Annotated in this window: 115 protein-coding genes, 5 tRNA genes, 1 pseudogene and 1 riboswitch (1 of these 122 only partly in view); of the genes and pseudogenes, 105 read left to right on the plus strand and 16 right to left on the minus strand. The window is 63.9% G+C overall.

Features of this window, described 5'->3' with window-relative positions; genetic code table 11:
- The first annotated feature begins 166 nt into the window (after window positions 1-166).
- The 50 genes from U5768_RS27530 to dsbD all read left to right on the plus strand — a co-directional run bounded on the left by U5768_RS27530 (window position 167) and on the right by dsbD (window position 38981).
- Window positions 167-252: transfer RNA gene (locus U5768_RS27530), tRNA-Tyr, on the plus strand.
- Between the two features lie 65 nt (window positions 253-317).
- A tRNA-Gly gene (locus U5768_RS27535) sits at window positions 318-391 on the plus strand.
- Window positions 392-423: 32 nt separating this feature from the next.
- A tRNA-Thr gene (locus U5768_RS27540) sits at window positions 424-498 on the plus strand.
- Window positions 499-607: 109 nt separating this feature from the next.
- Window positions 608-1798 carry an elongation factor Tu gene (gene tuf, locus U5768_RS27545; RefSeq protein WP_322033527.1) on the plus strand — a complete coding sequence of 397 codons (1191 nt, stop codon included), beginning with the start codon at window positions 608-610 and terminating at the stop codon, window positions 1796-1798.
- 70 nt (window positions 1799-1868) lie between these two features.
- A tRNA-Trp gene (locus U5768_RS27550) sits at window positions 1869-1944 on the plus strand.
- 37 nt (window positions 1945-1981) lie between these two features.
- Window positions 1982-2362: a preprotein translocase subunit SecE gene (secE, locus tag U5768_RS27555; protein WP_028208940.1), complete on the plus strand. Its 381-nt coding sequence runs from the start codon at window positions 1982-1984 to the stop codon at window positions 2360-2362.
- A gap of 1 nt (window position 2363) precedes the next feature.
- Complete coding sequence (gene nusG, locus U5768_RS27560) at window positions 2364-2921, plus strand: transcription termination/antitermination protein NusG (RefSeq protein WP_028208939.1); 558 nt, start codon at window positions 2364-2366, stop codon at window positions 2919-2921.
- Window positions 2922-3112: 191 nt separating this feature from the next.
- Window positions 3113-3544, plus strand: coding sequence for a 50S ribosomal protein L11 (rplK, locus tag U5768_RS27565; RefSeq protein ID WP_158951585.1), 432 nt, complete (start codon window positions 3113-3115; stop codon window positions 3542-3544).
- Window positions 3545-4240, plus strand: coding sequence for a 50S ribosomal protein L1 (gene rplA, locus U5768_RS27570; RefSeq protein ID WP_322033528.1), 696 nt, complete (start codon window positions 3545-3547; stop codon window positions 4238-4240).
- Between the two features lie 322 nt (window positions 4241-4562).
- Window positions 4563-5060, plus strand: a complete 498-nt coding sequence (rplJ, locus tag U5768_RS27575; protein ID WP_028222172.1) for a 50S ribosomal protein L10 — start codon at window positions 4563-4565, stop codon at window positions 5058-5060.
- 63 nt (window positions 5061-5123) lie between these two features.
- Complete coding sequence (rplL, locus tag U5768_RS27580; protein WP_027821097.1) at window positions 5124-5498, plus strand: 50S ribosomal protein L7/L12; 375 nt, start codon at window positions 5124-5126, stop codon at window positions 5496-5498.
- Window positions 5499-5862: 364 nt separating this feature from the next.
- Entirely contained in the window at window positions 5863-9969 is a 4107-nt protein-coding gene (rpoB, locus tag U5768_RS27585) for a DNA-directed RNA polymerase subunit beta (protein WP_322033529.1), read from the plus strand.
- A 21-nt stretch (window positions 9970-9990) separates the two neighbouring features.
- Window positions 9991-14241 carry a DNA-directed RNA polymerase subunit beta' gene (gene rpoC / locus U5768_RS27590; RefSeq protein ID WP_322033530.1) on the plus strand — a complete coding sequence of 1417 codons (4251 nt, stop codon included), beginning with the start codon at window positions 9991-9993 and terminating at the stop codon, window positions 14239-14241.
- 181 nt (window positions 14242-14422) lie between these two features.
- Window positions 14423-14809 (plus strand): hypothetical protein, encoded by a 387-nt coding sequence (locus tag U5768_RS27595; protein ID WP_322033531.1) that lies wholly within the window; start codon window positions 14423-14425, stop codon window positions 14807-14809.
- Window positions 14810-14939: 130 nt separating this feature from the next.
- Complete coding sequence (recQ, locus tag U5768_RS27600; RefSeq protein ID WP_322033532.1) at window positions 14940-16787, plus strand: DNA helicase RecQ; 1848 nt, start codon at window positions 14940-14942, stop codon at window positions 16785-16787.
- A gap of 266 nt (window positions 16788-17053) precedes the next feature.
- Window positions 17054-17434, plus strand: a complete 381-nt coding sequence (gene rpsL, locus U5768_RS27605; RefSeq protein ID WP_322033533.1) for a 30S ribosomal protein S12 — start codon at window positions 17054-17056, stop codon at window positions 17432-17434.
- A gap of 185 nt (window positions 17435-17619) precedes the next feature.
- On the plus strand, window positions 17620-18090 hold the full coding sequence (rpsG, locus tag U5768_RS27610) for a 30S ribosomal protein S7 (RefSeq protein WP_006053291.1): 471 nt from the start codon (window positions 17620-17622) through the stop codon (window positions 18088-18090).
- 147 nt (window positions 18091-18237) lie between these two features.
- The gene (gene fusA / locus U5768_RS27615) at window positions 18238-20340 is read left to right on the plus strand and encodes an elongation factor G (RefSeq protein WP_322033534.1); all 2103 of its coding nucleotides are present in this window, start codon (window positions 18238-18240) and stop codon (window positions 20338-20340) included.
- A 95-nt stretch (window positions 20341-20435) separates the two neighbouring features.
- Window positions 20436-21626, plus strand: coding sequence for an elongation factor Tu (tuf, locus tag U5768_RS27620; RefSeq protein WP_322033527.1), 1191 nt, complete (start codon window positions 20436-20438; stop codon window positions 21624-21626).
- A gap of 137 nt (window positions 21627-21763) precedes the next feature.
- Window positions 21764-22075 (plus strand): 30S ribosomal protein S10, encoded by a 312-nt coding sequence (gene rpsJ, locus U5768_RS27625; protein ID WP_017777154.1) that lies wholly within the window; start codon window positions 21764-21766, stop codon window positions 22073-22075.
- Window positions 22076-22275: 200 nt separating this feature from the next.
- On the plus strand, window positions 22276-22935 hold the full coding sequence (gene rplC, locus U5768_RS27630) for a 50S ribosomal protein L3 (RefSeq protein ID WP_028222628.1): 660 nt from the start codon (window positions 22276-22278) through the stop codon (window positions 22933-22935).
- Window positions 22935-23555 (plus strand): 50S ribosomal protein L4, encoded by a 621-nt coding sequence (rplD, locus tag U5768_RS27635; RefSeq protein ID WP_028213350.1) that lies wholly within the window; start codon window positions 22935-22937, stop codon window positions 23553-23555. The genes rplC and rplD overlap by 1 nt, the downstream gene beginning before the upstream one ends.
- Window positions 23552-23866: a 50S ribosomal protein L23 gene (gene rplW, locus U5768_RS27640; protein WP_028206513.1), complete on the plus strand. Its 315-nt coding sequence runs from the start codon at window positions 23552-23554 to the stop codon at window positions 23864-23866. The genes rplD and rplW overlap by 4 nt, the downstream gene beginning before the upstream one ends.
- Before the next feature lie 2 nt (window positions 23867-23868).
- On the plus strand, window positions 23869-24696 hold the full coding sequence (gene rplB, locus U5768_RS27645; protein ID WP_322033535.1) for a 50S ribosomal protein L2: 828 nt from the start codon (window positions 23869-23871) through the stop codon (window positions 24694-24696).
- Between the two features lie 10 nt (window positions 24697-24706).
- Window positions 24707-24982 (plus strand): 30S ribosomal protein S19, encoded by a 276-nt coding sequence (rpsS, locus tag U5768_RS27650; RefSeq protein ID WP_027797286.1) that lies wholly within the window; start codon window positions 24707-24709, stop codon window positions 24980-24982.
- 12 nt (window positions 24983-24994) lie between these two features.
- Window positions 24995-25324: a 50S ribosomal protein L22 gene (rplV, locus tag U5768_RS27655; RefSeq protein WP_004199272.1), complete on the plus strand. Its 330-nt coding sequence runs from the start codon at window positions 24995-24997 to the stop codon at window positions 25322-25324.
- An 11-nt stretch (window positions 25325-25335) separates the two neighbouring features.
- Entirely contained in the window at window positions 25336-26130 is a 795-nt protein-coding gene (gene rpsC / locus U5768_RS27660; RefSeq protein WP_028213348.1) for a 30S ribosomal protein S3, read from the plus strand.
- Window positions 26131-26132: 2 nt separating this feature from the next.
- The gene (gene rplP / locus U5768_RS27665) at window positions 26133-26549 is read left to right on the plus strand and encodes a 50S ribosomal protein L16 (protein WP_042269753.1); all 417 of its coding nucleotides are present in this window, start codon (window positions 26133-26135) and stop codon (window positions 26547-26549) included.
- A 10-nt stretch (window positions 26550-26559) separates the two neighbouring features.
- Complete coding sequence (gene rpmC, locus U5768_RS27670) at window positions 26560-26754, plus strand: 50S ribosomal protein L29 (RefSeq protein WP_028206515.1); 195 nt, start codon at window positions 26560-26562, stop codon at window positions 26752-26754.
- The gene (rpsQ, locus tag U5768_RS27675; RefSeq protein ID WP_028206516.1) at window positions 26751-27023 is read left to right on the plus strand and encodes a 30S ribosomal protein S17; all 273 of its coding nucleotides are present in this window, start codon (window positions 26751-26753) and stop codon (window positions 27021-27023) included. The genes rpmC and rpsQ overlap by 4 nt, the downstream gene beginning before the upstream one ends.
- Before the next feature lie 346 nt (window positions 27024-27369).
- Window positions 27370-27738 carry a 50S ribosomal protein L14 gene (rplN, locus tag U5768_RS27680; protein ID WP_028206517.1) on the plus strand — a complete coding sequence of 123 codons (369 nt, stop codon included), beginning with the start codon at window positions 27370-27372 and terminating at the stop codon, window positions 27736-27738.
- Window positions 27739-27747: 9 nt separating this feature from the next.
- Complete coding sequence (gene rplX / locus U5768_RS27685; RefSeq protein ID WP_069268212.1) at window positions 27748-28056, plus strand: 50S ribosomal protein L24; 309 nt, start codon at window positions 27748-27750, stop codon at window positions 28054-28056.
- A gap of 16 nt (window positions 28057-28072) precedes the next feature.
- Window positions 28073-28612, plus strand: a complete 540-nt coding sequence (gene rplE, locus U5768_RS27690; protein WP_069268213.1) for a 50S ribosomal protein L5 — start codon at window positions 28073-28075, stop codon at window positions 28610-28612.
- Window positions 28613-28619: 7 nt separating this feature from the next.
- Window positions 28620-28925: a 30S ribosomal protein S14 gene (rpsN, locus tag U5768_RS27695; protein WP_069268214.1), complete on the plus strand. Its 306-nt coding sequence runs from the start codon at window positions 28620-28622 to the stop codon at window positions 28923-28925.
- 14 nt (window positions 28926-28939) lie between these two features.
- A complete protein-coding gene (gene rpsH / locus U5768_RS27700) occupies window positions 28940-29335 on the plus strand; it encodes a 30S ribosomal protein S8 (RefSeq protein ID WP_027819345.1) in 396 nt (131 codons plus the stop codon).
- 18 nt (window positions 29336-29353) lie between these two features.
- The gene (gene rplF, locus U5768_RS27705; RefSeq protein ID WP_322033536.1) at window positions 29354-29884 is read left to right on the plus strand and encodes a 50S ribosomal protein L6; all 531 of its coding nucleotides are present in this window, start codon (window positions 29354-29356) and stop codon (window positions 29882-29884) included.
- 12 nt (window positions 29885-29896) lie between these two features.
- The gene (gene rplR, locus U5768_RS27710; protein WP_027819343.1) at window positions 29897-30262 is read left to right on the plus strand and encodes a 50S ribosomal protein L18; all 366 of its coding nucleotides are present in this window, start codon (window positions 29897-29899) and stop codon (window positions 30260-30262) included.
- A gap of 14 nt (window positions 30263-30276) precedes the next feature.
- Window positions 30277-30795 (plus strand): 30S ribosomal protein S5, encoded by a 519-nt coding sequence (gene rpsE / locus U5768_RS27715; protein WP_028206522.1) that lies wholly within the window; start codon window positions 30277-30279, stop codon window positions 30793-30795.
- A gap of 11 nt (window positions 30796-30806) precedes the next feature.
- Window positions 30807-30989 (plus strand): 50S ribosomal protein L30, encoded by a 183-nt coding sequence (rpmD, locus tag U5768_RS27720; RefSeq protein WP_010106952.1) that lies wholly within the window; start codon window positions 30807-30809, stop codon window positions 30987-30989.
- A gap of 30 nt (window positions 30990-31019) precedes the next feature.
- Window positions 31020-31454 carry a 50S ribosomal protein L15 gene (gene rplO, locus U5768_RS27725; protein ID WP_158951565.1) on the plus strand — a complete coding sequence of 145 codons (435 nt, stop codon included), beginning with the start codon at window positions 31020-31022 and terminating at the stop codon, window positions 31452-31454.
- A gap of 59 nt (window positions 31455-31513) precedes the next feature.
- A complete protein-coding gene (secY, locus tag U5768_RS27730) occupies window positions 31514-32860 on the plus strand; it encodes a preprotein translocase subunit SecY (RefSeq protein WP_028206524.1) in 1347 nt (448 codons plus the stop codon).
- 8 nt (window positions 32861-32868) lie between these two features.
- Window positions 32869-33087, plus strand: coding sequence for a translation initiation factor IF-1 (gene infA / locus U5768_RS27735; RefSeq protein ID WP_004521905.1), 219 nt, complete (start codon window positions 32869-32871; stop codon window positions 33085-33087).
- 21 nt (window positions 33088-33108) lie between these two features.
- Entirely contained in the window at window positions 33109-33225 is a 117-nt protein-coding gene (gene rpmJ / locus U5768_RS27740) for a 50S ribosomal protein L36 (protein WP_027819338.1), read from the plus strand.
- 35 nt (window positions 33226-33260) lie between these two features.
- Complete coding sequence (rpsM, locus tag U5768_RS27745) at window positions 33261-33626, plus strand: 30S ribosomal protein S13 (protein ID WP_028213337.1); 366 nt, start codon at window positions 33261-33263, stop codon at window positions 33624-33626.
- 28 nt (window positions 33627-33654) lie between these two features.
- Window positions 33655-34059: a 30S ribosomal protein S11 gene (gene rpsK / locus U5768_RS27750; RefSeq protein ID WP_006052224.1), complete on the plus strand. Its 405-nt coding sequence runs from the start codon at window positions 33655-33657 to the stop codon at window positions 34057-34059.
- A gap of 163 nt (window positions 34060-34222) precedes the next feature.
- Entirely contained in the window at window positions 34223-34846 is a 624-nt protein-coding gene (gene rpsD / locus U5768_RS27755) for a 30S ribosomal protein S4 (RefSeq protein ID WP_133186302.1), read from the plus strand.
- Window positions 34847-34970: 124 nt separating this feature from the next.
- The gene (locus U5768_RS27760) at window positions 34971-35948 is read left to right on the plus strand and encodes a DNA-directed RNA polymerase subunit alpha (RefSeq protein WP_027819335.1); all 978 of its coding nucleotides are present in this window, start codon (window positions 34971-34973) and stop codon (window positions 35946-35948) included.
- 124 nt (window positions 35949-36072) lie between these two features.
- Window positions 36073-36465 (plus strand): 50S ribosomal protein L17, encoded by a 393-nt coding sequence (gene rplQ / locus U5768_RS27765; RefSeq protein ID WP_027797304.1) that lies wholly within the window; start codon window positions 36073-36075, stop codon window positions 36463-36465.
- Between the two features lie 229 nt (window positions 36466-36694).
- Complete coding sequence (gene cutA, locus U5768_RS27770; RefSeq protein WP_322033537.1) at window positions 36695-37027, plus strand: divalent-cation tolerance protein CutA; 333 nt, start codon at window positions 36695-36697, stop codon at window positions 37025-37027.
- Window positions 37020-38981: a protein-disulfide reductase DsbD gene (gene dsbD / locus U5768_RS27775; RefSeq protein WP_322033538.1), complete on the plus strand. Its 1962-nt coding sequence runs from the start codon at window positions 37020-37022 to the stop codon at window positions 38979-38981. Before cutA ends, dsbD begins: the two co-directional genes overlap by 8 nt.
- Window positions 38982-39033: 52 nt before the next feature.
- Here the strand turns inward: dsbD and hemB are convergent, their stop codons facing one another.
- Both hemB and yihA read right to left on the minus strand, forming a co-directional pair.
- The gene (gene hemB, locus U5768_RS27780; RefSeq protein WP_322033539.1) at window positions 39034-40032 is read right to left on the minus strand and encodes a porphobilinogen synthase; all 999 of its coding nucleotides are present in this window, start codon (window positions 40030-40032) and stop codon (window positions 39034-39036) included.
- Between the two features lie 284 nt (window positions 40033-40316).
- Window positions 40317-40976: a ribosome biogenesis GTP-binding protein YihA/YsxC gene (yihA, locus tag U5768_RS27785; RefSeq protein ID WP_322033540.1), complete on the minus strand. Its 660-nt coding sequence runs from the start codon at window positions 40974-40976 to the stop codon at window positions 40317-40319.
- 238 nt (window positions 40977-41214) lie between these two features.
- Between yihA and U5768_RS27790 the strand changes: the two genes are divergently transcribed.
- The 5 genes from U5768_RS27790 to msrQ all read left to right on the plus strand — a co-directional run bounded on the left by U5768_RS27790 (window position 41215) and on the right by msrQ (window position 47502).
- A complete protein-coding gene (locus tag U5768_RS27790; RefSeq protein WP_322033541.1) occupies window positions 41215-41889 on the plus strand; it encodes a c-type cytochrome in 675 nt (224 codons plus the stop codon).
- A 161-nt stretch (window positions 41890-42050) separates the two neighbouring features.
- Window positions 42051-44294 carry a cytochrome c biogenesis protein ResB gene (locus U5768_RS27795; RefSeq protein WP_322033542.1) on the plus strand — a complete coding sequence of 748 codons (2244 nt, stop codon included), beginning with the start codon at window positions 42051-42053 and terminating at the stop codon, window positions 44292-44294.
- 46 nt (window positions 44295-44340) lie between these two features.
- Window positions 44341-45570, plus strand: coding sequence for a c-type cytochrome biogenesis protein CcsB (gene ccsB, locus U5768_RS27800; RefSeq protein WP_322033543.1), 1230 nt, complete (start codon window positions 44341-44343; stop codon window positions 45568-45570).
- A gap of 204 nt (window positions 45571-45774) precedes the next feature.
- Complete coding sequence (gene msrP / locus U5768_RS27805) at window positions 45775-46776, plus strand: protein-methionine-sulfoxide reductase catalytic subunit MsrP (RefSeq protein WP_322033544.1); 1002 nt, start codon at window positions 45775-45777, stop codon at window positions 46774-46776.
- A gap of 12 nt (window positions 46777-46788) precedes the next feature.
- Window positions 46789-47502, plus strand: a complete 714-nt coding sequence (gene msrQ, locus U5768_RS27810) for a protein-methionine-sulfoxide reductase heme-binding subunit MsrQ (RefSeq protein WP_415913983.1) — start codon at window positions 46789-46791, stop codon at window positions 47500-47502.
- Window positions 47503-47578: 76 nt separating this feature from the next.
- On the opposite strand, the gene lysA is transcribed toward msrQ, so the two are convergent.
- Window positions 47579-48850, minus strand: coding sequence for a diaminopimelate decarboxylase (gene lysA / locus U5768_RS27815; RefSeq protein WP_322033546.1), 1272 nt, complete (start codon window positions 48848-48850; stop codon window positions 47579-47581).
- A 9-nt stretch (window positions 48851-48859) separates the two neighbouring features.
- Window positions 48860-49204, minus strand: coding sequence for an LPS translocon maturation chaperone LptM (gene lptM, locus U5768_RS27820; protein ID WP_322033547.1), 345 nt, complete (start codon window positions 49202-49204; stop codon window positions 48860-48862).
- Window positions 49205-49239: 35 nt separating this feature from the next.
- Between lptM and cyaY the strand changes: the two genes are divergently transcribed.
- Window positions 49240-49557, plus strand: coding sequence for an iron donor protein CyaY (gene cyaY / locus U5768_RS27825; protein WP_322033548.1), 318 nt, complete (start codon window positions 49240-49242; stop codon window positions 49555-49557).
- Window positions 49558-49643: 86 nt separating this feature from the next.
- Here the strand turns inward: cyaY and U5768_RS27830 are convergent, their stop codons facing one another.
- Window positions 49644-52088, minus strand: coding sequence for a penicillin-binding protein 1A (locus U5768_RS27830; protein WP_322033549.1), 2445 nt, complete (start codon window positions 52086-52088; stop codon window positions 49644-49646).
- A gap of 287 nt (window positions 52089-52375) precedes the next feature.
- Here U5768_RS27830 and pilM point away from each other — a divergent pair, with 287 nt between their 5' ends.
- From pilM to ugpQ, 8 genes are all read left to right on the plus strand, one after another.
- Window positions 52376-53356, plus strand: a complete 981-nt coding sequence (gene pilM / locus U5768_RS27835) for a type IV pilus biogenesis protein PilM (protein WP_322033550.1) — start codon at window positions 52376-52378, stop codon at window positions 53354-53356.
- A 101-nt stretch (window positions 53357-53457) separates the two neighbouring features.
- Window positions 53458-54024 carry a PilN domain-containing protein gene (locus tag U5768_RS27840; RefSeq protein ID WP_322033551.1) on the plus strand — a complete coding sequence of 189 codons (567 nt, stop codon included), beginning with the start codon at window positions 53458-53460 and terminating at the stop codon, window positions 54022-54024.
- On the plus strand, window positions 54021-54893 hold the full coding sequence (locus U5768_RS27845; protein WP_322033552.1) for a hypothetical protein: 873 nt from the start codon (window positions 54021-54023) through the stop codon (window positions 54891-54893). The genes U5768_RS27840 and U5768_RS27845 overlap by 4 nt, the downstream gene beginning before the upstream one ends.
- Window positions 54890-56509: a type IV pilus secretin PilQ gene (gene pilQ / locus U5768_RS27850; protein ID WP_322033553.1), complete on the plus strand. Its 1620-nt coding sequence runs from the start codon at window positions 54890-54892 to the stop codon at window positions 56507-56509. The genes U5768_RS27845 and pilQ overlap by 4 nt, the downstream gene beginning before the upstream one ends.
- Window positions 56510-56640: 131 nt before the next feature.
- Entirely contained in the window at window positions 56641-57195 is a 555-nt protein-coding gene (gene aroK, locus U5768_RS27855) for a shikimate kinase AroK (protein ID WP_322033635.1), read from the plus strand.
- Window positions 57196-57245: 50 nt separating this feature from the next.
- Window positions 57246-58328 (plus strand): 3-dehydroquinate synthase, encoded by a 1083-nt coding sequence (gene aroB / locus U5768_RS27860; RefSeq protein WP_322033554.1) that lies wholly within the window; start codon window positions 57246-57248, stop codon window positions 58326-58328.
- A gap of 127 nt (window positions 58329-58455) precedes the next feature.
- Complete coding sequence (locus tag U5768_RS27865; protein WP_322033636.1) at window positions 58456-59595, plus strand: deoxyguanosinetriphosphate triphosphohydrolase; 1140 nt, start codon at window positions 58456-58458, stop codon at window positions 59593-59595.
- Window positions 59596-59646: 51 nt separating this feature from the next.
- Window positions 59647-60408 carry a glycerophosphodiester phosphodiesterase gene (ugpQ, locus tag U5768_RS27870; RefSeq protein WP_322033637.1) on the plus strand — a complete coding sequence of 254 codons (762 nt, stop codon included), beginning with the start codon at window positions 59647-59649 and terminating at the stop codon, window positions 60406-60408.
- 34 nt (window positions 60409-60442) lie between these two features.
- Here ugpQ and U5768_RS27875 read toward each other — a convergent pair whose 3' ends face one another.
- Both U5768_RS27875 and U5768_RS27880 read right to left on the minus strand, forming a co-directional pair.
- Window positions 60443-60817: a glycine zipper domain-containing protein gene (locus tag U5768_RS27875; RefSeq protein WP_322033555.1), complete on the minus strand. Its 375-nt coding sequence runs from the start codon at window positions 60815-60817 to the stop codon at window positions 60443-60445.
- 378 nt (window positions 60818-61195) lie between these two features.
- Entirely contained in the window at window positions 61196-61915 is a 720-nt protein-coding gene (locus U5768_RS27880; RefSeq protein WP_322033556.1) for an OmpW/AlkL family protein, read from the minus strand.
- Between the two features lie 188 nt (window positions 61916-62103).
- Here U5768_RS27880 and U5768_RS27885 point away from each other — a divergent pair.
- The 4 genes and pseudogenes from U5768_RS27885 to thpR form a co-directional block, all read left to right on the plus strand.
- Window positions 62104-62793: pseudogene (locus U5768_RS27885) on the plus strand (transposase); the annotation flags it as partial.
- Window positions 62794-63439: 646 nt separating this feature from the next.
- Window positions 63440-68140 carry a glutamate synthase-related protein gene (locus U5768_RS27890; RefSeq protein ID WP_322033557.1) on the plus strand — a complete coding sequence of 1567 codons (4701 nt, stop codon included), beginning with the start codon at window positions 63440-63442 and terminating at the stop codon, window positions 68138-68140.
- A gap of 99 nt (window positions 68141-68239) precedes the next feature.
- Complete coding sequence (locus U5768_RS27895; RefSeq protein ID WP_322033558.1) at window positions 68240-69706, plus strand: glutamate synthase subunit beta; 1467 nt, start codon at window positions 68240-68242, stop codon at window positions 69704-69706.
- Between the two features lie 156 nt (window positions 69707-69862).
- Window positions 69863-70441, plus strand: coding sequence for an RNA 2',3'-cyclic phosphodiesterase (gene thpR, locus U5768_RS27900; protein WP_322033559.1), 579 nt, complete (start codon window positions 69863-69865; stop codon window positions 70439-70441).
- Window positions 70442-70465: 24 nt separating this feature from the next.
- On the opposite strand, the gene U5768_RS27905 is transcribed toward thpR, so the two are convergent.
- The 4 genes from U5768_RS27905 to U5768_RS27920 all read right to left on the minus strand — a co-directional run bounded on the left by U5768_RS27905 (window position 70466) and on the right by U5768_RS27920 (window position 75980).
- On the minus strand, window positions 70466-71830 hold the full coding sequence (locus tag U5768_RS27905) for a D-amino acid dehydrogenase (RefSeq protein ID WP_322033560.1): 1365 nt from the start codon (window positions 71828-71830) through the stop codon (window positions 70466-70468).
- Between the two features lie 49 nt (window positions 71831-71879).
- Window positions 71880-73175, minus strand: a complete 1296-nt coding sequence (locus tag U5768_RS27910) for an MFS transporter (protein ID WP_322033561.1) — start codon at window positions 73173-73175, stop codon at window positions 71880-71882.
- 265 nt (window positions 73176-73440) lie between these two features.
- Window positions 73441-74223 carry an SDR family NAD(P)-dependent oxidoreductase gene (locus U5768_RS27915; protein WP_322033562.1) on the minus strand — a complete coding sequence of 261 codons (783 nt, stop codon included), beginning with the start codon at window positions 74221-74223 and terminating at the stop codon, window positions 73441-73443.
- Window positions 74220-75980: an ABC transporter ATP-binding protein/permease gene (locus tag U5768_RS27920; RefSeq protein ID WP_322033563.1), complete on the minus strand. Its 1761-nt coding sequence runs from the start codon at window positions 75978-75980 to the stop codon at window positions 74220-74222. The genes U5768_RS27915 and U5768_RS27920 overlap by 4 nt, the downstream gene beginning before the upstream one ends.
- Window positions 75981-76277: 297 nt before the next feature.
- Window positions 76278-76391: riboswitch (TPP riboswitch) on the plus strand.
- Window positions 76392-76666: 275 nt separating this feature from the next.
- Here U5768_RS27920 and U5768_RS27925 point away from each other — a divergent pair.
- The 28 genes from U5768_RS27925 to tatC all read left to right on the plus strand — a co-directional run bounded on the left by U5768_RS27925 (window position 76667) and on the right by tatC (window position 98442).
- A complete protein-coding gene (locus U5768_RS27925; protein WP_322033564.1) occupies window positions 76667-77815 on the plus strand; it encodes an FAD-dependent oxidoreductase in 1149 nt (382 codons plus the stop codon).
- A gap of 42 nt (window positions 77816-77857) precedes the next feature.
- Window positions 77858-78055 (plus strand): sulfur carrier protein ThiS, encoded by a 198-nt coding sequence (gene thiS / locus U5768_RS27930; protein WP_322033565.1) that lies wholly within the window; start codon window positions 77858-77860, stop codon window positions 78053-78055.
- 91 nt (window positions 78056-78146) lie between these two features.
- Entirely contained in the window at window positions 78147-78962 is an 816-nt protein-coding gene (locus tag U5768_RS27935; protein ID WP_322033566.1) for a thiazole synthase, read from the plus strand.
- A complete protein-coding gene (gene thiE / locus U5768_RS27940; RefSeq protein ID WP_322033567.1) occupies window positions 78959-80071 on the plus strand; it encodes a thiamine phosphate synthase in 1113 nt (370 codons plus the stop codon). The genes U5768_RS27935 and thiE overlap by 4 nt, the downstream gene beginning before the upstream one ends.
- Window positions 80072-80242: 171 nt before the next feature.
- Window positions 80243-81064 carry an ABC transporter ATP-binding protein gene (locus tag U5768_RS27945; RefSeq protein WP_322033568.1) on the plus strand — a complete coding sequence of 274 codons (822 nt, stop codon included), beginning with the start codon at window positions 80243-80245 and terminating at the stop codon, window positions 81062-81064.
- Window positions 81061-81837 carry a lipid asymmetry maintenance ABC transporter permease subunit MlaE gene (mlaE, locus tag U5768_RS27950; protein ID WP_322033569.1) on the plus strand — a complete coding sequence of 259 codons (777 nt, stop codon included), beginning with the start codon at window positions 81061-81063 and terminating at the stop codon, window positions 81835-81837. The genes U5768_RS27945 and mlaE overlap by 4 nt, the downstream gene beginning before the upstream one ends.
- Window positions 81838-81917: 80 nt before the next feature.
- Window positions 81918-82475: an outer membrane lipid asymmetry maintenance protein MlaD gene (mlaD, locus tag U5768_RS27955; protein ID WP_322033570.1), complete on the plus strand. Its 558-nt coding sequence runs from the start codon at window positions 81918-81920 to the stop codon at window positions 82473-82475.
- Between the two features lie 14 nt (window positions 82476-82489).
- The gene (locus U5768_RS27960; protein WP_322033571.1) at window positions 82490-83494 is read left to right on the plus strand and encodes a VacJ family lipoprotein; all 1005 of its coding nucleotides are present in this window, start codon (window positions 82490-82492) and stop codon (window positions 83492-83494) included.
- Between the two features lie 144 nt (window positions 83495-83638).
- Window positions 83639-84271 carry an ABC transporter substrate-binding protein gene (locus U5768_RS27965; RefSeq protein ID WP_322033572.1) on the plus strand — a complete coding sequence of 211 codons (633 nt, stop codon included), beginning with the start codon at window positions 83639-83641 and terminating at the stop codon, window positions 84269-84271.
- Window positions 84268-84540, plus strand: a complete 273-nt coding sequence (locus U5768_RS27970; RefSeq protein WP_322033573.1) for a lipid asymmetry maintenance protein MlaB — start codon at window positions 84268-84270, stop codon at window positions 84538-84540. Before U5768_RS27965 ends, U5768_RS27970 begins: the two co-directional genes overlap by 4 nt.
- A gap of 287 nt (window positions 84541-84827) precedes the next feature.
- Window positions 84828-85754 carry an ABC transporter ATP-binding protein gene (locus U5768_RS27975; RefSeq protein WP_322033574.1) on the plus strand — a complete coding sequence of 309 codons (927 nt, stop codon included), beginning with the start codon at window positions 84828-84830 and terminating at the stop codon, window positions 85752-85754.
- Window positions 85751-86506, plus strand: coding sequence for an ABC transporter permease (locus tag U5768_RS27980; RefSeq protein WP_322033575.1), 756 nt, complete (start codon window positions 85751-85753; stop codon window positions 86504-86506). The genes U5768_RS27975 and U5768_RS27980 overlap by 4 nt, the downstream gene beginning before the upstream one ends.
- Before the next feature lie 27 nt (window positions 86507-86533).
- Window positions 86534-86773 (plus strand): BolA family protein, encoded by a 240-nt coding sequence (locus tag U5768_RS27985; RefSeq protein WP_028206568.1) that lies wholly within the window; start codon window positions 86534-86536, stop codon window positions 86771-86773.
- Between the two features lie 108 nt (window positions 86774-86881).
- Window positions 86882-88144, plus strand: coding sequence for a UDP-N-acetylglucosamine 1-carboxyvinyltransferase (gene murA, locus U5768_RS27990; RefSeq protein ID WP_322033576.1), 1263 nt, complete (start codon window positions 86882-86884; stop codon window positions 88142-88144).
- Window positions 88141-88839 (plus strand): ATP phosphoribosyltransferase, encoded by a 699-nt coding sequence (gene hisG / locus U5768_RS27995; RefSeq protein ID WP_322033577.1) that lies wholly within the window; start codon window positions 88141-88143, stop codon window positions 88837-88839. Before murA ends, hisG begins: the two co-directional genes overlap by 4 nt.
- Before the next feature lie 108 nt (window positions 88840-88947).
- On the plus strand, window positions 88948-90267 hold the full coding sequence (gene hisD, locus U5768_RS28000; RefSeq protein WP_322033578.1) for a histidinol dehydrogenase: 1320 nt from the start codon (window positions 88948-88950) through the stop codon (window positions 90265-90267).
- A 211-nt stretch (window positions 90268-90478) separates the two neighbouring features.
- A complete protein-coding gene (hisC, locus tag U5768_RS28005; RefSeq protein ID WP_322033579.1) occupies window positions 90479-91555 on the plus strand; it encodes a histidinol-phosphate transaminase in 1077 nt (358 codons plus the stop codon).
- 58 nt (window positions 91556-91613) lie between these two features.
- Window positions 91614-92201, plus strand: a complete 588-nt coding sequence (gene hisB, locus U5768_RS28010) for an imidazoleglycerol-phosphate dehydratase HisB (RefSeq protein ID WP_028218451.1) — start codon at window positions 91614-91616, stop codon at window positions 92199-92201.
- A gap of 118 nt (window positions 92202-92319) precedes the next feature.
- The gene (gene hisH / locus U5768_RS28015) at window positions 92320-92961 is read left to right on the plus strand and encodes an imidazole glycerol phosphate synthase subunit HisH (RefSeq protein ID WP_322033580.1); all 642 of its coding nucleotides are present in this window, start codon (window positions 92320-92322) and stop codon (window positions 92959-92961) included.
- A 174-nt stretch (window positions 92962-93135) separates the two neighbouring features.
- A complete protein-coding gene (gene hisA, locus U5768_RS28020; RefSeq protein ID WP_322033581.1) occupies window positions 93136-93888 on the plus strand; it encodes a 1-(5-phosphoribosyl)-5-[(5-phosphoribosylamino)methylideneamino]imidazole-4-carboxamide isomerase in 753 nt (250 codons plus the stop codon).
- A 223-nt stretch (window positions 93889-94111) separates the two neighbouring features.
- Window positions 94112-94885, plus strand: coding sequence for an imidazole glycerol phosphate synthase subunit HisF (gene hisF / locus U5768_RS28025; protein WP_322033582.1), 774 nt, complete (start codon window positions 94112-94114; stop codon window positions 94883-94885).
- A gap of 4 nt (window positions 94886-94889) precedes the next feature.
- Window positions 94890-95315: a phosphoribosyl-AMP cyclohydrolase gene (gene hisI, locus U5768_RS28030; RefSeq protein ID WP_322033583.1), complete on the plus strand. Its 426-nt coding sequence runs from the start codon at window positions 94890-94892 to the stop codon at window positions 95313-95315.
- Window positions 95312-95680 carry a phosphoribosyl-ATP diphosphatase gene (locus U5768_RS28035; protein WP_322033584.1) on the plus strand — a complete coding sequence of 123 codons (369 nt, stop codon included), beginning with the start codon at window positions 95312-95314 and terminating at the stop codon, window positions 95678-95680. The genes hisI and U5768_RS28035 overlap by 4 nt, the downstream gene beginning before the upstream one ends.
- Window positions 95681-95723: 43 nt before the next feature.
- The gene (locus U5768_RS28040) at window positions 95724-96116 is read left to right on the plus strand and encodes a hypothetical protein (protein WP_322033585.1); all 393 of its coding nucleotides are present in this window, start codon (window positions 95724-95726) and stop codon (window positions 96114-96116) included.
- 42 nt (window positions 96117-96158) lie between these two features.
- On the plus strand, window positions 96159-96527 hold the full coding sequence (locus tag U5768_RS28045) for a histidine triad nucleotide-binding protein (protein ID WP_028206580.1): 369 nt from the start codon (window positions 96159-96161) through the stop codon (window positions 96525-96527).
- A 189-nt stretch (window positions 96528-96716) separates the two neighbouring features.
- Window positions 96717-96959, plus strand: coding sequence for a Sec-independent protein translocase subunit TatA (tatA, locus tag U5768_RS28050; protein WP_322033586.1), 243 nt, complete (start codon window positions 96717-96719; stop codon window positions 96957-96959).
- A 94-nt stretch (window positions 96960-97053) separates the two neighbouring features.
- The gene (gene tatB / locus U5768_RS28055; protein WP_322033587.1) at window positions 97054-97614 is read left to right on the plus strand and encodes a Sec-independent protein translocase protein TatB; all 561 of its coding nucleotides are present in this window, start codon (window positions 97054-97056) and stop codon (window positions 97612-97614) included.
- A 45-nt stretch (window positions 97615-97659) separates the two neighbouring features.
- Window positions 97660-98442 carry a twin-arginine translocase subunit TatC gene (gene tatC, locus U5768_RS28060; protein WP_322033588.1) on the plus strand — a complete coding sequence of 261 codons (783 nt, stop codon included), beginning with the start codon at window positions 97660-97662 and terminating at the stop codon, window positions 98440-98442.
- A gap of 93 nt (window positions 98443-98535) precedes the next feature.
- On the opposite strand, the gene U5768_RS28065 is transcribed toward tatC, so the two are convergent.
- Window positions 98536-99753, minus strand: a complete 1218-nt coding sequence (locus U5768_RS28065) for a Do family serine endopeptidase (RefSeq protein WP_322033589.1) — start codon at window positions 99751-99753, stop codon at window positions 98536-98538.
- Window positions 99754-99772: 19 nt separating this feature from the next.
- Between U5768_RS28065 and U5768_RS28070 the strand changes: the two genes are divergently transcribed.
- From U5768_RS28070 to U5768_RS28100, 7 genes are all read left to right on the plus strand, one after another.
- Window positions 99773-100519, plus strand: coding sequence for a Nif3-like dinuclear metal center hexameric protein (locus U5768_RS28070; protein ID WP_322033590.1), 747 nt, complete (start codon window positions 99773-99775; stop codon window positions 100517-100519).
- 239 nt (window positions 100520-100758) lie between these two features.
- Complete coding sequence (gene petA, locus U5768_RS28075) at window positions 100759-101379, plus strand: ubiquinol-cytochrome c reductase iron-sulfur subunit (RefSeq protein WP_322033591.1); 621 nt, start codon at window positions 100759-100761, stop codon at window positions 101377-101379.
- A complete protein-coding gene (locus tag U5768_RS28080) occupies window positions 101379-102767 on the plus strand; it encodes a cytochrome bc complex cytochrome b subunit (protein WP_322033592.1) in 1389 nt (462 codons plus the stop codon). The genes petA and U5768_RS28080 overlap by 1 nt, the downstream gene beginning before the upstream one ends.
- A gap of 18 nt (window positions 102768-102785) precedes the next feature.
- The gene (locus U5768_RS28085) at window positions 102786-103571 is read left to right on the plus strand and encodes a cytochrome c1 (RefSeq protein WP_415913984.1); all 786 of its coding nucleotides are present in this window, start codon (window positions 102786-102788) and stop codon (window positions 103569-103571) included.
- A gap of 114 nt (window positions 103572-103685) precedes the next feature.
- On the plus strand, window positions 103686-104297 hold the full coding sequence (locus U5768_RS28090; RefSeq protein WP_027797364.1) for a glutathione S-transferase N-terminal domain-containing protein: 612 nt from the start codon (window positions 103686-103688) through the stop codon (window positions 104295-104297).
- Between the two features lie 91 nt (window positions 104298-104388).
- A complete protein-coding gene (locus tag U5768_RS28095) occupies window positions 104389-104889 on the plus strand; it encodes a ClpXP protease specificity-enhancing factor (RefSeq protein ID WP_322033593.1) in 501 nt (166 codons plus the stop codon).
- Between the two features lie 18 nt (window positions 104890-104907).
- Window positions 104908-104983, plus strand: a tRNA-Thr gene (locus U5768_RS28100).
- A 73-nt stretch (window positions 104984-105056) separates the two neighbouring features.
- Here the strand turns inward: U5768_RS28100 and U5768_RS28105 are convergent.
- Entirely contained in the window at window positions 105057-106007 is a 951-nt protein-coding gene (locus U5768_RS28105) for a cation diffusion facilitator family transporter (RefSeq protein WP_322033594.1), read from the minus strand.
- A gap of 70 nt (window positions 106008-106077) precedes the next feature.
- Window positions 106078-108846 carry an Eco57I restriction-modification methylase domain-containing protein gene (locus tag U5768_RS28110; protein ID WP_322033595.1) on the minus strand — a complete coding sequence of 923 codons (2769 nt, stop codon included), beginning with the start codon at window positions 108844-108846 and terminating at the stop codon, window positions 106078-106080.
- 258 nt (window positions 108847-109104) lie between these two features.
- On the opposite strand from U5768_RS28110, the gene U5768_RS28115 reads away from it, so the two are divergent.
- Complete coding sequence (locus U5768_RS28115) at window positions 109105-110253, plus strand: class I SAM-dependent methyltransferase (protein WP_322033596.1); 1149 nt, start codon at window positions 109105-109107, stop codon at window positions 110251-110253.
- A 145-nt stretch (window positions 110254-110398) separates the two neighbouring features.
- On the opposite strand, the gene U5768_RS28120 is transcribed toward U5768_RS28115, so the two are convergent.
- Window positions 110399-110719, minus strand: coding sequence for a hypothetical protein (locus U5768_RS28120; protein ID WP_028206633.1), 321 nt, complete (start codon window positions 110717-110719; stop codon window positions 110399-110401).
- 375 nt (window positions 110720-111094) lie between these two features.
- Here U5768_RS28120 and U5768_RS28125 point away from each other — a divergent pair, with 375 nt between their 5' ends.
- Window positions 111095-111961, plus strand: coding sequence for an SAM-dependent methyltransferase (locus U5768_RS28125; RefSeq protein WP_322033597.1), 867 nt, complete (start codon window positions 111095-111097; stop codon window positions 111959-111961).
- A 19-nt stretch (window positions 111962-111980) separates the two neighbouring features.
- On the opposite strand, the gene U5768_RS28130 is transcribed toward U5768_RS28125, so the two are convergent.
- Window positions 111981-112314, minus strand: the 3' portion of a protein-coding gene (locus tag U5768_RS28130; RefSeq protein ID WP_322033598.1) for a DUF1415 domain-containing protein. It continues 236 nt past the right edge of the window; only the last 334 of its 570 coding nucleotides appear in the window; its start codon lies off the right edge, out of view; it ends in the stop codon at window positions 111981-111983.

The raw sequence follows: 112314 nt of genomic DNA on the forward strand, positions 1-112314 counted from the left end.
GTGAAAGTAGGTAATCGTCAGGCTCCTCTACAAGCGAGACCCCGGCCCTAAAAAGCCGGGGTTTTTGCTTTTCCGCTCTCCCTATAAGTGAGAGCGTTGTGGGTTCTGCTCCGAACAAAGTGCTTGACACGATTCGGATGTTCCCCCATAATCATCAGTTCTCTGCGGAGGGGTGCCCGAGTGGCTAAAGGGGGCAGACTGTAAATCTGTTGGCTTACGCCTACGTTGGTTCGAATCCAACCTCCTCCACCAGAATTCAGCTGTAGTAAGTGTCGGGCCGGCAGCGGTTGCAACAGCAGCAATAGCCGGCGAACCTCGCGGGTGTAGCTCAATGGTAGAGCAGAAGCCTTCCAAGCTTACGACGAGGGTTCGATTCCCTTCACCCGCTCCAGCGAAGCGATAGCGCGGTTCAGAGCAGTTTTCGCCCATGTGGCTCAGTGGTAGAGCACTCCCTTGGTAAGGGAGAGGTCGGCAGTTCGATCCTGCCCATGGGCACCAGCCGGTATCTAGCGGGCCTCGAAGGCCTCGCATCGAGCAGGCAGCAGCAAGCCAGTGATTGTTTGCGCGCCCCGCGCAACGTACGGAAAAATCCTCTTAGGAGTCGAAAATGGCCAAGGGTAAGTTTGAGCGGACCAAGCCGCACGTGAACGTGGGCACGATCGGTCACGTTGACCACGGCAAGACCACGCTGACGGCAGCGATCACGACGGTTCTGACCGCGAAGTTCGGCGGCGAAGCGAAGGCGTACGACCAGATCGACGCAGCGCCGGAAGAAAAGGCACGTGGTATTACCATCAACACCGCGCACGTCGAGTACGAAACGGCTAACCGCCACTACGCACACGTCGACTGCCCGGGCCACGCTGACTATGTGAAGAACATGATCACGGGCGCCGCGCAGATGGACGGCGCGATCCTGGTGTGCTCGGCCGCTGACGGCCCGATGCCGCAAACGCGTGAGCACATCCTGCTGGCCCGTCAGGTTGGCGTGCCTTACATCATCGTGTTCCTGAACAAGTGCGACATGGTGGACGACGCCGAGCTGCTCGAACTCGTCGAAATGGAAGTGCGCGAACTCCTGTCGAAGTACGACTTCCCGGGCGACGACACGCCGATCATCAAGGGTTCGGCCAAGCTGGCGCTGGAAGGCGACAAGGGCGAGCTGGGCGAAGTGGCGATCATGAACCTGGCCGATGCGCTGGATTCGTACATCCCGACGCCCGAGCGTGCCGTTGACGGCGCGTTCCTGATGCCGGTGGAAGACGTGTTCTCGATCTCGGGTCGCGGCACGGTGGTGACGGGTCGCGTGGAGCGCGGCATCGTCAAGGTCGGCGAGGAAATCGAGATCGTCGGTATCAAGCCGACGGTGAAGACGACCTGCACGGGCGTGGAAATGTTCCGCAAGCTGCTCGACCAGGGTCAGGCAGGCGACAACGTCGGTATCCTGCTGCGCGGCACGAAGCGTGAAGACGTGGAGCGCGGCCAGGTGCTGGCCAAGCCGGGTTCGATCACGCCGCACACGCACTTCACGGCTGAAGTGTACGTGCTGAGCAAGGATGAAGGCGGCCGTCACACGCCGTTCTTCAACAACTACCGTCCGCAGTTCTACTTCCGTACGACGGACGTGACGGGCTCGATCGAGCTGCCGAAGGACAAGGAAATGGTGATGCCGGGCGACAACGTGTCGATCACGGTGAAGCTGATCGCTCCGATCGCCATGGAAGAAGGTCTGCGCTTCGCTATCCGCGAAGGTGGCCGTACCGTCGGCGCCGGCGTCGTTGCGAAGATCATCGAGTAAGTTTTTGCCAGTCTCGTTGATCGACTAAGTGGTTTCGGGGTTGGCGATGCCGCCAACCCCAAAATGGTTTAGGGGTATAGCTCAACTGGCAGAGCGTCGGTCTCCAAAACCGAAGGTTGGGGGTTCGATTCCCTCTGCCCCTGCCAACTTCTCGCGCTCAGGCGCGTTGTTCTTTAAGGTGTTATGGCGAATCCTTCCGTCGAAACTGTTAATACTTCCAGTGACAAGCTAATGCTTGCGGCGGGCGTATTGTTGGTTGTGGCCGGGTTCGTAGGGTTCTACTGGCTCGGTAGCCAGGAGTGGTATGTCCGCGGTGCGGCGCTCGCAGTGGGCGTGATCGCGGGGGTGGTAGTCGGTCTTCTCTCGGCGCCCGGCAAGAGCTTCATCGCGTTTGCCAAAGACTCGTACAAGGAAGTTCGCAAGGTCGTCTGGCCGACTCGTAAAGAGGCCACGCAAACGACGCTGGTGGTCTTCGGTTTTGTGCTGGCAATGGCCATCATTCTGTGGGTTTGCGACAAATCCATCGAGTGGGTGATTTTCTCGGCGATTCTGGGTTGGAAATGATATGAGCGATACACCGGCATCCCCGAGCGGAAAACGTTGGTATGTGGTGCACGCCTACTCCGGCATGGAGAAGAGCGTGCAACGTGCGCTTCAGGAGCGCATCGAACGTGCTGGCATGCAGGACAAATTTGGCCAGATCCTCGTCCCGACAGAAGAAGTGGTCGAGGTTAAGGGCGGTCATAAATCAGTGACCGAACGTCGTTTCTTCCCGGGCTACGTCCTGGTTGAAATGGAAATGACGGACGAAACGTGGCACCTCGTGAAGAACACGGCGAAGGTGACGGGTTTCGTCGGCGGGGCGCGTAATCGCCCGAGCCCGATTTCGCCGCGCGAAGTCGAAAAGATCATGTCGCAGATGCAGGAGGGCGTTGAGAAGCCGCGCCCCAAGACCCTGTTCGAAGTCGGCGAGATGGTCCGCGTGAAGGAAGGTCCGTTCACGGACTTCAACGGCAGCGTCGAAGAAGTCAACTACGAAAAGTCGCGCGTCCGGGTCTCCGTCACCATTTTCGGTCGCGCCACACCGGTCGAACTCGAATTTGGCCAGGTCGAAAAGCTGTAAATCGAATACTACGGATCGTGCCTCTGGTGCGGTCCGTTTTTCCGCGCTTACGGTCCGCGTAATGGCCGTAGAGGAGCGCAAGTAACTGGATCGGCTGTCGGTGCCACCAAAAAGGTTGGCACAGCGAAGATTGAGGCGAAAGCGCGCTACCACTCACCCGAACGCTCACGCGTTCCAAAGAGGTTTTCAACATGGCAAAGAAAATCATCGGCTTTATCAAGCTGCAGATTCCTGCAGGTAAAGCCAATCCGTCGCCGCCGGTCGGTCCGGCACTGGGCCAGCGCGGCCTGAACATCATGGAGTTCTGCAAGGCGTTCAACGCGCAGACTCAAGGCATGGAACCGGGTCTGCCGACGCCGGTCGTGATCACGGCGTTCGCGGACAAGAGCTTCACGTTCATCCTGAAGACGCCGCCGGCCACGATTCTGATCAAGAAGGCAGCGAAGGTCGACAAGGGTTCGGCCAAGCCGCACACCGACAAGGTCGCTACGATCACCCGCGCGCAAGCCGAGGAAATCGCCAAGACCAAGATGCCGGACCTCACGGCAGCCGATATGGACGCAGCGGTCCGCACGATCGCTGGTAGCGCCCGCTCGATGGGCATCATCGTGGAGGGTGTGTAAATGGCTAAGGTTTCGAAGCGTCAAAAGGCACTCGCTGCCAAGATCGACCGCCAGAAGCAGTACCCGATCGGCGACGCGCTGTCGCTCGTGAAGGAATGCGCCACGGCAAAGTTCGACGAGTCGGTCGACGTTGCAGTGCAGCTCGGTATCGATGCGAAGAAGTCGGACCAGGTCGTTCGCGGTTCGGTCGTTCTGCCCGCTGGTACCGGCAAGTCGGTTCGCGTCGCAGTGTTCGCGCAAGGTGAAAAGGCTGAACAAGCCAAGGCAGCAGGCGCTGAGATCGTCGGTATGGAAGACCTCGCCGAGCAGATCAAGGGCGGCAACCTGAACTTCGACATCGTGATCGCTTCGCCGGACACGATGCGCGTTGTCGGTACGCTCGGTCAGATCCTCGGCCCGCGCGGCCTCATGCCGAACCCGAAGGTCGGCACCGTGACGCCGGACGTGGCGACTGCGGTCAAGAACGCGAAGGCTGGTCAGGTGCAATTCCGTGTCGACAAGGCCGGTATCATCCACGCGACCATCGGCCGTGCATCGTTCGAGCCGACCGCGCTGCGCAGCAACCTGGACGCGCTTCTCGATGCGCTGACCAAGGCCAAGCCGGCGACGAGCAAGGGCGTGTACCTGCGCAAGATCGCTGTGTCGAGCACGATGGGCGTTGGCGTTCGCGTCGACCAGTCGTCGCTTGCAGCGTAATAGTTTTGTCGCGTTGAGGTCCGAAGCGCAGTTCGCCCGGATCGCAACGCGAATTTAAAGGGCTTTGGGCGGTTGTGCAGCGGCAGCAAGCGCGGTGCAACCGGTTGTCAAAGACCGTTGGCGGAAGTGCAGCAGTTGGGCGCCTCCTTAATGCAAAGCCAACGCAGATGGCGAACCCGAAAAGGTTTTGAAGTGCTGATGTGAGCGGATGCGGGCGGTAACGCCCGACAATGCAAGCTGATTTACTCCGGACTGGTCGGTCGCCGTTGTTGAACGCGGCACATGTAGCGAAAGCAAAGTGTGTCGAATCTGGAGGTTAACCGTGCCACTGAACAAAGAAGGTAAGCAGGCCGTCGTGGCTGAAGTCTCCGCGCAAGTCGCGAAGGCTCAGACCGTCGTGTTGGCCGAGTATCGTGGAATCGCGGTTGGCGATCTGACCAAGCTGCGCGCGAAAGCGCGTGAGCAGCAGGTGTACCTCCGCGTGTTGAAGAACACGCTGGCGCGTCGCGCCGTCGAAGGTACCCCGTTTGCTCCGCTGGCAGAGCAGATGACTGGCCCCCTGATCTACGGCATCTCGGAAGATGCAATTGCTGCCGCGAAGGTCGTCAATGACTTCGCGAAGGGCAATGACAAGTTGGTCATCAAGGCCGGTTCCTACGAAGGCAAGGTGATGGACAAGGCAGGCGTGCAAGCGCTGGCCAGCATCCCGAGCCGCGAAGAACTGCTCTCGAAGCTGCTGTTCGTTATGCAGGCTCCGGTTTCCGGTATGGCGCGCGCTCTGGCCGCGCTGGCGGAAAAGAAGCAAGCCGAAGCTGCGTAATAACGACTGGCAAGCGAGAAAGATCGCTAGCTGTTTCCGAATTCAAATCTGGAGTAATTTCAAATGGCAATCGCAAAAGAAGACATCCTCGAAGCCGTTGGCTCGATGTCGGTTCTCGAACTGAACGAACTGGTCAAGGCATTCGAAGAGAAGTTTGGCGTGTCGGCAGCTGCTGTGGCAGTCGCTGGCCCGGCAGGCGGCGGCGCTGCTGCTGCTGCTGAAGAGCAAACCGAGTTCACGGTCAACCTGCTCGAAGCAGGCGCGAACAAGGTGTCGGTCATTAAGGCCGTTCGTGAACTGACGGGTCTCGGCCTGAAGGAAGCGAAGGACCTGGTCGACGGCGCACCGAAGCCCGTGAAGGAAGCGGTGCCCAAGGCTGCTGCTGAAGAAGCGAAGAAGAAGCTGGAAGAAGCCGGCGCGAAGGCTGAAATCAAGTAAGTTTCAGCGCGCTGTGCGAAGGCTGGCGGTTTTTACACCGCCGGCCTTTTTGTGCTTTGTGGATTCTGCGTTTTTGTGCTCGATTTTCAGGAGTCGGAAGCAGGGATGTGGAACCCAGATGCCAAAGAAAATCGTCTTTTGCCGCGTGAACTCACCGTGGTGGACGGCGTTTCTCTTTGTCTTCTGAAGCGACTGCAGAAGGCAAGTTTGGTCGGGCAGCGGGCAAGTTATGACAAGCCGAAATCCGTTGCCGTCAGCCAGCGGTTGGTAGAGGCCAACCACCAAGCTTCCAGGGCTCGCGAAGCCATCGGGTCTCAGTCGGTGAACACTCGGGTCGTCCTACCCGCCGTGATTCGGAGATCGTATGCACTATTCCTTCACCGAGAAGAAGCGTATTCGCAAGAGTTTCGCGAAACGCCCCATCGTTCACCAGGTTCCTTTCCTGCTGGCCACCCAGCTTGAATCATTCAGCACTTTCCTGCAAGCAGAAACGGCGACCGCACAACGCAAACCGGAAGGTTTGCAGGCAGCGTTTTCGTCTGTTTTTCCTATTGTTTCCCATAACGGCTTTGCTCGTCTAGAGTTCGTCAGCTACATGCTGTCGTCGCCGGCATTCAACATCAAGGAATGCCAGCAACGCGGTTTGACGTACTGCTCGGCGCTGCGCGCCAAGGTCCGTCTCGTCCTGCTCGACAAGGAATCGCCGAGCAAGCCGGTCGTGAAGGAAGTGAAAGAGCAGGAAGTGTACATGGGCGAAATTCCGCTCATGACGCCGACCGGTTCGTTCGTTATCAACGGCACCGAGCGTGTCATCGTCTCGCAGCTGCATCGCTCGCCTGGCGTGTTCTTCGAACACGACAAGGGCAAGACGCACAGCTCGGGCAAGCTGCTGTTCTCGGCACGTATCATTCCTTACCGCGGTTCGTGGCTCGACTTCGAGTTCGACCCGAAGGACGTGCTGTACTTCCGTGTGGACCGTCGCCGCAAGATGCCGGTCACGATCCTGCTGAAGGCCATCGGCCTCACGCCGGAACAGATCCTCGCGAACTTCTTCGTGTTCGACAACTTCACGCTGATGCCGGAAGGCGCGCAGATGGAGTTCGTGCCGGAGCGTCTGCGTGGTGAAGTCGCGCGCTTCGACATCAGCGATCGCGAAGGCAAGGTCATCGTCCAGAAGGACAAGCGGATCAACGCGAAGCACATTCGCGACCTCGAAACCGCGAAGACGACGTACATTTCCGTCCCCGAAGATTATCTGCTCGGCCGCGTTCTCGCGAAGAACGTCGTCGACGGCGACACGGGCGAAGTGATCGCGAACGCGAACGACGAGATCACGGAAACCGTGCTCGAGAAGCTGCGCGAAGCGAAGATCAAGGACATCCAGACGCTCTACACGAACGATCTGGACCAGGGTCCGTACATCTCGTCGACGCTGCGTATCGACGAGACCGCCGACAAGATGGCCGCGCGCATCGCGATCTACCGCATGATGCGTCCGGGCGAGCCGCCGACCGAAGAAGCGGTCGAGGCGCTGTTCAATCGCCTGTTCTACAGCGAAGAAGCGTACGACCTCTCGAAGGTGGGTCGTATGAAGTTCAACCGCCGCGTGGGCCGTGACGAAATCGTCGGCCCGATGACGCTGCAGGACGACGACATCCTCGCGACCATCAAGATCCTGGTCGAGCTGCGCAACGGCAAGGGCGAAGTGGACGACATCGACCACTTGGGCAATCGTCGCGTGCGCTGCGTGGGCGAACTCGCGGAAAATCAATTCCGCGCCGGTCTCGTTCGCGTCGAACGTGCCGTGAAGGAACGCCTCGGCCAGGCCGAAAGCGAAAACCTGATGCCGCACGACCTGATCAACTCGAAGCCGATTTCGTCGGCGATTCGCGAGTTCTTCGGTTCGTCGCAGTTGTCGCAGTTCATGGACCAGACCAACCCGCTGTCGGAAATCACCCACAAGCGCCGCGTGTCGGCACTTGGCCCGGGCGGTCTGACGCGCGAGCGCGCTGGCTTTGAAGTTCGCGACGTGCACCCGACGCACTATGGCCGCGTGTGCCCGATCGAAACGCCGGAAGGTCCGAACATCGGCCTGATCAACTCGCTCGCGCTGTACGCGCACCTGAACGAATACGGCTTCCTCGAAACGCCGTATCGCAAGGTCGTGGACAGCAAGGTGACCGATCAGATCGATTACCTCTCGGCGATCGAAGAAGGCCGTTACGTGATCGCTCAGGCGAACGCGGCCGTGGCCGAAGACGGCACGCTGACCGACGAACTCGTGTCGTCGCGTGAAGCGGGCGAAACGCTGATGGTCACGCCGGACCGCATCCAGTACATGGACGTGGCGCCGTCGCAGATCGTCTCGGTTGCAGCCTCGCTGATTCCGTTCCTCGAGCACGACGACGCGAACCGCGCGTTGATGGGTTCGAACATGCAGCGTCAGGCCGTGCCTTGCCTGCGTCCGGAAAAGCCGGTCGTCGGTACGGGTATCGAGCGCACGGTTGCGGTCGACTCGGGTACGACGGTTCAGGCGCTGCGCGGCGGCGTGGTCGACTATGTCGACGCGGGCCGTATCGTGATTCGCGTGAACGACGATGAAGCTGTCGCCGGTGAAGTCGGCGTGGACATCTACAACCTCATCAAGTACACGCGTTCGAACCAGAACACGAACATCAACCAGCGTCCGATCGTGAAGATGGGCGACAAGGTTGCGCGCGGCGACGTGCTGGCTGACGGCGCATCGACCGATCTGGGCGAGCTCGCGCTCGGCCAGAACATGCTGATCGCGTTCATGCCGTGGAACGGCTACAACTTCGAAGACTCGATCCTGATCTCGGAGAAGGTGGTTGCCGACGACCGTTACACGTCGATCCACATCGAAGAACTGAATGTCGTTGCACGCGACACGAAGCTCGGACCGGAAGAAATCACGCGCGACATTTCGAACCTCGCGGAAGTGCAGCTTGGCCGTCTCGACGAGTCGGGCATCGTGTACATCGGCGCGGAAGTCGAAGCGGGCGACGTGCTCGTGGGCAAGGTCACGCCGAAGGGCGAAACCCAGCTCACGCCGGAAGAAAAGCTGCTGCGCGCGATCTTCGGCGAGAAGGCTTCGGACGTGAAGGACACGTCGCTGCGCGTGCCCTCGGGCATGAGCGGCACGGTCATCGACGTGCAGGTGTTCACGCGCGAAGGCATCCAGCGCGACAAGCGCGCACAACAGATCATCGACGATGAACTGAAGCGCTATCGCCTCGACCTGAACGACCAGCTTCGTATCGTGGAAGGCGACGCGTTCCAGCGTCTCGCACGCATGCTCGAAGGCAAGGTCGCGAACGGCGGTCCGAAGAAGCTCGCGAAGGGCACGAAGATCGAGCGCGCGTACCTCGAAGATCTGGATCACTACCACTGGTTCGACATCCGCCTCGCGGACGAGGAAGCAGCGGCGCAGCTCGAAGCGATCAAGAACTCGATCGAAGAGAAGCGTCACCAGTTCGATCTGGCCTTCGAAGAAAAGCGCAAGAAGCTCACGCAAGGCGACGAACTGCCGCCGGGCGTCCTGAAGATGGTCAAGGTGTACCTCGCGGTGAAGCGCCGTCTGCAGCCTGGCGACAAGATGGCAGGCCGTCACGGTAACAAGGGTGTGGTGTCGAAGATCGTTCCGATCGAAGACATGCCGTACATGGCCGACGGCCGTCCGGCAGACGTCGTGCTGAACCCGCTCGGCGTGCCGTCACGGATGAACGTGGGTCAGGTTCTCGAAGTGCACCTCGGCTGGGCCGCGAAGGGTCTGGGCTGGCGCATCGGCGAAATGCTGCAGCGTCAGACGAAGGTTGCGGAGATGCGTGAGTTCCTCACGAAGATCTACAACGAATCGGGCCACAAGGAAGACCTCGACAGCTTCAGCGATGACGAGATCCTCGAACTGGCGAAGAACCTGCGCGAAGGCGTGCCGTTCGCAACGCCGGTGTTCGACGGTGCGACCGAAGAGGAAATGTCGAAGATGCTCGACCTGGCGTTCCCGGACGAGATCGCGACGAACCTCGGCATGACGCCGTCGAAGAACCAGGTGCGTCTGTACGACGGCCGCACGGGCGAGATGTTCGAGCGTACGGTCACCGTGGGCTACATGCACTACCTGAAGCTGCACCACCTTGTCGACGACAAGATGCACGCGCGTTCGACGGGTCCGTACTCGCTCGTCACGCAGCAGCCGCTGGGTGGTAAGGCGCAATTCGGTGGTCAGCGCTTCGGTGAAATGGAAGTGTGGGCGCTCGAAGCGTATGGCGCTTCGTATGTGCTGCAGGAAATGTTGACGGTGAAGTCCGATGACGTGACGGGCCGGACGAAGGTGTACGAGAACCTCGTCAAGGGCGACCACGTGATCGACGCGGGCATGCCGGAATCCTTCAATGTGCTGGTGAAGGAAATCCGCTCGCTCGGCATCGACATCGACCTCGACCGCAACTAATCGGACTACGGAGAGAAGGCAATGAAAGCTCTGCTCGATCTATTCAAGCAAGTCCAACAAGAAGAAGTTTTCGACGCGATCAAGATCGGTCTGGCCTCGCCGGACAAGATCCGTTCGTGGTCGTTCGGCGAAGTGAAGAAGCCGGAGACCATCAACTACCGCACGTTCAAGCCGGAGCGGGATGGTCTGTTCTGCGCGAAGATTTTTGGTCCGATCAAGGACTACGAATGCCTTTGCGGCAAGTACAAGCGCCTGAAGCACCGTGGCGTGATCTGCGAGAAGTGCGGCGTGGAAGTCACGCTCGCCAAGGTGCGTCGCGAACGCATGGGCCACATCGAGCTGGCCTCGCCGGTCGCGCACATCTGGTTCCTGAAGTCGCTGCCGTCGCGTCTGGGCATGGTGCTCGACATGACGCTGCGCGACATCGAGCGCGTGCTGTACTTCGAAGCGTACGTGGTGATCGAACCGGGCATGACGCCGCTGAAGGCGCGGCAGATCATGACCGAAGAGGATTACTACAACAAGGTCGAAGAGTACGGTGACGAATTCCGCGCCGAGATGGGCGCGGAAGGCGTGCGCGAGTTGCTGCGTGCGATCAACATCGACGAACAGGTCGAAACGCTGCGCACCGAACTCAAGAACACGGGCTCGGAAGCGAAGATCAAGAAGTACGCGAAGCGCCTGAAGGTGCTCGAGGCCTTCCAGCGTTCGGGCATCAAGCCCGAATGGATGGTGCTCGAAGTGCTGCCGGTGCTGCCGCCGGAACTGCGTCCGCTCGTGCCGCTGGACGGCGGCCGTTTCGCGACTTCGGACCTGAACGACCTGTATCGCCGCGTCATCAACCGTAACAACCGTCTGAAGCGACTGCTCGAGCTGAAGGCGCCGGAGATCATCGTCCGCAACGAAAAGCGGATGCTCCAGGAAGCGGTTGACTCGCTGCTCGACAACGGCCGTCGCGGCAAGGCGATGACGGGCGCGAACAAGCGTCCGCTGAAGTCGCTCGCCGACATGATCAAGGGTAAGGGCGGCCGCTTCCGTCAGAACCTGCTGGGCAAGCGCGTGGACTACTCGGGCCGTTCGGTCATCGTGGTGGGTCCGACGCTCAAGCTGCACCAGTGCGGTCTGCCGAAGCTGATGGCGCTCGAACTCTTCAAGCCGTTCATCTTCAACAAGCTGGAAACGATGGGCGTTGCCACGACCATCAAGGCCGCGAAGAAGGAAGTCGAGAACCAGACGCCGGTGGTGTGGGACATTCTCGAAGAAGTCATTCGCGAACATCCGGTCATGCTGAACCGCGCGCCTACTCTTCACCGCCTCGGCATTCAGGCTTTCGAGCCGGTGCTGATCGAAGGTAAGGCGATCCAGTTGCACCCGCTCGTTTGCGCGGCGTTCAACGCCGACTTCGACGGCGACCAGATGGCCGTTCACGTTCCGCTGTCGCTCGAAGCGCAGATGGAAGCGCGCACGCTCATGCTCGCGTCGAACAACGTCCTGTTCCCGGCCAACGGCGATCCGTCGATCGTGCCGTCGCAGGATATCGTGCTGGGCCTGTACTACGCCACGCGTGAAGCGATCAACGGCAAGGGCGAAGGCATGACGTTCACGGGCGTGTCGGAAGCGATCCGCGCGTACGAGAACAAGGAAGTCGAGCTGGCCTCGCGTGTCAATGTGCGTATTACCGAAATGGTCCATAACGAGGACCAGTCGGAAGGCGCACCGGCATTCGTGCCGAAGGTCTCGCTGTACGCGACCACGGTCGGCCGCGCGATCCTGTCGGAAATTCTGCCGCCGGGTCTGCCGTTCTCGGTGCTGAACAAGCCGCTGAAGAAGAAGGAAATCTCGCGTCTGATCAACACCGCGTTCCGCAAGTGCGGTCTGCGCGAAACGGTGATCTTCGCCGACCAGTTGATGCAGTCGGGCTTCCGCCTCGCCACGCGCGCCGGTATTTCGATCTGCGTGGACGACATGCTCGTGCCGCCGCAGAAGGAAACCATCGTCGGCGACGCCGCGAAGAAGGTGAAGGAGTACGACCGTCAGTACATGTCGGGTCTCGTCACCGCGCAAGAGCGCTACAACAACGTGGTCGACATCTGGTCGGCAACGTCGGAAGCGGTCGGCAAGGCGATGATGGAGCAGCTCGCGACGGAACCGGTCGTCGACCGCGACGGCAAGGAAACGCGTCAGGAATCGTTCAACTCGATCTACATGATGGCCGACTCGGGCGCGCGGGGTTCCGCGGTCCAGATCCGTCAGTTGGCGGGTATGCGCGGCCTGATGGCGAAGCCGGACGGCTCGATTATCGAAACGCCGATTACCGCGAACTTCCGCGAAGGTCTGAACGTGTTGCAGTACTTCATCTCGACCCACGGTGCACGTAAGGGTCTGGCTGATACGGCACTGAAGACCGCGAACTCGGGTTACCTGACGCGTCGTCTCGTCGACGTCACGCAGGATCTCGTGGTCGTCGAGGACGATTGCGGCACGTCGAACGGCGTGGCGATGAAGGCCCTCGTGGAAGGCGGTGAAGTCGTCGAAGCACTGCGCGACCGTATTCTCGGCCGCGTTGCGGTGGCGGACGTCGTCAATCCGGAAACGCAGGAAACGATCTACGCTTCGGGCGACCTGCTCGACGAAGACGCGGTCGAAACGATCGAAAGCCTCGGCATCGACGAAGTGCGCGTGCGCACGCCGCTCACCTGCGAAACGCGTTACGGCCTGTGCGCCTCGTGCTACGGCCGCGACCTGGGTCGTGGCTCGCGCGTGAACGTCGGCGAAGCGGTCGGCGTGATCGCGGCACAGTCGATCGGCGAACCGGGCACGCAGCTCACGATGCGTACGTTCCACATCGGTGGTGCGGCATCGCGTGCGGCAGTGGCCTCGTCGGTGGAAGCCAAGTCGAACGGTACGGTCCGCTTCACGGCGACGATGCGTTACGTCACGAACGCGAAGGGCGAGCAGGTCGTCATCTCGCGATCGGGCGAAGCCATCATTGCCGACGATCACGGCCGCGAGCGCGAGCGTCACAAGGTGCCCTACGGCGCGACGCTGCTGCAGCTCGACGGCGCAGCGATCAAGGCCGGCACGCAGCTCGCAACGTGGGATCCGCTCACGCGCCCGATCATCACCGAGTACGGCGGTACGGTGAAGTTCGAGAACGTCGAGGAAGGCGTGACCGTGGCCAAGCAGATCGACGACGTCACGGGTCTGTCGACCCTCGTCGTGATCGACGTGAAGCGCCGCGGTTCGCAGGCTGCGAAGAGCGTGCGTCCGCAGGTCAAGCTGCTCGACGCGAACGGCGACGAAGTGAAGATCCCGGGCACGGAGCACTCGGTGCAGATCGGCTTCCAGGTCGGCGCACTGATCACCGTGAAGGACGGTCAGCAAGTGCAGGTGGGTGAAGTGCTCGCACGTATCCCGACCGAAGCGCAGAAGACGCGTGACATTACCGGTGGTCTGCCGCGTGTGGCGGAACTGTTCGAAGCGCGTTCGCCGAAGGATGCAGGTATCCTGGCGGAAGTCACGGGTACGACGTCGTTCGGTAAGGACACGAAGGGCAAGCAGCGTCTCGTTATCACGGACCTCGAAGGCAATCAGCACGAGTTCCTGATCGCGAAGGAAAAGCAGGTGCTGGTCCACGACGGTCAGGTCGTCAACAAGGGCGAAATGATCGTGGACGGCCCGGCCGATCCGCACGACATCCTGCGTCTGCAGGGTATCGAAGCGCTGTCGCGCTACATCGTCGACGAAGTGCAGGACGTGTACCGTCTGCAGGGCGTGAAGATCAACGACAAGCACATCGAAGTGATCGTGCGTCAGATGCTGCGTCGTGTGCAGATCACCGACAACGGCGATACGCGCTTCATTCCGGGCGAGCAGGTCGAGCGTTCGGACATGCTGGACGAGAACGACAAGATGAACGCCGAGGACAAGCGCCCGGCAACGTACGAGAACGTGCTGCTCGGTATCACGAAGGCATCGCTCTCGACCGATTCGTTCATCTCGGCGGCATCGTTCCAGGAAACGACGCGCGTGCTGACCGAAGCGGCGATCATGGGCAAGCGCGACGATCTGCGTGGCCTGAAGGAAAACGTCATCGTCGGCCGTCTGATTCCGGCTGGTACGGGTCTCGCCTTCCACAAGGCGCGCCGTGCGAAGGAATCGTCGGATCGCGAGCGTTTCGACCAGATCGCAGCGGAAGAAGCGTTCGAGTTCGGTACGCCGGAAACTCCGGCCGTCGAGCAGCCGCAACAGCCGCATACGACGGACGAATAAGCGTGGGGCGGCGCAAGCCGCCTTATGCTCTCGCTCTCGCAAAAGCCGCCTGGTTTCGACCAGGCGGCTTTTTTATTTGTGCTGGCGCTTTTCGCTCGTGCCTGCGGCCTCGTGCCGCAGTGCCGGCCCGCTCGCTGCGCACATCGATGAGGCGTGCTAACGTAGCGCGCCAAGCCCCCCGGTGTGGGTCTTTTCGTACGCCACTGGCGGCATTTATCTGAATCTGGAGGCGGTAATCATGTGGGTGGTCGGGGTCGGTCTCATCCTGAACCTGGTGGCGTGCGTCGCCAGTTTTTCTCAGCTACTGCATCACGTCAGCAATCAGTCCGCGGCGAACTTCTTCGCGACCTTCCTCGTGATGTGGGCGTTCCTGATCATCGGTTTCATCATGCTGCTGGCGGGGCGGCTCAAGGGCGGCGCCGCGCTGCTGACGCTCGGCTCGCTGATGTTCGCCGGCGCCAACGTCGTGCTCTTCGGGGCCAGCGTATTCACGATCGCAGCCGCCGTTGTGGCCGTGGTGACGATCGTCGGTGCGGTTCGCATCGCGCGCCGGCGCGCGGTTGTCTGACGAAGCCGCTGAACCCGCTTTCCCGTTTTCCCCTGGCCGAACGGCCAATCTTCACGGTTGCGGCGGTCGAGGCTCGCCTGGGTTGGTAAAATCCTGCCCACCGCCTTTGCTCCGCACGCACACCGTCTTCATGTCCCGCTCCCTCGAAATCCTCAACGAAGTCTTCGGCTATCCCGCATTTCGAGGGCAGCAAGCCGAAATCGTCGAGCACGTCGCGGCGGGCGGCGATTCGCTGGTGCTCATGCCCACCGGCGGCGGCAAATCGCTTTGCTACCAGATTCCCGCGCTGGTGCGGCACGAAGCCGGGCTAGGCGCCGGCATCGTCGTGTCGCCGCTCATCGCGCTCATGCAGGACCAGGTGGCCGCGCTGACCGAAGTGGGCGTGCGCGCCGCTTATCTCAATTCGACGTTGAGCGGCGCCGAAGCGGCGGCGACCGAGCGGGCGCTGCGCGAGGGCAATCTCGATCTGCTTTACGTCGCGCCTGAACGCCTGATGACGCCGCGCTTTCTCGATCTGCTCGAGCGCACGCGCATCGGCCTCTTTGCGATCGACGAAGCACATTGCGTCTCGCAATGGGGCCACGACTTCCGGCCGGAATACATTCAGCTCTCGGTGCTGCACGAGCGCTTTCCGAACGTGCCGCGCATCGCGCTCACGGCGACGGCCGACGCCATCACGCGCGACGAAATTGCGCACCGGCTGGCGCTCGACGACGCACGCGTGTTCGTCTCAAGCTTCGACCGGCCGAACATACGCTACCGCATCGTCGAGAAGGACAACGCGCGCTCGCAACTGCTCGACTTCATTCGTGCGGAGCACACGCGTACCGACGGCACGACGGATGCCGGCGTCGTGTACTGCCTCTCGCGCCGCAAGGTCGAGGAAACCGCGGAGTGGCTCAAAGGGCAGGGGCTGCATGCGTTGCCGTATCACGCCGGCATGGAATTCGAGGTGCGCCAGAAGCACCAGGAGCAGTTCCAGCGCGAGGAGGGCGTGGTGATGTGCGCCACCATCGCATTCGGCATGGGCATCGACAAGCCGGATGTGCGTTTCGTCGCGCATCTGGACTTGCCCAAGAGCGTGGAAGGGTACTACCAGGAAACCGGCCGCGCGGGGCGCGACGGGCTGGCGGCCAATGCGTGGATGGCCTACGGTCTCGGCGACGTGGTGCAGCAGCGCAAGATGATCGACGAGTCCGAAGCCGATGACCAGCACAAGCGTGTGCAGACGGGCAAGCTCGACGCGCTGCTCGGCCTGTGCGAAGCGGCCACGTGCCGGCGCGTGCGTCTGCTCGCGTACTTCGGCGAAGAAAGCAAGCCGTGCGGCAACTGCGATACGTGCCTCGAGCCGCCCGCCACGTGGGACGCGACGCGCGAGGCGCAAATGGCGCTCTCGTGCGTGTTCCGCGCGCAGCGTGCGAGCGGCTTCAATTTCGGCGCCGGCCACCTGATCGATATCCTGCGCGGCAACCGCAACGATAAGATCCTGCAGCGCGGGCACGAGAAAATCTCCACCTTCGGCATCGGATCCGCGCTTTCGGAACCGGAATGGCGCGCAATCTTCCGGCAACTCGTGGCGTTCGGTTATCTCACCGTCGACCACGACGGTTACGGTTCGCTCGTGCTCACCGAGGCGAGCAAGCCTGTCCTCAAGGGCGAGCAGCATGTCACGATGCGCCGCTACGTGAAGCCCACGCGTACGCGCACGTCGTCCAGCCGTACGAGCGAGCGCGCCGACCCGACCCTTGGCATGAGTCCGCGTCAGCGCTCGCGCTGGGAGCGCCTGCGCCTGTGGCGCACCGAAACCGCGAAGAGCGAGGGCGTGCCGGCCTATGTCATTTTCCATGACGCCACGCTGGCGGAAATCGCGCGCAACGGTCCCGAGTCGGTGGACGAGTTGCGCGATATTCCGGGCATTGGCGCGCGCAAGCTCGAGCGTTTCGGCGAAGAGCTTGTCGAGGTTGTCGGCGACGAATAATGGGCGGCGCTTCCCGCCGGGTGTTTCCGGCGGGCCCGGTTGTCACGGCGCTGTCACTTCCTTTGTCGTCCGAAATGTCGCAAGCCATTGACTTGCTTGGTATTTTCGGAATATCATGCTGGGTTCCGGTTCGTGGGATGTGCGCGCTCGTCAATTGGTTTGACGAAAACTAACGTCAAATAGCCCGTTCCGGGGTTCGATACGTATGCATTTCCGCTTTGCCCGGAAATAAATGCGTCGATTTTGTTCAATTTCAGGAATAAACAATGCCAACCATCAATCAACTGGTTCGCAAAGGCCGCACTTCGGAAGCTACGAAGAGCAAGTCGCCGGCCCTGCAGGACTGCCCGCAGCGTCGCGGCGTGTGCACGCGTGTGTACACGACGACGCCGAAGAAGCCGAACTCGGCACTCCGTAAGGTCGCCAAGGTGCGCCTGACGAACGGCTTCGAAGTCATTTCGTACATCGGTGGTGAAGGCCACAACCTGCAGGAACACTCGGTCGTGCTGATTCGCGGCGGCCGTGTGAAGGACTTGCCGGGTGTGCGTTACCACATGGTTCGCGGCTCGCTGGATACCCAGGGCGTCAAGGATCGTAAGCAGGCTCGTTCGAAGTACGGTGCCAAGCGCGCCAAGGCTGCGAAGTAAGTGCCAGGCGTCGTCTGCGCTCTTGAGCGCCGGCGATAAAAGCGACAGGTGCCGGATTGGCCGGTGCTGTCGAGTAAGTGGTCACCCGACCAGGCTGGTAAGTCGTGAGATGAATCGGGTTAGTTGGTGGCCGCGGAGCGTGATGTCCAATCCACGCTTCAACTGAAAAAGTTAAAGGAAGAAACATGCCGCGTCGTCGCGAAGTCCCCAAGCGGGAAGTGTTGCCGGATCCGAAGTTCGGCAACGTTGATGTAGCCAAGTTCATGAACGTGCTGATGCTCTCCGGGAAGAAGTCTGTTGCCGAGCGTATCGTGTACGGCGCTTTCGAACAGATCCAGACCAAGGGTGGCAAGGACCCGCTGGAAGTGTTCACTGTCGCGCTCAACAACGTGAAGCCGGTGGTGGAAGTGAAGAGCCGCCGCGTTGGTGGTGCGAACTATCAGGTTCCGGTCGAAGTGCGCCCCTCGCGTCGTATGGCATTGGCGATGCGTTGGCTGCGTGAAGCCGCGAAGAAGCGCAGCGAGAAGTCGATGGCTCTGCGTCTGGCAGGTGAACTCTCCGAAGCGGCCGAAGGCCGTGGCGGCGCGATGAAGAAGCGCGACGAAGTTCACCGCATGGCAGAAGCGAACAAGGCGTTCTCGCACTTCCGCTTCTAAGAGAAAACCCCTACCGGGGTTCGCTCAAAAAACGGAAAAATTTCCGGGCGGGTGCGCTTATCGAGCGCCTCGCCCGTTTGTGTTCAGGCGCGTTGGGTCAACCCGGTCGGGGTCGATCCGGCGCGCACCTCCCGATAGAGGATCAAAGTGGCACGCAAGACTCCTATCGAGCGCTACCGCAACATCGGTATTAGCGCTCACATCGACGCCGGCAAGACGACGACGACCGAGCGCATTCTGTTTTACACCGGCGTGAACCACAAGATTGGTGAAGTTCACGACGGCGCCGCGACCATGGACTGGATGGAGCAGGAACAGGAGCGTGGCATCACGATCACGTCCGCTGCTACGACCGCGTTCTGGAAGGGCATGGGCGGCAACTACCCCGAGCACCGCATCAACATCATCGACACCCCGGGCCACGTCGACTTCACGATTGAAGTCGAGCGCTCGATGCGCGTGCTCGACGGCGCGTGCATGGTCTACTGCGCCGTGGGCGGCGTGCAGCCGCAGTCGGAAACGGTGTGGCGTCAGGCGAACAAGTACAAGGTTCCCCGTCTCGCGTTCGTCAACAAGATGGACCGTACCGGCGCGAACTTCTTCAAGGTCTACGACCAGTTGAAGAACCGCCTGAAGGCAAACCCGGTTCCGGTCGTGGTGCCTATCGGCGCCGAAGAAAACTTCAAGGGCGTCGTCGACCTCCTGAAGATGAAGGCGATCATTTGGGACGAGGCCTCGCAAGGCACGAAGTTCGACTACGTCGACATCCCGGCTGAACTCGTTGACACGTGCAACGAGTGGCGCGAAAAGATGATCGAGTCGGCTGCCGAAGCCAGTGAAGAGCTGATGGAAAAGTACCTCGGCGGCGAAGAGCTGTCCGAAGCGGAAATCGTCAAGGCGATCCGCGACCGTACCATCGCTTGCGAAATCCAGCCGATGCTGTGCGGCACCGCGTTCAAGAACAAGGGCGTGCAGCGTATGCTCGACGCCGTGATCGACTTCCTGCCGTCGCCGGTGGACATCCCCCCGGTCACGGGCGAACTGGAAAACGGCGAGAAGGCAGAGCGCCGCGCATCCGACGACGAGAAGTTCTCGGCACTCGCGTTCAAGATCATGACCGACCCGTTCGTCGGCCAGCTGATCTTCTTCCGCGCGTACTCGGGCATCGTCAACTCGGGCGACACGGTGCTGAACTCGACCAAGGGCAAGAAGGAACGCCTCGGCCGTATTCTGCAGATGCACGCGAACAACCGCGAAGAAATCAAGGAAGTTCGTGCAGGCGACATCGCCGCAGCCGTTGGCCTGAAGGAAGCAACCACGGGCGACACGCTGTGCGACCCGGCGAACCCGATCATCCTGGAACGCATGATTTTCCCGGAGCCGGTGATCTCGCAGGCCGTCGAGCCGAAGACCAAGGCTGACCAGGAAAAGATGGGCCTCGCCCTGAACCGCCTGGCGCAGGAAGACCCGTCGTTCCGCGTCCAGACGGACGAGGAATCGGGCCAGACCATCATTTCGGGTATGGGCGAGCTGCACCTCGAAATTCTGGTCGACCGCATGAAGCGCGAATTCAACGTGGAAGCGACCGTCGGCAAGCCGCAGGTTGCGTACCGCGAAACGATCCGCGCCACGGCGAAGGACGTTGAAGGCAAGTTCGTCAAGCAGTCGGGCGGTCGCGGCCAGTTCGGTCACGCTGTCATCACGCTTGAGCCGAACGAGCAGGGCAAGGGCTACGAGTTCCTGGACGAGATCAAGGGCGGTGTGATTCCGCGCGAATTCATCCCGGCGGTGAACAAGGGTATCGAGGAAACGCTGAAGGCTGGCGTGCTGGCGGGCTTCCCGGTCGTCGACGTGAAGGTTCACCTGACGTTCGGTTCGTACCACGACGTCGACTCGAACGAAAATGCGTTCCGCATGGCCGGTTCGATGGCGTTCAAGGAAGCCATGCGCAAGGCGCAGCCGGTCATCCTCGAACCGATGATGGCCGTCGAAGTCGAAACGCCGGAAGACTACATGGGCAACGTGATGGGCGACCTGTCGAGCCGTCGCGGTATTGTCCAGGGCATGGAAGACATGGTTGGCGGCGGCAAGATCGTTCGCGCCGAAGTGCCGCTGTCGGAAATGTTCGGCTATTCGACGTCGCTGCGCTCGCTGTCGCAAGGCCGCGCAACGTACACGATGGAATTCAAGCACTACGCAGAAGCACCGCGTAACGTGGCCGACGCGATCATCAGCGCGAAGGCGAAGTAAGCATCGGCATTCAGTTGACCATGCGGCGAACCGGGCATGCGCCTGGTTCGCATCGCCCAGTCACCGATTCACCACTTTTTTGAAAGAAGAGAAACATGGCAAAAGGTAAATTCGAACGGACCAAGCCGCACGTGAACGTGGGCACGATCGGTCACGTTGACCACGGCAAGACCACGCTGACGGCAGCGATCACGACGGTTCTGACCGCGAAGTTCGGCGGCGAAGCGAAGGCGTACGACCAGATCGACGCAGCGCCGGAAGAAAAGGCACGTGGTATTACCATCAACACCGCGCACGTCGAGTACGAAACGGCTAACCGCCACTACGCACACGTCGACTGCCCGGGCCACGCTGACTATGTGAAGAACATGATCACGGGCGCCGCGCAGATGGACGGCGCGATCCTGGTGTGCTCGGCCGCTGACGGCCCGATGCCGCAAACGCGTGAGCACATCCTGCTGGCCCGTCAGGTTGGCGTGCCTTACATCATCGTGTTCCTGAACAAGTGCGACATGGTGGACGACGCCGAGCTGCTCGAACTCGTCGAAATGGAAGTGCGCGAACTCCTGTCGAAGTACGACTTCCCGGGCGACGACACGCCGATCATCAAGGGTTCGGCCAAGCTGGCGCTGGAAGGCGACAAGGGCGAGCTGGGCGAAGTGGCGATCATGAACCTGGCCGATGCGCTGGATTCGTACATCCCGACGCCCGAGCGTGCCGTTGACGGCGCGTTCCTGATGCCGGTGGAAGACGTGTTCTCGATCTCGGGTCGCGGCACGGTGGTGACGGGTCGCGTGGAGCGCGGCATCGTCAAGGTCGGCGAGGAAATCGAGATCGTCGGTATCAAGCCGACGGTGAAGACGACCTGCACGGGCGTGGAAATGTTCCGCAAGCTGCTCGACCAGGGTCAGGCAGGCGACAACGTCGGTATCCTGCTGCGCGGCACGAAGCGTGAAGACGTGGAGCGCGGCCAGGTGCTGGCCAAGCCGGGTTCGATCACGCCGCACACGCACTTCACGGCTGAAGTGTACGTGCTGAGCAAGGATGAAGGCGGCCGTCACACGCCGTTCTTCAACAACTACCGTCCGCAGTTCTACTTCCGTACGACGGACGTGACGGGCTCGATCGAGCTGCCGAAGGACAAGGAAATGGTGATGCCGGGCGACAACGTGTCGATCACGGTGAAGCTGATCGCTCCGATCGCCATGGAAGAGGGTCTGCGCTTCGCTATCCGCGAAGGTGGCCGTACGGTCGGCGCCGGCGTGGTCGCGAAGATCATCGAGTAATTCGAGTACAATACTCGGCTTGCTTTAGAAGTTGATGTACCCTGGGTCCGTCCCGCGACGCCTTGTCGCGGGACGGACCTGCGCTCTTTATATCGTCTGGCGGCGCAAGTCCGCCTCGCTCTTTTCAAGGAATCGTCATGCAGAACCAGAAAATCCGTATCCGTCTGAAAGCGTTCGACTATCGCCTGATCGACCAGTCGGCTGCTGAAATCGTCGATACGGCGAAGCGCACGGGCGCAATCGTCCGCGGTCCGGTGCCGCTGCCGACGCGTATCCAGCGTTTCGACATCCTGCGTTCGCCGCACGTCAACAAGACGTCGCGCGACCAGCTCGAAATCCGCACCCATCTGCGCCTGATGGACATCGTCGACCCGACGGACAAGACCGTCGACGCGCTGATGAAGCTGGACCTCCCGGCCGGCGTGGACGTCGAAATCAAGCTGCAGTAAGAGCCTCCAGCGCCGCCAGAATCTTCCGGTGGCGCTAAGTCTTTGATTGCTTGCGGAAAACGTGGGAGGACGTTATACTTGACGTCTTTTCGCGCGTTTGCGCAAAAAATCGGTGTGTCCCTTTCGAGCCTTTACCTCGAAAACATGCCGGTACTTTGTAAATTAGCCCCGACCAATCGCAGTCGGGAATGGAGAAAACGATGAGCCTTGGACTCGTAGGTCGCAAGGTTGGCATGACGCGTATCTTCACGGCTGACGGGGATTCGATTCCCGTGACCGTGCTGGACGTGTCCGACAACCGCGTGACGCAGATCAAGACTGTTGAAACCGACGGCTACACGGCCGTGCAGGTTGCTTTCGGCACTCGCCGCGCATCGCGCGTGACGAAGCCGCTCGCAGGTCATCTCGCCAAAGCTGGCGTTCAAGCCGGTGAAATCCTCAAGGAATTCCAGATCGACGCCGCTAAGGCCGCCGAACTGTCCGCTGGCGCTGTGATCGGTGTGGAACTCTTCGAAGAAGGCCAGAAGATCGACGTGCAAGGCACCTCGATCGGTAAGGGCTACGCCGGTACCATCAAGCGTTACAACTTCGCTTCGGGTCGTGCTTCGCACGGTAACTCGCGCTCGCACAATGTGCCGGGCTCGATCGGTATGGCGCAGGATCCGGGTCGTGTTTTCCCGGGTAAGCGCATGACCGGTCACATGGGTGACGAAACCGTGACGGTGCAAAACCTCGAAATCGCCCGTATCGACGCAGAGCGCAAGCTGCTGCTGGTCAAGGGTGCTGTCCCCGGTGCAAAGGGCGGCAAGGTTTTCGTGACGCCCGCCGTCAAGGCGCGCGCCAAGAAAGGAGCGCAATAATGGAACTGAAGCTCCTGAACGCTAATGGTCAGGAAGGCGCAGCAGTCAACGCGTCGGACGTCGTGTTCGGCCGTGACTACAACGAAGCGCTGATCCATCAGATCGTTGTCGCCTACCAGGCGAACGCGCGCAGCGGTAACCGCGCGCAGAAGGACCGCGAACAGGTCAAGCACACCACCAAGAAGCCGTGGCGTCAGAAGGGTACGGGCCGCGCTCGTGCCGGTATGTCGTCGAGCCCGTTGTGGCGTGGCGGTGGTCGCATCTTCCCGAATTCGCCGGAAGAAAACTTCTCGCACAAGGTCAACAAGAAGATGCATCGCGCAGGCCTCTGCTCAATCTTCTCGCAGCTGGCCCGCGAAGGCCGTATCTCGGTCGTGGAAGAGCTTTCGCTCGAAGCGCCCAAGACGAAGCTGCTGGCCGAAAAGTTCAAGGCCATGGGTCTCGAATCCGTGCTGGTCATTACCGACACGGTCGACGAGAACCTGTATCTCGCGTCGCGCAACCTGCCCCACGTGGCAGTCGTTGAGCCGCGTTTTGCCGACCCGCTCTCGCTGATCTACTTCAAGAAGATCCTGATCACGAAGGCAGCGGTCGCCCAGATCGAGGAGTTGCTGTCATGAGCGAGATTCGCAAGAACGATCATCGTTTGATGCAGGTCCTGCTCGCACCGGTGATCTCCGAAAAGGCGACGCTGGTTGCGGAGAAGAACGAGCAAGTCGTCTTCGAAGTCGCGCCGGACGCGAACAAGCAGGAAGTGAAGGCTGCTGTCGAGCTGCTGTTCAAGGTGGAAGTCGAGTCCGTCAACGTGCTGGTCCAGAAGGGCAAAGCCAAGCGCTTTGGCCGCTTCAACGGCAAGCGCAAGGACGTGAAGAAGGCGTATGTCTGCCTGAAGCCCGGCCAGGAAATCAACTTTGAAGCGGAGGCCAAGTAATCATGGCAATCGTGAAAGTTAAGCCGACCTCGCCGGGTCGCCGCGCGATGGTCAAGATCGTCAACAAGGACCTCCATAAGGGTGCGCCGTTCGCAGCGCTGCTCGAAAAGAAGTCCTCGAAGGCCGGTCGTAACAACAACGGTCGTATCACGACGCGTCACCAGGGTGGTGGTCACAAGCAGCACTACCGCGTGATCGATTTCCGTCGCAACAAGGACGGCATCGCAGCGAAGGTCGAGCGTCTCGAGTATGACCCGAACCGTAGCGCGAACATTGCGCTGGTTCTTTACGCAGACGGCGAGCGCCGCTACATCATCGCGCCGAAGGGCGTGACGGTTGGCACGCAGCTCATGTCGGGTTCGGAAGCGCCGATCCGTGCAGGCAACACGCTGCCGATCCGCAACATTCCGGTCGGTACGACGATCCACTGCATCGAAATGCTGCCGGGCAAGGGCGCGCAAATGGCGCGTTCGGCTGGCACGTCGGCCATGCTGCTGGCACGTGAAGGCGTCTACGCGCAGGTTCGTCTGCGTTCGGGCGAAATCCGCCGCGTGCACGTCGAATGCCGCGCAACGATCGGTGAAGTCGGCAACGAAGAGCACAGCCTCCGTCAAATCGGTAAGGCTGGCGCGAACCGCTGGCGCGGTATCCGCCCGACGGTCCGTGGCGTTGCAATGAACCCGGTCGACCACCCGCACGGTGGTGGCGAAGGCAAGACTGCGGCTGGTCGCGACCCGGTGAGCCCGTGGGGCACGCCGACGAAGGGCTATCGCACCCGCAGCAACAAGCGCACGACGAGCATGATCGTCCAGCGCCGTCACAAGCGTTAAGGAGTAGGCAATGGCACGTTCTATTAAGAAAGGTCCGTTCTGCGACGCCCATTTGCTGAAGAAGGTTGAGGCGGCTGCAGCAACGCGCGACAAGAAACCGATCAAGACCTGGTCGCGTCGTTCGACGATCCTGCCGGACTTCATCGGTCTGACGATCGCCGTGCACAACGGCCGTCAACACGTTCCGGTGTATGTCACGGAAAACATGGTCGGCCACAAGCTTGGCGAGTTCGCACTGACCCGTACGTTCAAGGGTCACGCGGCCGACAAGAAGGCCAAGAAATAAGGGGCAATCAAGATGGAAGTGAAGGCAATTCATCGCGGTGCCCGCATCTCGGCGCAGAAAACGCGCCTTGTGGCTGACCAGATCCGCGGTCTGCCGGTCGACAAGGCACTGAACGTTCTGACGTTCTCGCCGAAGAAAGCGGCTGGCATCGTGAAAAAGGTTGTGCTCTCGGCGATCGCAAACGCGGAACACAACGAAGGTGCTGATATCGACGAGCTCAAGATCAAGAGCATCTACGTCGACAAGGCAGCTTCGCTGAAGCGTTTCACCGCGCGCGCCAAGGGCCGCGGCAACCGCATCGAGAAGCAATCCTGTCACATCACTGTGACGGTCGGGAATTAAGGAGCCATACGATGGGACAGAAAATTCATCCGACTGGCTTCCGTTTGGCCGTCAGCCGCAATTGGGCTTCGCGTTGGTACGCGAACAACAACAATTTCGCGGCGATGTTGAAGGAAGACATCGGTGTTCGTGAATACCTGAAGAAGAAGCTGAAGAACGCTTCGGTGGGCCGTGTTGTGATCGAGCGTCCGGCAAAGAACGCTCGCATCACGATTTACAGCTCGCGCCCGGGTGTGGTGATCGGCAAGAAGGGCGAGGACATCGAACTCCTCAAGGCCGAACTCCAGAAGCGCATGGGCGTTCCGGTTCACGTGAACATCGAGGAAATCCGCAAGCCGGAAACCGATGCTCAACTGATCGCCGATTCGATCACGCAGCAGCTCGAGCGCCGCATCATGTTCCGTCGCGCAATGAAGCGCGCGATGCAGAACGCGATGCGTCTGGGTGCCCAGGGCATCAAGATCATGAGCGCCGGCCGTCTGAACGGTATCGAAATCGCACGTACCGAGTGGTACCGCGAAGGTCGAGTGCCGCTTCACACGCTGCGTGCTGACATCGACTACGCAACCTCGGAAGCGAAGACGACGTACGGCATCATCGGCGTGAAGGTTTGGGTCTACAAGGGCGACACGCTCGGCCGCAACGACGCACCGGTGGTGGAAGAAGTCGCCGAAGAAAAGCGTCCGCGCCGCAATGCGCGTCCGGGCGATCGTCGTCCGCGCCGTGATGGCGAAGGCGCACCGGGTGCACGTCGTGGCGCCCCGCGCCGTGGCGCCGCCGGCGGTGACGGCAAGAGTGGAGAATAACGATGCTGCAACCGAAACGCAGGAAGTATCGCAAAGAGCAGAAGGGTCGTAACACCGGTATCGCAACGCGCGGCAACGCCGTTTCGTTTGGTGAATACGGTCTGAAGGCTATCGGTCGTGGTCGCCTGACCGCGCGTCAGATTGAAGCAGCGCGTCGTGCAATGACGCGTCACATCAAGCGTGGCGGCCGCATCTGGATCCGTATCTTCCCGGACAAGCCGATCTCGCAAAAGCCGGCGGAAGTGCGTATGGGTAACGGTAAGGGTAACCCTGAGTACTACGTCGCCGAGATTCAGCCGGGCAAGATGCTGTATGAAATGGATGGTGTGTCCGAAGAACTGGCCCGTGAAGCCTTCCGTCTGGCTGCAGCCAAGCTGCCGCTGAAGACGGTCTTCATGGTTCGCCAGCTCGGCGCCTAAGGAGTGATTGATGAAGGCATCTGAACTTCTTCAGAAAGACAAGGCCGCGCTCGACAAAGAGCTGTCGGACCTCTTGAAGGCGCAATTCGGCCTGCGCATGCAACTCGCGACCCAGCAGCTCACGAACACGAGCCAGTTGAAGAAGGTTCGTCGCGACATCGCACGTGTGCGGACCGTCCTGACTCAGAAGGCGAACCAGAAATGAACGAAAGCGTGAAAACCTCGCTTAAGCGGACGCTGGTCGGCAAGGTCGTCAGCAACAAGATGGACAAGACGGTCACCGTCCTGGTCGAGCGCCGCGTCAAGCACCCGATCTACGGCAAGTACGTCGTGCAGTCGAAGAAGTACCACGCTCACGACGAAGCGAACACGTACAACGAGGGTGACCTCGTTGAAATCCAGGAAACGCGTCCTCTCTCGAAGACGAAGGCCTGGACCGTGTCGAAGCTGATCGAAGCAGCACGCGTCATCTAAAAGTGGCGCAACACCCCGGGGAGCAATTCTCCGGGGTGTAGAAGTAATTGAAATCGCTGAAGATTTCGCTTGCTAGACCAAGATTATCGAGTTATAGTCTTGGTCTTCCCTCTTTATGGGTTTGCTGTTGGCAACGCAGCAGGCGAAAATAGGTGGGGAAGCAGATCCGGGCGCCAGTCCGGGTTAGCAAGATTTACCGGAATGCGATGGCCGGTTTCGTTTGCCGTCGCTGCTGTTCTTACCCAAGCAGCTGAGCGGTCGTTCTAGTGGCGGCGCGGCTGACGGGACCAAGACTGACCGGATGTGCCATGGTGGCGCGACCGGATTAAGTTGGGAAAGATAAACCATGATCCAGACCGAAACTCGGCTTGAAGTAGCCGACAACACGGGTGCACGTGAAGTCCTGTGCATCAAGGTGCTCGGCGGCTCGAAGCGTCGTTATGCCAGCATTGGCGACATCATCAAGGTGAGCGTCAAGGAAGCAACGCCGCGCGGGCGCGTGAAGAAGGGCGAAATCTACAACGCTGTTGTGGTTCGCACTGCGAAGGGCGTGCGCCGTCAAGACGGCTCGCTGATCAAGTTCGATGGCAATGCCGCCGTGCTTTTGAATACCAAGCTTGAGCCGATCGGCACCCGTATTTTCGGGCCGGTCACGCGTGAGCTGCGTAGCGAACGATTCATGAAGATCGTTTCGCTGGCGCCGGAAGTGCTGTAAGGAGCCGCGATGAACAAGATTCGCAAGGGTGACGAAGTTATCGTCGTTACCGGCAAAGATAAGGGCAAGCGCGGCGTCGTGCTGGCCATCGGCGAAGAGCGCGTCACTGTCGAAGGCATCAACATCGCGAAGAAGCATGTGAAGCCGAACCCCATGAAGGGTACGACGGGTGGTGTGGAAGCCAAGGCAATGCCGCTGGCTATCTCGAACGTCGCACTGGTCGACGCGAACGGTAAGCCGTCGCGCGTGGGCATCAAGGTCGAAGGGGACAAGAAGGTCCGTTTCCTTAAGACGACCGGTGCTGTTCTGAGCGCCTGACGCTGCGGAGTAAAAAATGGCACGTTTGCAAGAATTTTATAAAGAGAAGGTCGTTCCTGGCCTGATCGAGAAGTTCGGTTACAAGTCGGTCATGGAAGTGCCGCGCCTCACCAAGATCACCCTGAACATGGGTGTCGGTGAAGCCGTCGCTGACAAGAAGGTCCTTGAGCACGCCGTTGGCGACCTCACGAAGATCGCCGGCCAGAAGCCCGTCATCACGAAGTCGCGCAAGGCAATCGCCGGCTTCAAGATTCGCGAAGGCTACCCGATCGGCACGATGGTTACGCTGCGTGGCAATGCCATGTACGAATTCCTGGACCGTTTCGTGACGGTTGCGCTGCCCCGCGTGCGCGACTTCCGTGGCGTGTCGGGCAAGGCGTTCGACGGCCGTGGTAACTACAACATCGGTGTGAAAGAGCAGATCATTTTCCCCGAAATCGACTACGACAAGATCGACGCGCTGCGTGGGCTGAACATCAGCATCACGACGACCGCGAAGACCGACGAAGAAGCAAAGGCACTGCTCGCCGGCTTCAAGTTCCCGTTCAGAAACTGAGGTTACCGTGGCTAAACTGGCACTGATCGAACGTGAAAAGAAGCGCGCTCGTCTGGCAGCGAAATTTGCGCCGAAGCGCGCAGCGCTGAAGGCGATCATCGACGACCAAAGCAAGTCGGAAGAAGAGCGCTATTCGGCTCGCCTGGAACTGCAACAACTGCCCCGCAACTCGAACCCGACTCGCAAGCGTAACCGCTGCGCACTCACGGGTCGTCCGCGTGGCACGTTCCGCAAATTCGGTCTCGCACGTAACAAGATTCGTGAAATCGCGTTCCGTGGTGAGATCCCTGGCATCACCAAGGCGAGCTGGTAATAGGAGAAACATAAATGAGCATGAGTGATCCTATCGCCGATATGCTGACTCGCATCCGCAATGCGCAGATGGTCGAGAAGGTTTCGGTTGCTATGCCCTCGTCGAAAGTGAAGATTGCGATTGCGCAGGTTCTGAAGGACGAAGGCTATATCGACGATTTCGCGGTGAAAACCGAAGGTGCGAAGTCGGAATTGAACATCGCGTTGAAGTACTACGCTGGCCGTCCCGTTATCGAGCGCATCGAACGCGTCTCGAAGCCGGGTCTGCGCGTGTACCGCGGCCGCAACGATATCCCGCAGGTCATGAATGGCCTGGGCGTGGCGATCGTTTCGACGCCGAAGGGCGTGATGACGGACCGCAAGGCGCGCGCTACCGGCGTCGGCGGCGAAGTTATCTGCTACGTCGCTTAAGGCCTAAGGAGAAGAAACATGTCTCGAGTAGGTAAGAGCCCGATCGCGCTTCAAGGCGCAGAAGCGACGCTCAGCGACGAGAAGATTACCGTCAAGGGCCCGCTGGGTACGATTTCGCAAGCTGCGAACCGCCTCGTGAAGGTGGTGAACGACAACGGTACGCTCAAGTTCGAGCCGACCGATGAAAGCCGCGAAGCCAATGCGATGTCGGGCACGATGCGCGCGATTGTCGCGAACATGGTGCAAGGCGTGACGAAGGGTTTCGAGCGCAAGCTGACGCTGGTTGGCGTTGGTTATCGTGCTCAAGCGCAAGGCGACAAGCTGAACCTGTCGCTGGGTTTCTCGCACCCCGTGGTGCACCAGATGCCGGAAGGCGTGAAGGCCGAGACCCCGTCGCAAACGGAAATCGTGATCAAGGGGATCAACAAGCAACAAGTTGGCCAGGTCGCTGCGGAAGTCCGCGGCTACCGCCCGCCTGAGCCCTATAAGGGCAAGGGTGTGCGCTACGCCAACGAGGTTGTGATCCTCAAAGAAACGAAGAAGAAGTAAGGGTGCGCAATCATGGATAAGACTCAATCTCGCCTGCGCCGCGCTCGTCAGACGCGTCTCAAGATCGCTGAGCTGCAGGTCGCGCGTCTGGCCGTGCATCGCACGAACACGCACATCTATGCGCAAGTGTTCTCGCCCTGCGGCACCAAGGTGCTGGCCAGCGCGTCGACGCTTGAAGCTGAAGTGCGTGCGCAACTGGCTGACCAGTCGGGCAAGGGCGGCAACGTCGCCGCTGCCTCGCTGATCGGCAAGCGTATTGCAGAAAAGGCTAAGGCCGCCGGCATCGAATCCGTCGCCTTTGACCGCTCGGGTTTCCGCTATCACGGCCGCGTCAAGGCGCTGGCTGATGCTGCGCGCGAAGCCGGGCTCAAGTTCTAAGGAAGGAATTCGTCATGGCAAAGATGCAAGCGAAAGTTCAGGCTGACGAACGCGACGACGGCCTCCGCGAAAAAATGATTTCGGTCAATCGCGTGACCAAGGTCGTGAAGGGTGGCCGTATTCTCGGCTTCGCCGCACTGACCGTGGTTGGCGACGGTGATGGCCGCGTCGGTATGGGCAAGGGCAAGTCGAAAGAAGTGCCGGTTGCTGTCCAGAAGGCGATGGAACAAGCTCGCCGCAACATGTTCAAGGTGCCCCTGAAGAACGGCACCCTGCAACACGAAGTGCACGGCAAGCATGGCGCATCGGTCGTCCTCCTCGCTCCGGCGAAGGCAGGTACGGGCGTGATCGCCGGCGGCCCGATGCGCGCAGTGTTCGACGTGATGGGCGTGCAGAACGTCGTGGCGAAGAGCCACGGTTCGACGAACCCGTACAACCTCGTTCGCGCCACGCTGGACGGTCTGCGCAAGCAGTCGACCCCGGCTGACATCGCGGCGAAGCGCGGCAAGTCCGTCGAAGACATTCTGGGCTAAGGGTGGGAACCATGTCTGAAAAAACTGTCAAGGTTCAGCTCGTCAAGAGCCTGATTGGGACCCGCGAAACGCACCGCGCCACGGTGCGCGGTCTCGGCCTGCGTCGCCTGAACTCGGTTTCCGAGCTGCAGGACACGCCGGCTGTGCGCGGCATGATCAACAAGGTCTCGTACCTCGTTAAGGTCATCGGCTAAGCGGTCGACCAAAGACTCCAGGAGTTGAAAATGGAATTGAATAACCTGAAGCCGGCAGAAGGCGCGAAGCACGCAAAGCGTCGCGTCGGCCGCGGCATCGGCTCCGGCCTCGGCAAGACCGCTGGCCGTGGTCACAAGGGTCAGAAATCGCGTTCGGGCGGCTTCCACAAGGTCGGCTTCGAAGGCGGTCAAATGCCGCTGCAACGTCGTCTGCCGAAGCGCGGCTTCACGTCGCTCACGAAGGAATTCGTGGGTGAAGTGCGCCTCGCCGACATCGAGAAGCTGCCGGTCGACGAAGTCGATCTGCTGGCTCTCAAGCAGGCAGGCCTCGTTGGCGAACTGACCCGCAGCGCGAAGATCATCGCTACCGGCGAGATCAAGCGTAAGGTCGTCGTCAAGGGTCTGGGTGCGACGAAGAATGCGCGTGCTGCGATTGAGGCAGCAGGCGGTTCTTTTGCCGAGTGATTGTGAGTGGTGCGTGCGGGCTTGCCCGCCGTCACTAGCATCTGCATCGGAGAAGCTACTTGGCTAACAGCCCGAGTCTCGCAAAAACCGGTCGCAGCGCACCGAAGTTCGGCGACCTGCGTCGGCGTGCAGTGTTCCTGCTGCTGGCGTTGGTCGTTTATCGTATCGGCGCGCACATTCCGGTTCCGGGTATCGATCCGGACCAACTGGCGAAGCTCTTCCAGAGCCAGTCGGGCGGCATCCTTGGCATGTTCAACATGTTCTCGGGTGGCGCGCTGTCGCGGTTCACGATCTTCGCGCTGGGTGTGATGCCGTATATTTCGGCGTCGATCATCCTGCAGTTGATGGCGATTGTTTCGCCGCAACTGGAAGCGCTGAAGAAGGAAGGGCAGGCTGGACAACGCAAGATCACGCAGTACACGCGGATCTTCACGGTGGTGCTGGCGACGTTTCAGGCGTTCGGCATCGCGGTCGCGCTGGAAAACCAGCCTGGCCTCGTGATCGATCCGGGCATGGTGTTCCGCTTGACGACGGTCGTGACGCTCGTAACGGGCACGATGTTCCTGATGTGGCTTGGTGAGCAGATCACGGAACGCGGGCTTGGCAACGGTATCTCGATCATCATCTTCGGCGGGATCGCGGCAGGCTTCCCGAATGCGCTCGGTGGGCTTTTCGAACTGGTTCGCACCGGCTCGATGAGCATCATCTCGGCGATCATCGTGGTCGTTCTGATCGCAGCCGTGACTTACCTGGTGGTGTTCATCGAACGCGGCCAGCGCAAGATCCTCGTGAACTATGCGAAGCGCCAGGTCGGTAACAAGATTTACGGCGGGCAGTCGTCCCACCTGCCGCTCAAGCTGAACATGTCGGGTGTGATTCCGCCGATCTTCGCGTCGTCGATCATCCTGTTCCCGGCAACCATCCTGAACTGGTTCAGTTCGGGTTCGCGAACCGGCTGGTTTGCGGACACGCTGCACAATGTGGCCGAAGCCCTCAAGCCTGGCCAGCCCGTGTACGTGTTGTTGTACGCGTTGGCGATCGTATTCTTCTGCTTCTTCTACACCGCACTGGTGTTTAACAGCAGGGAAACGGCCGACAACCTGAAAAAGAGTGGCGCGTTCGTACCTGGCATCCGCCCGGGCGATCAGACGGCACGCTATATCGACCGCATCCTCACGCGTCTGACGCTGGCCGGTGCGATCTATATCGTGTTCGTTTGCCTGCTGCCGGAGTTTCTGGTGCTGCGCTGGAATGTGCCGTTTTATTTTGGTGGAACGTCGCTGCTGATCATTGTCGTCGTCACAATGGACTTCATGGCGCAGGTGCAGTCGTACGTGATGTCGCAACAATATGAATCGCTGCTCAAGAAGGCCAACTTCAAGGGCGGCGGCGTCCCGATGCGTTAAAAGGACCTATGGCCAAAGACGATGTAATCCAGATGCAAGGCGAGGTGATCGAAAACCTCCCCAACGCGACCTTCCGGGTGAAGCTGGAAAACGGCCATGTCGTTCTGGGACATATTTCCGGAAAAATGCGGATGCACTACATCCGCATTCTCCCGGGCGACAAGGTGACGGTTGAGTTGACGCCTTACGATCTGTCGCGTGCGCGGATCGTGTTCCGGGCGAAGTGATTTAGGAAAAAGGGTAATATCATGAAAGTGATGGCATCGGTAAAGCGCATTTGCCGCAACTGCAAAATCATCAAGCGCAACGGCGTCGTTCGCGTGATCTGCAGCTCGGACCCGCGCCACAAGCAGCGCCAAGGCTGATTAGCGCGCTTGCGCTTTTTGTTTGAGGAAAAACAATGGCTCGTATTGCAGGGGTTAACATCCCGAACCACCAGCACACTGAAATCGGCTTGACGGCAATTTTCGGTGTTGGCCGCACGCGTTCGCGCAACATCTGCGTGGCCGCCGGTGTGCCGTTCAACAAGAAGGTCAAGGACCTGAACGACGCGGATCTGGAAAAGCTGCGTGAGGAAGTGGGCAAGTTTGTCGTCGAAGGCGATCTCCGCCGTGAAGTGACGATGAACATCAAGCGCCTGATGGACCTCGGCTGCTACCGCGGCGTGCGCCATCGCAAGGGCCTGCCCCTGCGTGGCCAGCGTACGCGTACCAACGCACGTACGCGTAAGGGTCCGCGCCGCGCAGCACAGTCGCTGAAGAAGTAAGCGGAACTGAAAGTTACAGGAAAACGTAATGGCTAAGGCTTCGAACAACTCCGCGGCGCAACGCGTTCGCAAGAAGGTTAAGAAGAACGTCGCCGAGGGCGTGGTTCACGTTCACGCGTCGTTCAACAACACCATCATCACGATCACCGACCGTCAAGGCAACGCGCTTGCCTGGGCAACGTCGGGCGGTCAGGGCTTCAAGGGTTCGCGTAAGTCGACGCCCTTCGCAGCTCAGGTCGCAGCCGAATCGGCTGGCCGCGTCGCGATGGAATACGGCGTGAAGAACCTCGAAGTGCGGATCAAGGGCCCCGGTCCTGGCCGCGAATCGGCGGTGCGCGCGCTGCATGGTCTTGGCATCAAGATCACCGCGATCTCCGACGTGACGCCGGTCCCGCACAACGGCTGCCGTCCGCCGAAGCGCCGTCGCATCTAAGGCGTCGCTTTTGCCGAACGCCTGAGCCGCCGGTAACGGCGACCCAGGCTCTCGGCGTTATTGAATTGACTAAGCCCACCGTTCGGTCCAAAGGGCCGGACTAGCGCGAAACCGACGGGTCTTCCCATCAAGTTCGCGTGACCAATTATCAAAGGAAAGCAACGTGGCACGTTATATCGGCCCGAAGGCCAAGCTGTCCCGCCGTGAAGGCACCGACCTCTTCCTGAAGAGCGCACGCCGCTCGCTCGCCGACAAGTGCAAGCTCGACAGCAAGCCCGGTCAGCACGGCCGCACTTCGGGCGCACGTACGTCCGACTACGGCACGCAGCTTCGCGAAAAGCAGAAAGTGAAGCGTATCTACGGCGTGCTCGAGCGCCAGTTCCGCCGCTACTTCGCTGAAGCTGACCGTATCAAGGGCAACACCGGCGAAAACCTGCTGCAACTGCTCGAATCGCGTCTCGACAATGTCGTGTACCGCATGGGCTTCGCATCGACCCGCGCAGAAGCGCGCCAGCTCGTGAGCCACAAGGCTCTCACGGTGAACGGCGTCGTTTCGAACATCCCGTCGATGCAAGTGAAGGCCGGCGACGTCGTCGCGATTCGCGAAAAGGCGAAGAAGCAGGCGCGTATCGTCGAAGCCCTCTCGCTCGCAGAGCAAGGCGGCATGGCAGGTTGGGTGTCGGTCGACGCGAAGAAGTTCGAAGGCACGTTCAAGGGCATGCCTGAGCGCAGCGACATCGCTGGCGACATCAACGAAAGCCTGATCGTCGAATTGTATTCGCGCTAATCGGATTGACGGCCGGGGTAGCCTCTGTGCTTCGCGCAGGAGGTCGCCTCGGCTGTTTTTTTCAGGTTGTGGCCATCTCAGCCTTATCGGTGTAACGAGCCGAGGGTATTGAAAAGGAAAACCTATGCAAACCAGTTTGTTGAAACCCAAGATCATCGCTGTGGAATCGCTCGGCGACAACCACGCGAAAGTGGTCATGGAGCCGTTCGAACGCGGTTATGGCCATACCTTGGGTAACGCGCTCCGGCGCGTGCTGCTGTCGTCGATGGTGGGCTACGCGCCGACCGAAGTGACGATCGCAGGCGTCGTGCACGAGTACTCGACGCTCGACGGTGTGCAAGAGGATGTGGTCAACCTGCTGCTGAACCTCAAGGGCGTGGTCTTCAAGCTGCATAACCGTGACGAAGTGACGGTTACGCTGCGCAAGGAAGGCGAAGGCGTTGTCACCGCTGGCGACATCGAACTCTCGCACGACTGCGAAGTCATCAACCCGGAACACGTGGTTGCGCATCTGACGAAGGGCGGCAAGCTCGACGTGCAGATCAAGATCGAAAAGGGCCGCGGCTACGTGCCGGGCAACGTGCGCCGTTACGGCGACGAGTCGGCCAAGATCATCGGCCGCATCGTGCTGGACGCGTCGTTCTCGCCGGTTCGCCGCGTGAGCTACGCCGTGGAAAGCGCGCGTGTCGAACAGCGTACCGACCTCGACAAGCTCGTGATGAACATCGAAACCAACGGCGTGATCTCGCCTGAGGAAGCGATCCGCCAGTCGGCGCGCATCCTCGTGGATCAGTTGTCGGTGTTCGCTGCACTGGAAGGCACGGAAACGGCGGCGGAAGCCCCGTCGCGCGCACCGCAGATCGATCCGATCCTGCTGCGTCCGGTGGACGATCTCGAACTCACGGTTCGCTCGGCGAACTGCCTGAAGGCCGAGAACATCTACTACATCGGCGATCTGATCCAGCGCACCGAGAACGAGCTGCTCAAGACCCCGAACCTGGGTCGCAAGTCGCTCAACGAGATCAAGGAAGTGCTCGCTTCGCGCGGTCTCACGCTCGGCATGAAGCTCGAAAACTGGCCGCCGGCTGGTCTCGACAAGTAAGTAATGTGGCACGGACGCGGATTTTCCTTTAAAATCCGCGTCTTGCCTTTTTCATGTACCGGCCCGTGCTTCCGTGTGAAGCGATAGAAGAGCTGGACCAAAACTTTGTTTCAAGGAAATTGAAATGCGTCACCGTCATGGTCTGCGGAAACTGAACCGCACGAGCAGCCACCGTCTGGCAATGCTCCGTAACATGTCCAACTCGCTCATCGAGCACGAAGTCATCAAGACGACGCTGCCGAAGGCGAAGGAACTCCGTAAGGTTGTCGAGCCCCTCATCACGCTCGGCAAGAAGCCGTCGCTCGCAAACCGTCGTCTGGCGTTTAACCGCCTGCGCGATCGTGACTCGGTCACGAAGCTGTTCGACGTGCTCGGTCCGCGTTTCGCGAACCGTCCGGGCGGCTACCTGCGTATCCTGAAGTTCGGTTTCCGTGTTGGCGACAACGCGCCGATGGCACTGGTCGAACTGCTCGACCGTCCGGAAGTCGCGGAAGAGAACGTCCAGGAAGCGGAATAAGCTTTCAGTCGCTTCGGTCCCGGATCGAGCGGCACGCAAAAGAGCCAGGCCTAGCCTGGCTTTTTTGTTTTGCGGCCCGGATTAAAGTCAGCCTGACGGTGTTTGCCGGTCGCAGCCCCTTTTCGCGACACGGCACCCGAGAGAAGGCAATCGGCGCCGATGGTACGATAACGTTCTGCCTCAAAGCCCGCTCGTGCCGCCGCGCGCGGGCGTTACGCCGGAGTTCGTCGTGACCCTCAATGTGACCTTGATACTGACAACGGTGCCCGACGAGGCCACCGCCGAAAAGCTCGCCTCCGGGGCGCTCGCACAGCGTGTCGCCGCGTGCGTGACGCGCCTGGGAGTTGTGCAATCGCAGTATCACTGGCAGGGCAACATCGAGTCGGGCGACGAGATTCAGTTGCTCTTCAAGACGAGTCTCGCCCGCGCGGCCGAACTCGAACAGTTCATCCAGACCCACCATCCCTATGAGACGCCCGAGATTCTCTCGTGGCAAGCGACGGCGTCGAATGCCTACGGGCAATGGGTCAATGCCGAAACTCAGCGCACCCTTCATGTCTAACCGCTTCGATCGGCGCTCCCGCGTCACGCCGTACGCGTCGCTTTCCGGCTTTTTTCTGCTCGTCTGCTGCCTGCTGCCGCTGCTGTTCGGCGCTTCGCTCGCACGAGCCGACGACGACTTCCTGCCGCCCGACCAGGCCTTCACCTTCAGCGCGAGCGAAGTGCCGGGCATGGTCGACGTGCATTTCAAGATCGCGGACGGCTACTACATGTACCGCGAGCGCTTCGCTTTCGCCACGCGCAATGGCACGGCGCAACTGGGCGCGGCGCAAATCCCGCCCGGCCATGTGAAGTTCGATCCGACCTTCCAGAAGAACGTCGAAACCTATCGCGGCGAGCTGACGATCCGCGTGCCGGTCCAGAAGGCGAGCGGTCCGTTCGATCTCGCGGTGACGTCGCAGGGCTGCGCCGACGCCGGCATCTGCTATCCGCCTGCCGAGCACGTGTATCACGTGAGCGGCGCGGCTTTGCAGGCCGCTGCGGCCGGGCAGAGCGCCGTGCCGGGCGCGGCAGGCGCGACGCCCGTGCCGCTGCCGCAAAGCCACGCGGCGCCCGCTGTAAGCGACGCCGACGAACCCTGGTACGAGCGCGCCACAAGCGCCGACTACGCGCAATCGCTGCTCCAGGGCGGCGGCTTTTTCGCTGTGGTCGGCCTGTACTTCCTGGCCGGCATGGTGCTGAGCCTCTTGCCTTGCTCGTATCCGATGATCCCGATCCTTTCCGCGATCATCGTCGGCGAGGGCGCGCGCGTGACGCGCTCGCGCGGCTTCGCGCTCTCGTTCGTCTACGTGCTCGGCATGGCGCTCGTCTACACGGTGCTGGGCATTGCCGCCGCACTGGTCGGTCAGAGCCTTGGCGCGTGGCTGCAGAACCCGTGGGTGCTCGGCGTGTTCGCGGTGCTCCTCACCGCGTTCGCGGTCATGCTGATCGCGGGCTATGACATCGCGCTCCCGCAGCGCTGGCAGGACGGCGCCTCGCGTGCCACGCAGGGCCGCTCCGGCGGCAAATTCGCGGCGGTCGCCGTGATGGGCGCGCTTTCCGCGCTGGTGGTGGGCGCCTGCATGACCGCGCCGCTCTTCGCGGTGCTCGCCTTCATCGCGCACACGGGCAACGCCGTGCTCGGCGGCGCGGCGCTCTTTGCGATGGGTCTGGGTCTGGGCGTCCCGCTGATGATCCTCGGCCTCGGCGCGGGCTCGCTGCTGCCTCGCGCGGGCGCATGGATGGATGGCGTGAAGGTGTTCTTCGGCGTCGTGCTGCTGGCGGCCGCGCTGTGGATCGTCTGGCCGGTACTCGGCGCGACCGCCCAAATGCTGCTCGCCGCCCTCTGGCTGCTGCTCGCGGCCGCGGCGCTCGGGCTTTTTACGCCGAACGCGGGTGTGGCCAACATCTGGCGGCGCCTCGGACGTGGTCTCGGCGCGGCGTTCGCGATCTGGGCGGCGACGCTGATCGTCGGTCTGGCGGCCGGTTCGACCGATCCGCTGCGTCCGCTCGCGGTGCTCGCCGCGCGCGTGGGCGGTGCGAGCGATGCCCCCGCAGGCGTGGAGCAGTCCGCGGGCGCCAGCGATGCTAACGCGCTGGTCTTCGCGCCCGTACGCTCGCCGGCGCAGCTCGATGCGGCGCTCAAGACGGCAGGCAAGCCGTCGATGCTCGACTTCTACGCGGACTGGTGCGTGAGCTGCAAGGAGATGGAGAAGTTCACGTTCAGCGACCCGCGCGTGCAGAAGCGCCTGGGCGAACTGGGCCTGCTGCGTGCCGACGTGACCGCCAATAATTCGGACGACCAGGCGTTGCTCAAGCGCTTCGGACTCTTCGGGCCGCCTGGCATCATCTTCTTCGACACGCAAGGTCACGAAGTGCTGCGCGTGGTCGGCTACGAAAACGCCGACCGCTTCCTTGCGCGCCTCGACCGCGTGACGGCGCGCGCGCCGCAAGCGCCGGCAGCGCCATCGGCGTAAAAACAAAAGGCACGTCCGCGGACGTGCCTTTTTCATGCGACATGCGCTTCGATTACTTCTGTGCGCGCAGCAGACGCGCGGCGTCGAGCGCGAAATACGTGAGGATGCCGTCGGCGCCCGCGCGCTTGAACGCGAGCAGCGATTCCATCATCACCTTGTCGTGATCGAGCCAGCCGTTCTGCGCGGCGGCCTTCAGCATGGCGTACTCGCCGCTCACCTGGTACACGTAGGTCGGGAAGCGGAATTCGTCCTTCACGCGGCGCACGATGTCGAGGTAGGGCATGCCGGGCTTCACCATCACCATGTCGGCGCCTTCCTCGATGTCGAGGCGCACTTCGCGTAGCGCTTCGTCGGAGTTGGACGGGTCCATCTGGTAGGTCATCTTGTTGCTCTTGCCCAGATTCGAAGCCGAGCCCACGGCATCGCGGAACGGACCATAGAACGCCGAAGCGTATTTGGCCGAGTACGCCATGATGCGCGCGTGAATGTGGTTCTCGCTTTCGAGCATCTCGCGGATCGCGCCGATACGGCCGTCCATCATGTCCGAAGGCGCGACGATATCAACGCCTGCTTCGGCCTGCGCGCGCGCCTGCGCGACAAGGATCTCGATGGTTTCGTCGTTGATCACATAGCCGTTTTCGTCGAGCACGCCGTCCTGGCCATGGCTCGTGTACGGGTCGAGCGCGACGTCGCACAGCACGCCGAGGTCGGGGAAGCGCTTCTTCAACTCGCGCACGGCGCGCGGAATCACGCCGTCGGGGTTCGTGGCTTCGATGCCGTCGGGCGTCTTGAGCGACGGATCGACGGCGGGGAAAAGCGAGAGCACCGGAATGCCGAGTTCGACGCACTGCTCGGCGACGCCCATCAGCAGATCGATCGACACGCGTTCGACGCCGGGCATCGACGGCACGGCTTCGCGCACGTTGTTGCCCGCGACGACGAATACGGGGTAGATCAGGTCGTTCGTGGTGAGGAGGTTTTCGCGCATCAGACGGCGCGAGAAATCGTCACGTCGCATGCGGCGCGGACGATGATGCGGATAGAAGCTCATGTCGGCGGATATCTTGAAACGGGATGGGTCCCGGAGCGCAGGAAACTTTTCGGGACAATGGTATATCATACCGATCGAGCGAGGCGCCTGGCGCCAAGCTCCCCGCTTCTCCTCCCTGAGCGGGTGCCTGTCGTTTTTCGATAAGGCTGTTTAACCCGCCGGAAATTACGGCGGGTTTTTTTATGTGCGCCGCGCATTGCCTTCGAAAAAGTCTGATGAAAGCGTGTGGACAGCCCGCGACCAGGGGCTCTTAGTCGGCTGACGACCCGTGTGCAGCAGCGGGGTTATTCCGCCTCGACGCCGCCCTCGCCAATGGATTCCTGCGGAACCATCCAGCTCTCGATCACGGCTTGCGCCTCGTCGAGCCCGACGCGCTTGAGCGCCGAAAAAAGCTGGGCGCTCAGCTTTCCCTCGTAGCCTTGCTTGTTGTACTCGTCGAAGGCCTTCTTCGCCGTGCGCAGCGCGAGCACGCTCTCTTGACGCGTCAATTTGTCACACTTCGTAAGGAGTGCGTGGATCGGTTTGCCCGTGGGCGCAAACCACTCGACCATGCGGCGGTCGAGGTCCGTGAGCGGACGGCGCGCGTCCATCATCAGGACGAGGCCGGAAAGCTGCGCGCGGGTTTGCAGATAGAGCGAAAGCAACTGCTCCCAATGCGCCTTCGCGGCTGCCGGCACTTCGGCATAGCCGTAGCCGGGCAGGTCGACGAGATAGCCCACGGATTCGTCGGCGGGGCCTACCGCGAAGTAATTGATATGCTGGGTGCGGCCCGGCGTCTTCGAGGCGAAGGCGAGCCGCTTCTGGTTGCACAGCAGATTGATGGCGGTGGACTTGCCGGCGTTCGAACGGCCGGCGAACGCGACTTCGGGCCGCGCCGTGGCGGGCAGATCGCGCAGATGGTTCACCGTCGTGAAGAAGCGGGCTTGGTGCAGCAGGAAGGCCATCGGAAAAGAACCACAATATGAAACAACGCGGCGGCTGGCCCGCCGGGCCCGGAACCGCCCGGGATGGAATCTGGGATATCGGGGGCAGGCCCGACTGGCGCCGTGCTGCCTTGCGCGCTATTGTACAATGCGATGGTTTACTGAATACCAGTGAGGCCAGCGCGGGCCTTTCGAGGTAGATCGGTCGCTGTCGTCCATTGCAGAACCTGATTCCCACAAGACGAAACAAGGTGCGCGAATGAATCGACTGGGCAAGTGCTTGAAGGTGTTCGAGAGTGCGATAGCGGCAGGTCTTACAGCAGGTCTATTCATGGTGGCGGGGCAGGCAAGCGCGGCGGATCAGGGAACGCCGGCCAAGCCCGACGTCGCCCGGGGGCAAGCCATTGCCGCGCAGGTGTGCGCGGCCTGCCACGCGGCGGACGGCAACAGCACCGGCGGCGCCTATCCCAAGCTCGCGGGCCAGCACGCCGAGTATCTCGTCAAGCAACTCAAGGACTTCAAACCGCAGCCCGGCGGCAAGCCGGCGGCGCGCGCGAACCCCATCATGGCTGGCTTCGCTGCCGCGCTGTCAGACCAGGATATGATCAACGTCGCAGCCTGGTTCGCCTCCCAGACACCCAAGCCCGGCTACGCGCACGACGCAAAGACCGTATCGTTCGGCCGGTCGATCTGGCGCGGCGGTATCGCCGACAAGGGCGTGCCGGCCTGCGCGGCGTGCCACGGACCTACGGGCCAGGGCATTCCGATCCAGTATCCGCGCCTCTCGGGCCAGTGGTCGGAATATATCGTTGCGCAGCTCAACGCGTTCCAGCAGGGCACGCGCAACAATAACGATCCAATGCGAACCATCGCGCACCGGCTTTCGGACGACGAGATCAAGGCCGTCGCCGATTACGCAGCGGGACTGCATTGAGCGTAGCCGGCTTGCGGGTGTTCGATCGCGCGGCCGGCTGGAGAACAAGAAAAGGGTGAGGGCGTCGTCATGCTGACGGCGCGCCTGCACCCTTTTTTGCTGTCGCGCCGGATCGAATGGAAGCGGGCAGGCAGCCAGCAAGAGCGAAAAGCGGAGTTTGAATGAGCGTCACCACGCAGGGTTTGCAGTTGAATGTTCGCCAGAAGGCAGTGAAGAGCGCCGTCGAACTGATCAGTTCGATGCGCTTCGCGATTGCGCTGCTCGTCGTGCTCGCCATTGCGAGCATCATCGGCACGGTGCTCACGCAGGACGATCCCTACCCGAACTACGTCAACCAGTTCGGCCCCTTCTGGGCCGACATCTTCCGCTCGCTGAGCCTCTACACGGTCTACAGCGCGTGGTGGTTCATGACGATCCTCGGCTTTCTCGTCGTGTCGGTCTCGCTGTGCGTGATCCGCAACGCGCCGAAGATGCTCGCGGACATGAAGAGCTGGAAGGACAAGGTCCGCGAAGGCAGCCTGCGCGCGTTCCATCACAAGGGCGAGTTTGCGGTGGAGGGCGGCACGCGCGAGCAAACCGCCGCCACGCTCGGCAAGCTGGCGGGGCGCATGGGCTACCGGTTCGTCACGCGCGAAAGCGAGGGCGCCACGCTCATCGCCGCCAAGCGCGGCGCGCTCACGAAGATCGGCTACATCTTTGCGCACCTCGCGATCGTGATCATCTGCCTCGGCGGCCTGCTGGACAGCAATCTGCCGATCAAATTCCAGATGTGGCTCTTCGACAAGACGCCCATCCGCAGCAACGCCGTCATCAACGACATCGCGCCCGAGCACCGGCTCTCGCAGTCGAATCCGACCTTCCGCGGCTACGCCTGGGTGCCCGAGGGCCAGTTCGTTTCCACGGCTATCCTGAACCAGCCCGACGGCTCGCTGATTCAGGACCTGCCGTTCTCGATCCAGCTCAACAAGTTCATCGTCGATTACTATTCGACCGGCATGCCGAAGCTCTTCGCGAGCGACATCGTCGTGATCGACCACAAGACGGGCCAGCGCATTCCGGCGCGTATCGAGGTGAACGAGCCGTTCGAGTACGACGGCGTGTCGATCTATCAGTCGAGCTTCCAGGACGGCGGCTCGCAGATGTCGATGACGGCGTGGCCCATGTCGGGCGCCGGCGCGAAGAGCTTCCCGTTCGGCGGCACGATCGGCAATTCGGCGCCGCTCGCGGTGCCCGCGGGACAGACGGTGCCGGGCGTGGATGGGCAAACCATCGAGTTCGCGGACTTCCGCGCGATCAACGTCGAGAACATCTCGAACGGCAGCGGCGCGAACGACGCGCGGGGCGTGGCGCACCAGTCGCTCAAGGAAGCGTTCGACGAGCGTCTCGGCTCCGGCGCGAAGAGTTCGAAGCCGCTCGACCTGCATAACGTGGGGCCGTCGGTGCAGTACAAGGTGCGCGACAAGGACGGTCAGGCGCGCGAGTACAACAACTACATGCTGCCCGTGGACGTGGGCGGCGGCGACCGCATGTTCCTCGCGGGCATGCGCGAGAATCCCGACGATCCGTTCCGCTACCTGCGCATTCCCGCGGACAGCGGCGGCACGCCGAAAGAGTGGATGATGCTGCGCGCGGCCTTCGAAGATCCCGCGCTGCGCTCGCAGGCTGCAAAGCGCTTCGCAGCGCGCTCGGTCCCCGATTCGAACCGCGACCTGCAACAGCATCTCGAAGATAGCGCCGAGCGCGTCTTGACCCTTTTCGCGGGCTCGGAGGCGCCGCACGGCGCGAATGGCGCAACTGGCGCGAACGGCGCGGCTGCCGGCTTCCAGGCCGTGGCCGCATTCATCGACAAGTCGGTGCCCAAGGATCAGCAGGAAAAGGCTGCGAGCCTCCTGCTGCGCATGCTCGAAGGCGCGACGTGGGACCTCTGGCAGCTCGCGCGCGAGCAGGCCGGCGAGCCCGACCTGAAGCCCGATGCCGACGCCGCGCGCTTCGTGCAAGACTCCATCAACGCGATATCCGACAGCTTCCTGTATGGATCTCCCGTCTATCTACAGCTCGATTCATTCAAGCAGGTGCAAGCTTCGGTATTTCAGTTGACGCGCGCGCCGGGCAAGAAAGTCGTGTATCTTGGCAGCCTGTTGCTCGTGCTCGGCATCTTCTCGATGTTCTACGTGCGTGAGCGGCGTCTGTGGTTCTGGCTGAAGGACCGCACGGGTCAGGACGGTCAGGATCACGGCGTCGACGTCATCATGGCGATGTCCACCGCGCGCCGTACCCTCGACTTCGAGAAGGAGTTCGCCCGTACCCGCGATGCGGTCGGCCGTGCGCTAGGCGCGCCGCCGCAAACGGGCGCCACGAACGATGCGGGCGACACGAACGGCAGCGGCACGGACCGTGCGCCCTGATTCACGCACGCGATTGCAGCCACTCACGATCAACACCGGTAAGCCCATGGACTTGTCTCAGGTTTCCTCCTCTGCGAAGGCCCGCCGCGCCGAACGTGCGCGGGTGGCCAATGCCGCCGCGCACGCCCACGATCCCCTGGCCGACGTCCTGTTCGACGAACGCCCCTTCCTGCGCCGCCTGACGGTGGTCGACTGGCTGTTCGCGCTGGCGCTCGTGGCGGGCGCGGGCTTCGCGCTGTCGCGCTACCACGCGCACATGAACTACTACGACAAGCTGGTGCTCTGCGGCACGACGCCGGCGCTCGTCGTGCTCGGCTGGCGCTGGAAGCCGGCGCGGCTGCTCATGGCCGGTATCGCGGTGCTCGCGGTTTTCGCGATCCAGATCTACCAGGGCGACCTCGCGCGCGCCGACCAGGCCTTCTTCCTCAAATATTTCCTCTCCAGCCAGTCGGCCATTCTGTGGATGAGCGCGCTGTTCGTGCTCGGCACGCTGTTCTACTGGATAGGCCTGCTCTCGCGCTCGCCCTCGGGCGGCTCGATCGGCTCAAAGCTCACGTGGGCGGCGGTGCTCATGGGCTTCGTCGGCCTGATGGTGCGCTGGTACGAGTCCTACCTGATCGGCGCGGACGTCGGCCACATTCCCATCTCGAACCTTTACGAAGTGTTCGTGCTGTTCAGCCTCATCACCGCGCTCTTCTATCTGTATTACGAGAAGCACTACAACACGCGCGCGCTCGGCGCCTTCGTGCTGCTCGTGATCAGCGCGGCCGTGGGCTTCCTCATGTGGTATTCGATCTCGCGCGACGCGCAGCAGATCCAGCCGCTCGTGCCCGCGCTGCAAAGCTGGTGGATGAAGATCCACGTGCCGGCCAACTTCATCGGCTACGGCAGCTTCGCGCTCTCGGCCATGGTGGGCGTGGCGTACATCATGAAGGAGCGAGGCGTGCTGGCGGACCGCCTGCCCGCGCTCGAAGTGCTCGACGACGTCATGTACAAGTCGATCGCCGTGGGTTTCGCGTTCTTCACCATCGCGACCATTCTCGGCGCGCTATGGGCCGCGCAGGCCTGGGGCGGCTACTGGAGCTGGGACCCGAAGGAAACCTGGGCGCTGATCGTGTGGCTCAACTACGCGGCGTGGCTGCATATGCGCCTCATGAAGGGCCTGCGCGGCGGCGTGGCGGCCTGGTGGGCGCTCACGGGTCTGCTCGTCACGACCTTCGCGTTCCTCGGCGTGAACATGTTCCTTTCGGGCCTGCACAGCTACGGCAAGCTGTAACCGAACCCGCCCGCAAGACGAACTAACCGTCGGATGCCTCGCGCTCCGGCGGTTTTTTTTCGTCCGCCGGGAAGTTTTCCGCGTATTGCGCGTTTGCCCGCTTGAGGTTATCCATTCGGCCATCCAGTCGATCCCGGGCAGAACGGGTCGAGATACGATCAATGTGCTGGCGGCGCACGCCACGCGAGAAGCAGGAGCAGCGATATGTGGATCAAGCGGAGCAGCAGGATCTTGCTCAACGGCGACGACATCCCCGCGAGCGAGATCACGCCGCAAAAGGTGTACGAACAGCGTCGGCGCATTCTGAAGGCGGCGGGCGCTCTCGCGCTCGGCGGCATCGCGGGGCCGTTCGGCGCGATAGAGGCGCTCGCGGAATACGCACCCGGCGACCCGAAGGCGCAGAAGCTCGCCGCGCAAACGAACTCCAGGTTCGTCGCGCTCGACAAGGTCACGCCCTACAAGGACATCACGACCTATAACAACTTCTACGAGTTCGGCACCGACAAGGGCGATCCGGCGCAGAACGCGCACACGCTGCGGCCGCGTCCGTGGAAGCTCAGCGTCGAGGGCGAGGTGAAGAACCCGAAGGTCTACGACATCGACGAGATCCTCAAGCTCGCGCCGCTCGAAGAGCGCGTGTACCGTCACCGCTGCGTGGAGGGCTGGTCGATCGTCGTGCCGTGGATCGGCGTTTCGCTCTCCGAACTGATTCGCCGCGCGCAACCCACGGGCAACGCGCGCTACGTGCAGTTCATCACGCTCGCCGATCCCTCGCAGATGCCGGGTCTCGCCGAGCCGATCCTCGACTGGCCGTATTCCGAGGGCCTGCGCATGGACGAAGCGATGAATCCGCTCACGCTGCTCACGGTGGGTCTGTACGGCCAGGTGCTGCCGAACCAGAACGGTGCGCCCGTGCGCGTGATCGTGCCGTGGAAGTACGGCTTCAAGAGCGCGAAGTCGCTCGTGAAGATCCGCTTCGTGGCGAACCAGCCGCCCACGAGCTGGAACAAGTACGCCCCGAACGAGTACGGTTTTTATTCGAACGTGAATCCGAACGTCGATCACCCGCGCTGGAGCCAGGCGACCGAGCGGCGCATCGGCGAGGACGGCTTCTTTCAGCCCAAGCGCAAGACGCTCATGTACAACGGCTACGGCGACCTCGTGGCGTCGATGTATCAGGGCATGGATCTGCGCAAGAACTTTTAGGCTACGAGCTTGATGGAGCGAGAAATGGAATCGACGACACCGCAGGCCGCCGCGCGCATGGGGGCGGCTCAGGCGCGTCCTGCGCGCAAGGCGGGCGTGAGCGGCCCGCGCTGGCTGCCGTGGGCGAAGGCGGTGGTGTTCGTCGCGGCATGGTATCCGCTCGCGCGCCTCGTGCTGTTCGGCTTCACGGGTGGGCTCGGCGCGAATCCGATCGAGTTCATCACGCGTTCCACGGGGCTCTGGACGCTGGTGTTCCTCTGCATCACGCTTGCCGTCACGCCGCTGCGCCGCCTCACCGGCTGGAACACGCTGCTCCGCTTTCGGCGCATGCTGGGCCTCTTCGCGTTTTTCTACGCGGCGCTGCACTTCACGACCTACATCTGGTTCGACAAGTGGTTCGACGTCGCCGCGATGTTCAAGGACGTGGGCAAGCGGCCGTTCATCACCGTGGGCTTCGCGGCGTTCGTGCTGCTGATTCCGCTCGCCGTCACGTCAACGCGCGCGATAGCGCGCCGGCTAGGGCGCCGCTGGCAGACGCTGCATCGGCTCATCTACGCGATCGGCGTGCTGGCGATCCTGCACTTCTGGTGGATGAAAGCGGGCAAGCACGACCTCGTGCTGCCCAAGCTGTACGGCGCGATCATGGTCGTGCTGCTGGGCTGGCGCCTCGCCGTGTGGCTGCTTGCGCGATGGCGCGCCTCGCGCCTCGGTTCCGGCGCTGCCTGAGCGCAGCGCGCGGGCGGACAACAAAAAGCGACGCCGCGGCGTCGCTTTTTACATGGATGAGCGCCGCGCGAAAGACTCAGTCCGGCAGCACGCGCTCGCTCGCGAACAACTGCGCCACGTTTTCGCGCTCGCGCGCGAGATGCACGCGCGTGCCGTCGACCATCACTTCAGCCGCGCGCGCACGCGTGTTGTAGTTCGAACTCATCACGAAGCCGTATGCGCCTGCCGAACGAATCGCGAGCACGTCGCCCGGTTCGATCGCGAGCGAGCGAGCGCGGCCCAGCCAGTCGCCGCTTTCGCACACCGGGCCGACGACGTCGTAGGTTTGCGGCGCCGAATGGCGCTCGACGACCGGCTCCATCGCGTGATACGCGTCGTACATGGCGGGGCGCGCGAGGTCGTTCATCGCGGCGTCGACGATCGCGAAGTTCTTTTCCGAGCCCGGCTTCAGGAACTCGACCGTGGTGAGCAGGATGCCCGCGTTGCCCACGAGCGAGCGGCCCGGCTCGAAGTACACCTCGCGGGACTTGCCCGTTTTCTCGCCATACGCTTCGATGCGGTCGAGCACCGTGCGCACGAATTCGCCGATGTCGGGCGGCGTTTCGTCGTCGTAGGTGATGCCGAGGCCGCCGCCCACGTCGATGTGGCGGATGCTCACGCCGTCGGCTTCGATCTGGTCGACGAGTTCGAGCAGTTTGTCGATGGCGTCGAGATACGGCGCGATTTCGGTGATCTGCGAGCCGATGTGGCAGTCGATGCCGACCACTTCGAGATGCGGCATCGCCGCCGCCGCGCGGTACGTCGCGCGTGCTTCGTCGAACGCCACGCCGAACTTGTTCGCCTTCAGGCCGGTGGAAATGTACGGATGCGTTTTCGGATCCACGTCCGGGTTCACGCGCAGCGAAACCGGCGCCGTCTTGCCGAGTTTGCCGGCCACGTCGTTCAGGCGATCGAGTTCGGGAATCGATTCGACGTTGAAGCACTTCACGCCCGCTTCGAGCGCTTCGCGCATTTCGCCGGCGGTCTTGCCGACGCCCGAGAACACCACGTCCTGCGCTTTCCCGCCTGCCGCGAGCACGCGGGCGAGTTCTCCCGCCGAAACGATGTCGAAGCCCGCGCCTTCGCGCGCGAACACGTTGAGCACCGCGAGATTGCTGTTGGCTTTGACCGCGACGTGCACCTTGGCGCGGCGGCCGGCGCAGGCGTCGGCGTAGGCGTGCCAGGCGGCGGTGAGCGCCGCGCGCGAGTACACGTAGAGCGGCGTGCCGTACTGTGCGGCGAGTTCGGCGGCCGGGACGCCTTCTACGAAGAGCGTGCCGTTGTCACGGTGAAAAGCGGACTGGGTCATGCGAGCGTTTTACTGGGTTGGCGTGGCATCGGAAGCCGGTTGCGGGCCTTCGGTGGTCGCGGGGGCGGTGCTGAGTTCAGGGTCCGGGGACAACGAGAGCGGCGTGCCGGATGTGTCGGGAATCGTGCCGACGGGTTCCGAGACAGACTCGGGCGCGCTGGCGGGCGCGGCGGTTTCCGGCTGCGCGGTTTCGAAATTGGGCTTGGGCGGAAGCGGCGGCACGGTGGGCATGTAGAGCGCGCCGCGCTGGCCGCAGCCCGCGAGCGCGACAGCGCTGATCGCAAAAGCCGCTAGAATCGCGCGGGACGTCCGCGCGCTGGGGGCCGCTGCGCGCGTCCAGGAAATGACACGCATAATTGTCCCTGAATGAATAACCGGTGGAGTTTAGCATGCCAGACAATGACTACCTGAGCCGCGCGGAGGCCGTGCTGGCGGCCGTGGAGCGGGCCGTGGACGAGTCCGCAGCGGACATCGAACTGGAGCGCAGCGGCAACGTTCTGACGCTCGAATTCGAAAATCGAACGAAGATCATCGTGAATCTTCAGCCGCCGATGCGCGAAATCTGGATCGCGGCGAAGGCTGGCGGTTTCCACTATCGCTTCATCGACGGCGAATGGCGCGACACGCGCACGGGCACCGAATTTTTCTCGGCGCTCACGGCCTACGCGACGGAACAGGCAGGCGAGCCGGTGCGGTTCGAGCCATAAACGCACCAAACGCGAGTACGTAAAAAACGACGGGCGCCAGTTGAAAAGCTGGCGCCCGTTTTTCGTGGCTTCGGTTCCGGCGAGCTTCAGTGCCCGCGGAACAGATTCATGATGTCTTCCTTCTCTTTCGCGTTCACGTGCTCGGGCGCGGGCGCGGCGCCCGCGGAGTCGGCGCTGTCCGCGCCCGATGCCCCGCTCGCCGACGCTTCGAGCGCCGCCTGGCTGATGCCCACCGTCGAGACGAAGCCGTGCCCCGGCGTGGCGTCGGCGTAGTACAACTCGTCGCCGAGCGTGACGATGCCGTCCGGCATTGCCATCTTGTACTCGGGCACGCCGTTCAGCGCCTTCTGCATGTAATCGATCCACACAGGCAGCGCGAGACCGCCGCCCGTTTCCTTGTCGCCGAGGCTGCGCGGGTTGTCGTAGCCGATCCACGCGATGGCGGCCAGCGTGTGCTGAAAGCCCGCGAACCACGCGTCGCGCGAGTCGTTGGTCGTGCCTGTCTTGCCGCCCAGGTCGGTGCGCTTGAGGACGTTCGACTTCGCGCCCGTGCCGCGCTGCGCCACGCTCTGCAAGAGGCTGTTCATGATGTACGCGTTGCGTGGGTCGATCGCGCGCGGAGCGTTCTGCCCGGCCACGAGCGGCTGCGCCTGGGCCACCACCATGCCGCGCTGGTCGGTGACCTCGGCGATCAGATACGGATTCACGCGATAGCCGCCGTTGGCGAACACCGAGTAGCCGGCGGCCATCTGCAAGGGCGTGACGAGACCCGCGCCGAGCGCCATCGGCAGGTAGGCGGGATGCCTCTCGGCGTCGAAGCCGAAGTGGGTGATGTACTGCTGCGCGTACTTCGTGCCGATGTGGTTGAGGATGCGGATCGACACGAGGTTCTTCGATTTCATGAGCGCCGTGCGCATGCTCATGGGGCCGTCGAAGCCGCCGCCGTAGTTCTTCGGCTCCCACGCCTGGCCGCCCGTTTCGGCGGCGCTGAAGAAGAGCGGCGCGTCGTTGATGATGGTTGCCGGTCCGAGCCCCTTGTCGAGCGACGCCGAATAGATGAACGGCTTGAAGCTCGAACCCGGCTGGCGCCACGCCTGGGTGACGTGGTTGAACTTGTTCTTGTTGAAGTCGAAGCCGCCCACGAGCGCGCGGATCGAGCCGTCCTGCGGCACGATCGAGATGAACGCGCCTTCGATCTGCGGCAACTGCGTGATCGACCATTCGCCCGCGTTGTTGCGCGCCACGCGGATAATCGCGCCCGGCCGGATTTTCTGCGACGGCTGCGCGCGCGCGCTCAGCGCGAACTGGGCGAAGCGCAGGCCGTCGCCGGTGATGCTCGTGGTGTTGCCGTCCATGAACGTGGCGCGCACTTCCCTCGGGCTCGCCGCCGTCACCACGGCAGCCACGAGTTCGCCGTTGTCGGGGTGCTCGACGAGTGCGTCGTCGATGGCCTGCTCGCGCTCGTCGTTGTCCGTGGGCAAGTCGATGAATGCCTCGGGCCCGCGATAGCCGTGACGCCGCTCGTAATCCATCAGCCCGCGGCGCAATGCGCGATAGGCGACGTCCTGATCGGCGGAATCGATGGTCGTGACGACGTTCAGCCCGCGCGTGTACGCCTCCTCGTGGTACTGCGCGTACATCATCTGGCGCACCATTTCCGCGACGTATTCGGCGTGGACGCTGTATTCCTTGCCCGCACCCTTGACGACGAGCGGTTGCGCCGCCGCTTCGTCGTACTGCTGCTGGGTGATGTAGTGCAGTTCGAGCATGCGCTCGAGGATGTACTCCTGGCGCACCTTCGCCCGCTTCGGATTGACGACGGGGTTATAGGCCGACGGCGCCTTGGGCAGGCCTGCCAGCATCGCGCATTCCGCGAGCGTGAGATCTTTCAGATCCTTTCCGAAGTACACGCGCGCCGCGCTCGCGAAGCCGTACGCGCGCTGCCCCAGATAGATCTGATTCATGTAGACCTCGAGAATCTGATCCTTCGAGAGCTTCGACTCGATCTTGTAGGCGAGCAGCATCTCGTAAATCTTGCGCGTATAGGTCTTTTCGCTCGAAAGGAAGAAGTTGCGCGCCACCTGCATGGTGATCGTGCTGGCGCCTTGAGTGGCATGGCCATTGGTGAGCGCGACGAAGCCCGCACGCGCGATGCCGGCGAGATCGACGCCGCCGTGGTCGTAGAAGCGCGCGTCTTCGATGGCCAGAATGGCCTTCTTGAGGTTCTCGGGCACGTCCTGGAAGTGGACGACGTCGCGCCGTTCCTCGCCAAATTCGCCGATCAGCACATGGTCGCGCGTGTAGATGCGCAGCGGCACCTTCGGACGATAGTCGGTGAGCGCCTCGAGCGATGGCAGGTTCGGCGTCGCCACCACGAGCGCGTAGCCGAGCACGAGCGCCACGCACACCGCGCCGGCGAAGATGAGGCCGAAAAAGGCGATCAGCAGCGTGGCCCACCACGGGCGCTTGCGCCGCCGCGGCGGCTCGGGCGGCGTGGAAGGCGGTACGGACGAAGGAAGCTGATCTTGCATACGAACACCAGAAAAACGGTCCCGCGATTATAGCCGCCGCTCGCCCGCGGGCTTTCGAGATGCTTACATGAGCGGTGCGAGCGAGCCTGCAACCCGCGGTTTGCGCCCGCGCTTGTGCGCAGCTTCCGCGGATATAGGCACTGTAATCGCGCCCCTCGCGCGTGGGTAGCGCCTGGGCCGATCGTTAGCCGTTCGGCCGAGTATTCGTGAGTCGTCCCGATTCGCACAATTTCCCCATCGACGCGTCGCGAACGGTTTGCGGCGCACGGACGTACGGGAGGAATGCGATGGGTTTCGGGAATCCGGTGTTGTTGGGCGCGCGCCGCTTTGCTGCGGGCGTGGATCTGGGCGCGCGAGGCGTCACGCTCGTGGTGTTGAGCCAGCGCATTGTCGGGGCGGGGCCGGTTCGCCTCGAATGGCTGGCGAGCGCGCCGCTCGCGCGCGAGGCGCTTGCGGGCGCGGAGATCGTCGACCGGGCGGCCATCGTCGCGGCGCTTCGCGGCGCGTTTAGCGAATTGCCGCGAGCCAGCGCCGCAGCGTCGCTGCGTTGCGCCATGGCGATGCCCCCGAGCGCGACGTTCGTCGCGACCGTGCCGCTCGCGCGTCTTGCGCCAGCGGGCGCGATGGACGAATCAGGCATTCACGCCGCCCTCGAGCCGCTCGTGCTGGCCGAGGCGGAACGCGTGGCGGGCATGGAGCGCGGCGAGCTGGCGGTCGACTGGAGCGTGCTGCCGGCCACGCCGCGCAGCCACGAAGCGCAGGTGATGATCGCGGCGACGGCGCGACAGCATCTCGAAGCCCGCATCGAGTGCGCGGCCATGGCGGGCATCACCCTGTGCGCCATGGACGACGAGGCGCACGCCGCGTTGCGCGCCATGCGGCACGCAGCCATGTACGAGTTGCCGCCGCACGAGCCTTGGGTGGCGATCTGGGTTGGCCCGGAAGGCGTGCACGGCTGGTTGCTCGTCGACGACTCGGTCGTGCGGCACATGCGCTTTCCCGCGCTCGAACATGCGGATCTCGTGGAAGCGCTGCGCGACCTCGTCGACGGCGAGCAGGCCGGCTGCGTGCAGGTCTCCGGCGAGCTTGCCATGCTGCGCGGCGTGAACTTCACGCTGGCCGACATCGGCGACGCGCTGGGCGCGCCGGTGCTGCCCTTCGAATGCGGACCGCTGGCCGATATCGAGTGGCCGCTCGCTGCGACGCTCTTGCACGATCCGGCGTGCGCGGTTGCATTCGGGCTCGCGTTGCGCGGGGTGGCGGAATGACGCCCGCGCGTGGCGGGCGCGTACTTCCGCGGCGGGCCATCGGCGGATTCAATTTGCTGCCGTGGCGGCAGCGAGCCATCCGCAGGCTGGGTCGGCTGCGTTTGATCGAATGGGGCGCCGCGGCGCTTGGCGGTTGCGTGTGCGCACTGGGCGTCGTGCTTTGGCAGCGTGTGGAATGCAGCGCGCTCGAGGCTCGACGCGAGGCGCTCGAACGGCCGCTCGCGCAGTGGCGTGCACCGCTCGCGGAAGCCGGGCGTCTTGCGCGAGAGGGTGAAGCGCGTCGCGTCGGCGAACAACTCGCCCGGCGGTACGCGCGGGCTACGTCGCGCTTTTTCGCCCTCGCAGATGCGCTGGCGAGCGACGTGCCGCCTGGCGTCGGCTTGCAGCAGCTCGCGCAGTCCGCCGACGAGACCGATCTGCAGGCAAGCGCGGCCGACGAATCGGCGGCTGCAGCGTGGCTGGGCCGGCTGCGCGCGCTGCCCGATGTCGAAGCCGTGAGCGTGCGCGAACTCAAGCGCGGCGTGCCGCCCGGCGCTGCGCGCGAGCGTGCGTCCGACGGGCAGCCGATTCGCGTGGCCGCGCATCTCGTCTGGCAAGGCGCGAGCGCCGCGCCGGGTGCGGGCGCACCGCGAGCGTCGAGCGGCGCTGCGGCGAAGGAGGCGACATGAGCACGATGTCCGCGCATTCGGGAAAGGAGCATGGACGCGTTCTGGCCGGGGCACGCGCGGGCAATGCGTTGCGCGGATGGCCGCCGCTTCATGCGTGGCGCGCCCGACGCCGGCTGGCGGTCGCCCTGACGATTGCTGTGCTGGCTCTCGTTGCGGCGAGCGTCGCCTGTGTCGTCGCGGATCCACTTGGCGTACATGCCGCGCGCGCAGCGCTGGAGGAGGCACGAAAGCGCTACGGCGACGGCCGCCAGGTCCTGGCCCGCCTGCCCGCGCTGCGCGAAGCCGCAGCGCGAACGACTTCCCACGCGCCGCATGCCGGCAATTCCGCCGACGACATTCGCCGCGTTTCGCAACTCGCCGCGCAATCGGGCCTCGTGCTGCATGTGCTGGAACCGGGTCCTGCGGGCGGCGCGCATGCCGAGGCGTTCCGGTCGCTCAAGCTGATCGCGCAAGGCAGCTTCGCGCAACTGCGCGGCCTGCTCGAAGGGTTGGCGCGCGAGCCCGCGCTCATGGCGCCATCCGAACTGACGATCCGGCGCGGCGGAGCGGGGCTGTCGATCTCGGCGACCTTGCGTGTGTACGATGCGCTGCCCGCTGTGGCGCTGGCGGCGTCTGCCGGAGAGACGGCGCGCGACCCGATCGCTCACGCGACGGCGGCCGGGAGCGCGGAAGATGGATGGCGCCTGACCGGCATCCTCCAGGATCGGCAGCGGATTGTTGCGCTCGTGGAAACGCCCGAGGGTGTCGTAACCGTGCGGGCGGGCGAGGCGATCGGCGACGCCCGCGTGCTGGAAATCGGGCCTGCGCGAGTCGTCGTCGAGGCGGGCGGGACGACGCGCACGCTCGGCTGGGCGGAGGCGGTGAAATGAGCGCCCTCAAGTGGAAGGTTCGTCTCCTGGGCGCGTTGATTGGCGTCGCCGGGTGCGCTGCTTCGGCCGCGGTGCCGTTACCGCAGCCCGGATTGGGTCGCCTGCCGGTCGCGCTCGCGCGCTACGAAGCGCCGCCGTTACCCGACGGCGCGGACGAGCCAGCAGCATCGCAGTGGATCGCCAATCCGTTCACGGCAGGCCGCGATGCGCCTGCGCCCGACGCCACGCCTGAAGACGGCTCGCCCACCAGCGCGGACCGCGCCCAGGCCGTGACGCCGGCCGGCCTGCCGTCGCATCAACCCGGCAGCGACGCCCCGGCGCCGCCGCTCGAAGGGCCGCCGGTGCCCATGCGCGAGCCGCTGCGCCTTGGCGATCCCGCGGCAGCCAACGACGGCCTGCCGCCCGACCGGCCGATCACGCTCAATTTCCAGCGCGCTGAACTCACGGCCGTTCTGCACGCGTTCGCCCAGTTCACCAGGCTCAATATCGTCGCAAGCGAGCGTGCGCACGCTCAGGTGACGCTGCGCCTCGACCGTGTGCCGTGGCGTACCGCGTTTGATCTGCTGCTGGAAGCAAACGGCCTTGCGATGTCGCGCATCGGCGACGTGATCTGGGTCGCCCCCGCTGCCGAAGTGGCGGCGCGCGAGCGCCAGCGTTACGAGGCGCACGCCCGGGCCGCGGAACTGGAACCGCTTGCAAGCCGCTCGTTCGAATTGCATTACGCACGCGCCGAGGACTTGCGCCGGTTCCTGACGGGCTCGGGCGCACAGCGCGCATTGTCGAAGCGCGGAACGGCGGTAGCGGACGCGCGCACGAACCTCCTGTTCGTCACCGATTTGCCGGCGCGACTCGACCAGATCGGTGAACTGGTGCGGCGGCTCGATGCGCCGGCGCGCCAGGTGCTGATTGAGGCGCGCATCGTCGAGGGAGACGAGGGACTTTCGCGCGAGCTGGGCGTGCGTCTTGGCGTGACCCCGGTCAACGCGGACGGCACGCCCGCCCGCGGCCTCAGCGCAGGCGGTGCGAACGGCACGGTCTACGATCTTGCGGCAGGCCCGATTTCCGGCTTCGAGGCGGCAGGCCTCGGGCTCACGCTGCTGGCCGCGCGCGCCACGCGCCTGCTCGACATTCAGTTGAGCGCGCTCGAAGCCGAAGGGCGTGGGCGTGTGGTGTCGAGTCCGCGTGTCGTAACCGCGGACCGCACGAAGGCTGTTGTCGAGCAGGGCACGGAGCTGCCTTATCAGGCCAAGGTCGGGCAGGGCGTTTCTGGCGTGCAGTTCCGGCGCGCAAGCCTGAAACTCGAAGTCGAGCCGCAGATCACACCCGATGGCCGCGTGATTCTCGATCTCGACGTGGCGAAGGACAGCGTCGGCGAGCAAACGGCCGCCGGGCCGGCGATCAACACCAAACACGTGCAGACGCGCGTGGAAATCGAGGACGGCGGAACGGTCTCGATCGGCGGCATCGACGCGACCGATGACCGCGAAGATGTGACGCGTGTGCCACTCCTGGGCAAAATACCGGTTCTGGGCGCGCTTTTTTCGCATCGCGCGCACCGGGATCAACGTAGCGAACTGGTCGTTTTCATCACGCCGCGTGTCGTGGAGGCGAATTGACCCTCGTTCAGCCTGCGAGTCTGGCGTAACCCTCTGGGCGCGCCTTTACGGGGCCGGAACCCGGGCGCCGCAGGCTCGACAACGCCGCCGCTTTGCCAGTAAGCTGCGGCACCAACCTTTCGTAGGAAACGCTGCAAGTGCGGGACGCAAACGCCAATGTATTTTTCGTAGGGCTCATGGGCGCCGGCAAGACGACCGTGGGCCGGGCGGTCGCGCGGCGGCTGGAGCGTCCGTTCTTCGACTCCGATCACGAGATCGAGGCGCGCACCGGCGCGCGCATCCCCGTGATCTTCGAACTCGAAGGCGAAGCGGGCTTTCGCGACCGCGAGGCCCAGATGATCGAGGAGTTGACGGGCCGCGAAAACATCGTCCTCGCCACGGGCGGGGGCGCGGTGCTGCGGCCCGAGAATCGCGCGGCGCTCAAGGCGCGCGGCTTTGTCGTGTATCTGCGCGCGCATCCGCACGACCTTTGGCTGCGCACGCGGCGCGACAAGAACCGCCCGCTCCTGCAAACCGAAGACCCCAAGGCGCGGCTCGAAGCGCTTTACGAAGTGCGCGACCCGCTATATCGCGAAATCGCGGATTTCGTGATCGAAACGGGCCGCCCTTCTGTCAACGGACTCGTCAACATGGTGCTGATGCAGCTCGATATGGCCGGCGTCGCGCGAGCCACGGCGCGCGAGTAGGGCGCAAGTCATATCAGGCAGCGCACCAGGAACCCCACACGATTCAGAGCATGATTACCGTCAACGTCGAACTGGGCGACCGCGCCTACCCCATCCATATCGGCTCCGGCCTGATTGGTCAGACAGCGCTTTTCGCGCCCCATATCGCAGGCAGTTCGGTGACGATCGTGACGAACACCGTCGTCGATCCGCTTTACGGTGAGACGTTGCGCGCCGCGCTCGCGCCGCTCGGCAAGGACGTCAGCACGGTGGTGTTGCCCGACGGCGAGGCGCACAAGAACTGGGAAACGCTCAACGAAATCTTCGACGCGCTGCTCACCTCGCGCGCGGACCGCAAGACCACGCTTATCGCGCTAGGCGGCGGCGTGACGGGCGACATGACGGGTTTCGCCGCCGCCTGCTACATGCGCGGCGTGCCGTTCATCCAGGTGCCTACCACGTTGCTTTCGCAGGTCGATTCCTCGGTGGGCGGCAAGACGGGCATCAATCATCCGCTCGGCAAGAACATGATCGGCGCGTTCTACCAGCCGCAAGCCGTCATCGCCGACATCGGTGCGCTCGCCACGCTGCCTGAGCGCGAACTGGCGGCGGGCATCGCTGAAGTCATCAAGACCGGCGCGATCGCCGACGCCGGATTTTTCGACTGGATCGAAGCCAACGTCGAGGCGCTCAACCGCTGCGAGCCGCAGGCGCTCGCGCACGCGGTCAAGCGCTCGTGCGAGATCAAGGCATCGGTCGTAGCCGCCGACGAGCGCGAGGGCGGTCTGCGCGCCATCCTCAACTTCGGCCACACGTTCGGCCATGCGATCGAGGCCGGGCTCGGTTACGGCGAGTGGCTGCACGGCGAGGCTGTCGGCTGCGGCATGGTGATGGCGGCGGATCTGTCCGTGCGCATGGGCATGCTGGACGAAGCGTCGCGCGCGCGCCTCGTGCGCGTAGTCGAGGCCGCGAAGCTGCCGGTGCGCGCGCCCGCGCTCGGCGCCGACCGCTACGTCGAGCTGATGCAGGTCGACAAGAAGGCCGAGGGCGGCGCGATCAAGTTCATCCTGCTCAAGCGCTTTGGCGAGACGCATATCGGCCGCGCGCCCGACGAAACCGTGCAGGCCACGCTTGCCGCTGCCACGCAAAACTGACGAGCCGCTGGCGACAACCCCTTGCGGAGGAACGGTGAGCGACACCCGCAGCGATAACCGTAGTGATCCCCGTGGTGATCCCCGTAGTGTTCAGGAACACAGCGATGCGCGTGACGGTGACGCCGCGCTGGCCGTGTCGTTCGAGGCGGGCCTCGCGCCTTACGCGGCGCACGCCTCGCGCTCGCGCGGGCGGCGCTATCCTGAACCGCCGCCTGCCGCGCGCAGCGATTTCCAGCGCGACCGCGACCGCATCGTCCATTCCACGGCGTTTCGGCGTCTCGAATACAAGACCCAGGTTTTCGTGAACCACGAAGGCGATCTCTTTCGCACGCGGCTCACGCACAGCCTGGAAGTCGCGCAGATCGCCCGCTCGGTCGCCCGCAACCTGCGCGTGAACGAGGATCTGGTCGAAGCGATCTCGCTCGCGCACGACCTCGGCCATACGCCGTTCGGCCATGCGGGCCAGGACGCGCTCAACGAGTGCATGCGCGAGCACGGCGGCTTCGAACACAATCTGCAAAGCCTGGCCGTCGTGGACGAACTCGAAGAGCACTACGGCGCGTTCGACGGCCTGAACCTGTGTTTCGAAACGCGCGAAGGCATTCTCAAGCACTGCTCGCGCGAGCATGCGCGGCGGCTCGGCGAGCTGGGCGAGCGTTTTCTGCTCGGCCGGCAACCGTCGATCGAAGCGCAGATCGCCAACATCGCCGACGAAATCGCCTACAACAACCACGACGTCGACGACGGCCTGCGCTCGGGCCTGCTCACCATCGAGCAGCTCGCCGAAGTCGAACTCTGGCAGACGCATTACGACGCCGCGCGCGCCGAATATCCGCAGATCGAGGGCCGCCGGCTGGTTCACGAGACGGTGCGGCGCATCATCAACACGCTGATCGTCGATCTGATCGGGCAGACGCGGCGCAATCTCGCCGAGTGCGCCCCGCAGTCGGTCGACGACGTGCGCGCGGCGCGTCCGCTCGTCGCGCACAGCGAGCGCGTGGCCGCGCAGGCGGCCGCGCTCAAGCGCTTCCTCTACCGCAACCTGTACCGCCACTATCGGGTGATGCGCATGGCCAACAAGGCGCGGCGCGTGGTGAAGGGCTTGTTCGATGCGTTCAGCGACGACCCGCGCCTCTTGCCGCCACCGTACCAGACGCACGACGCCGCCGCGCAGCCGCGGCTGATCGCGCATTACATCGCGGGCATGACCGACCGCTATGCCTTGAAGGAGTACCGCCGTCTCTTCGTCGTCTCCGACGACGTTTGAGCGCGCGACTCGCCGCACCTCGCTGCGCCTGCCGATTTCGGAGCCCATTTGATCAAGTCCTGGCCGTATCCGCGCGTTGCCGCGCATCGAGGGGGCGGCACGCTCGCGCCCGAAAACACGTTGGCGGGTCTGCGCACCGGCGCGAGCTACGGCCATAGGCTGGTCGAGTTCGACGCCAAGCTGTCCGCGGACAACGTTGCTTTTCTGCTGCACGACGACACGGTCGAGCGGACGTCGAACGGCCACGGCGCGGCGGCGAGCATGCGCTACGCGGAGCTTGCGGCGCTGGACGCGGGTAGCTGGCGGGATGCACGTTTTGCCGGCGAGCCGATGCCGACAATCGCGCAAGTCGCCGCGTGTTGCCTTGAGCTGGGCCTCGCGGCGAACGTGGAAATCAAGCCCTGCTCGGGCCGCGACGTGGAAACCGGGCGCATCGTCGGCGCCGAAACGGCGCGTCTATGGAAGGGAGCGGGGAAGGGAGCGGAAAAGGCGCAGCCTTTGCTGTCCTCGTTCTCCTATACGGCGCTGGAGGCGGCGCGCGAGAGCGCGCCGAACCTGCCGCGCGGCCTGCTATTCGAGCACGTGCCCGCCGACTGGCGCGAGCAGACCGCAGCGCTGGGCTGCGTCTCGCTCCATGCGAGCCATCGTCATCTGGACGAGGCACTTGTCGCCCGTATCAAATCGGCGGGACTCTTCATCCTCGCCTACACGGTGAACGACCTCGAGCGCGCGCGGCAGCTCGTGAACTGGGGCGTCGATACGATCTGCACGGACCGTATCGACCTGATCGGGCCACAGGCGCTGGACGCTTGAGGTTTGGCCGCACGGCCAGCGCCTGGTACCTCGATCAGCGGCGCGCCATCAGCGCACCCAACACCAGCGCCACGCCGCCGACGACCGCGAGGGCTTGCCACGGGTTGCGATGCACGTAGTCGTCCGCGCCGGCAATGGCGGCGTCCGCATGGTCGCGCGCGGCGGCGCGCGCCACTTCGAGCCGCTCGCGAGCGGCGTCGAGGCGCTTGCGAATGTCGGTACGCAGCGCGGCGGCATCGGCCTGGGTTCCATCGCCTAGCGTGTTTTCCAGCTCGGCGAGCAGATCACGCAACTCGTCGGTGATATCGGCGGCGGCGCTGCGGCCGCGACGCGCAATGCGCCGCGCGTGGCGGCCCGTGCGCGTCCAGGAATCTCCGAGGGCTTCTCGCGTGTTCGGAAAGGCGCTCATGTGTATGGCTCCGTCGTTGAAAAGTCACAGGTAAAGGCTCGCCGCAGCGCGCACGAAAAAAGGCGCAAAAAGGCGAGGACCGGAATGAAAGTATTGCGCAATTCCGGTGCCCGAGACTTGAACGAGCGCAGCGACTTCGGCGCAATGGCCCGCCAGGCGGGGGCTTCGCTCGCGGGCGACAAAAGAGGTGATTACGGGGACAGCACGCTTTTTCGCAGAGGCATAGAATCAGGATAAGCCCATGCGATGAGCGGGGAAAATTCGATGGAGACGCGCGGGCCGGGAGGAAACGGCGGGGCGGAAAACGCAGCCCTTCGCCCGATGCCGCAGGGGCGAGGCGAAGGGCCGGCGCGAGATGGTGCGGAGCGCCGCAGCGCGTTAGAAGTTGTAGCCGACCTTCAGGTAAGTGACGAGCGGGTTCAGGTGAATCTTCGATTCCGCGACGCGCTGGGTCCCGAACTGGTTGTTCAGCGTCGTGTGGTACGTGGCGGTCACGTTGATCGGAATGTAGGAGAGCGAGAAACCGGCGAACCAGTGCTTCGTGAAGTTGTAGTTGAAGCCCAGGTTAAACACGGGGGCCCAGGAACGATCCGTGGTAACACTGGTCGGACCCCCAAGCACGCCCTGTTCGAAGGCGCCGTTGGTAATCTTCGCGTCGGTGAACCAGGCGTAGGTCACGCCAACGCCGAGGTAAGGACGGAATTTTGCTTCAGGGCTGTTGAAGTAGTACTTGAACAGCAGCGCGGGGCTCCAGAGTTTCGCCGAGCCGACCTTGCCGAAGCTGCTGAGAGTGCCCCCGCCCGAAATGTCGAACTTCGGCGGAATGCCCAGTTCGGCTTCGGTAGCGAAGTGGTCGGTAATGTAGTAACCGAGAGAGACACCGAGGGTGTCGGCGGAGCCGACACTGGCGCCCGTGCCCGGAATCGCCATATTGACGGGCGAACCGCCCACGCTGTCGATCTTGAGCGAGTCGCTGGTGTCCTGCGGCATGAAGCGGAACCAGCCGGTGGTGACGTAAAACGTATGTGCGGATTGTGCGTGTGCTGCCGTGAAACTGGCGAGCGCGGCGGCCCCTGCCAGCGCCTGTTTTAATTTCATATTAATGCTCCTCCATGAAAGGCCCGCTCATTATGAACACAACGTTTGCAACAAACCATACGCGACCGTTAGAGCTTTTTTACTAAGCGCCGCGAGCTTTCCGCCGAAGCCGCATGCCAGCGAGAACTAGCGCTGGTGGGGCCTGGCGGGTCTGCGGGTATTCACCAACGGAACCAGGAAAATCGAGCATGGCACGGCTTGCACGTCTTTATGTTCCCGATCAGCCGCAGCATGTGATTCTGCGCGGACTCGATCAGCAGCCCGCGTTCGTCGATGACCAGGACTACGAACTGTTCATCGACTGCCTGAAGGCCGCGGCGCGCGATCACCATCTGGCGGTTCATGCGTGGGTTTTGATGCCCGGCGCGGTCCAACTGCTCGTCACGCCTTCCGACGAATCCAGCCTGCCCAAGGCAATGCAGGCGGTCGGCAGGCGCTACGTGGCGCATTTCAACCGGCGCTATGCGCGTCGCGGCACGCTCTGGGAGGGGCGCTACCGCGCGACGGTCATCGAGGGCGAGCGCTTCTTCCTGCTGGCAAGCCGCGTCGTCGAGCTTGCACCGGTGCGCAGTCATCTCGTGACGGCGCCCGAAGACTATCGATGGTCGAGCTACCGGCATCACATCGGCCTGACCGTGGATAGCCTCATCACAGACCATCCGCTGTACTGGGCGCTCGGCAACACGCCGTTCGAGCGTCAGCGCGCGTATCGCGAACTCTGCGAACAGGCGCTCGACGAACGTGAAACGACGCAGCTCATGCAGGCCACGCTCAAGGGCTGGGTGCTCGGCAGCGACACGTATCGCGATTGGGCGTCGCGCACAGCGAACCGGCGCGTCTCCCCGCTGCCGCGCGGACGGCCCCGCAAGGTGCGCGAAGCGCCGGGCTCGCCTGCGGCAGGGCAGGCCGCAATCGGCGCGGCGGCCACGGCAAGCGCGGCCTCGACGCCTGCGGCTGGTTCAACCGCTAGCGGCGGCCAGCCGGCCGGTCACAGCGCCGGCCAATCGGGCCCCCATTCGTCGCCGCACACCGGCGCCACTCCCGCCGGTTCGACCTCGACGCACGGCGGCGGCCACGCCGGGAGTGGTTCGGCTACAACAGTGGGGGGAAATCCGACTGGCTCGACAAGCCATTCCGGCACCTCGCAGGGCTCGGGTGGCAGCGGCTCGGGAGGTTCCAGTTCGGGGCACGAAGAACGTAAGCCGGGCACCGGCACCCACTGATTGGTTTCTGGATCAACGGGTTACGAGATAAACGGCATCTCCGGATGCCGTTTTCTTTTGCCCTTAAATGATATGGAACCAATAAAAAAATGTGCGGATGCACCAAGTCGATAATTGGGGTTCGAACATGACGTTTTATTTGCATGCCCTTGATTCGTCGCGTATATTCGCCTTTCGGCTCTCCTGGGCGCATAACGCGGGAAGCTGGTATCGCCCCCGCAACGCCGTACAGCGGTCACGCACACGGCGTAAAAAAGAATGGATTCAACGGCCGGAAACGGCCTTACTCGACGGTGTCCCCATGAACGATCACCAGCAGCGCGCCGCGGTGCCCGCCGCGCAAGGTCTCTATGACCCGCAAAACGAACACGACGCCTGCGGCGTTGGCTTCGTCGCCCATATCAAGGGCAAGAAGAGCCACGAAATCATTCAGCAAGGCCTGAAGATTCTCGAAAACCTCGACCATCGGGGCGCCGTGGGTGCCGATCCGCTCATGGGCGACGGCGCGGGCATCCTGATCCAGATTCCGGACGCGTTCTATCGCGAGGAAATGGCCAAGCAGGGCGTGACGCTGCCGCCGTTCGGCGAATACGGCGTCGGCATGATCTTCCTGCCGAAGGAGCACGCTTCGCGTCTCGCGTGCGAACAGGAACTCGAGCGCACGGTGCGCGCCGAAGGCCAGGTCGTGCTGGGCTGGCGCGACGTGCCGGTCGACCACGCCATGCCGATCTCGCCCACGGTGAAGGCGAGCGAGCCGCTGATCCGCCAGATCTTCATCGGCCGCGGCAAGGACGTGATGGTGACGGACGCGCTCGAGCGCAAGCTGTACATCATCCGCAAGACCGCGAGCCACCGCATCCAGGCGCTCAAGCTCAAGCACGGCAAGGAATACTTCGTGCCGTCGTGCTCGGCGCGCACGGTCGTCTACAAGGGTCTGCTGCTGGCGGGTCAGGTCGGCGTGTACTACCGCGACCTGCAGGACGAGCGCGTCGTTTCCGCGCTGGCGCTCGTGCACCAGCGCTTCTCGACCAACACGTTCCCGGCGTGGGAACTGGCTCACCCGTACCGCATGATCGCCCACAACGGTGAAATCAACACCGTGAAGGGCAACGTGAACTGGCTGAACGCCCGTACCGGCGCGATCGCCTCGCACGTGCTCGGCGACGACCTGCCGAAGCTCTGGCCGCTGATCTATCCGGGCCAGTCGGATACGGCATCGTTCGACAACTGTCTCGAACTGCTGGTGATGGCGGGTTATCCGCTCGTCCACGCGATGATGATGATGATCCCGGAAGCCTGGGAACAGCACACGCTGATGGACGAGAACCGCAAGGCGTTCTACGAATACCACGCCGCCATGATGGAGCCGTGGGACGGCCCCGCCGCGATCGCCTTCACGGACGGCCGCCAGATCGGCGCGACGCTCGACCGTAACGGTCTGCGTCCGGCGCGCTACATCGTCACCGACGACGACCTCGTCATCATGGCGTCGGAAGCGGGCACGCTGCCCATTCCCGAATCGAAGATCGTCAAGAAGTGGCGCCTGCAGCCGGGCAAGATGTTCCTGATCGACATGGAACACGGCCGCATCATCGACGACAAGGAACTCAAGGACAACCTCGCCAACGCCAAGCCGTACAAGAGCTGGATCGACGCGGTGCGCATCAAGCTCGACGAAATCGAGCCGAAGGCGGAAGACGTGGCCACGGCACGCGCCGAAGCCGCCGCGCTGCTCGACCGTCAGCAGGCGTTCGGCTACACGCAGGAAGACCTCAAGTTCCTGATGGCGCCGATGGCGATGTCGGGCGAAGAAGCGGTGGGGTCGATGGGCAACGACTCGCCGCTGGCGGTCATGTCCAACAAGAACAAGACGCTCTACAACTACTTCAAGCAGCTCTTCGCGCAGGTCACGAACCCGCCGATCGACCCGATCCGCGAAAACATGGTGATGTCGCTCGTGTCGTTCATCGGCCCGAAGCCGAACCTGCTCGACACGAACAACATCAACCCGCCGATGCGTCTCGAAGTGTCGCAGCCGGTGCTCGACTTCAAGGACATCGCGAAGATCCGCGCGATCGAGCAGTACACGGGCGGCAAGTTCAGCAGCTACGAGCTGAACATCTGCTATCCGGTGGCCTGGGGCAAGGAAGGCATCGAGGCGCGTCTCGCGTCGCTGTGCGCGGAAGCCGTCGATGCGGTCAAGTCGGGCTACAACATCCTGATCGTCTCGGACCGCCGCGCGGACCGCGACAACGTCGCGATTCCGGCGCTGCTCGCTACCTCCGCGATCCACTCGCACCTCGTGCAGCACGGTCTGCGCACGAGCACGGGTCTCGTCGTGGAAACGGGTTCGGCGCGTGAAACGCACCACTTCGCGCTGCTCGCCGGTTTCGGCGCGGAAGCCGTGCACCCGTACCTCGCGATGGAAACGCTCGCGCAGATGGCGCAGGGCCTGAAGGGCGATCTCTCGCCGGAGAAGGCCGTCTACAACTTCACCAAGGCGGTGGGCAAGGGCCTGCTCAAGGTGATGTCGAAGATGGGCATCTCCACGTACATGTCGTACACGGGCGCGCAGATTTTCGAAGCGGTCGGTCTGGCTGACGATCTCATCGCCAAGTACTTCAAGGGCACGGCCTCGAAGGTGGGCGGCATTGGCCTCTTCGAAGTGGCGGAGGAAGCGATCCGCCTGCACCGCGACGCATTCGGCGACAACCCGGTTCTCGCCAACATGCTCGACGCGGGCGGCGAGTACGCGTACCGCGTGCGCGGCGAAGACCACATGTGGACGCCGGACGCGATCGCCAAGCTCCAGCACTCGGCGCGCAGCAACTCGTATCAGACGTACAAGGAATACGCGCACCTGATCAACGATCAGACCAAGCGTCACATGACGTTCCGCGGCTTGTTCGAATTCCGTATCGACCCGGCGCGCGCGATTTCGATCGACGACGTCGAACCGGCCAAGGAAATCGTCAAGCGCTTTGCGACTGGCGCAATGTCGCTCGGCTCGATCAGCACGGAAGCGCACGCTACGCTCGCGGTCGCGATGAACCGCATCGGCGGCAAGTCGAACACGGGCGAGGGCGGCGAAGACGAGAAGCGTTATCGCAACGAACTGCGCGGCATTCCGATCAAGAACGGCGACACGATGCGTTCGATCATCGGCGAGGAAGTCGTCAAGGACATCCCGCTGAAGGACGGTGACTCGCTGCGCTCGAAGATCAAGCAGGTCGCGTCGGGGCGCTTCGGCGTGTCGGCGGAGTATCTGTCGTCGGCTGACCAGATCCAGATCAAGATGGCGCAGGGCGCGAAACCGGGCGAGGGCGGTCAGTTGCCCGGCCACAAGGTTTCGGAGTACATCGGCAAGCTGCGTTACTCGGTGCCGGGCGTGGGCCTCATCTCGCCGCCGCCGCACCACGACATCTATTCGATCGAGGACCTGGCGCAACTGATTCACGATCTGAAGAACGTGAACCCGGTGTCGTCGATCTCGGTGAAGCTGGTGTCGGAAGTGGGCGTGGGCACGGTCGCTGCGGGCGTGGCGAAGGCCAAGGCCGACCACGTCGTGATCGCCGGTCACGACGGCGGCACGGGCGCCTCGCCGCTCTCGTCGCTCAAGCACGCTGGCACGCCGTGGGAACTCGGCCTCGCCGAAACGCAGCAGACGCTCGTGCTGAACCAGTTGCGCGGCCGCATTCGCGTGCAGGCCGACGGCCAGATGAAGACGGGCCGCGACGTGGTGATCGGCGCGCTGCTCGGCGCGGACGAATTCGGCTTCGCGACGGCGCCGCTCGTCGTGCAGGGCTGCATCATGATGCGCAAGTGCCACCTGAACACCTGCCCGGTCGGCGTTGCCACGCAAGATCCGGTGCTGCGCGCGAAGTTCTCGGGCCAGCCCGAGCACGTCGTCAACTTCTTCTTCTTCATCGCCGAAGAAGTGCGCGAAATCATGGCGAATCTGGGCATCCGCAAGTTCGACGATCTGGTCGGCCGCGCGGATCTGCTCGATACGCGCCGTGGCGTGGAGCACTGGAAGGCCAAGGGTCTCGACTTCTCGCGCGTGTTCTATCAGCCGCAAGTGGGCGCCGAAGTCGCGAAGAAGCATGTGGATACGCAGGACCACGGCCTGGACCGCGCGCTCGATCACACGCTGATCGAGAAGGCGAAGGCTGCGATCGAAACGGGCGAGCATGTGTCGTTCATCCAGCCGGTGCGCAACGTGAACCGCACGGTCGGCGCGATGCTTTCGGGCGTCGTCGCGAAGAAGTATGGCCACGACGGTCTGCCGGAAGACACGATCCACATCCAGTTGAAGGGCACGGCGGGCCAGAGCTTCGGCGCGTTCCTCGCACGCGGCATCACGCTGGACCTCGTGGGCGACGGCAACGACTACGTCGGCAAGGGCCTCTCGGGCGGGCGCATCATCATTCGTCCGACCAACGACTTCCGCGGCAAGTCCGAAGAAAACATCATCTGCGGCAACACGGTGATGTACGGCGCTCTCGAAGGCGAAGCCTTCCTGCGCGGCGTGGCGGGCGAGCGTTTCGCGGTGCGTAACTCGGGCGCGACGGCCGTTGTCGAAGGCACGGGCGACCACGGCTGCGAATACATGACGGGCGGCACGGTGGTCGTGCTGGGCGAAACGGGCCGTAACTTCGCGGCGGGCATGTCGGGCGGCATCGCCTACGTGTACGACCCGGAAGGCACCTTCGCCGGCAAGTGCAACAAGTCGATGGTCGCGCTCGATCCGGTGCTGCAACAGGCCGAACAGGAGCGCACCGTGGACCGCGCGCTGTGGCACGCGGGCCAGACCGACGAAGCGCTGCTCAAGGGACTCGTCGAGCGTCACTTCCAGTTCACGGGTTCGTCGCGCGCCAAGGCGCTGCTCGAAAACTGGGATGCTGCGCGCCGCCAGTTCGTGAAGGTGTTCCCGACGGAATACAAGCGCGCACTGGGCGAACTCGGCGCGAAGAAGGCGAACCAGGAAGAACTGGCCGCTTAAGCGTCGAAACGACTCCAAGACGAAGCGCCCGCCGCGCTCACTGAAGCGGCGGCGGGCGCGGTCCCCTCACCGAATAGATCAAATAGACGAGAACCACTTATGGGTAAGGCAACCGGTTTTCTCGAGTTCGAGCGCCAGCATGAGGCGTACGAAGCACCGCTCACGCGCGTGAAGCACTACAAGGAATTTGTGGCGGCGCTCTCCGACGCCGACGCGAAGGTCCAGGGCGCGCGCTGCATGGATTGCGGCATTCCGTTCTGCAACAACGGCTGCCCGGTCAACAACATCATTCCGGACTTCAACGACCTCGTGTTCCGCCAGGACTGGAAGAGCGCGATCGACGTTCTGCATTCCACGAACAATTTCCCCGAGTTCACGGGCCGCATCTGCCCGGCGCCCTGCGAAGCGGCGTGCACGCTCGGCATCAACGACGATCCGGTCGGCATCAAGTCGATCGAGCACGCGATCATCGACAAGGCATGGGCCGAAGGCTGGGTCGCGCCGCAAGTCGCGAAGCACAAGACGGGCAAGAAGGTGGCCGTGGTCGGTTCGGGCCCCGCAGGGCTCGCCGCCGCGCAGCAACTCGCGCGCGCCGGTCATGAGGTGATGGTGTTCGAGAAGAACGATCGCGTCGGCGGCCTGTTGCGTTACGGCATCCCCGACTTCAAGCTGGAAAAGTGGCTGATCGACCGCCGGATGCGCCAGATGGAAGCCGAAGGCGTGACGTTCCGCACCAATGTGTTCATCGGCAAGGGCGAACTGCCCGCTTACATCGGCAACACGGCGAAGGAAACGATCACGCCGGACGAACTGAAGGACCAGTTCGACGCCGTGGTGATCGCGGGCGGTTCGGAAACGCCGCGCGACCTGCCGGTGCCGGGCCGCGAACTCGAAGGCATCTACTACGCCATGGAGTTCCTGCCGCAGCAGAACAAGGTCAACGCCGGCGACAAGCTGCCGAACCAGTTGCTCGCCAAGGGCAAGCACGTGGTCGTGATCGGCGGCGGCGACACGGGTTCCGACTGCGTGGGCACGTCGAACCGTCATGGCGCAAAGAGCGTCACGCAGTTCGAACTGCTGCCGCAGCCGCCCGAAGTCGAGAACAAGCCGCTCGTGTGGCCGTACTGGCCGGTCAAGCTGCGCACGTCGTCGTCGCACGACGAAGGCTGCTCGCGCGACTGGTCGGTGGCGACCAAGCGCCTGGAAGGCAAGAACGGCAAGATCGAGAAGCTGATCGCCGCGCGCGTGGAGTGGAAGGACGGCAAGATGGTCGAAGTGCCGGACTCGGAATTCGAAATGAAGGCCGATCTCGTGCTGCTCGCCATGGGCTTCACGCAGCCGGTTTCGCCGGTGCTCGAAGCGTTCGGCGTGGACAAGGACGCGCGCGGCAACGTGCGCGCCTCGACCGAAGGCGAGAAGGCGTACTACACGTCGGTGGACAAGGTGTTCACGGCGGGCGACATGCGTCGCGGCCAGTCGCTCGTGGTGTGGGCGATCCGCGAAGGCCGCCAGTGCGCACGTTCCGTCGACGCGTATTTGATGGGCAGCACGGAGCTGCCGCGTTAAATCCAGTGTGTCCCGCAATGTGCCGGGACGCACGGGAGACGGCAGGAGACGCAGTGACAGAAGCCGGGCGCCCGCGAGGGTGACCCGGCTTTTTTACGCTCGCACCCGACCGGCGTACCATGACGCGGTTGCCCGACCGAACGAGGTCCGCCGATCATGTCCGAAGCCCGCGAGACCGCTCGCCCTGATCCCACCGATCCTGACGCGCAGCAATGGCGGCGCTGCTTCATCGCGCTGGCGCCCACAGCGGTGTCGCGCGACGCGCTCGCCGCGCTGGACGTGCCGCCCAACGCGCGGCGCGTGCCCTACGCGCAACTGCATCTGACGGTGACGTTCATCGGCGCGATGTCGTTCGACCAGGGCGCCATACTCTCGCAGCGGCTCGCGGAGCACGCGCCGCACATCCCGCCCGCGCCGGTCACGCATATCGAATGCTGGCCGGGACGCGCGCATCCGCGCCTGATGGTGGCCGTACTGGCGATGTCCGATGCGTTCACGGCGCTCGACTGGCGCGTGCGCTCGCTGATGGCAGACGTGGGATTGCCGCTCGACGCGCGAGCGTTCCGCCCGCACGTGACGCTCGCCCGCTTTGCGCGCGACGCGGTGGGCGCGCCGGCGGCGAGCGGCGGCGAAGCGCTGCCGCCGTTGCGTTTCGAATCGCTGGTGCTGTATTCGAGCACGCTCGCGAAGCAGGGCGCGCGCTACGAGGCGCTCGCGAGCGTGGCGCTCGGTTGAGGTGCCGGCGCGCCGCCTAATGGCCTAATGGCGATACCGCGCGAGCGTCAAACCATCGAGATCGATTTCCGGCGAATGTTGCGTGACGAGGTCCGCAAGCACGCGGCCCGAACCCATCGACATCGCCCAGCCCGTCGAGCCGTGCCCGACGTTCAGCCACAGGCCATCCACGCCCGACGTGCCGAGAAGCGGCGCGCCGTCCGGCACCATGGGCCGGCGTCCCACCCAGAATTGCGCCGACGAAGGCGTCGCCGCGTGCGGGAACCAGTCGTCGAGGACCTTCATGAGCGTTTGCAGTGCCTGTTCGCGCAGTGTCGCGCGGTGGTCGCCCAGTTCCGCCGTGCCCGCTACGCGCAGGTACGGGCCGAAGCGCGTGATCGCCGTCTTGAGCGACTCGTCCATGAGCGCGGCGCGCGGGGCTTTCTGTTCGTCGACCACGGGCAGCGTGGCCGAATAGCCCTTCACCGGATACAGCGGCACGCGCACGCCGAGCGGCGCGACGAGCGCCGCGCTCTCCACGCCCAGCGCGACTACCACGGCGTCGGCGGCGAGCGTGTGCGGCGTGTCGTCGGCGGGCTCGCTGCGCTCGGCCGGGCGCAGCACCTCGGCCGGCGCGCGGCGCTGCTCGCGGCGGTCCTTGCGGTTGTTCGCCTTGCGCCGGCCCGGCACCGCGCGCACGCGCACGCCGTTCACCTTGCCGCCCGCGGCTTCGAGCGCGAGCACTTCGGTATCGAACAGGAACGTCACGCCGCGGGCTTCGCACACGGAGCGCAGTTCGCGCGTGAAGCGTGCGCAGTCGCCGGCTTCGTCTTCGGGCAGATAGACGCCCGCCACGGGTTTCACGCGCGACCAGGCAAGCCCGGGCTCGACCTGCGCGCAGGCGGCGGAATCGAGTTCGCGGAAGACGATGCCCGCATCGCGCAGCACGCCGAGCGCCGGTTGCGCGAGTTCGAGATCGTAGTCGCTGCGAAAGAGTTGCAGATAGCCCTGGCTGCGCCCGTACTCGAACGCGTGCGTGGCGCGAAACGCGTGCAGGCACTCGCGGCTGTAGTACGCGATGCGCTGCATGCGCTGCTTGTTCACGCGAAAGCGCGCGAGATCGCATTCGCGCAGCCAGCGCGCGATCCAGCGCCACTGCGCGGCGTCGAGCGTGGGCCGGAAAATGAGCGGCGAGGTGGGCTTGAGCAGATATTTGATGAGCTTCGCGGGCATGCCCGGCGCGGCCCACGGCGTGACGTAGCCGGGCGCGATGACGCCGGCGTTACCGAAGCTCGTGCCGAGCGCGACGCCCGGTTCCCGTTCGACGACCGTGACGTCGCAGCCTCGTTCGCTCAAGTAATACGCAGTAGCGACGCCGATCACACCGGCGCCGAGGACGATCGTTTTCATGCCGGTCGCACAACAGGGAGGGACGGTCGGTATTGCAGCATGTTCGCGCTCATCGTGCAGTGGACTCCGCAGACGGACGCTCGCTCGCGGCAGCAGGCGTTTCCTCGCTCAGGACTTTGCCCTTCGTCTCCGGCAGACACAGCGCCGCCACGATCACGAGCAGATAGCCCGCGCCCGCCACCACGCCGATCGCCTTCACGAGCGAGGTGGTTTGCGCGAAAACGCCAACCAGAATGGGAAAAAACGAGCCGAGGCCGCGTCCGAGGTTATAGCAGAAGCCTTGGCCCGAGCCGCGGATCGCGTTCGGGTAAAGCTCCGAAAGATACGCGCCCACGCCGGCGAAAATGCCTTGCACGACGATGCCGAGCGGAAAGCCGAGCAGGAGCATGGCGGTGTCGGTGATGGGCAGCATCGTGTATGCCATGCCGAGCGCAAACGATCCGATGGCAAACAGGATGAACGAGGCGCGCCGACCGATCTTGTCGCACAGAATCGCGCCGACGATATAGCCCGTGAACGAGCCGACGATCAGCACGATCAGATAGCCGCTCGTGTTGAACACCGAGAGATGGCGCACCGTCTTGAGGTAGGTGGGCAGCCAGGTGGTGATCGCGTAGTAGCCGCCGAGCATGCCGGTGCACAGCGCGCTGCCGAGCAGGGTCGTGCCCAGATGCGCGGGCGCGAAAATCTGCATGAAGTGGCTTTGCAGCGCGCCGCTTTCGCGCGCGCGGCGCGTGGCGACGAACACATCGGGGTCGCTCACGTTGCGGCGCACGTAGAGAATCCACAGCGCGGGCACGATGCCGATCCAGAAGCACGCGCGCCACGCGTATTCCTCGGGGAGCAGCGCGAAGAAGGCCCAGTACAGGATGGCGGCCGCGCCCCAGCCGAACGACCAGCTACTTTGCACCGTGCCCACGGCCTTGGCGCGATGCTGCGGCGAGCGGATCGTTTCGGCCATCATCATCGTGACGACCGTCCATTCGCCGCCAAAGCCGATGCCTTGCAGCGTGCGCGTGGCGAGCAGTTGCCAGAACGAATGCGTGAAACCGGAGAGGCAGGTGAAGACCGCGAAGGTGGCGATGGTCCACTGCAGCACGCGCACGCGGCCGTAGCGGTCGGCGAGGATGCCGGCGAGCCAGCCGCCGATTGCCGAGGAGATCAGCGAACTGGTCGCGATCATGCCGGCTTCGCTCTTGGTCATGCCCCAGGTGGCGATGAGCGTGGGGATCAAGAACGAGTAGATCATGAAGTCGAACGCGTCGACGGCGTAGCCGCCGAAGCCCGCGTAGAGCGTGCGCCGCTCGCGCGCGTTCAACTCGGTGAACCAGTGAAAATAGCCCATCGCGTGTCTTCCCCCATCTTTGTTGTGCGCGCAACGAACCGGGACGAGCGGCGCGTGCGGCGCAAGCGATCCGGCCGGCGCAAACGCCCTGGGTGGCGGGTGCGCTCGATGCTGGCGGGCTGCGCGGTGCGGCGCCGCCCGTCTCCGGTGTGCTGGATGCGTATTTTACGGTGTGAAAGCGTGCTGAGGCGAGGGGCAATTTCGGGCGCCCGCGAGCGCCTCATTCGGGCGTTTGGTTCGATAGCAAGCGAACGATGGCACCGCGCTAGAGCGTGAGACCGCCGTCGACGTGGATTACCTGGCCGGTGATGTGGCGCGCGGCGTCCGAAAGCAGGAAGGCGATGAGTTCGGCGATGTCGGCGGGGTCCGCCACGTGGCCGAGCGGGGTTTCCTGCGCGGCGCGCTCCCACGCTGACGCGTTTTCCGGCGTCGGGCCGTGATCCTTGCGCGTGTAGCCGGGCGCGACGCAATTCACGGTCACGCCGTGCGGCGCCAGTTCCGCGGCCGCGGTTTTCGCCAGCGATTCGAGCGCGGCCTTCGCGGCAGCGGTGGCGGCGAACGGCGCGCTGGCGCGGTAGCGGTGCGCGACGAACGAACTCAGCGCGACCACGCGGGCGCGCGCCGAGCGTTCCAGCGCCGCACGCGCGCGCTGCACGAGCGCCGCGAACGCCGTGGGCATGGCCGCGAACGCGCCTTCGAGCGACGCGGCTTCTAGTGCAGCGAGCGTCTGGCGCTGCGCATGCCCGGCGTTGGCGACGAGCTGGTCGAGCGCGCCGAAGCGCGCAAGCGTGGCGTCCACGAGCGCGCCTGGCTGGCCCGCCTGGGCGAGATCGCCGTACGCGCTCGCGCACGTCGAGCCGCGCTGCTCGCACTCGGCGGCGACGGCGGCGAGGCGCTCGCGCGATGCGTCGTCCGCGCCGCGCGCGTGCAGCATCAACGCCACGCCCGGCGCCGCGATACGGCGCGCGAGCGCCGCGCCGATACCCGAGCCCGCGCCCGTGATCAGCACGACGCGGTCAAAGCCCCCGGCGTTTGCGTTTACGCTCACGCGGCAACCCGCTCTTCAGGCATGCGCTCGATCTCGAGCGTTTCGTGGTGGTATGCGGCAAGCGACTCGCGGTGCGCGACGCTCACGATCGCCGCCTTCGGCAGGCGCTCCACGAACAGCTTGTAGAGACGGCTTTCGTTGTCGGGGTCGAGCGCGCTCGTCGCTTCGTCGAGGAACAGATAGTCGGGCTTGTGCAGCAGCACGCGGGCGCCGGCGAGACGTTGCTGCTCGCCCGGCGAGAGCACGCGCGACCAGTGCGCCGATTCGGCGAGACGATCCGCGTACTCTTCCAGGCGGCAGGCGCGCAGCGCTTCGCGGCAGTCTTCGTCGCTGTAGTCGTCGGCGGGCGAGGGGTAGGTGAGCGCCGCCTTGAGCGTGCCGATGGGCAGGTAGCTCTGCTGCGGGATGAACATCATGCGCGCATCCACGGGTGCGTCGATCGAGCCTTCGCCGAACGGCCACAGGCCCGCGAGCGCGCGCATCAGCGTGCTCTTGCCGGCGCCCGAGGGGCCGCGCACGAGCCAGCGCGAGCCCGGCTTGATGGCGATGTCGCGCACTTCCGAGAGCGGCATGCCGTTGGGCAGCGAAAGCTTGAGGTGGTCGGTGGCGAGTTCGTTGTTGTCGATGAAATGCAGGTTGATGCCGCCGTGCTCGGTGGCCGGCGAGACCGATTCCTTCAGGCGCGGCGAGTGCACCACGCGCACGAATTCGCGCAGACGGTTCACGGTAGCGCGCCATTCGACCAGCGTGGAGTAACTATTGATGAACCACGAGAACGAATCGCTCACGGTGCCGAAGGCCTGCGAGATCTGCATCAGCACGCCAAACGTGAAGGCGCCCGCGAAGTACCGCGGCGCGGCCACGACGAGCGGGAAGATGATGGCGATCTGGCCGTAGAAGCTCAGCACGAAGGTGAGGCGCTTCGTGTACTTCATCACGCGCCACCAGTTTTCGCGGATGTGCTGGAAGAGCCCTTGCGCGTTGCTGCGCTCGGTGTTCATGCCGTCGTAAAGCGCGATCTGTTCGGCGTTTTCGCGCAGGCGGATCAGGCCGAAGCGGAAGTCCGCTTCCACCTTTTGTTGCTGATAGTTGATCGACACGAGCGGGTGGCCGACCTTCTGGATCACGAGCGAGCCGAACACGGCGTAGAGCGCGGCGGCCCAGACCATGTAGCCCGGAATCGCGATCGGCGTGCCGCCCAGCGTGACCGTGAGCGCGCCCGCGAGCGTCCACAGGATCGTGATGAACGAGATGAGCGTGACGACCGTGGAGAGGAGGTCGAGCGTGAGCGAAAGCGTGGTCGTGGCGAACGACTGAAGGTCGTCGCTGATCCGCTGGTCGGGGTTATCGGCGAGACGGTCGCGCTCGATGCGGTAGAACGCGCCCTTGCCGAGCCACTCGTTCAGGAAGCGGTGGGTGAGCCACTGGCGCCAGCGAAAGCCGAGCATCTGCCGCAGATACCGGCCATACACCGCGAGGATGATGAAGCCGAACGCCAGCTCGGTGAAGGTCAGCAACAGTGGCGGGAAGCGCTTGACGTCCTTGGCCTGCAACGCGTTGTAGAACTCCGCGCTCCAGCCGTTCAGCCGCACGTTGATCCACACGACGAGCAGATTCATCACGATGATCGCGACGAGCAGACCCCAGGCGACCCAGCGTTCCTCGGACACCCAGTAAGGCTTGATCAGGCTCCACGCGGTGATCTTCTGATGCTCGTTCTGATCGGGCGTGGCGGGGGCAGCAGGTTGGTTGGTCATGTGCGTCCTGAAGATGTGGCGGCCCGCTCGGGGCATGCGCTCTCGCGCCGCATGGCGGCTGCGGGGCGGCGATTTTGCAGCGATTCTGTCGCCGGGCGCTTAAGTGAGTCTTAATCGGCGAAAAGCGGGCCGAAAGCGGAGACACAAGCGCGCGCCTGCGCCGCCGTGGCGTGGCGCCCATTGTCTCACCGCGCGGGCCTGCGAGGCGAAAGAGGCGGGCTCAGGGCATTGTGCCAGAGCCGGCGGCCCGTTCCGCCGAGGTTTGCGGGCCGCGCGGCTTTTGTGGTCTAATCGACTTTGACGAAACAGGGGTGCTTCACCGGTATGCGGGGCATGCCGTACTGAGGCTGAGAGAGACCCTTCGCACCCGATCCGGGTAATACCGGCGCGGGAAGTTTCAGAAAGTCTTGGCCGGCGCCCAGCCTTCGCAGGGCGCCAGGATTCCCGCCGGGCTGCGCTTTGGGCGCATCGGTTCGTACGAATTCCGCGAGTTTCGCATTCGTGCCGGGCCGTCTGCGCCGCATAGCCTCCACGGTCGGCCTTGCCAGCCGGTTTCGTCCTTGGGTACGTCTGCTGCTGCCGTACGGAAAGGATACGATGACCGCCTATTCTCTTTGCTCCCCGTTTTTTATCGCGTGCGCGGTGCCGTTCGCGTTGCCGTGCGCCTTGCGTGACGGAGCGCCGTCATGAGCCGCGCCCATCATCATCGCGCGGGCGGCATGCCCGACTTTGCCGTGCTGGGCGGCGGCTTGAGCGGCCGGCTCGTCGCATGGCATCTTGCCGGCGAGGGCCATCGCGTCGCGCTCTACGAACGTGGCGGCCCCGAAGGCGGCGAAGCCGCGGCCTGGGTCGCGGCGGCCATGCTCGCCCCTCTCGCGGAGGCGGCTGTGGCCGAGTTGCTCATCACCGAGCTTGGCATCGAGTCGCTCGAAACCTGGCCGCGCATTCTGGCCGGGCTGCCGCAGCCTGTGTTCTTCCAGCGCAATGGCACGCTCGTCGTCTGGCATACCGCCGATCGCACCGAAGCCCCGCTCTTCGAGCGCCGCGTGCGCGCCAACGCGCCGCGTTCGCTCGCCGAGTCGAACTTCGTCGCGCTCGCCGGCGCCCAGCTCGACGCAGCCGAACCGGCGCTCGCCGGGCGCTTCGCGCGCGGCTGGTTGCTCGAAGGCGAGGGCCAGCTCGACAATCGCCAGGCGTTGGCCGCTTTGGCCGCGGGGCTCGCCGATCGCGGCGTGGAGACTCACTGGCATACCACGGTCGACGAGGCCAACCCGCCGCTTGCGCGCGTGACGATAGATTGTCGCGGGCTGGGCGCCAAACCTGTGCTGCCGGGTTTGCGCGGAATTCGCGGTGAAGTCGCGCGCGTGCACGCGCCGGGCATCGCGCTCACTCGGCCGGTGCGGCTGCTGCATCCGCGTTATCCGCTCTATATCGCGCCCAAGGAGAACGACGTTTTCGTGATCGGCGCGACCGAGATCGAAGGCGAGGACCGTTCGCCTGTGAGCGTGCGCTCGGCGCTCGAACTGCTGAGCGCGGCGTTTGCGGTGCATCCGGCGTTCGGCGAGGCGCGCATTCTGGAGTTGAACACGCAGTGCCGCCCGACGCTGCCCGATCATCGCCCGGCGCTCATTTGGGACGGCAAGACCACGCTGCGCGTGAACGGCCTTTACCGGCACGGATTCATGATCGCGCCGGCAGTCGCCGACGAAGCCGCGCGCGTCGCCCAGGCGCTGCTCGACGAGCGCGTGAACGACGCCGATTCCTTCGAGTCGCTGCGCCGCGCCTCGCGCTGGGGCGAGATGCTCCACGTGCAGGGCGCGCACGAGCCGGCCTGAAGCGCTACCCGAAACAATCCGCAGTCTGAGAACGTATTTGCCATGGACATTCACATCAACCAGAAGCCGGTCACGCTGCGCGAGGGCGCGACTGTCGCCGATGCGCTCGCCGCATTTGGCGCGCGTCCGCCGTTCGCCGTCGCGCTGAACGGCGATTTCGTGGCGCGCGCCCAGCATGGCGCGCGCGCGCTCCAGGCGGGCGACCGCCTCGACGTCGTGAGCCCCGTGGCCGGTGGCTGAGCCTCGCTCGCTCAAAGCCTCCGGTCGCGCGCCGCCGCTTGTTGCACAGGTCGCGAGCGCTTTCACGACAACCGCCCAAGGATTCCAACCCATGACCACCACTCCCACCGCCGACGCGCTCACGCTCTACGGCGAAACCTTCGCGAGCCGCGTGCTGCTCGGCACGTCGCGCTATCCGTCGCTGCAATCGCTCGCCGATTCGATGGCGGCCGCGCGTCCCGGCATGATCACCGTCGCGCTGCGCCGCCAGATGAACGAAGGCACCGCCGAAGCGGGCTTTTTCGATCTGCTCAAGCGCCACGGCGTGCCGCTCCTGCCGAACACGGCCGGCTGTCTCACCGTCAACGAGGCCGTGACGACGGCGCACATGGCGCGCGAAGTCTTCGAAACCGACTGGATCAAGCTCGAACTGATCGGCGACGACTACACGCTGCAGCCCGACCCGGTCGGCCTGATCGAGGCCGCTGCGCGACTCGTGAAGGACGGCTTCAAGGTGCTGCCGTATTGCACCGAAGACCTCGTGATCGGCCGGCGCCTGCTCGACGCGGGCTGCGAGGCGCTCATGCCGTGGGGCGCGCCGATCGGCACCGGCAAGGGCGTGATCAATCCGTATGGCCTGCGCGTGCTGCGCGAGCGCTTGCCCGATGTGCCGCTCATCGTCGATGCGGGTCTCGGCGTGCCGTCGCATGCGTGCCAGGTGATGGAGTGGGGCTTCGACGGCGTGCTGCTCAACACGGCCGTGTCGCAGGCCACGCACCCCGATGCGATGGCGCGTGCGTTCGCGCTGGGCGTCGAGGCCGGCCGTGCGGCATTTCTCGCCGGGCCGATGGCCGAGCGCGAGGCGGCGGTGGCGAGCACACCCGTGGTCGGCATGCCTTTCTGGCACCAGGATGGAGACAAACGATGACCGAAACGCTGCGACTTAAGGACCGCGAACTGTTCTGGCCGCCCGCCGACGAACTCACCGAAACGGCGGAGCGCATTCGCGCGCGCCTGGGCGACTGGCAGCCCACGCATGCGCCGTGGCGCATCTGCCTCACGCCGCCCGACGTGCCCAACGGCGGCGATCTCATCATCGTCACCGACGCGGCGCCACATTTGGCCAACATCGCGCGCTGGATGACCGACGGCGCGGGCGTGATCGAAGCCGCGGGCGAAAACCCGAAGGCGGCGCGCGCCACACTGCATCTCGGCGGCGAACGTTACGCGCTCGAAGGCGAACTGGCGGAGGACTGGATTCCCGCGCTGGCGGCATTTCTCGACTGCGGCTTCGATCCGCACGACGCGCTCGTGCTCGCGCTCGCATGGCGCGACGGCGACGAGCAGCAGGCCGACGCGTGGCCCGTCGACATCGAGCGCTTCCCGCGTGTGCTGGGCCTGCCCGCCGCGCCCCCGCAGCCGTTCGCGCCGTGCCCCGCGAAGCTTGGCCTCTATCCGGTGCTGCCCACGGCGGATTGGGTCGAGCGCGTGCTCGACTACGGCGTGAAGACGGTGCAACTGCGTAGCAAGCAGCCGAAATCGCCGGCGCTCACGCAGGAGATCGAGCGCTGCGTCGCGGCGGGCCGCAAGCACGACGCGCAACTGTTCATCAACGACCACTGGCGCGAGGCCGTCGCGGCGGGCGCCTACGGCGTGCACCTCGGCCAGGAGGACCTGCGCGAAGCCGACCTCGGCGCGATCGCGGCGGCCGGCGTGCGTCTTGGCCTTTCGACGCACGGCTACTTCGAGATGCTCACGGCGCTGCACTTCCGCCCGAGCTACCTCGCGTGCGGCGCGGTCTTCGCGACGACGACCAAGGCGATGCCCACGGCGCCCCAGGGCCTCGCGCGTCTTGCCCGCTACGTGAAGCTGCTGGACGGCGTCGTGCCGATGGTGGCGATCGGCGGCATCGACGGCAATGTGCTGCCCGAGGTGCTCGCCACGGGCGCGGGCAGCGCGGCCGTGGTGCGCGCCGTGACGGAGGCGGCCGACCCGCCTGCCGCGGTTGCTGCATTGCGCAACGCGTTTACGCAATAATGGTCCGCCCTGGCTTCGGGCTGCGCCGCACGCGCGACCCGGAGCCGAGGTGGCCGCAACCCCGCGACAGCGGGCAACGTGTGGCCTACATCAACGGGTCCCGGGGCGCCACGGCAGGTTTTCCACGATGGCCCTATAATCCCGCCTTCGTGTAAATGGACTGTCAGCCACGTGCCCTCAACCTCTGAGAACCTACTGGAGCTGCGCGACGTCGACTTCGGCTACGGCGACCGGCTCGTCCTGTCCGGCCTGAACATGCGCTTTGCGCGCGGTCAGGTCGTGGCGGTCATGGGCGGTTCCGGTGGCGGAAAAACGACAGTGCTGCGCTTGATCGGTGGCCTTGTTCGCGCCCAGCGCGGCCAGGTGCTGTTCGGCGGCCAGGACGTCGGCGCGCAATCGCGCGACGGCCTCTACGGCCTGCGCCGCAAGATGGGCATGCTCTTCCAGTTCGGCGCGCTCTTCACCGACATGTCGGTGTTCGAAAACGTCGCCTTTGCGCTGCGCGAGCACACCGATCTTCCGGAAGAGCTGATCCGCGACCTCGTGCTCATGAAGCTCAACGCCGTCGGCCTGCGCGGCGCACGCGACCTCGCGCCTTCGGAAATTTCCGGCGGCATGGCGCGCCGCGTGGCGCTCGCCCGCGCCATCGCGCTCGATCCCGAACTCATGATGTACGACGAACCGTTCGCCGGTCTCGACCCGATTTCGCTCGGCATCACGGCGAACCTCATCCGCACGCTCAACGACGCGCTCGGCGCGACCTCGATCCTCGTCACGCACGACGTGCCCGAGTCGTTCGCGATCGCCGACTACGTGTATTTCCTCGCGAACGGCCGGGTACAGGCGCAGGGCACGCCCGACGAACTGCGCGCCTCGACCGACCCGATCGTGCGCCAGTTCATCGACGGCGCGCCGGACGGCCCGTTCCGGTTCCATTACCCGTCGAACCAGCCGCTCGAAGCGGACTTCGGCATTGGCGGAGGCCGCCCATGACCGGCGCCATCAGCTCGATCGGGCGCGCGGTGCTCGACGCGATCGCGCGCGCGGGGCACGCCACGCGCTTTTTCGTGCGCCTCGTCCTCGAATTTTTCCCGCTGCTGCGCCGGCCGCGCCTTGTCACGAAGCAGATCCACTTCGTGGGCAATTATTCGCTGTTGATCATTGCCGTGTCGGGGCTGTTCGTTGGCTTCGTGCTCGGCCTGCAGGGCTATTACACGCTCAACCGCTACGGCTCCGAGCAGGCGCTCGGGCTGCTGGTCGCGCTCTCGCTCGTGCGTGAACTCGGGCCTGTCGTCACCGCCCTGCTGTTCGCGGGCCGCGCGGGCACCTCGCTCACGGCCGAAATCGGCCTCATGAAAGCGGGCGAACAGCTCACGGCCATGGAAATGATGGCGGTGGACCCCGTGCGCGTGGTGATCGCGCCGCGCATGTGGGCGGGCGTGATCGCCATGCCGATCCTCGCGGCCATCTTCAGCGCGGTCGGCATTCTGGGCGGCTATGTGGTGGGCGTGCTGCTGATCGGCGTGGACGCCGGCGCGTTCTGGTCGCAAATGCAGGGCGGCGTGGACGTCTGGGCGGACGTGGGCAACGGCGTGATGAAGAGCATCGTGTTCGGTTTCGCCGTGACGTTTACCGCGCTCTATCAGGGCTACGAGGCGAAGCCCACGCCCGAGGGCGTGTCGCGCGCGACCACGAAGACGGTCGTGTACGCGTCGCTCGCGGTGCTCGGCCTCGACTTCCTGCTCACCGCGCTGATGTTCAGCTAAACGGTTCAGCTAAAGACGCCGGGCAGCGACCCGGCCGCGCGGCGCGCGCTGGCGCGTCCCCGCAACGGATTCTCATTGGGATGACGATGAAAAAGAATGCTCTCGACTTCTGGGTCGGCCTGTTTGTGGTGCTGGGCTTTATCGCGCTGCTGTTTCTCGCGCTGAAGGCCGGCAACATGAGTTCGCTGTCGTTCCAGCCCACCTATCCGGTGAAGCTCAAGTTCGACAATATCGGCGGCCTCAAGCCGCGCGCGCCGGTGAAGAGCGCGGGCGTGACCGTGGGCCGCGTGGCCTCGATCGGCTTCGACTCGAACACGTATCAGGCGCTGGTGACGATCAACCTCGACCAGCAGTACCAGTTCCCGAAGGACACGTCGGCGAAGATCCTGACCTCCGGTCTGCTTGGCGAGCAGTACATCGGACTCGAGCCCGGCGGCGATTCGGAAATGCTCAAGGCCGGCGACACCATCTCGATGACGCAGTCGGCCATCGTGCTCGAAAACCTGATCGGCCAGTTCCTCTATAGCAAGGCCGCCGATTCGGGCGCCGCAAAGCCGTCCGGCGGCGCCAGTGCGGATGCGGCGCCCGCGCCGGCCCCGGCTCCGGCCCCTGGGCCGGCGGCATCGGCGGCCCAATAAGAAGGAGAAAAAGAATGATGACCACACGCATGCGTGCCGTGACGCTCGGCGTCGCAGCGCTTGCACTCGGGGGGTGTTCGACGGTGCAGACGCCGTCGAAGGAAGATCCGTGGGAAGGCTTCAACCGCACCGTGTACACGTTCAACGACAAGGTCGACACGTACGCGCTCAAGCCGGTCGCCCAGGGCTACGTGAAGGTGACGCCTCAGCCCGTGCGCGACAGCGTGACGAACTTCTTCGCGAACATCGGCGACGTGTACAACGCCGCGAACAACTTCCTGCAGTTGAAGATTACCGATGGTGTCGAGGACATCATGCGGATCGTGATCAACACGGTCTTCGGCGTGGGCGGCCTGTTCGACGTCGCGACGCTCGCGAAGCTGCCCAAGCACAACCAGGACTTCGGTCTCACGCTCGGTCACTATGGCGTGCCGCCCGGGCCGTATCTCGTGCTGCCGCTGTTCGGTCCCAGCACGGTGCGCGACGGCGTGGGCCTCGTGCCCAACTACTTCATCAATCCGCTCACTTATGTCGATCCGGCGGCGCTCTCGTGGGGCCTTTACGGCTTGAACGTCGTGAGCACGCGCGCCAATTTGCTGGGCGCGAGCGATCTGCTCGAAGGCGCGGCGATCGACAAGTATTCGTTCATCCGCAACGCGTATTTGCAACGCCGCCGCTATCAGCTTTCGGATGGCCGCGCGTCTTCCGACAACAACCTGCCGGATTACGGTGACGGCGCGCCGCCGCCGAAGTACGACGACGCCGACGAAGGGGCGGCCGGCGCGGCCGCCGGTGCGCCGGTTCCGGCTTCGGGCACCGCACGTGCGGCTACGCCGACTGCGGCCAGCATGGCGCCCGCCTATCCGAACGGCGAAGCAAGTCCTCCCGCCGCTCCGGCCGCGCTGGAAGGGCCGGCTGGCGCCGCCGCGCCGCTGGGCGCATCGGAAACCACGGTGCCGGGCGATCAGATGGTTCCGCCGGCTCGCATCGGTTTCCCGGGCATGCTGCGGTTGCGTTGAGCGTGAATCTGACATTTACGTCTGACGTAACAAGCAGAAACGCTTGTCGCACTTTGCTGGCAGTTTTTGACATAGCGAGATAGATCTCGCGTGATATCGTTGGCTCCAACGGGGGCGATGTCCCCCCAACTAGCAGGACTCGATATGAAAAAATTCTTTCTGTACCCGTTTTTCGCCATGTTTCTTTCGTTTGCCGGCGGGGCGTTCGCCCAGACGGTAGATACCAGCAATCCCGACGCGATGGTCCAGACGGTGACGCAGCAGGTCATGAGCCAGATCAAGGGCGACAAGTCCATCCAGTCGGGCGACATCAGCAAGATCACGCAGCTCGTCAACGAAAAGATCCTGCCGTATACCGACTTCCGCCGCACCACGCAGCTCGCGATGGGCCGCAACTGGCGCACGGCCACGCCGGAGCAGCAGCAACAGGTCATTGAGCAGTTCAAGACGCTGCTTATCCGTACTTACTCGGGCGCGCTCGCCCAGGTGCGCGACCAGCAGATCCAGTACAAGCCGTTCCGCGCGAATCCGGACGACACCGACGTCGTGGTCCGTTCTACGGTCATGAACGGCGGCCAGCCGATCGAACTGGACTATCGCCTCTACAAGACGCCGCAAGGCTGGCGCGTGTATGACATCAACGTGCTTGGCGCGTGGCTCATCCAGGCGTACCAGCAGCAGTTCCAGGAAAAGATCCAGCAAGGCGGCGTGGACGGCCTGATCCAGTTCCTCACGCAGCGCAACCAGCAACTCGCAGCGGGCAAGGCGACCTCGTGAGCGAGCGCTTCGCCACCGGCGCAAACCTGACCCACGAGAGCGCGAAGGCCGCGCTCTCGGCCGGGTTCGCGCAAATCTCGGCGGGCGCAACCGCCGTGGACTGCGCCGCGCTCACCCAGTTCGACTCGTCGGCACTCGCTGTGCTGATCGCGTGGCAGCGTGCCGCGCGCGACCGGGGCGCCGCGCTCGCGGTGCTCAATTTGCCTCCCGCGCTCGCTTCTCTCGCGCGCGCCTATGGCGTCGATACGCTTCTCAACGAGCGACATTGACCCGCGTCGCCTGGCCGAACGCTCGCATTGCAGCGCGTTCGAGCGGCATAACGCCGCGCCGCCGGGCCGACGCCTTTCCCCTCCAAGGCCAGGCCGCGCTTTTCGACTTGGCCTATAATCAACCGTTTTTTGGGCGCTGCCTCGGCGCAAAAAGCACCGCTTCGCAGGTAAAAGCGGGCAACTGAGACAGCAAAGCCGGCCTTCGCAAGCCGACCCCAATTCCGGTCTTCCCCGCAGCATTGATGCACTCTTGAGCCGCGCCGTTCGCAACGGGCGGCGTATTAGTCATGCCAGCCATAGAAATCCGTAACGTCAAGAAGCGCTACAAGTCGCTTCAGGCGCTCAAGGGCGTCAGCTTCACGGTCGAAGACGGCGAGTTCTTCGGGCTGCTCGGCCCGAACGGCGCGGGCAAGACGACGCTCATCAGCATTCTTGCCGGCCTCGCTCGTGCGGACGAGGGCTCGATCGCCGTGCGCGGCCACGATGTCGTCGCCGACTACCGCAACGCGCGCCGCAACCTCGGTGTCGTGCCGCAGGAACTCGTGTTCGATCCGTTCTTCACGGTGCGCGAAACGCTGCGCATCCAGTCCGGCTACTTCGGTCTGCGCAACAACGACGCGTGGATCGACGAGGTCATGGCCAATCTCGATCTCACCGAGAAAGCCGACGTCAACATGCGCGCGCTCTCGGGCGGCATGAAGCGCCGCGTGCTGGTCGCGCAGGCGCTCGTGCACCGTCCGCCCGTGATCGTGCTCGACGAGCCCACCGCCGGCGTGGACGTCGAACTGCGCCAGACGCTCTGGAAGTTCATCGCGCGCCTGAACCGCGAAGGGCACACCATCGTGCTCACCACGCACTATCTCGAAGAAGCCGAGCAGTTGTGCGACCGCATCGCCATGCTCCGGCGCGGCGAGATGGTCGCGCTCGAGCGCACGAGCACGCTGCTGCAGCGCTTCGCGGGCACGCAGCTTTTCCTGCGCTTTTCGGAGGGCGTGCTGCCGAGCGATCTGCGCGCGCTCGAAGTCGATCCGGCCAGTGCCAGCGCGCATCAGCATCTGTTGCGCCTCGCGAGTTACGACGACGTGGAGCGTATTCTGGCCAAATGCCGCGCAAATGGCTGCAAGCTCGAAGAAGTGGAAGTGCGCAAGGCCGATCTGGAGGATGTCTTCGTGCAGGTGATGAACGGTCCTGAAGTGGTCGAGGGTCTCGCATGAGCGGTTTCCGTACCTTGTTCTACAAGGAAGTGCTGCGTTTCTGGAAGGTCGCTTTCCAGACCGTGCTCGCGCCGGTCATTACCGCGCTGCTCTATCTCACGATCTTCGGCCACGCGCTGCGCGGCCACGTGGAGGTCTATCCGGGCGTGGAGTACACGAGCTTCCTGATTCCCGGCCTCGTGATGATGAGCGTGCTGCAGAACGCCTTCGCGAACAGTTCGTCGTCACTGATCCAGTCGAAGATCACGGGCAATCTCGTATTCGTTCTATTGCCGCCGCTCGCCGCCTGGGAGATGTTTGGAGCCTACGTGCTCGCCTCGATCGTGCGCGGCCTCGCCGTGGGCGCGGGCGTGTTCGTCGTGACGATCTGGTTCATCCCGATGAGCTTTGCCGCGCCGTTCTACATCGTCGCTTTCGCGGTGCTCGGCTCGGCGATTCTCGGCACGCTCGGCCTGATCGCCGGGATCTGGGCGGAAAAGTTCGACCAGCTCGCGGCGTTTCAGAACTTTCTCATCATGCCGCTCACGTTTCTTTCGGGCGTGTTTTATTCGACGCATACGCTGCCGCCGCTGTGGCGCGAGGTGTCGCGGCTCAATCCGTTCTTCTACATGATCGACGGCTTTCGCTTCGGGTTCTTCGGCCTGTCCGACATCAACCCGCTCGTGAGCCTTTCGATCGTTTTCGTGTTTTTCGTGGCGCTTGCCACGCTCGCCATGCGGTTGCTCGCGAGCGGGTACAAGCTGCGCCACTAAGCGCAATATCAGGCAGGAGCCATACTCATGTTGCCGACACCGGAACAGATCAAGCAGTACATCTCGGCGGGGCTCGCGTGCGAGCACCTCGAAGTCGAAGGCGACGGCCAGCATTTCTTCGCGACGATCGTCTCCTCAGCATTCGACGGCAAGCGCTTGATCCAGCGCCATCAGCTCGTCTACGCGGCGCTCGGCGACCGCATGCGCGAGGAAATCCACGCGCTCAGCATGAAGACGCTCACGCCCGCCGAATGGCAGAACGCATAATCTGGAATCTCAGTGCGAATTACCCAGGACAAAGACGCCGCCGCGAGCGGCGCAAACCAACATCACGCGACCCAGCAGGCCGGCCGCAACGATCAGGAAACCTCAGGCATGGATAAACTCGTCATCGTCGGCGGGCAGAAGCTCGCAGGGGAAGTGGTCGTTTCCGGTGCGAAGAATGCTGCACTGCCGATTCTCTGCGCAGGCCTTCTGAGCGCGGAACCCGTACATCTCGACAACGTGCCCGACCTTCAGGACGTGCGCACCACGCTCAAGCTGCTGAACCAGATGGGCGTGCGCACCGAGCAGGACGGCCACCGCGTGCAGCTCGACGCCTCGAAGGTGAACAACCTCGTCGCGCCGTACGAGCTGGTGAAGACCATGCGCGCGTCGATCCTCGTGCTCGGTCCGCTCGTCGCGCGCTTTGGCGAGGCGAAGGTGTCGCTGCCGGGCGGCTGCGCGATCGGCGCGCGCCCCGTGGACCAGCACATCAAGGGCCTGCAGGCGATGGGCGCCGAGATCAACATCGAGCACGGCTTCATCGAAGCGCGCGCGAAGCGTCTGAAGGGCGCGCGCATCGTCACTGACATGATCACGGTCACCGGCACGGAAAACCTGCTGATGGCCGCCGTGCTGGCCGATGGCGAAACGGTGATCGAGAACGCCGCGCGCGAGCCCGAAGTAGGCGACCTCGCGCACCTGCTCGTGGCGATGGGCGCAAAGATCGACGGCATCGGCACCGACCGCCTCGTCATTCAAGGCGTGGACAAGCTCCACGGCGCGCACCACGCCGTCATTCCCGACCGGATCGAAGCGGGCACGTTCCTGTGCGCGGTCGCGGCGGCGGGCGGCGACGTCACGCTGCGCCACGTGCGCCCGCACATTCTCGACGCCGTGACCGACAAACTCCGCGAAGCGGGCGTGACGATCGAAGAGGGCGACGACTGGATGCGCGTACGCATGCACGAGCGCGCGCGCGCCGTGAACGTGCGCACCTCCGAATACCCGGCGTTCCCGACCGACATGCAGGCGCAGTTCATGGCGCTCAACGCCATTGCGGACGGCACCTCGCAGGTCGTCGAGACGATCTTCGAAAACCGCTTCATGCACGTGCAGGAGCTGAACCGCCTGGGCGCGCACATCACGATCGACGGCAAGACGGCGCTCGTGGCGGGCGTCGAAAAGCTCTCCGGCGCGAAGGTGATGGCAACCGACCTGCGCGCCTCGGCGAGCCTCGTGATCGCGGGCCTGTGCGCCGACGGCGAAACGCTGATCGACCGCATCTATCACCTCGACCGCGGCTACGACCGCATGGAAGAGAAGCTCACGAAGATCGGCGCGAACGTGAAGCGGATCAAGGGGAAGGCGGCATGAGCACGGTCGATTCCCGGCCCACGCCGGCGGCCGCGGCCAGCGCGCCGCTGACGCTCGCGCTCTCGAAGGGCCGCATCTTCGAAGAGACGATGCCGCTCCTCGCCGCGGCCGGCGTGGAAGTGACCGAAGACCCGGAAACCTCGCGCAAGCTGATCCTGCCGACCACTAACCCGAACCTGCGCGTGATCATCGTGCGCGCGACCGACGTGCCCACCTACGTGGAATATGGCGCGGCCGACTTCGGCGTGGCGGGCAAGGACGTGCTCAACGAGCACGGCGGCGGTGGCCTGTATCAGCCGATCGATCTCGATATCGCGCGCTGCCGTCTTTCGGTGGCGGTGAAGGGCGGCTTCGATTACGCGAACGCGGTGCGCCAGGGTGCGCGTCTGCGCGTGGCGACCAAGTACACGGAAGCCGCGCGCCAGCACTTCGCGGCGAAGGGCGTGCACGTCGACCTGATCAAGCTGTACGGCTCGATGGAGCTTGCGCCGCTCGTGGGCCTCGCCGACGCGATCGTCGACCTCGTCAGCACCGGCGGCACGCTGCGCGCGAACAATCTGGTCGAGGTCGAGGAGATCATGGAGATCTCGTCGCGCCTCGTCGTGAATCAGGCGGCGCTCAAGCTCAAGCGCGCCGCGCTGCGGCCCATCATCGACGCGTTCGAACGCGCGTCGCGCGGCACGCAGGCCGTCTGATCGGGCGACCGGACGGTAGCAGTAAAGGGCAGGCGCAATGACGCGCCGCCTCGCGCGTCACGCATCTCAAAAGGCGCGGCGCGCACAACGTAACGGATGGATACCAGCATGGCTATCACGATGCGCAAACTCGATTCCAGCGCCGAAGGCTTCAAGCAGGCGCTGCACGCGGTGCTCGCTTTCGAGGCGAGCGAGGACGAGGCCATCGAGCGTTCCGTCGCGCAGATTCTCGCCGACGTGAAGGCGCGCGGCGACGCCGCCGTGCTCGACTACACGAACCGCTTCGACCGCCTCGCGGCCACGAGCGTCGCGGCGCTCGAACTGCCTTTCAGCGAACTCGAAGCGGCGCTGGAGAGCCTCGAACCCAAGCAGCGCGCGGCGCTCGAGGCGGCGGCCGCGCGCGTGCGCGGCTACCACGAGAAGCAGCGCATCGAGTGCGGCTCGCATAGCTGGCAATACACCGAAGCCGACGGCACGGTGCTCGGCCAGAAGGTCACGCCGCTCGACCGCGTCGGTCTGTACGTGCCGGGCGGCAAGGCCGCGTATCCGTCGTCCGTGCTGATGAACGCCATTCCCGCGCGGGTGGCGGGCGTGCGCGAAATCATCATGGTCGTGCCCACGCCCGACGGCGTGAAGAACCCGCTCGTGCTGGCGGCGGCGCTGCTCGGCGGCGTCGATCGCGTGTTCACGATCGGCGGCGCGCAGGCCGTGGCGGCGCTCGCCTACGGCACGAACACGATTCCGGCCGTCGACAAGATCTGCGGCCCGGGCAATGCCTACGTCGCTTCGGCCAAGCGCCGCGTGTTCGGCACGGTCGGCATCGACATGATCGCGGGCCCTTCGGAAATCCTCGTGATTTGCGACGGCACGACCGATCCGCGCTGGGTGGCGATGGACCTGTTCTCGCAGGCCGAGCACGACGAACTCGCCCAGTCAATCCTGCTGTGCCCGGACGCCGGCTTCATCAAGCGCGTGGAAGACGCCATCGACGAATTGCTGGGCGCCATGCCGCGCGCCGAAGTCATCGCCACGTCGCTCACGAACCGCGGCGCGCTCGTGAAGGTGCGCGACATGGCCGAGGCCTGCGCCATCGCCAACGAGATCGCGCCGGAGCACCTCGAAATCTCCGCGCTGGAGCCGCAGAAGTGGGGCGCCGAAATTCGCCACGCGGGCGCGATCTTCCTTGGCCGCTACACGAGCGAAAGCCTCGGCGACTACTGCGCGGGGCCGAATCACGTGCTGCCTACGTCTCGTACCGCACGTTTCTCGTCGCCGCTCGGGGTCTATGATTTCATCAAGCGTTCGAGCCTCATCGAGGTGAGCGCGGAAGGCGCGCAAACGCTCGGCGAGATCGCGGCCGAACTGGCCTATGGCGAAGGCCTGCAGGCTCACGCGCGCAGCGCCGAATTTCGCATGAAGCAGGTGTAGGGCACGCCTGGCCACTTGCAGGCAGTTGATCGAATGAGCCGCCGCGCAGCATGGAGACGTTGCGCGACGGCAAGCCCCGCAAGTGCACGGGGCGCGGCAGTCCGATCCGCAGTTTGACCGCACGCAGCAGAGACCACGACGATAACCAAGGGGGGCCGCCTCGCCGAGCCGCCCATGCCGGCGGCCCGCTCTTCGCGAGCCGCCTTTCGACATGACGACACCACAAGACATCATCCGTCGCGACGTGCTCGCGATGACGAGTTACCCCGTGCCCGACGCTTCCGGTTTCGTGAAGCTCGACGCCATGGAGAACCCGTTTCCGCTGCCCCCCGACCTTGCCGCGCAACTCGGCGAACGCCTCGCTGCGGTCGCGCTCAACCGCTATCCCGCGCCGCGCCCCGAAGCGCTGATCGCGAAGCTCAAGCAGGTGATGCGCGTGCCCGCCGACTGCGACGTGCTGCTCGGCAACGGCTCGGACGAGATCATCAGCATGATCACGACGGCGTGCGCGAAGCCGGGCGCGAAGGTGCTCGCGCCGGTGCCGGGCTTCGTCATGTACGCGATGTCGGCGAAGTTCGCGCAGGCGGAGTTCGTCGGCGTGCCGCTCAAGGCCGACTTCACGCTCGATCTCGAAGCGACGCTCGCGGCCATCGCGGAGCACACCCCGGCCGTGATCTGGCTGGCCTACCCGAACAACCCCACGGGCACGCTGTTCGACGACGCCGACATCGAGCGCGTGATCGCGGCGGCTGCGGCGGCGAAGAGCCTGGTCGTGATCGACGAGGCTTACCAGCCGTTCGCGATGCAAAGCTGGATGCCGCGCGCGGGCGAGTTCGACAACGTGGTCGTGATGCGCACGATGTCGAAGCTCGGGCTCGCGGGCATACGCCTCGGCTATCTGGCCGGGCGCCCGAGCTGGCTCAACGAGTTCGACAAGGTGCGCCCGCCCTACAACGTGAACGTGCTCACGCAGGCGGCCGCCGATCTGCTGCTCGATCATGTCGACGTGCTCGACGCGCAGGCCGCGCAACTGCGCGCGCAACGCACGACGCTCGCGGCCGAAGTGGCGAAGCTGCCGGGCGCGCAAGTGTTCGAAAGCGCGGGCAATTTCCTGCTCGTGCGCGTGCCCGACGCGGCGGCGGTTTTTGACACGCTGCTGTCTGCCCGGATTCTGATCAAAAACGTGGGTAAAATGCACCCATTGCTTGCGAACTGCGTGCGCCTGACCGTCGGCACCCCCGGCGAAAACGCGCAATTGCTCGCCGCCCTGAAGCTCGTGCTGAAGTAAGCCGCCGAATGCTTCGTTCTCCCACTCTCCTGTTACGGGCTGTTTGAAGGATATTGCCATGCGCGTCGCGCAAGTCGTTCGCAACACCAGCGAAACGCAAATCCGCGTGAAACTCAATCTGGATGGCACCGGCGAGCAAAAGCTCGCGACCGGCGTGCCGTTTCTCGACCACATGCTCGACCAGATCGCACGACACGGTCTGATCGATCTGGAAGTCGAGGCGCATGGCGACACGCATATCGACGACCACCATACGGTGGAAGACGTCGGCATCACGCTCGGCCAGGCGGTGGCGCAGGCCATCGGCGACAAGAAGGGCATTCGCCGCTACGGCCACGCCTACGTGCCGCTCGACGAAGCGCTCTCGCGCGTCGTGATCGACTTCTCGGGCCGTCCGGGCCTCGAATTCCACGTGCCGTTCACGCGCGCGCGCATCGGCACGTTCGACGTCGACCTGTCGATCGAATTCTTCCGCGGCTTCGTGAACCACGCCGGCGTGACGTTGCACATCGACAATCTGCGCGGCCTGAACGCGCACCATCAGATGGAAACCGTGTTCAAGGCATTTGGCCGCGCGCTGCGTCAGGCCGCCGAACTGGACGAACGTCAGGCGGGCAAGATTCCGTCGACGAAGGGCAGCCTCTAAACGAGGCCGGCGCCTTTGGCCGACGCGTCGGTGCGCCGCGTTGGCCATTCGGCTAATGGTTTCGCACGCGCCGACTGGCGTACATTGATGGCTTCGGGATGAGCAGGCCGGATTCGAGATGAAAACTTCAATTGCGATTGTGGATTATGGGATGGGCAACCTGCGTTCGGTTGCCCAGGCGCTGAGGCAGGCCGCGCCGGAAGCCGACGTGGCGATCGTCGAGCGTCCCGAGGCGATCCGCGCGGCCGACCGCGTGGTGCTGCCGGGGCAGGGCGCGATGCCCGACTGCATGCGCAGTCTCGCCGAGTCGGGCTTGCAGGACGCCGTGCTCGAAGCCTCGCGCACGAAGCCGCTCATGGGCGTGTGCGTGGGCGAGCAAATGCTGTTCGACTGGAGCGCGGAAGGCGACACGAAGGGTCTCGGCCTCCTGCCCGGCAAGGTGGTGCGCTTCGATCTGGAAGGCCAGTTGCAGGACGACGGCTCGCGCTTCAAGGTCCCGCAAATGGGCTGGAACCGCGTGCGCCAGGCGCGCCCGCACGCCCTGTGGGAAGGCGTGCCCGACGACAGCTTCTTTTACTTCGTGCACAGCTACTATGTGGTTCCGGCGGACGCGGCGCACACGGTGGGCGAAACGCCGTACGGCGCGGCCTTTACCTCGGCAGTGGCGCGGGATAACATCTTCGCCACCCAATTTCACCCGGAAAAGAGCGCCGCTGCGGGCTTGCGCGTCTATCGCAACTTCGTCCACTGGAACCCCTGATTTCCTGCGGCGCTGAGGCTCGCAGCCGTATTTGCGCACAAGCGCCGCGGCATACGATTTGCGTCAGCAAGGCCGCCGAAAGAGTTGTACTAAACTAGCGAAACGGCGTCGGATCGGGCCTTTTTTCCGTCGGCGCTGCGGACTCCAACCACACTCCCAGACACACCCGAAGCTATGCTGCTGATTCCGGCCATCGATCTCAAAGACGGTCACTGCGTGCGCCTCAAACAAGGCGATATGGACCAGGCGACGATTTTCTCCGAGGAACCGGCGGCTATGGCCCGACACTGGGTCGAGCGCGGCGCGCGGCGTCTGCACCTCGTCGACCTGAACGGCGCGTTCGCCGGCAAGCCGAAGAACGAAGACGCGATTCGCGAGATCATCCGCGAAGTCGGCGACGAGATTCCCGTGCAGCTCGGCGGCGGCATCCGCGACCTCGACACCATCGAGCGTTATCTCGACGACGGCCTCTCGTACGTGATCATCGGCACCGCCGCCGTGAAGAATCCCGGCTTCCTCCAGGAAGCGTGCACGGCATTCGGGGGCCATATCATCGTGGGCCTCGACGCGAAAGACGGCAAAGTCGCGACCGACGGCTGGAGCAAGCTCACGGGCCACGAAGTCGTGGACCTCGCGCGCAAGTTCGAGGACTACGGCGTCGAGTCGATCATCTACACCGACATCGGCCGCGACGGCATGCTTCAGGGCATCAACATCGAAGCGACGGTGCGCCTCGCGCGCGCCGTGAAGATTCCGATCATCGCGAGCGGCGGTCTTTCCAACCTCGCCGACATCGACGCCCTTTGCGAAGTCGAAGACGAAGGCGTGGAAGGCGTGATCTGCGGCCGCGCGATCTACTCGGGCGACCTCGATTTCGCCGCCGCGCAAACGCGCGCAGACAGCCTGCGCGAATCGGACGACGCGTAACGCGTCGAACGCGGGCCTCCGTAACGGGAGGCCTTTTGTTTTTGGTGCTGCGCCGCCATCTCCGCGGGGACTGGCGCTCATACGGGATAATTTCGCGACAACGCGCAAGGCAACGCGCAAGGCGCGCGACAATGGGCTGCGCGCCACGCCCGAACCGGGGCTGGCGGCCTTCTCGCGAAAGGCGCTCGCCGCATACCCACCGACTGGCAACTTCGGCAAGATCATGGCTCTACCCAAACGCATCATCCCCTGCCTCGACGTGACCGCCGGGCGCGTCGTGAAGGGCGTCAATTTCGTCGAGCTGCGCGACGCGGGCGACCCCGTCGAAATCGCGCGCCGCTACGACGACCAGGGCGCCGACGAACTCACCTTCCTCGACATCACCGCGACCTCCGATCAGCGCGACCTGATCCTGCCGATCATCGAGGCGGTGGCTTCGCAGGTCTTCATTCCGCTCACCGTGGGCGGCGGCGTGCGCGCCGTGGCCGACGTGCGGCGCCTGCTCAATGCCGGCGCGGACAAAGTGAGCATGAACTCGTCGGCGGTCGCCAATCCGCAGCTCGTGCGCGATTCAGCGGACAAATACGGCTCGCAGTGCATCGTCGTCGCTATCGACGCCAAGCGTACTTCTGCGCCGGGCGAACCCGCGCGCTGGGAAGTGTTCACGCACGGCGGCCGCAAGGCCACGGGCATCGACGCCGTCGAATGGGCGCGCAGGATGGCCGAACTGGGCGCGGGCGAAATCCTCCTCACGAGCATGGACCGCGACGGCACGAAGAGCGGCTTCGACCTCGCCCTCACGAGCGCGGTGTCCGACGCGGTGCCGATTCCCGTGATCGCCTCGGGCGGCGTGGGCGGCCTGCAGGATCTCGCGGACGGCATCGTCAAGGGCCGCGCCGACGCCGTGCTGGCGGCGAGCATCTTCCACTACGGCGAGCACACGGTGGGCGAGGCGAAGCGCTTCATGGCCGACCAGGGCATTTCGGTGAGGATGTGACGCCATGAGCAACGCACAGACGCAAGATATCCCGAAGGCCGACTGGCTCGACAAGATCAACTGGGACGCCAACGGCCTCGTGCCCGTGATTGCCCAGGAAGCCACCACCGGCGACGTGCTGATGTTCGCGTGGATGAACCGCGAAGCGCTCGCCAGGACGGTGGAACTGCGCCGCGCCGTGTACTTCTCGCGCTCGCGCCAGCGCCTGTGGTTCAAGGGCGAGGAGTCGGGCCACGTGCAGCACGTGCATGACATCCGCCTCGACTGCGACGAAGACGTCGTCCTGCTCAAGGTCGAGCAGGTCTCGGGCATCGCGTGCCACACGGGCCGTCACTCGTGCTTTTTCCAGCAATTCGAAGGCACCGTCGACGAAGGCCGCTGGGTCGCCGTCGATCCTGTGCTCAAAGACCCCGAACACATCTACAAATGACGCAACCGAACACCAACGACACCCTGCTGCGCCTCGCGGCGGTGATCGACAGCCGCAAGGGCGGCGATCCGGACGCCTCCTACGTCGCGCGCCTCTTTCACAAGGGCGACGACGCGGTGCTCAAGAAAGTCGGCGAAGAAGCGACGGAAGTCGTGCTGGCCGCGAAGGACGTGCGCCAGGGCGGCGCGCCCAAGGCGCTGGTCGGCGAGATGGCCGACCTGTGGTTCCATTGCCTCGTGACGCTCTCGCACTTCGATCTGAGTCCTGCCGACGTGCTCGCGGAACTGGAGCGCCGCGAAGGGCTTTCGGGTCTCGAGGAAAAGGCGCTGCGCAAGAGTCGCGAGCGCGAAGAGAACGGCGACTGAGGCTGGCCCCAGGCGCAATTTGTTCCGCACAGGGAGATCAAATATGTCCACGTCCGGCGACTATCCGCCCCCTTCGTACCGCCACAGCGTCGACGCGGACCGCTTGCGCAGCCTGCGCACGTTCACGCACGTGCTGTACGCGCTCTACGCGGTGTACTGGCTCACCGGCGGCGTTTCGGTGCTGGTGGCCATCATCCTCAATTACCTCAAGCGCGACGAAGCGCTCGGCACGCCTTACGAGCAGCACTTCGAGTGGCAAATCCGCACGTTCTGGCTTGGCCTGGCCGGTCATTTGATCGGCGGCGTGCTCATCTTCGTGCTGGTCGGCATTCCAATTTTGTGGGCTGTCGCGATCTGGACGTTGTACCGTATCATCAAAGGCTGGCTGTACTTGTACGACAACAAGCCGCTGCACAATCCGCGAGCCTGGTTCTAAGGGCGCCGGGGTGCGTGAGCGGCTTTGCTCACCAGGAGCACCATGAGTCACGACCGCAGCACCTGTCTCTTCTGCAAGATCGCCGATGGCCATATTCCCAGCACGCGGGTATATGAGGACGACGAGTTCGTCGCCTTCCGTGACATCCGGCCCGCAGCCGAAACGCACGTCCTCGTGATTCCGCGCCAGCATATTTCCACCCTTGCCGATTGCGGCGAAAACGACGCACCGCTGCTTGGTAGAATGTTTGTACTGGTTGCGCGGCTCGCGAGGGAACTGGGCGTCTCGTACACGGGCGGCGAAACCGGGTTTCGCACGGTGGTGAATACGGGGCCGGGCGGCGGGCAGGAGGTCTATCATCTGCATGCGCATTTGCTGGCCGGGCCGCGTCCGTGGCACCGCATGGGCTGAGTTGGCCTGCATTGGCGTGCATTGGCCTGAATGCCGGCGGCGCTGAAAGCCGGTATAACTGGCGGATGGCGTGCTTCGCGGGGAGGGCTGTACCAAGGGGTCGCGCGCCACGTCCATGCAACATCGAACAGGCACAATTTATCGCGTCGTGCAGCTCGCACGGCGGCGGGGTTAAGGAGAGAGTTAATCATGGGTTCGTTGAGCATCTGGCACTGGCTGATCGTCTTGTTGATCGTTGCGCTCGTCTTCGGCACGAAGAAGCTGCGCAATATCGGTAGCGATCTGGGCGGTGCGGTAAAGGGTTTCAAGGAAGGCATGCGCGAGAGCGAAGGCGCCGGCGCCGACACGCAACCGCGCGAACTGCCAGGCGATCGCAGTGCAGTCGACGTGGAAGCCAAGGACAAGACGCCGCGCTCGAACGACTACCGCTAAAACGCGTGGCGGCTTCTTTTGCCGCCGCCGCTTGTTATCCGCTTGTTACTCGCTTCCTGGTGAAGGCAGCCAAGGCTGACGGAAATCTCCATTCATGCTCGATCTCGGTTTAACCAAGATGGCGCTGATCGGCGTCGTCGCGCTGGTCGTTCTCGGGCCTGAGCGGCTGCCGCGTGTCGCACGCACGGCGGGCGCGCTGTTCGGGCGCGCGCAGCGCTATATCAACGACGTGAAGGCGGAAGTCACGCGCGAGATCGAACTCGACGAACTGCGCCGCATGAAGACCGAGTTCGAGGCGGCGGCGCAGAACGTCGAAAAAAACGTTCAGGACAACCTGCGCAAGCATGAAACCGAACTGAACGACGCGTGGAACGCGGGCACGTCGGTTTCGCCGAGCATCGCTGGCGGCGCGGACCCCGTCAGCATGGAAGCCGCTGCCACCGACGCTGTGGAAGGCGCGGCAACTCCGTCGGCATGGCGCTCAGGCAACGCGGGTGCGAACGGCGCCAGGCGCAAGAACTGGCGCGTGAAGCAAAGCGCCGCGCCCGTGTGGTACAAACGCGCCACGCTGCGCCGCACGCGGGTCCAATCCGGCGCTGCGCGCGTGGCGCAGCACACTCCGGCAAGCCTGCGCCGGCCCACGCGCTTCTTCTGACGCGGATCCGCCTTTGCGCACGACCATTTCCAATAGAGGGCCGGTGTGAGCGACCCCCAGCAAAAACTGGAAGAAGGCTCGGAAGAGACCTTCATTTCCCATCTCGTCGAACTGCGCGACCGCATCATTCGCGCGGGCCTTGCCGTGATCGTCGTGTTCATCGGGCTCGTGTACTGGGCGCCCGACATATTCCGTCTGCTCGCGCGTCCGCTCATGCAGAACCTGCCGCGGGACGGCAAGATGATCGTCACCGACGTGACCGGCTCGTTCTTCGTGCCCATGAAGGTCACGATGCTCGTGGCCTTCGTGATCGCGCTGCCGGTCGTGCTCTACCAGATCTGGGCGTTTATCGCGCCGGGCCTTTACCAGCACGAAAAGAAGCTCGTCGCACCGCTGGTGGCGAGCAGCTACACGCTCTTTTTGTGCGGCATGGCGTTCGCGTATTTCGTGGTGTTCCCGACCATCTTCCGCGTGATGGCGCATTACAACGCGCCGCTCGGCGCGGAGATGACGACCGATATCGACAATTACCTGAGCTTCGTGCTCACCATGTTCATCGCGTTCGGGGTGACGTTCGAGGTGCCGATCATCGTCGTGCTGCTCGTGCGCATGGGCGTGGTCACGGTGAAGAAGCTCAAGCAGGTGCGGCCTTACGTGATCGTGGGCGCGTTCATTGTCGCCGCCGTCGTGACGCCGCCGGACGTGTTCTCGCAACTCATACTCGCCCTGCCGCTCATCGTGCTGTACGAGGCGGGCATTATCGCGGCGCGTATCTTCGTCGGCACCGGCGAGAAGGCGGCCGCGGACGAGAGTCAGCCGGCGAGCTAGCGTCGCTGGCGCTTCGCCAATAAGCAAATGGCCGCGAACCTGGGTTCGCGGCCATTTCGTTTTTGATTGCGTGCAACGCGGCCTCTGGCGTAATCATCCGCCGTCGTCGTCGCCTTCGCCGTCTTCCTGGGCCGGCTGTTTGGGAGGCGGCGGCCGCTTGCCGATCAGCACGTCGAGATCCATGTCCTTGTTCTTGCGCACGAGGTGGATCCTGGCGTCGGTGCCCGGTTTGATCTGCGCGATCACGTTCAGGAGGCGCGTGGTGTCCGTGATGGCCTCGCCGTTCACCGAGGTGAGGACGTCGCCCGGCTTGATGCCGGCCTTGTCGGCGGGGCCGCCCTGCAGCACGCCCGCGACGATCGCGCCCGACTTCTCCTTCAGCCCGAAGGAATCGGCGATCTCCGGCGTCACGTCCTGCGGCTCCACGCCGATCCAGCCGCGCGTAACCGAACCCGAGGTGATGATGCTCTCCAGCACGCTGCGCGCCGTGGAAACGGGAATCGCGAAGCCGATGCCGAGCGAGCCGCCCGAGCGCGAGTAGATGGCCGTGTTGATGCCGAGCAGGTTGCCGTTCACGTCGACGAGCGCGCCGCCGGAATTGCCCGGATTGATCGGCGCGTCGGTCTGGATGAAATTTTCGAACGTGTTGATGCCGAGGTGATTGCGGCCGAGCGCGCTGATGATGCCCATCGTGACCGTCTGGCCCACGCCGAACGGGTTGCCGATGGCGAGCACGACGTCGCCCACGCGCGTCTGGTCCATGCGGCCGAGCGTGATGGTGGGCAGGTTCGGCAGGTTGATCTTGAGCACCGCCAGATCGGTTTCCGGGTCGATGCCGATCACCTTGGCGTTGGTGGTGCGGCCGTCGGAAAGCGCGATTTCGATCTGGTCAGCGCCGTCGATCACGTGCTGGTTCGTTAGAATGTAACCGTCCGGACTGACAATGACGCCCGAACCCAGGTTGGCGGCAGGCTGCTCCGGCTGTTTCTGGTTTTTGTTGCGATCGCCGAAGAAGTAGCGAAATAGCGGGTCGTTCTGGCGGGGATCGGGCGGCAACGACCCATCCTTGCTCGAGAACACGTTGACCACCGCGGGCATGGCTTTCTGGGCGGCGTCCGCATAGGACCCCTGGGCGGCGCCTCCGCCGATACCGGGCGCCACTTCCCGCAGTGCGACGATCGGTTCGGCGAGCTGCTTGCCGAACTGCCCCTGGTGCTGCAGCCACTGCGGTTTAAGCGTGGCGATGATGAACATCAACGCCAGCAGGACCGTCACCGCCTGGGCGAAGAACAGCCAAAAGCGTCTAAGCATCTGAAGATTAGAGGATTATATGGATCGGATCGAACTGGAATTGTATCTGAACAATCTTCTGGAATCCGCGCGGTTCAAGGACTACTGCCCCAATGGCCTGCAGGTCGAAGGGCGTCGCCGCGTGGAGAAGATCGCCACGGGCGTGACCGCTTCGCTTGCCTTCCTCGAAGCCGCGCTCGAGTGGGGCGCCGACGCCGTGCTTGTGCACCACGGCTACTTCTGGAAGAACGAAGCGCCGCAAATTACGGGCCGCAAGTACCGGCGCCTGAAGACGCTGCTGGCGAACGACATCAATCTGTTCGCCTACCATCTGCCGCTCGACAGCCATCCCGAACTGGGCAATAACGCGCAATTAGGCGCGAGGTTCGGCTGGATCGGCGAACAACGTTTTGGCGAACAGGATCTCGGCTGGATGGCCACGCTGCCGCTGCCGATCACGCTCGCCCACTTTACGGCCGAGGTCGAGCAGACACTCGGCCGCGCGCCGCTCGTGCTTGGCGACCCGGACTGGCAAATTCGCCGCGTCGCGTGGTGCACGGGCGCGGCGCAAAGTTTCTTCGATGCCGCCATCGACGCCGGCGCCGACGTCTTTCTCACCGGCGAAATCTCCGAGCAGACCACGCATACGTCGGCGGAAAGCGGCGTGGCGTTTCTTGCCGCGGGCCATCACGCAACGGAGCGCTTCGGCGTGCAGGCGGTGGGCGCGCATCTCTCGGAAGCGTTCGCCCTCGAGCATCTCTTTATCGATATCGACAATCCTGTTTGATGGGGTATCGAGCGCGGGAATTGTCGTGGTGCAGCATCGTTTTATTCATGAGGCATTTACAAACTGAAAAGAAAGTGGCCCTCTTTTCTGCGGGAAAACCCCGAGATATCAAGGACTTCCGAAGCTTTTTAAAGAACGCCCCTTGTAAATGCCAACTCCATTCGAGCAAACTAGCGTTCGGCAGCACCGCGGGTAAGCTGGCGTGACGGAAAAATCCAACTCAGAAGTGGGGCGATGTGATGCGAGACAAAGAGAATGGCCGCGTCGATGGCAGCCGCCGAACCTGGCTGATTGCGACGTCCGTAGCAGGTGGCATCGGAGGCGTGGCCACTGTCGTACCCTTCGTAGGTTCCTTTGCACCATCCGAAAAAGCCCGCGCCGCCGGCGCGCCCGTCGAGGTCGACATCACTAACCTGCAGCCCGGCTCGCTCATGACCGTGGCGTGGCGCGGCAAGCCCGTGTGGATCCTGAACCGCACGGACCGCATGATGGCCGACGTCAAGAAGGCCGACCCCGACCTGGCCGATCCGAACTCCGAGCATCCCTTCTCGATGCCGATGCCGGAGTACTGCATGAACGAATTCCGTTCGCGCGCCGAGCATCAGAACATTCTCGTGGCCGTCGCCGTCTGCACGCACCTGGGCTGCACGCCGACGCCGCGCTTCCAGGAAGGCCCGCAGCCGAACCTGCCCGATAGCTGGCCGGGCGGCTTTCTGTGTCCGTGCCACGGCTCCACCTACGATCTTTCCGGCCGCGTGTTCAAGAACAAGCCGGCGCCGCAAAACCTCGACATTCCCCGGTTCATGTTCGCGTCCCCAACGCAGATCGTGATCGGCAAGGACGAAAAAGGAGAAGCGTGATGGCGACGGGAACCGAAAAGGATGTGGCCACGACGTCCGGTCTGCAGGGCTGGATCGACAAGCGCTTTCCGATGACCGCGACCTGGAAAGCGCACGTTTCCGAGTACTACGCACCGAAGAACTTCAACTTCTGGTACTTCTTCGGCTCGCTGGCGCTGCTCGTGCTGGTGAACCAGATCATCACCGGCATTTTCCTCACCATGAACTACAAGCCCGATGCGACGCTCGCGTTCGCATCGGTCGAGTACATCATGCGCGAGGTGCCGTGGGGCTGGCTCATCCGCTACATGCACTCCACGGGCGCTTCGATGTTCTTCGTGGTCGTGTATCTGCACATGTTCCGCGGGCTGATGTACGGCTCGTACCGCAAGCCGCGCGAACTCGTGTGGATCTTCGGCTGCGCGATTTTCCTGTGCCTGATGGCTGAAGCGTTTTTCGGCTACCTGCTGCCGTGGGGCCAGATGTCGTTCTGGGGCGCGCAGGTGATCGTGAACCTGTTTTCGGCCATTCCGTTCATCGGCCCGGACCTTTCGCTGTGGATTCGCGGCGACTACGTGGTGTCTGACGTCACGCTCAACCGCTTTTTCGCGCTGCACGTGATCGCCATTCCGCTGGTGCTGGTCGGGCTCGTGATCTGCCACATCATCGCGCTGCACGAAGTGGGCTCGAACAACCCGGACGGCATCGAAATCAAGGAGAAGAAGGACGCGAACGGCGTGCCGCTCGACGGCATTCCGTTCCATCCGTACTACTCGGTGCACGACTTCATGGGCGTGTGCATCTTCCTGATGATCTTCGCGGCGATCGTGTTCTTCGCGCCGGAAATGGGCGGCTACTTCCTCGAGTCGAACAACTTCGTGCCGGCCAACCCGTTGCAAACGCCGCCCGAAATCGCGCCCGTCTGGTACTTCACGGCGTTCTACGCGATGCTGCGCGCCACGACCGACCCCTTCAAGATCGTGCTGATGATCGTGATCGCGCTGCTCGGCCTGCTCGCGCTCCTGCGCGCGCGCGGCAAATGGCGCGCCGGGCTGCCGGTGCTGGCGGTGCTCGTGATTCTCGCCATGTTCTTCACCGAGTCGAAATTCTGGGGCGTGGTGGTGATGGGCACCGCGGTGATCTCGCTCTTTTTCCTGCCGTGGCTCGATCGCTCGCCAGTCAAGTCGATTCGCTACCGGCCGTTCTTCCACAAGGTGTTTCTCGGCATCTTCGTGCTTGCGTTCCTGACGCTCGCGTTCCTCGGCACGAAGCCGCCATCGCCGGCGGCCACGCTGATCGCCCAGATCTGCGCGCTCGTCTACTTCGCCTTCTTCCTCGGCATGCCGTTCTGGACGCGGCTTGGTACTTTCAAGCAGCCGCCCGAACGCGTGCACTTCAAGCCCCATTAATCGACGAGCGAGGAAGACATGACGAGAAAATTTCTTTTTTCGACGCTCGCCAGGGCAAGCGTCCGGGCCGGCTTGGCCGTATTGGCGCTTTCCTGCGCTTTTGGGGCTGGAACGGTGGCGGCGCAGGAAAACATTCCGCTCGACCGCGCTCCCGATAACGGCGAAAATCTTGCTTCGCTGCAACACGGCGCCAAATTGTTTGTAAACTATTGTCTGAATTGCCATAGTGCAAACTTGATGCGCTACAGCCGTTTGCAGGATCTCGGCATTCCGCAGAAGCAAATCGAAGATAATCTGTTGTTTACGACCGACAAGGTCGGCAACACGATGTCCATCGCGATGCGCCCGGACGACGCCAAGGCGTGGTTCGGCGTGGCGCCGCCGGACCTCTCCGTGGAAGCGCGGGCGAAAGGGCGCGACTGGCTGTACACGTACCTGCGCAGCTTCTATCGCGACGACACGCGGCCGACCGGGTGGAATAATCTGGTGTTCGAAAACGTGAGCATGCCGCACGTGCTGTGGCAGTTGCAGGGCATACGCACGGCGAAGTTCGAGGACACGACGGACGAGGAAACCGGGGAAAAAGTCCGCCGCTTTGCCGGGTTCCAGCAGGTCACGCCCGGAACGCTCTCGCCGGTGGATTATGATTCCGACGTGGCCGACCTGGTGGCGTACCTCGGCTGGATGGCCGAACCCGAGCAGAAGACCCGCAGGCAGCTTGGCGTGTGGGTGCTCCTGTTCCTCGGCGTCCTGAGCTTTTTCGCGTGGCGATTGAACGCCGCGTACTGGAAAGATATCAAATAGGCACGTCCTGACCGACGTGGGGCCGGTGCGACGAGAAGCCGTCTGACGGTTCATGGACCGTCAGGCGGTTTTTTCGCCTGCTGGCCTTTTGGGTTTATTGAGGAAATGTAAATCATGATGGTTCTGTACTCCGGCACTACCTGCCCGTTCTCCCAGCGCTGCCGGCTGGTGTTGTTCGAAAAGGGCATGGACTTCGAAATCCGCGATGTAGACCTGTTCAATAAACCGGAAGACATCGCCGTGATGAATCCGTATGGTCAGGTGCCGATTCTGGTCGAGCGCGACCTGATTCTGTACGAATCGAACATCATCAACGAGTACATCGACGAGCGCTTCCCGCATCCGCAACTGATGCCGGCCGATCCGGTTCAGCGCGCCCGCGCGCGTCTGTTCCTGCTCAACTTCGAGAAGGAACTGTTCGTGCACGTGAGCACGCTCGAAAACGAGAAGGGCAAGGCCGCCGAGAAGAACCACGAGAAGGCGCGCCTCGCGATCCGCGACCGCCTCACGCAGCTCGCGCCGATCTTCCTGAAGAACAAGTACATGCTGGGCGAAGAGTTCTCGATGCTCGACGTCGCGATCGCGCCGCTCTTGTGGCGTCTTGACCACTACGGCATCGAACTGTCGAAGAACGCCGCGCCGCTCATGAAGTACGCCGAGCGCATTTTCAGCCGTCCGGCGTACATCGAGGCGCTCACGCCGTCTGAAAAGGTGATGCGTCGTTAAGCGCGCAGTCAGGCAGTATCCTGGCGGTTGCAGGTAACAGAGGCGGCGTGCACGGCGTGGATGTGGATGCCGCCTCGCGAAAGGACTGTTGATGCAAGAGATTTCCACCAAGCCGTATCTGCTGCGCGCGCTGTACGAGTGGTGCACCGACAACGGCTTCACGCCGCATATCGCGGTGCGGGTCGACAACCGCACGCGCGTGCCACGCCAGTTCGTGCGCGACGGCGAGATCGTGCTGAACATCAGCTTCGAGGCGACGAGCCAGCTGCAGATGACCAACGAGACGATCGAGTTCCACGCGCGGTTCTCGGGCAAGTCGCACAAGATCGAGGTGCCGGTGTCGAACGTGCTCGCGATTTACGCGCGGGAGAACGGCCAGGGCATGGCCTTCCCGGTCGAGTCGCCGCCCGGCGACGCCGACGACGTGTTGTCCTCCGAGGACCACGAAGAAGCCGAAGTTGCGCACGAAGCGCGCGACGAGCCTGTCGTGGAACCCGCCGCACCGCTCGCGCCGGTCGCGACGCGCGCTGCTGACAAAGACGAGGACGGCGGCAATAAGGGCGGCAAGGGCCACCTCAAGATCGTGAAATGAAGTAGAATAGCGGGCTACGCCGGCTTAGCTCATCTGGTAGAGCAGTTGATTTGTAATCATCAGGTGGCGGGTTCGAGTCCTGCAGCCGGCACCAAACAAAGCAAAGCAAAGGGTTACGTGAAGTTCACGTAACCCTTTGTGCTTTCTGGACCCTCCGGCCCAATCCCTCACTCCGCCCATTCCGGGTCACTCGTGAACATGATCGTGAGCCAGCGGTGCGATTCGTCCCCGCCGATGGCCCGGCCAATTTCATCGCGGATCGCATCCCATTCGGCGATTCGCTTCGGCGGCATGTCGGGCGGCACCACGAAATACAGCTCGATCTCGCGCGAACGGCCCACTTTCGCGACATAGGCGCGGTAATACTCGAAGGCGTAGCGCTCGACGAAGCGTTTCGCCACAGCATCGACATGCTGCTTGAGATCGGGAGGCGCCACGAGCAGCACGTCCAGCAGGGCCTGGCGGATTTCCGCGAGCGGTATCGGAATGATCACCGCGCACACCACGACGAGTGCCGCCGGGTCGACGTAGGGCGTGAGGTGCTCCCACGCCGTTCCCTGAATCGCATAGCCGACGCTGAAGGCGATCAGCAGCGCCGCCGTGATGCCGGCGGACATGATCCACGACTTGATATCGAGCCGTACGAAATCCGATCGAATGCGCCGGTTCGCGCGCGATTCGAACACCGCCATCGTCACGCAGGCGCATACGGTGAGCACGGCGTAGACGAGCGCTGGGCCGAAGTGCAGTTCGTGGCCGCCCGAAAGCAGGTTCGTGACGCCGTTGATGAGCGCGTAGACGGCCACGCCCACGAGCAGCGTGCTGTTCAGGCCGAGCACCATGGGTTCGAGGTGCCAGAAGCCCATGGTGAAGCGCTCGCGCCATTTGCGCGGCAGGTCGACGTTGACCGCGTAGGACGTGATGAGACGCACGACGGCGAGCGCGAGCGCGCTCATGCTCGCGTCCACGAGCGAATATACGCCGTCGAACACAATGGAAAACGACCCCGAGATCAGGCCGAACAGAATGCCGAAGAGCGCAATCACCAACGTCGTGGCGATCGAAAGCGTGAGCACGCCGCTCTCGTCGGAAGTGCTGAAGATTCGTAGCCGTTCCATGATGTCTGCTCTTTCGCGAGGATGAGCAAGACTAGCCGACTCGCCGCGACGCCGTCGTCCCGTTGCGCGGTCAGCTTGCCTCGCGCGAAGCCGGGCCGGCGCGGCCTTCCACAAGGTCGATTTCCTGTGCCGACAAGCCAAATGCCGCGTAGAGACGGCGATCTATCTCGCGCGCAATCTCGTCCGCTTCCGTGTCGCCGCATCCTGACTGGCGCGCGCGCAGCAACCGGCTCACGCATTGCGCGACCTCGCCGCGCACCGAAGCGCCCGGCGCGGGCAACGCGTCGATCATCGCTTTCGTGAACGCGACGCCGCCGTTGTAGCTCGACGCGCCATACTTCGCGCGGATCAGGAAAATCGAGAGCGGGCAGTTGAGCAAGGCCGCCGCGAATTTCAGCAGGTTCTCGTCGTCCGAGCGCAGGATCAACGTGGTCTTGCCGGGGATCGTATCGCCGGCAAGATCGAGTGCGGCGTCGAGGCGTGTGAGGCCTTTCACGATCACCTTTTTCGCGTGGGCTTTCGCGCCGTAGCCGTTCGCGAACGTTAAGGCGAACTGCTCGCGACCGACCACGGGCGCGGCGTAGCGTCGCCCGAGATAGGTCATCGGCCTGCTGCCCCAACGCGAGACATAGCGCCCGAGCGTGCCGGTGTTCACCACGCGGTAGTGATCGTCCGCGCAAAAATGCCCGTTGGCCTCTTCTACCAGCGGCGCCAGCCGGTACGCGTCCGAAGTCGCACATGCGTTTTCGCAGGGCAGCAAGGCGCCGAGCGTGGCGTGCGCGCAGGTGATTCGTTGCACGAACGCGGCGTGCGGCGAAAGCAATGGGTCGAGCGGCCATGGCGCATCGAGCGTGCTTTTGTCGGTTTGCGCAAGCTCCGCGAGCGTCTCGCCATCGATACGCCCGGTCGCGAGTTTCGGCGTGCCCGACTCGCGAAACACAGTAATGATCGAATCCACACGCGCCTCGTCGAACACGTCGCGCCCGAGCCCGACGATGCGTTCGATCTTGTCCAGATGCCGCGCGCGAAACGCATTGCCGAACGGCTTAGAGAGCCACTTGTCGGGCGTGAGATACGCCATCGCGCCGCCAGGCCTGAGGAGCGCGAGCCCTAGCTCCATGAACACGATATAGAGGTCCCAGTTGCCCCTCGCGCCCGGCCAGCGCTGCGCCAGCCGTTCGCGCAGCGCGCGCTGGCCCTGGTTGATCATGCGCTCGGAGTCGATATAGGGCGGGTTCGCGATGATGGCGTCGAAGCCTTCGAAGTTGCCTTCGTCGGTGAGCAGGTCGGCGAATTCAATGCGCCATTCGAACGTTGTGAATTCGCCTGGTGGCGTTTCGGCCTGGTCGTGCGCGAGCGCGTCGTACAACGCATCGCGTAGTTGTGCGAATCGAGCGGCTTCGGCGCGCTTTGCAGCGAATGTTGCTGTCGCCCGCAATCTCGCCGCGCTTGCGCGATAGTTCAGCGCGAGTGCGGCGTTGTTGCGAACGCGCGTATCGAATTCGAAACGGCTGAGCGTCGCGTTGCCTTGTCTGAGATTGGTCTCGAGGTTCGGCAGCGAAGTAGTGAAATCCGCATATTCGAGCAGTTCGATCCACAGCCGCAAGCGCGCCATGCCCACCGAATCCGCATGGATATCGACGCCGAAAAGCGACTGCTCGACGATATCCCGCTTGATGCGAAAGAGCGCCGCTTCAATCTCGCGGATGGTTTCGCCGTCGCGCTCACGCGTGAGCGGTTCGCCGTTCGCGTGCCTGACACAAAGCCGGTCCGAGGTCACGTCGATGCGGCAAGCGCCGAGTATTTCGCGCTCGCGTGCGTTCAGCAAGCCAAGGCGCACTTTCAGCGCGACGAGTTCGTTGAGCGCCGATACGAGCAGATGCCCCGAGCCCACGGCAGGATCGCAAATGCGCAGCGAGTCCAGAATTAGGCGGGCTCCATCGCGGTCTTCGATCGATTCGCCGATCGATTCGGATAACTGATCGACGGTCGTGCAGCGCCATCCCCTGGCGTTATTCATGCGATTCAGCGCCGCCTGCGCGATGGCGGGGCGGGCAAGCTGCATCGCGACGCTTCCCGGCGTGTACCAGGCGCCGTCGCGGTAGCCGTTGAGTTTTTCGAAGACGAGCCCGAGTGCCCAGGCGTCGAGAGAACGTCGATTCGCCGCGCCTGGCGCTTGCGTCGCGACCAAACCGACCAGGCCCGCGGAGAAGTCGAACGCAGCGAGAAAATCGAGCAGATACGCAAGCACGCGCCGCTCGCCGTTCGCGGGGGTGAGCACGGTCGCCGGGAAAAGCGGCAGCGTCGCGTTATCGTCCAGCGTGCTCATGTCGAGCAGGCTTCGGTCCAGATCCTGCGGTTCGAAAACCGAACCGTCGAAGCGGGGAAGGTGAGCGAAGCGAGCCGGCGACGCGGTATCTCCCGCGCGCAGGACGGTGTCGCATAGCGCGTCGAGATCGCTGAACGAGTGGATACATCGTGTGTTCAGAAACGCGCAGGCCGGATCGCCGTCATGGAGCGTCAGCAGGCGCGTTTCGAGCACCTTGAGAAAAAAGAGGCGGCTGATCCACACGATGCAAAGCCGCAGCGCGAGTTCGAAATGGTCGGCCTCCGGCTCGCAGGCTGCGAGGCGCGACAGCGCGAGTTCAAGGAGCGCGCCGGGCAGCCGCTCTTCCCGCGCGAGTCGCGCGACGGTCCGCCTTGCGCCGCAAACGCGTTCCCGCAGCCCGACGATATGCAGCAGTTCGGCGTAAAACCTTTCGTCGAGCCCACCACCGGCGCTGGCGCGGCGCGTGCGCGTTTTGTGCGCGCGGCGTGTCTGCTGGGCGGTTTCTGGCATGGTCTCGTGCGGTAGGCGTGGCCTGGCGGGAGGCGGTCGGCGCACATTTTACTGCCGCTCGCGCGCGTTTTCGCCCTATGCCGTTTGGCCGAGTCGACGCGCCCGCCCGTCTGCGCGATGATCCCTGCAAAGGCGATGCGGCGGAACGGGCGGCGTCGCTCTGCTATATGATGGCGCCGCGCAAGGCGCCCTCGCGGCGCCAACCCGCTGGCCGTGAACGCATCGACGAACCGGCCTGCTGCATCGACTATCCGACTTATGACCGAACATCCCACTCTCACCTGGCCCGACACCGAAGGCCCGCGCACGGTGCGCTGGCGCTCCGAGGCTGGCGTGCCGGCGCCCAAACGCGTAGTCATCGCCGACGATCGCACGACCGCGGACGTCGCGTACCGCCTCGCGTGCGAAGGCACCGCGCTGCTGTGGCGCGGCGACTATCAGAACGCGCGTCAGTTGCTCCAGGCCATGGCGCGCCGCGCGGAGCGCAAGCCACGCAAGGCTGCGCCGGCCAAAGCGCCCGCTTCGCCGCTCGAAGCGTTTCATCTGCATCGCCAGGCGCAGGCGCAGCGCGCCCGCACGCTCGCCATGGTGCTGATTCCGCTCGAAGGCGATTACGGCATCAACCTGCGCCGCGCGCCCGACGTGCGGCTTGCCTGCGAAGAGGCGTGGGGCGCGCCCGATGGCGAGCCTTCCGTCGTGTCGCTGCGCGAAATTCTCGGTCTGATCGGTGCGCACGAATGGCGCAAGAAAGGCGTCGAGATCGCGGCGCTGGACGGGGCGCGCATTCATCCGTACTACGGCGTGTTCTCACCGGTACGCGGCGAATATGTCGATCTCGTTGCGCGCACGGCGCTGCCTTCGCTCGAAAAGGCCTTCGACATCGGCACGGGCACAGGCGTGCTCGCCGCCGTGCTCGCCTCGCGCGGCGTGAGGCGCGTGGTCGCGACCGATCAGGACGCCCGCGCGCTCTCTTGCGCCTGCGAGAACCTCGAGCGCCTCGGCTATGCCGCCCAGGTCGAGGTCGTCGAGGCGGATCTGTTCCCGCCGGGGCGCGCGCCGCTCGTCGTCTGCAATCCGCCGTGGGTGCCGGCGCGTCCCGCGTCGCCTATCGAGTATGCCGTGTTCGATCCCGAGAGCCGCATGCTGCGCGGTTTCCTCGACGGCCTTAAGGATCATCTCGAGCCGGGCGGCGAGGGATGGTTGATCCTCTCCGACTTCGCGGAGCATCTTGGGCTGCGCACGCGCGAAACGCTCGTCGGGATGATCGTGCAGGCCGGGCTCGAAGTCGTGGGCCGAGAAGACATTCGTCCGCGGCACCCGAAAGCCACGGATCCCGACGATCCGCTTTATCGCGCGCGGGCGGCCGAGCTGACTTCGCTGTGGCGCCTCAAGGTGCGCGCAGAGTAAGCCAGCGAGAGCCACTGAGAGCGGGGAGGGTTGGCAAAAAGGAGCGTACGGGCCGCGAACAACACATGCGGCCCGTGCGGGTGTCGACCATGCGCGTCGGCAGCGCGAGCTGCCGCGCCGGATTGACGTCAGGTGCCCGTCGGCATCATCCCGGATAGGCCTCGTCGACCTTGAGGCCTGCCAGCTTGAAAATCACGCGCAGCGTTTGCGGCTTGATATCGCGGCGCGACGCCAGCGCCGACATCACGAAATCGAGCACTTTCGCGTACTTCAGCAGGATCAGGCAGGTCTCGAGATCCGAAGGGCCGTCGCGCATGCTTTCGGCGACCCGCAGCATCTCCACCGAGATGTCGCGTGCCATTTCCAGCTCCAGTTGCTGCTTTTCCGTCCAGTCGGGAACCGTGACGAGTTTCGTAAGCAGTTCCTGGAATTTTTGCTCTGCGTTTCCGTCAGGTATCGTGTTCATTGCATGCCCCATGCAAGGCTGTACAGCGTCGTGCGCGCTTCGCGCAGCGAGGACTGCGCCAGCCTGATTCATCGCAACCGGCACTCCCGGTGCGACCTCCCAATGCGCGCCTGCCGATTCGTTGCCGGTCGGTCGCGCTACGTTTTGGTCCTTTTTTGGGCATCGGGGACAAAAATCCTCGTGTCTCTTCTGTTCAACCCCTTCCTCCTGTCCGCACGTGGGTCAGCGTGCCTGGACGTTATGCGAGAGACGATCGCTGCTCTTCGGGTTCGGCAGCCTCGACCAGCTTTTTTCGTAAAATGACATAAATACGCCAGCTCTTCTGTCGCCTGTCGCACGTTTCGCGACATACCACGCTTTCAATTGACCACGCCGATGTCCAGCAAGACTTACGAAGTCCGTCCGAACCAGTCCGTCGAACTCCTCAAGGAGCTTCACATCCTGACGCGCGACGGCAAGATGAATCAGGACAGCCGCCGCAAGCTGAAGCAGGTCTATCACCTGTTCCAGTTCATCGAGCCGCTGCTCAAGGATCTCAAGCAGGATGGCCGCGATGTGACCCTCGTCGACCACGGTGCGGGGAAGTCCTATCTGGGCTTTATTCTCTACGACCTGTTCTTTAAGGATCAGCGCGACAGGTCACACATTTATGGAATCGAAACGCGCGACGAGCTTGTGCAGCACTCGCAGGACCTGGCCACGCGGCTGGGCTTTGGCGGCATGTCGTTTCTAAACCTTTCGGTAGCCGATTCGATCACCTCGCCGCAACTGCCGCCGACCGTCGATATCGTCACCGCGCTGCACGCGTGCGACACGGCCACCGACGACGCCTTGCGCTTCGCACTCAAGAAGCACGCGCGCTACATTGTGGTCGTGCCGTGCTGTCAGGCCGAGGTGGCGGGCGTGCTGCGCCGGAACAAGGGCAAGTCGCTCGGTCAGGCGCTCACGGAAATCTGGCGCCATCCGCTGCATACTCGCGAATTCGGGAGCCAGATCACCAACGTGCTGCGCTGCCTGCAACTCGAGGCGCACGGCTATCAGGTGAGCGTGACGGAACTGGTGGGCTGGGAGCATTCGATGAAGAACGAACTGATCATCGCCCAGTACAAGGATTTGCCGCGGCGCCGTCCGGCGGCCCGCCTCAATGAGATTCTCGATACCTTCGGCTTGACGGACCTGCGCGAGCGCTTTTTCGCCGACGAAGGCGAGGCGGCCTCAGAAGAGGCGGCAACCGAAGGTTGAAGCCAGGGGCAGCGCGGCGTCAGTCGCGCTTGCTCATCCAGTCGCGCCACCCTTCGAAGCCGAGCTTGCGCAGCGTTTCCTGGTTGCGTTCGTAGATGTCGGCGGCGTCCGGGAACGCCTCGACGGCACGCTCGATACTCGCTTCGCGCAACAGATGCAGGATCGGATACGGCGCGCGGTTCGTGTAGTTTTCGATGTCGTCGGGCCTGCTGCCTTCGAACTGGAATTGCGGGTGAAAGCTTGCGACCTGCAGCGTGCCTTCGAGCCGCAACTGCTGCACGAGGCGCTCGGCAAACCACGTTGCGTCGTTGAAGTCGGCGAAGTCGGCCAGCACGTGGGGCAGTATGAGAAGC

It is taken from the genome of Paraburkholderia sp. J76 (assembly GCF_905220295.1).
Classification (GTDB): Bacteria; Pseudomonadota; Gammaproteobacteria; order Burkholderiales; family Burkholderiaceae; genus Paraburkholderia.

Excerpts from the sequence above, each read along its gene's own strand:
- tuf (WP_322033527.1), top strand. The coding sequence starts at position 608 with ATGGCCAAGGGTAAGTTTGAGCGGACCAAGCCGCACGTGAACGTGGGC.
- secE (WP_028208940.1), top strand. The coding sequence starts at position 1,982 with ATGGCGAATCCTTCCGTCGAAACTGTTAATACTTCCAGTGACAAGCTA.
- nusG (WP_028208939.1), top strand. The coding sequence starts at position 2,364 with ATGAGCGATACACCGGCATCCCCGAGCGGAAAACGTTGGTATGTGGTG.
- rplK (WP_158951585.1), top strand. The coding sequence starts at position 3,113 with ATGGCAAAGAAAATCATCGGCTTTATCAAGCTGCAGATTCCTGCAGGT.
- rplA (WP_322033528.1), top strand. The coding sequence starts at position 3,545 with ATGGCTAAGGTTTCGAAGCGTCAAAAGGCACTCGCTGCCAAGATCGAC.
- rplL (WP_027821097.1), top strand. The coding sequence starts at position 5,124 with ATGGCAATCGCAAAAGAAGACATCCTCGAAGCCGTTGGCTCGATGTCG.
- rpoB (WP_322033529.1), top strand. The coding sequence starts at position 5,863 with ATGCACTATTCCTTCACCGAGAAGAAGCGTATTCGCAAGAGTTTCGCG.
- rpoC (WP_322033530.1), top strand. The coding sequence starts at position 9,991 with ATGAAAGCTCTGCTCGATCTATTCAAGCAAGTCCAACAAGAAGAAGTT.
- recQ (WP_322033532.1), top strand. The coding sequence starts at position 14,940 with ATGTCCCGCTCCCTCGAAATCCTCAACGAAGTCTTCGGCTATCCCGCA.
- rpsL (WP_322033533.1), top strand. The coding sequence starts at position 17,054 with ATGCCAACCATCAATCAACTGGTTCGCAAAGGCCGCACTTCGGAAGCT.
- rpsG (WP_006053291.1), top strand. The coding sequence starts at position 17,620 with ATGCCGCGTCGTCGCGAAGTCCCCAAGCGGGAAGTGTTGCCGGATCCG.
- tuf (WP_322033527.1), top strand. The coding sequence starts at position 20,436 with ATGGCAAAAGGTAAATTCGAACGGACCAAGCCGCACGTGAACGTGGGC.
- rpsJ (WP_017777154.1), top strand. The coding sequence starts at position 21,764 with ATGCAGAACCAGAAAATCCGTATCCGTCTGAAAGCGTTCGACTATCGC.
- rplC (WP_028222628.1), top strand. The coding sequence starts at position 22,276 with ATGAGCCTTGGACTCGTAGGTCGCAAGGTTGGCATGACGCGTATCTTC.
- rplD (WP_028213350.1), top strand. The coding sequence starts at position 22,935 with ATGGAACTGAAGCTCCTGAACGCTAATGGTCAGGAAGGCGCAGCAGTC.
- rplW (WP_028206513.1), top strand. The coding sequence starts at position 23,552 with ATGAGCGAGATTCGCAAGAACGATCATCGTTTGATGCAGGTCCTGCTC.
- rplB (WP_322033535.1), top strand. The coding sequence starts at position 23,869 with ATGGCAATCGTGAAAGTTAAGCCGACCTCGCCGGGTCGCCGCGCGATG.
- rpsS (WP_027797286.1), top strand. The coding sequence starts at position 24,707 with ATGGCACGTTCTATTAAGAAAGGTCCGTTCTGCGACGCCCATTTGCTG.
- rplV (WP_004199272.1), top strand. The coding sequence starts at position 24,995 with ATGGAAGTGAAGGCAATTCATCGCGGTGCCCGCATCTCGGCGCAGAAA.
- rpsC (WP_028213348.1), top strand. The coding sequence starts at position 25,336 with ATGGGACAGAAAATTCATCCGACTGGCTTCCGTTTGGCCGTCAGCCGC.
- rplP (WP_042269753.1), top strand. The coding sequence starts at position 26,133 with ATGCTGCAACCGAAACGCAGGAAGTATCGCAAAGAGCAGAAGGGTCGT.
- rpmC (WP_028206515.1), top strand. The coding sequence starts at position 26,560 with ATGAAGGCATCTGAACTTCTTCAGAAAGACAAGGCCGCGCTCGACAAA.
- rpsQ (WP_028206516.1), top strand. The coding sequence starts at position 26,751 with ATGAACGAAAGCGTGAAAACCTCGCTTAAGCGGACGCTGGTCGGCAAG.
- rplN (WP_028206517.1), top strand. The coding sequence starts at position 27,370 with ATGATCCAGACCGAAACTCGGCTTGAAGTAGCCGACAACACGGGTGCA.
- rplX (WP_069268212.1), top strand. The coding sequence starts at position 27,748 with ATGAACAAGATTCGCAAGGGTGACGAAGTTATCGTCGTTACCGGCAAA.
- rplE (WP_069268213.1), top strand. The coding sequence starts at position 28,073 with ATGGCACGTTTGCAAGAATTTTATAAAGAGAAGGTCGTTCCTGGCCTG.
- rpsH (WP_027819345.1), top strand. The coding sequence starts at position 28,940 with ATGAGCATGAGTGATCCTATCGCCGATATGCTGACTCGCATCCGCAAT.
- rplF (WP_322033536.1), top strand. The coding sequence starts at position 29,354 with ATGTCTCGAGTAGGTAAGAGCCCGATCGCGCTTCAAGGCGCAGAAGCG.
- rplR (WP_027819343.1), top strand. The coding sequence starts at position 29,897 with ATGGATAAGACTCAATCTCGCCTGCGCCGCGCTCGTCAGACGCGTCTC.
- rpsE (WP_028206522.1), top strand. The coding sequence starts at position 30,277 with ATGGCAAAGATGCAAGCGAAAGTTCAGGCTGACGAACGCGACGACGGC.
- rpmD (WP_010106952.1), top strand. The coding sequence starts at position 30,807 with ATGTCTGAAAAAACTGTCAAGGTTCAGCTCGTCAAGAGCCTGATTGGG.
- rplO (WP_158951565.1), top strand. The coding sequence starts at position 31,020 with ATGGAATTGAATAACCTGAAGCCGGCAGAAGGCGCGAAGCACGCAAAG.
- infA (WP_004521905.1), top strand. The coding sequence starts at position 32,869 with ATGGCCAAAGACGATGTAATCCAGATGCAAGGCGAGGTGATCGAAAAC.
- rpmJ (WP_027819338.1), top strand. The coding sequence starts at position 33,109 with ATGAAAGTGATGGCATCGGTAAAGCGCATTTGCCGCAACTGCAAAATC.
- rpsM (WP_028213337.1), top strand. The coding sequence starts at position 33,261 with ATGGCTCGTATTGCAGGGGTTAACATCCCGAACCACCAGCACACTGAA.
- rpsK (WP_006052224.1), top strand. The coding sequence starts at position 33,655 with ATGGCTAAGGCTTCGAACAACTCCGCGGCGCAACGCGTTCGCAAGAAG.
- U5768_RS27760 (WP_027819335.1), top strand. The coding sequence starts at position 34,971 with ATGCAAACCAGTTTGTTGAAACCCAAGATCATCGCTGTGGAATCGCTC.
- rplQ (WP_027797304.1), top strand. The coding sequence starts at position 36,073 with ATGCGTCACCGTCATGGTCTGCGGAAACTGAACCGCACGAGCAGCCAC.
- dsbD (WP_322033538.1), top strand. The coding sequence starts at position 37,020 with ATGTCTAACCGCTTCGATCGGCGCTCCCGCGTCACGCCGTACGCGTCG.
- hemB (WP_322033539.1), bottom strand. The coding sequence starts at position 40,032 with ATGAGCTTCTATCCGCATCATCGTCCGCGCCGCATGCGACGTGACGAT.
- yihA (WP_322033540.1), bottom strand. The coding sequence starts at position 40,976 with ATGGCCTTCCTGCTGCACCAAGCCCGCTTCTTCACGACGGTGAACCAT.
- U5768_RS27790 (WP_322033541.1), top strand. The coding sequence starts at position 41,215 with ATGAATCGACTGGGCAAGTGCTTGAAGGTGTTCGAGAGTGCGATAGCG.
- U5768_RS27795 (WP_322033542.1), top strand. The coding sequence starts at position 42,051 with ATGAGCGTCACCACGCAGGGTTTGCAGTTGAATGTTCGCCAGAAGGCA.
- ccsB (WP_322033543.1), top strand. The coding sequence starts at position 44,341 with ATGGACTTGTCTCAGGTTTCCTCCTCTGCGAAGGCCCGCCGCGCCGAA.
- msrP (WP_322033544.1), top strand. The coding sequence starts at position 45,775 with ATGTGGATCAAGCGGAGCAGCAGGATCTTGCTCAACGGCGACGACATC.
- msrQ (WP_415913983.1), top strand. The coding sequence starts at position 46,789 with ATGGAGCGAGAAATGGAATCGACGACACCGCAGGCCGCCGCGCGCATG.
- lysA (WP_322033546.1), bottom strand. The coding sequence starts at position 48,850 with ATGACCCAGTCCGCTTTTCACCGTGACAACGGCACGCTCTTCGTAGAA.
- lptM (WP_322033547.1), bottom strand. The coding sequence starts at position 49,204 with ATGCGTGTCATTTCCTGGACGCGCGCAGCGGCCCCCAGCGCGCGGACG.
- cyaY (WP_322033548.1), top strand. The coding sequence starts at position 49,240 with ATGCCAGACAATGACTACCTGAGCCGCGCGGAGGCCGTGCTGGCGGCC.
- U5768_RS27830 (WP_322033549.1), bottom strand. The coding sequence starts at position 52,088 with ATGCAAGATCAGCTTCCTTCGTCCGTACCGCCTTCCACGCCGCCCGAG.
- pilM (WP_322033550.1), top strand. The coding sequence starts at position 52,376 with ATGGGTTTCGGGAATCCGGTGTTGTTGGGCGCGCGCCGCTTTGCTGCG.
- U5768_RS27845 (WP_322033552.1), top strand. The coding sequence starts at position 54,021 with ATGAGCACGATGTCCGCGCATTCGGGAAAGGAGCATGGACGCGTTCTG.
- pilQ (WP_322033553.1), top strand. The coding sequence starts at position 54,890 with ATGAGCGCCCTCAAGTGGAAGGTTCGTCTCCTGGGCGCGTTGATTGGC.
- aroB (WP_322033554.1), top strand. The coding sequence starts at position 57,246 with ATGATTACCGTCAACGTCGAACTGGGCGACCGCGCCTACCCCATCCAT.
- U5768_RS27875 (WP_322033555.1), bottom strand. The coding sequence starts at position 60,817 with ATGAGCGCCTTTCCGAACACGCGAGAAGCCCTCGGAGATTCCTGGACG.
- U5768_RS27880 (WP_322033556.1), bottom strand. The coding sequence starts at position 61,915 with ATGAAATTAAAACAGGCGCTGGCAGGGGCCGCCGCGCTCGCCAGTTTC.
- U5768_RS27890 (WP_322033557.1), top strand. The coding sequence starts at position 63,440 with ATGAACGATCACCAGCAGCGCGCCGCGGTGCCCGCCGCGCAAGGTCTC.
- U5768_RS27895 (WP_322033558.1), top strand. The coding sequence starts at position 68,240 with ATGGGTAAGGCAACCGGTTTTCTCGAGTTCGAGCGCCAGCATGAGGCG.
- thpR (WP_322033559.1), top strand. The coding sequence starts at position 69,863 with ATGTCCGAAGCCCGCGAGACCGCTCGCCCTGATCCCACCGATCCTGAC.
- U5768_RS27905 (WP_322033560.1), bottom strand. The coding sequence starts at position 71,830 with ATGAAAACGATCGTCCTCGGCGCCGGTGTGATCGGCGTCGCTACTGCG.
- U5768_RS27910 (WP_322033561.1), bottom strand. The coding sequence starts at position 73,175 with ATGGGCTATTTTCACTGGTTCACCGAGTTGAACGCGCGCGAGCGGCGC.
- U5768_RS27920 (WP_322033563.1), bottom strand. The coding sequence starts at position 75,980 with ATGACCAACCAACCTGCTGCCCCCGCCACGCCCGATCAGAACGAGCAT.
- U5768_RS27925 (WP_322033564.1), top strand. The coding sequence starts at position 76,667 with ATGAGCCGCGCCCATCATCATCGCGCGGGCGGCATGCCCGACTTTGCC.
- thiS (WP_322033565.1), top strand. The coding sequence starts at position 77,858 with ATGGACATTCACATCAACCAGAAGCCGGTCACGCTGCGCGAGGGCGCG.
- U5768_RS27935 (WP_322033566.1), top strand. The coding sequence starts at position 78,147 with ATGACCACCACTCCCACCGCCGACGCGCTCACGCTCTACGGCGAAACC.
- thiE (WP_322033567.1), top strand. The coding sequence starts at position 78,959 with ATGACCGAAACGCTGCGACTTAAGGACCGCGAACTGTTCTGGCCGCCC.
- mlaE (WP_322033569.1), top strand. The coding sequence starts at position 81,061 with ATGACCGGCGCCATCAGCTCGATCGGGCGCGCGGTGCTCGACGCGATC.
- mlaD (WP_322033570.1), top strand. The coding sequence starts at position 81,918 with ATGACGATGAAAAAGAATGCTCTCGACTTCTGGGTCGGCCTGTTTGTG.
- U5768_RS27960 (WP_322033571.1), top strand. The coding sequence starts at position 82,490 with ATGATGACCACACGCATGCGTGCCGTGACGCTCGGCGTCGCAGCGCTT.
- U5768_RS27965 (WP_322033572.1), top strand. The coding sequence starts at position 83,639 with ATGAAAAAATTCTTTCTGTACCCGTTTTTCGCCATGTTTCTTTCGTTT.
- U5768_RS27975 (WP_322033574.1), top strand. The coding sequence starts at position 84,828 with ATGCCAGCCATAGAAATCCGTAACGTCAAGAAGCGCTACAAGTCGCTT.
- U5768_RS27980 (WP_322033575.1), top strand. The coding sequence starts at position 85,751 with ATGAGCGGTTTCCGTACCTTGTTCTACAAGGAAGTGCTGCGTTTCTGG.
- U5768_RS27985 (WP_028206568.1), top strand. The coding sequence starts at position 86,534 with ATGTTGCCGACACCGGAACAGATCAAGCAGTACATCTCGGCGGGGCTC.
- murA (WP_322033576.1), top strand. The coding sequence starts at position 86,882 with ATGGATAAACTCGTCATCGTCGGCGGGCAGAAGCTCGCAGGGGAAGTG.
- hisG (WP_322033577.1), top strand. The coding sequence starts at position 88,141 with ATGAGCACGGTCGATTCCCGGCCCACGCCGGCGGCCGCGGCCAGCGCG.
- hisD (WP_322033578.1), top strand. The coding sequence starts at position 88,948 with ATGGCTATCACGATGCGCAAACTCGATTCCAGCGCCGAAGGCTTCAAG.
- hisC (WP_322033579.1), top strand. The coding sequence starts at position 90,479 with ATGACGACACCACAAGACATCATCCGTCGCGACGTGCTCGCGATGACG.
- hisB (WP_028218451.1), top strand. The coding sequence starts at position 91,614 with ATGCGCGTCGCGCAAGTCGTTCGCAACACCAGCGAAACGCAAATCCGC.
- hisH (WP_322033580.1), top strand. The coding sequence starts at position 92,320 with ATGAAAACTTCAATTGCGATTGTGGATTATGGGATGGGCAACCTGCGT.
- hisA (WP_322033581.1), top strand. The coding sequence starts at position 93,136 with ATGCTGCTGATTCCGGCCATCGATCTCAAAGACGGTCACTGCGTGCGC.
- hisF (WP_322033582.1), top strand. The coding sequence starts at position 94,112 with ATGGCTCTACCCAAACGCATCATCCCCTGCCTCGACGTGACCGCCGGG.
- hisI (WP_322033583.1), top strand. The coding sequence starts at position 94,890 with ATGAGCAACGCACAGACGCAAGATATCCCGAAGGCCGACTGGCTCGAC.
- U5768_RS28035 (WP_322033584.1), top strand. The coding sequence starts at position 95,312 with ATGACGCAACCGAACACCAACGACACCCTGCTGCGCCTCGCGGCGGTG.
- U5768_RS28040 (WP_322033585.1), top strand. The coding sequence starts at position 95,724 with ATGTCCACGTCCGGCGACTATCCGCCCCCTTCGTACCGCCACAGCGTC.
- U5768_RS28045 (WP_028206580.1), top strand. The coding sequence starts at position 96,159 with ATGAGTCACGACCGCAGCACCTGTCTCTTCTGCAAGATCGCCGATGGC.
- tatA (WP_322033586.1), top strand. The coding sequence starts at position 96,717 with ATGGGTTCGTTGAGCATCTGGCACTGGCTGATCGTCTTGTTGATCGTT.
- tatB (WP_322033587.1), top strand. The coding sequence starts at position 97,054 with ATGCTCGATCTCGGTTTAACCAAGATGGCGCTGATCGGCGTCGTCGCG.
- U5768_RS28065 (WP_322033589.1), bottom strand. The coding sequence starts at position 99,753 with ATGCTTAGACGCTTTTGGCTGTTCTTCGCCCAGGCGGTGACGGTCCTG.
- U5768_RS28070 (WP_322033590.1), top strand. The coding sequence starts at position 99,773 with ATGGATCGGATCGAACTGGAATTGTATCTGAACAATCTTCTGGAATCC.
- petA (WP_322033591.1), top strand. The coding sequence starts at position 100,759 with ATGCGAGACAAAGAGAATGGCCGCGTCGATGGCAGCCGCCGAACCTGG.
- U5768_RS28080 (WP_322033592.1), top strand. The coding sequence starts at position 101,379 with ATGGCGACGGGAACCGAAAAGGATGTGGCCACGACGTCCGGTCTGCAG.
- U5768_RS28085 (WP_415913984.1), top strand. The coding sequence starts at position 102,786 with ATGACGAGAAAATTTCTTTTTTCGACGCTCGCCAGGGCAAGCGTCCGG.
- U5768_RS28090 (WP_027797364.1), top strand. The coding sequence starts at position 103,686 with ATGATGGTTCTGTACTCCGGCACTACCTGCCCGTTCTCCCAGCGCTGC.
- U5768_RS28095 (WP_322033593.1), top strand. The coding sequence starts at position 104,389 with ATGCAAGAGATTTCCACCAAGCCGTATCTGCTGCGCGCGCTGTACGAG.
- U5768_RS28105 (WP_322033594.1), bottom strand. The coding sequence starts at position 106,007 with ATGGAACGGCTACGAATCTTCAGCACTTCCGACGAGAGCGGCGTGCTC.
- U5768_RS28110 (WP_322033595.1), bottom strand. The coding sequence starts at position 108,846 with ATGCCAGAAACCGCCCAGCAGACACGCCGCGCGCACAAAACGCGCACG.
- U5768_RS28115 (WP_322033596.1), top strand. The coding sequence starts at position 109,105 with ATGACCGAACATCCCACTCTCACCTGGCCCGACACCGAAGGCCCGCGC.
- U5768_RS28120 (WP_028206633.1), bottom strand. The coding sequence starts at position 110,719 with ATGAACACGATACCTGACGGAAACGCAGAGCAAAAATTCCAGGAACTG.
- U5768_RS28125 (WP_322033597.1), top strand. The coding sequence starts at position 111,095 with ATGTCCAGCAAGACTTACGAAGTCCGTCCGAACCAGTCCGTCGAACTC.